Genomic DNA, 111,298 nt, shown 5'->3' on the forward strand with positions numbered 1-111,298 from the left:
AGGGGTGAAAAGTGGAGTTTTTCTGGTAGCATTTTGTGCGCGGCTGAAGACTTATGGGGCTTTGTTTGGCGACAAGAATCATAAGGCTTTCAGCCGTTTTTGTTTATGCGGTCATGAGAAATCCGGGCTAAGCAAATTCCTAAAAGTTATTGGATTTGATTTTTTTAGATCGTATAGCTTCTTCTCACCGGATCACCGGACTACCTGTTTCCTACCTGAAGTAGTACGTGATCCGACCCCGCGAGTGCTGGCCGGCGCGTCAACGCCGAGGCTGGCCATGTTTTTCAGCCGCTTCGGCTGGACCACCCAACACCCACTGAAATCGTACGAGCTGCCGGGCAGCCCATTGAAAAATACGCAAAGGAATAACGACATGAACGTCAGAACCCTGTTCGGCGCCGGCCTGCTGGTCGCCGCCACCCTGCTCCAGGCGACCTCGGCACAGGCCGCCAGCGAATACCTGGTCAGCACCGACTGGCTGGAAAAGAATCTCAACGATCCCAAGGTTCGCATCGTCGAGGTCAGCGTCGTGCCTGGCGTCTACGAACGCGGGCACATTCCCGGTGCGGTGAATTTCGCCTGGCACAGCGATCTGGTCGATCCGGTACGCCGTGACATCGCCAGCCAGGAAGACTTCCAGAACCTGCTGCGCAAGGCCGGCATCAGCGCCGACAGCACCACCATCCTCTACGGCGACAACAATAACTGGTTCGCCGCCTGGAGCGCCTGGGTGTTCGACGTGTACGGCGTCGACAACGTCAAGCTGCTCGACGGCGGTCGCGCCAAATGGGAAGCCGAAGGCCGCGCGCTGGACAACCGCAGCGGTACGCCGGTCGCCGGCAACGTCACGGTGAAGGCTGCCAACCAGGACCTGCGCGCCTACCTGCCGGACGTGCTCGCCGCCGCCGAGAAGCGCAGCGACGTGCAACTGGTGGATATCCGCTCGCCGGACGAGTACAGCGGCAAGGTCTTCGCCCCGCAGGGCGTACAGGAACTGGCCATCCGCGCCGGCCACGTGCCCGGTGCGGTGAACGTACCCTGGGGGCAGGCGGTGGCCGCCGACGGCACCTTCAAATCAGCCGAGGAGCTGAAGCAGGTCTACGCCGCGGTGGGTATCGACGGCAGCAAGCCGGTCATCACCTACTGCCGCATCGGCGAGCGCTCCAGCCACACCTGGTTCGCCCTGAAGAAGATCCTCGGCTACGACGTGCGCAACTACGACGGTTCCTGGACCGAATACGGCAACGCCGTGGGCGTGCCGGTGACCAACCTGGCCGGCACGGTCTGGGGCGGCAAGTAGCAGAGCTGCAAGCTGCAAGCTGCAAGCTGCAAGTGATCAGTGTGCGGGCTCAACAGCTCCGTCAGGCTTTTTCTTGTGGCTTGTGGCTGCTCATCAAGGACAACCGATGACCGCCTTCTCGATTTCCCGCACGGGCGCCGTGCTGCTCGGTGCCGCCCTGTTGCTGGCTGCCTGGCAGCTGGCCGACGGCAGCCACCAGGGGCGCGCCTTCAGTTTCTCCCTGCTCAGCGGCGCTCTGTTCGGCCTGCTATTGCAGCGCTCGCGCTTCTGCTTCTTCTGCGTCACCCGCGATTTCATCGAACGGCGTGTCCCGGATGGCCTGCTCGGTCTGCTCGCCGCGCTTGCCGTGGGCACCCTCGGCTATCACGCGCTGTTCGGCGCCTTCCTGCCCGATCCGGGTAGCGGTCGCCTGCCGCCGGACGCCCACGTCGGCCCGTTGAGCTGGGTGCTGGCCCTGGCCGCGACGGTGTTCGGCATCGGCATGGCGATTTCCGGGTCGTGCATCAGCGCCCACCTCTACCGCCTCGGCGAAGGCGCCTTCGCCTCGCTGGCGGCCCTGGCCGGCGCGCTGCTTGGCTTCGCCCTCGGCTTCCTCAGCTGGAACCCCTTGTACCTGGCCAGCATCCAGCAGGCGCCAGTGCTCTGGCTGCCCGGCCTGCTGGGCTACGGTGGTTCTCTGCTGCTGCAGCTGGTACTGCTCGGCGCGCTTGCCGCCTGGCTGTTGCGCTATCGCCAGCCAGCGACTGGTGCGCCGCGTTCCGCTGGCCTGTGGTCGTTGCTGTTCGGCACGCGCTGGCCGACCTGGGTTGGCGGGCTGCTGATCGGCAGCCTGGCGACCCTGGCCTACCTGCGCGTCGGTCCGCTGGGCGTCACGGCGGAACTGGGTAGCCTGGCGCGCACCGGCGCCGACGGTCTCGGCTGGCTGCCGCAACGGCTGGAGGGGCTGGACGGGTTTTCCGGCTGCGCCACGGTGATCAAGGACAGTCTGCTGTCCAATAACGGGCTGTTCATTCTCGGCCTGGTGTTCGCCGCCTGGGCCAGCGCACTGGCAGCCGGCGACTTCCAGCCGCGTCTGCCGGCGCCACGCGAATGGTTGTGCAACCTGCTCGGCGGCGTGCTGCTTGGCTGGGGCAGCATGCTGGCGCTGGGCTGCACCGTCGGCACCCTGCTGTCCGGGGTGATGGCCGGTGCCGCTTCAGGCTGGGTATTTGGCGTGTTCTGCCTGCTCGGCACGCTGCTCGGGCTGAAACTGCGCGCGTTACTGCGCCTGGGATAAGCGCTGCAGGCTGGAAGCATGCCTGTCGCTTCAGCCCAGGCGGTGGGCTGAAGCAGGCCCAGGCGTCAGCTGCGAGCGTTGCGGATGCCTGCGGCCAGTTCCCGGCAGTGGCCGAGCACGCCGGCGACGGCTTCCTCGGAGCTGCTGGCCTTGGCGATATGGTCGATCAGGGCGGAGCCGACGACGACGCCATCGGCCAGCCGGGCGATGGCCGCCGCCTGCTCCGGGGTGCGAATGCCGAAGCCGATGGCCACCGGCAGCCCGGTGTGGCGCCTGAGGCGCGCGACGGCCTGCTCGACGTGCTCCAGGGTCGCGGAACCGGCACCGGTCACGCCGGCCACCGAGACGTAGTAGACGAAGCCCGAGCTGCCGTTCAGCACCACTGGCAGGCGTGCGTCGTCGGTGGTCGGGGTGGTCAGGCGGATGAAGTCGATACCAGCGGCCTGGGCCGGGTCGCAGAGGTCTTCGTTATGCTCCGGCGGCAGGTCGACGACGATCAGGCCGTCGACGCCGGCTTCCTTCGCCTCGGCGATGAAGCGTTCGACGCCCATCTGGTGGATGGGATTGAAGTAGCCCATCAGCACGATCGGGGTGGTCTGGTTGTCCTGGCGGAACTCACGGACCATCTGCAGGGTTTTCGCCAGATTCTGGCCGTTGTCCAGTGCACGGATGTTGGCCAGCTGGATCGCCGGGCCGTCGGCCATGGGATCGGTGAAGGGCATGCCCAGCTCGATCACGTCGGCGCCGGCCTCGGGCAGGCCCTTGAGGATGGCGAGCGAGGTGGCGTAGTCCGGGTCGCCAGCGGTGACGAAGGTCACCAGGGCGGCACGGTTCTGTTGTTTCAGCTCGGCGAAGCGCGTCTGCAGGCGGCTCATATGCGTTCTTCCTGTTCGGCAAAATGGTGCATGACGGTCTGCATGTCCTTGTCGCCACGACCGGACAGGTTGACCACCATCAGATGATCCTTCGGCAGGCCCTGCGCGCGCTTGAAGGCTTCGGCCAGCGCGTGGGAGGACTCCAGCGCCGGGATGATGCCTTCCAGGCGGCAGCAGTCGTGGAAGGCCTGCAGGGCTTCGTGGTCGGTGATCGGCACATACTCGACGCGCTTGATGTCATGCAGCCAGGCGTGTTCCGGGCCGACGCCGGGATAGTCCAGGCCGGCGGAAATGGAGTGGGCGTCGGTGATCTGGCCATCCTCGTCCTGCAGCAGGAAGGTGCGATTGCCGTGCAGCACGCCCGGCGCGCCGCCGGCCATGCTGGCGGCGTGCTTGCCGCTGTCGAGGCCGTGGCCGGCGGCCTCGACGCCGACGATCTGCACGCTCTGCTCATCGAGGAAGGGATGGAACAGGCCCATGGCGTTGGAGCCGCCGCCGATGCAGGCCACCAGCGAGTCGGGCAGGCGGCCTTCCTGGGCCTGCAACTGGTCGCGGGTTTCCTTGCCGATCACGGCCTGGAAGTCACGGACCATGGCCGGATAGGGGTGGGGACCTGCCACGGTGCCGATCAGGTAGAAGGTGCTGTCGACATTGGTCACCCAGTCGCGCAGGGCCTCGTTCATCGCATCCTTGAGGGTGCCGGTGCCGGCGGTGACCGGGATCACCTCGGCGCCCAGGAGCTTCATGCGGAAGACGTTGGCCTGCTGGCGGTCGATGTCGGTGGTGCCCATGTAGATCACGCACTGCATGCCGAAGCGCGCGGCCACGGTGGCGGTGGCCACGCCGTGCATGCCGGCGCCGGTCTCGGCGATGATGCGTTGCTTACCCATGCGCCGGGCCAGAAGAATCTGGCCGATGCAGTTGTTGATCTTGTGCGCGCCGGTGTGGTTCAGCTCTTCGCGCTTGAGGTAGATCTTCGCGCCGCCGCAGTGCTCGGTCAGGCGTTCGGCGAAGTACAGCGGTGAAGGGCGGCCCACGTAGTCGCGCTGGAAGTAGGCCAGTTCCTTGGCGAACTCGGGGTCCTGCTTGGCCTTTTCGTATTCGGCGGCCAGCTCGTGGATCAGCGGCATCAGGGTTTCGGCGACGTACTGGCCGCCGAACGAGCCGAACAGGCCGCGGGCATCGGGGCCGTTGCGGTATGAAGTCATGGGCGATCTCCTGGGGAACTCGGTCTTGTAGGAGCCAGCTTGCTGGCGATCAGCTGGATCGCCAGCAAGCTGGCTCCTACGACATGGGATGCACCCTAACCGGATGCGACGGGGAAAAAAAGCGATAAGATCGTTTCAACTCGTCAGGAAAACTCACTAATGAATGCCATCCTTCCACCGCTCAATGCCCTGCGTGCCTTCGAGGCCGTGGCGCGTCTCGGCAGCCTCAAGCAGGCGGCCAGCGAGCTGCATGTCACTCACGGCGCTATCAGTCGGCAGCTCAGGAGCCTGGAAGAAGTCCTCGGCATTGCGCTGCTGGAAAAGGAAGGGCGCGGCGTAAAACTCACCGATGCCGGCATTCGCCTGCGCGACGTCGCCAGCGAGGCCTTCGAGCGCCTGCGTAGCACCTGCGCGGAACTGCAGCGGCAGACCGCCGAGGCGCCGTTCGTGCTCGGCTGTCCCGGCAGCCTGCTGGCGCGCTGGTTCATTCCGCGACTGGACCGGCTCAACCGCGAGCTGCCCGACCTGCGTCTGCAGTTATCGGCCAGCGAGGGCGAGCTCGACCCGCGTCGAGCCGGTCTGGACGCCACCCTGTGGTTCGCCGAACCGCCGTGGCCGGCCGATATGCGGGTATTCGAGCTGGCCCCCGAGCGCATCGGCCCGGTGCTCAGCCCGCACCATCCGCGCTGCGCCGAACTGCGCGCGGCAGCGCCCTCGGTGCTGCTCGGCGAGGCGCTGCTGCACACCGCTTCGCGTCCACAGGCCTGGCCGAGCTGGGCGCGTGGCAACGGGCTGGAGCCGACCGAGCTGCGACTGGGGCAGAGTTTTGAGCACCTGTATTTCCTGCTGGAAGCGGCGCTGGCCGGGTTGGGCGTAGCCATCGCGCCGCAGCAACTGGTCGCCGACGACCTGGCGGCAGGTCGCCTGCTGGCGCCCTGGGGCTTCGTCGAAACCCCGGCACGGCTGGCGTTGTGGGTGCCCGCGCGCCGCGTCGATCGGCGTGCGGAGCGGCTGGCCGAGTGGTTGCGCGGGGAACTCGGAGCGCAGAACGCTCACTGAAGGCCGGTAGCGAGGCTGGCTTCGTCAGGCCGTCGATTTCTGGAAAGGTGATCTGAGCGTCCTCGAACAGTTGCGGCAGCAGGTGGCAATCGTTGCAGATCACCACCGGGAGCACCGACCGCCGAAATGCGGCTAAGAGCCTCGGCGCTGCCCGGCGTTTAAAACGTGATGCTGGTGGCGGGATAGAACAGGATGTTGAGGACGAAGAGAATCATCCAGAAACCGATTTCCAGGGTTTCGGTAATAGGCTGGATTTTTTTAATCGCTCCATAAACATGCACCACAAACATTAACGTGAAGACGACGAAAAGAATATCGAAGGCATAACTGAAACTGGTGCCGGTGGTAGCCGAGCGCAACATGGCAACTTCAACCACGAGAATGAACGCACCCAGGCAGCGGCCGAAATAGATGGCCAGGTGTTCCTGTTCGGGAATGGTCCAGCGCATGAGCCGGGCCCACTGGAGTGGGGCGAGGAAGATGGGTAATGCAAAGAACAGGGTGGTTACGATCATCAGGATGGTGATGTATTCCTTGCTGTATTGCGCATAGTAACCAAGCATTGAAGTGCTCCTTGTTCTATTGGCGAATTCAAGCGCCATACAGCAATTATTTTTGTGACCGGCTATTTTTGTTATGAGAAATATTGTGATCGCTAGAAAAAAGTGTCAAGCGTACAAAAGCATCTAATACAAAAGGAGCGGAGAGTAGTAGTGCAAAGTAGTACGTTAAGTTGAGATAAGGAGTTTATTTTGAATTAGAACTTGGCCGGCGGCATGGGAGAAGTTCCAGAAAGACAATTGGTGGCGTATCGATCGACGTGCCACATATTTATTTTCAAATGCGGAACTGGCGCACCAGTGCCCGCAAATGCACCTTCAGCGGCGCAGATTCGGGCTCGTGCTCCTCGGCGTGACGCCGGAAGATTAGGAACCGACCATAGCGGCGCCCAACCACATGGGCGATGGGGACGATGGTGGTCGATTACCTGTCGAGCGCGAACTGTCCGCCGAATAACCGCCTGTCACGCAACGAAGGTTGAGCGCCTGCGTTGCATCCCCTTACTAATCGCTTTTCGTCTGATGCTGCAGGCTGGCCTGGGTGATATTGCTGCCTGGCGGGATGCTGCGTGTGAGCCAGACGTTGCCGCCGATGGTGGAACCCTGGCCGATGGTGATACGACCGAGGATGGTCGCTCCGGCATAGATCACCACGTCGTCTTCGACGATGGGGTGGCGTGCGCGGCCCTTGTGCAACTGGCCGGTTTCGTCGGCGGTGAAGCGCTTGGCGCCGAGGGTCACGGCCTGGTAGATACGCACGTGGTTGCCGATGATCGCCGTCTCGCCGATGACCACGCCGGTGCCGTGGTCGATGAAGAAGCTATGGCCGATCTGCGCGCCGGGGTGGATGTCGATACCGGTGGCCGAATGGGCGATTTCCGCGCCGATGCGCGCCAGCAGCGGCAGACCGACCGCGTACAGATGGTGGGCCAGGCGGTGATGGATCACCGCGAGGATGCCCGGATAGCACAGCAACACTTCATCGACGCTACGCGCCGCCGGGTCGCCGGCATAGGCCGCGGTGACATCGCTGTCGAGCAGGCGTCGCATATGCGGCAGGGCCGCGGCGAAGTCGCGTACGATTCGCACTGCGTCGGCGTCACTGCCTGCTTCGGGCTCGCCGCGCTGGCGGGCGGCGTAGCGCAGTTCCAGGCGCACCTGGCAGAGCAGGCTGTTCAGCGCGTTGTTCAGGGTATGGCCAACGTAGAAATCCTCGCTTTCCAGGCGCAAGTCGCTGGGGCCCAGGCGCATGGGAAAGAGCGCGCCGCGCAGGTCGGAGAAGATGCATTCCAGCGCCTGGCGCGAAGGCAGCTCGCGGCTGCCCAGCTCGCGGGCGCGACCGGTGCTGACGCGCCATTCGGTACGGGCGGTGCGCAGCTCGCCGACGATCTGCTCCAGTTGCCAGCTCACCGGTCCCGAAGGCATTTGTGAGCATTCATCTCGACCTTGGGACTGGCCGTCGAGCTTGTCGGACATGGGAACTCCTTGGAAAAAGCCGTCGGCAGGTTCGGGTGCGGAAGGGGAAATACACGGGGAAGCCGCTTCGGTCCATTGCCTGCCTCGGCAACATGGGTCGTGGAGCAGTGTAGCAACGGCGAGCACTGGCATTCGATAGGTAAGCCCGATGTGTTGGCGCCGACGGGGTTGATCCCTGGCGAGCATGAGTCCAGCGGCTGTACAGCCAGCGAGTCAGGTCAGCGCCTTGGTCAAAGGTCCGCTGAAACGCTGCAGTAGCTGCTGCAAGGCGGACAGTTGCTGGCGGTCGCCTCCGGCCAGCAGCCGGTGCAGGTGCGCGTCGAGCTGCGCCAGTGGGGCTGGCAGGTTGAAATGCGCCGGCAACAGCTCCTCGCCGCTACTGACCAGCAGTGCGAAGTGAATGACGTTTTCCAGCTCGCGCGTGTTGCCCGGCCAGGCGTGATCTTCCAGCAGCCGCTGGGCGGCGGGGCTGATCAGGGGCAGGGACAGGCTCAGGCGCTGCGCATAGATGCCAAGGAAATACTCCGCCAGCGGCAGGATGTCGTCCGTGCGCCCGCGCAATGGCAGCAGATCCAGCCGGCCATCGCACAGGTAGTCGAAGAGCTGCTGATTGAACTTGCCGGCGGCGACGGCCTGGCTCAGGTCAATGCTGGTCGCGGCCACCAGGCGGACGTCCACGGGTATGGCCTGGGTGGCACCGACGCGCCAGGCTTCGCCGGTTTCAAGCGCCGCCAGCAGCTTGCCCTGTAGGGTGAGCGGCAGATCGCCGATCTCGTCCAGGTACAGCGTGCCGCCGTTGGCCGAACCGAACCAGCCGGCGCGGCTGCTGCTCGACGCGCCGCGGACACCGGCGGCGTAGCCAAAGAGTTCCGCCTCGGCGTGAGCGGCACTGATGGCGCCGCAGTTGACTGCAACGAAGAGCCCACCGCGCTCGCTCTCACGGTGAACATGCCGGGCGAGCAGCTCCTTGCCCGTGCCCGGCTCCCCATGAATCAGCAGGGGAATCGGCAGGGGTGCCAGGCGATCAACTTCATCGCGCAGCCGGCGCGACCGCGGATCCACGAAAACCAGCGCCTTGGCGCGAATGCTCAACGGGCTGCGTTCTTCGTCGGGAAAACTCAACAGCGGCGCAATGATATGGGTGTCGCTCATGGGTTGCCTCACAGGCAGGCTACCGGCGGCCCGCCTTTACCTGGATTGTCGGTAGAGCGTGATTCAGGCGCTTTTGCGGGCGTTGCGCTCGATGCGGCTTTGCAGGCGATACAGGTAGGCGAACCCCTGTTCCCAGCGATGGTGCCCGGATTTGACATTGATGTGTCCGGCACCGCTGAGGATGGCTATCTCGCTGCCCCAAGACCGCCCCATCTCGTGTGCGCGCTCGGCGCTGGCGGCGGTGTCGTTGTCGGAGCCGACCAGCAGGCTGGCGAATGGGAGTGGCAGTCGAGGAATCGGTGCGAAATTGCGCAGCGCCTCGGGGCAATGGTTGCGCTGCACATCAGCTGGCGCCACCAGCAGCGCGCCGCTAACCCGCTGCAGTGATGCCAGCGGCGCTTGTGCCGCCCAGTGAGCGATGGTGATGCAGCCCAGACTGTGTGCCAGCAGAACCACCGGCTGAGCGTCATATGCGATGCACCGCTCCAGCTCGGCAACCCAGTCCTCGCGGCGTGGTGCAAGCCAGTCCGCCTGCTCCACGCGGGCACTGTTGGGCAGCACGCGTTGCCAGTGGCTTTGCCAGTGATCATCCGGCGAGCCATACCAGCCCGGAACTATCAGATAGCGGATCGACGTGCGGCGCATGGGAAGCCCTCCTGTGGTCAGGGGGGCAGTCTAGTAACAAGAAGAAGCTCTACAAAGGAATAAGAAATTATTTGCTTATTCCTTTTTTCAGGATCTGGTTATTCTAAATAGTCATATAAATGTTATTAATAAGTCTTTTAAAGAATACGTGAGGGCTGTTTATTATCCGCTCCACGCCTCACTGGCCACGACCGTCTGGGTCGTCTGGAGGCTTCCACGGAGAGAAGAAAATGACCGCGACCATTCGCAACCTCGAAGGCCAGGACGAAGCCAGCATCCTGCGCGAAATCCACAGCGCCTTGAACGGCCTCAAGTTCGGCTCGGTGGAGATCACCGTGCACAACGGCCAGGTCGTGCAGATCGAGCGCAAGGAGAAGTTTCGTCTGCAGCCGAGCCCCGGCAAGAACGCCTGACCAACCCCCTGCAACCCTAGCCCGACTGGACCACCGGAGGGCGTGAACATGAGCAAGAGCCATCACATGCACACGCACCGGTATTGCAGCTGTCACCCGCGAATGCGGTGCTGATTGCCCAACACCCTGAACAGATACAGCCAACACCGAACTCGATTTTTCAGGAGCTGCACCATGTCCATTCGTCGCTTCGCGCTCGCCGCCCTGGCCAGCGCGCTGATCGCCGGTCCCGCCGTGGCCGCCGAAACCCTGCTCAACGTGTCCTACGACCCGACCCGTGAGCTCTATGTCGAATTCAACGAAGCCTTCAACAAGCACTGGCAGGCCGAGGGCCACGAACCGATCAAGGTCCAGCAGTCCCATGGCGGTTCGGGCAAGCAGGCCCGGGCGGTGATCGACGGCCTGCGCGCCGACGTGGTGACGCTGGCGCTGGCCGGCGACATCGACGAGCTGCACAAGCTCGGCAAGCTGATCCCGGAGAACTGGCAGGAGCGCCTGCCCCAGGCCAGCACGCCGTACACCTCGACCATCGTCTTCCTGGTGCGCAAGGGCAACCCGAAGGGCATCGAGGACTGGGACGACCTGGTCAAGCCGGGCGTCGAAGTGATCACGCCGAACCCGAAGACCTCCGGCGGCGCGCGCTGGAATTTCCTCGCCGCCTGGGCCTACGCCCGGCAGAAGTTCGGCGACGAGCAGCAGGCCCAGGCCTTCGTCGAGAAGCTCTACAAGAACGTGCCCGTGCTGGATACCGGCGCCCGAGGCTCGACCATCACCTTCGTCAACAACCAGATTGGCGACGTGCTGCTGGCCTGGGAAAACGAGGCCTTCCTGGCGCTCAAGGAAGAGGGCGGCGACAACTTCGAGATCGTCGCGCCGTCGCTGTCGATCCTCGCCGAACCGCCGGTGGCCGTGGTGGACAAGAACGTCGAGCGCAAGGGCACCCGCGAAGTCGCCGAGGCCTACCTGAACTACCTGTACAGCGAAGAAGGCCAGCGCATCGCCGCGAAGAACTTCTACCGTCCGCGCAACGAAGCGGTCAGCGCCGAGTTCAAGGAGCAGTTCCCGCCGCTGAAGCTGGTCACCATCGATGACGACTTCGGCGGCTGGAAGGCCGCGCAACCGAAGTTCTTCAACGATGGCGGCATTTTCGACCAGATCTACCAGACCGAATGAAGCTACTGCGCTTGCTCATACTGCGTTGAAGACCGGCTCGGAAAGCCGCTTGCGGCTAACGCGCTTTAGCGCGGCCCGGAGGGCGAACGAAGTGAGTACTGCTCATTTACAGCTCGTAAATTCCGCGGCCCTCGCCGGTCTTCGCCTTGTCTGAGCTGCGCTCGTGACGCTTCAGCCGACACATTGCTCGATAGACAAGGCCGATCATGTCCCGTCAAACCTCCCCCGTCATACCCGGCTTCGGGCTGACGCTGGGTTACACCCTGGTGTACCTCAGCCTGTTGGTGCTGATTCCCCTGGGTGCGCTGTTTCTCAAGACCACCGAACTCACCTGGGACCAGTTCATCGCCATCATCAGCGCCCCGCGCGTGCTGGCGGCGCTCAAGCTCAGCTTCGGCACCGCCTTCGTCGCGGCGGTGCTCAACGGCATCATCGGGACCCTGCTGGCCTGGGTGCTGGTGCGCTACACCTTCCCCGGCCGCAAGGTCATCGAGGCGATGATCGACCTGCCGTTCGCGCTGCCGACCGCCGTCGCCGGCATCGCCCTGACCGCGCTCTACGCACCCAGCGGCCCGGTCGGCCAGTTCGCCACCGCGTTGGGTTTCAAGATCGCCTACAGCCCGCTGGGCATCACCCTGGCGCTGACCTTTGTGACGCTGCCGTTCGTGGTGCGCACCTTGCAGCCGGTGCTGGCCGACATCCCGCGCGAAGTCGAGGAAGCGGCCGCCTGCCTCGGTGCTCGCCCGCTGCAGGTGGCGCGTCACGTGTTGCTACCGGCGTTGCTGCCAGCCTGGCTGACCGGCTTCGCCCTGGCTTTCGCCCGCGGCGTCGGCGAATACGGCTCGGTGATCTTCATCGCCGGCAACATGCCGATGAAGACCGAGATCCTGCCGCTGCTGATCATGGTCAAGCTGGACCAGTACGACTACGCCGGCGCCACGGCCATCGGCGTGCTGATGCTGGTGGTGTCCTTCATCCTGCTGCTGCTGATCAACCTGCTGCAGCGCCGCATCGCGCATCCCTGAGGAGGTCGCCATGTCTTCTGTTTCGCTACCCGCGACAGCCAGCACCTCCACCAATGCCGCGCGTCGTGGCAATACCCTGGGACGCCGGTTGCTGATCCTCGCCGCCTGGCTGGTTTTCGGGCTGTTCCTGCTGCTGCCGCTGCTGATCGTCGTCAGCGAGGCGCTGAAGCAGGGTTTCGGCACCTTCTTCGAGGCGATCTTCGAGCCCGATGCCATCGCCGCGCTGAAGCTGACGCTGCTCGCCGTGGGCATCTCGGTGCCGCTCAACCTGGTGTTCGGCGTGGCCGCCGCCTGGTGCGTGAGCAAGTACCAGTTTCACGGCAAGAGCATCCTGGTGACGCTGATCGACCTGCCGTTCTCGGTATCGCCGGTGATTGCCGGCCTGATCTACGTGCTGCTGTTCGGCGCCCAGGGCTACTTCGGCGAATGGCTGATGGACCGCGACATCCAGATCGTCTTCGCCGTGCCGGGCATCGTGCTGGCCACGCTGTTCGTCACCGTGCCCTTCGTCGCCCGCGAGCTGATCCCGCTGATGCAGGAGCAGGGCACCACCGAGGAAGAGGCCGCGCGGCTGCTGGGCGCCAGCGGCTGGCAGATGTTCTGGCACATCACCCTGCCGAACATCAAGTGGGGCCTGGTCTACGGCGTGGTGCTCTGTACCGCGCGGGCCATGGGCGAGTTCGGCGCGGTATCGGTGGTGTCCGGGCATATCCGCGGGCTGACCAACACCCTGCCGCTGCACGTCGAGATTCTCTACAACGAATACAACCACGTCGCCGCCTTCAGCGTCGCCAGCCTGCTGCTGGCCCTGGCGCTGGTGATCCTGCTGCTCAAGCAGTGGAGCGAATCGCGCATTGCGCGCCTGCATACGGAAGCACAGCCATGAGTATCGAAGTTCGCAACGTCAACAAGCGCTTCGGCCAGTTCCAGGCGCTGAACACTATCGACCTCGACATCCAGAGCGGCGAGCTGGTGGCCCTGCTCGGCCCCTCCGGCTGCGGCAAGACCAGCCTGCTGCGCATCATCGCCGGGCTGGAGACCCCGGACACCGGCAGCATCGTGTTCCACGGCGAGGACGTCTCCGGCCACGACGTGCGTGACCGCAACGTCGGTTTCGTCTTCCAGCACTACGCGCTGTTCCGCCACATGACGGTGTTCGACAACGTCGCCTTCGGCCTGCGCATGAAGCCGCGCAAGCAGCGCCCGAGCGAAGCGGTGATCGCCGGGAAGGTCCATGAACTGCTCGGCCTGGTGCAGCTCGACTGGCTCGCCGACCGCTACCCCGAGCAGCTTTCCGGCGGCCAGCGCCAACGTATCGCCCTGGCTCGCGCGCTGGCGGTCGAACCCCGCGTGCTGCTGCTCGACGAGCCCTTCGGCGCGCTGGACGCCAAGGTGCGCAAGGAGCTGCGCCGCTGGCTGGCGCGCCTGCACGAGGACGTGCATCTGACCAGCGTGTTCGTCACCCATGACCAGGAAGAGGCGATGGAAGTGGCCGACCGCATCGTGGTGATGAACAGGGGCGTGATCGAGCAGATCGGCACGCCGGCGGAGGTCTACCGCAACCCGGCCAGCGAGTTCGTCTATCACTTCCTCGGCGATGCCAATCGCCTGCAACTGGACGATGAGCGCTCCATGCTGTTCCGCCCGCACGAGGTGTCCCTGAGCCGGGTCGCCAGCGCCGAGCACCTGCCCGGCGAGGTTCGCGATATCCGCCCGCTCGGCGCGATCACCCGCGTGACGCTGAAAGTGGCGAGCCAGGCCGAGCCGATCGAGGTGGAGGTCGCCAATGACCACGCCAGCCTGCTGGGCGCCGCGCGGGGCGAGACGCTGTACTTCCAGCCGGCGCCACGCCCCTGAGCCGAAAGTGGCGTGCGGGGCTGGTCCGCTCGCGTCGGGGCTTGTATAAACGCGTTTTCTTGGCGTGAGCGGGGGCGGCGGTATGGAAGAGGTGATCGAACAACTGCGCGAACTCAACGAGCCGGTTCCGGTGCCGCTGGAACTGCCGGACGACGAGCGTCTGGTGGAGGTCGAGGAAGAGTTGTTTATCAACCTGCCCTACGGCCTGCGTGAATTTCTTCTGCTGGTCAGCGACGTGGTCTACGGCCGGCTGGAACCCGTCACCGCCACCGATCCGCAATCGCACACCTACCTGCCGGAAGTCGCGGCACTGGCCTGGGATGCCGGTGTGGAGCGCGACCTGCTGCCGATCTGCCAGGACGGCAACGACTTCTACGTGGTCGATCTGGAAGGCGAGGTCATGCTGTTCGACGGCGACACCCACGAGTTGACCGATGAAAGCTGGGAGTCGGTCTGGCACTGGGCACGGGACGTCTGGCTGGAGAGCTGAGGCGCATCGGCATGCAGTTGGCCGCAATCATCCCCCGGTGCGCCGAGCTGGAGCACAGGTGGTCCTTTTGCCGGGTCGAGTTCGATCACTGTCGATGCTCCATGAGTTTGAATGATGCCCGCAGGATGGCGGCTGTGGCTGCACCTTGCGGACATCGTCCAAGCCGTCGAGGCTCACAGGCAAACCTCGACCCTGCTAGAAGCCCCTCGGCCTGTGTCCGCTCCAAGGGCAAGCCTCCTCCAGAGCAGCTGCCGCACGGAAAATTGCGCACTCTCCATGCAGAGGCCCAACGATCTGCAATCCTACGGGCAGTCCGCCCTTCGTCATACCCGCGGGTGCTGAGGCAGCCGGCTGCCCGGTCAGGTTGAACGGATAGGTATAGAAGACCCAGGAAACGATATTCCGCCCAACGACTTCCGGTGGCACGTTCACGCCGATCTCCGGTGCGGGAACCGGAATGGTCGGCGTCAATAGCAGGTCGTATGTGCTGAAGAACTGCCGCATCTTTTCGCGGAAGTCATAGCGGGCGAACACCTTGGCGTAGTAATCATCGAGCGTCTGATCGAGAGCTCCGACCAGGACGTCGGAAACGGCGCTGTCGATCAGCTCCGGCTGATCGCGCAGGACGTTCTGCAGCCTGGTCCCGACACCCGCATAGAATTCGGCCATCCAGAGTTCACCCGGATCGTCCATGACGTTCTCGACCAGCTCCAGGGTGCATCCCATGTCCTCGAAGACACGGGCCGCACGTTCGGCTATCTCGACGACCTCCGGGAGCGGTTTCGCGTAGCCCAAGGTGGGCGACCAGGCGATACGCATGCCCTTGACCGGTTTATCGCAGGCCGCGAGAAAGTCCGGCACTTCGCCCGCGACCGAGAAGGGATCACGCGGGTCGTACCCGGAGATGGCCTGCAGCAGTAGCGCGGAATCCCGGACGGTGCGCGTCAGAGGCCCCACATGCGCCAGCGTCGGTGTGGCGGATGCAGGGAAGACGGGGACCCGACCGAATTGGGCCTTGATCCCGAAGAGGTTGGTCATCGACGCCGGAATACGCAGCGAGCCGCCGCCATCGGTGCCCAGCGCCAGCGCACTGACGCCGGCGGCGACACTGGCCGCGGCCCCGGCGCTGGAGCCGCCAGGCGTTCGGGTCAGATCCCAGGGGTTGCGCGTGATGCCGGTCAATGGCGAGTCGCCGACCGCCTTGCAGCCGAACTCGCTCGTGGTGGTTTTGCCGATGATGCAGGCCCCGGCAGCCTTGATCCGCTCGGCTGCCGGGGCGTCTACCTGGGCAAGATTGTCGGCCAGGGTGCGGGAGCCGAAGGAGCAGGGCTCCCCGGCCACCGTGATGAGGTCCTTGACCGACACGGGGAGGCCATGCAGGAGCCCGAGCGGCGCACCGTCCATGACGGCTTGTTCAGCCTTTCGCGCGGCCGCCAGGGCAAGTTCGGGTGTGCGGGCGGCGAACGCATTGAGCCTGGGTTCGGTCTCCTCCATCCGCTCCAGCGCCCGCTGCACCACTTCGACCGGGGAAACCTCCTTGCGGGCAATGGCGGCGCGTGTCTCCAGCGCCGACATGAAATCGAGTTCCTGATTCATAGCGTGTCCTTCTCAGATGGCGCCCAGGGCGCGGTCCAGCGTCGCGCTTTCCTGCGCTTTGCACAGGGACAGGCGTTGCAGGATCGTATTGCGCTGAAGATTCCTGCCGATCAGAACCAGACGCGAGTCCGGTACATCTCCAGGCCAGGATTCGGCGTAGGTCAGCGGGCTATAGACTTGTTGCACGCCCTGAAGAATGACGGGGCGCGGATCATTGCCGAACTGGATCAGGCCTTTGATACGGAAGAGGTTGTCGCCGTATTCATCGTTGAATTCGGAAAGCGCCAGCATCAGCTCGGCATAATCCAGCGGCGTCTCTTCGCGGAACGATACGGAAACGATATCGCCGTGCTGGCTGGCGTGGTCATGGTGTGCATGGCTGCAATCCTGCCCGCACGCCGAATGGTCATGCTCGTGGGGTGCCGGCGTGGTTTCGCCGATCCAGGTGGCGACGGCGCTTTCCTTGGTGTTCGGATCGAACAGGCTGAGATCCATGACCCTGGCGGCGGACAGTTCGGCGTAGGTCGTGGTCTCGACAGGGCAGCCGGGGTTCAAGCGCCTTACCGCGGCCAGGGCTGCTTCGTAGGTTGCGTCATCCACCAGGTCGCGCTTGTTGAGAATGATCTTGTCGGCCATTGCGATTTGCTTGCGCGCCTCGTCCGAGGCTTGCAACTGCTGAACGACATGCTTGAGGTCGACCATGGTGACAATGGCATCCAGGCGGTAGCTCAGGTTGAGCTGCATGTCCGTGTAGAAGATCTGGGCCAGCGGCGTGGGGTCGGCGATGCCGGTGGTTTCGATAAGCAGCTTGTCGAACTCGATTCGGGGTTCGAGCGCGCCGACCTTGCGCATGAACAGCTCATAGATGGTCTTGACCAGGTCATCCTTGCTCGCGCAGCAGATGCAGCCGTTCTTGAGCTCCAGCATGTCTTCCGAAGCCGATGAAACCAGGTCGCCGTCGATGCCGATTTCACCGAACTCGTTGACGATGACCGCGATGCGTCCGGCTTCGGGGTCGGTGAGCACACGGTTGAGGCAGGTGGTCTTGCCCGCTCCCAGGAAGCCGCTGAGCACGGTGATGGGGATTCGTTGGTCCACAGTGGATCCTCCGCAGAAAAAGGCTGCGGCGCGAGCCGCAGCCAGAGTCGATTACTGCACTTCAGCCCAGGCGCGCACCGGCGAGCCGCTGCCGTTGTCGATTTTCAGCGGCGGGCCGTAGAACATGAATTCGCCCTTGCCGACCAGCTCCTCCAGGTTGACCAGCCACTCGTAGTGGGTGATGCCGCGGTCACGGCATACGCGGTGGCTGGGAAACTCGTTGTGCGAGGGTTTATCGGTGGAAGGGCCTTCGACGCCATGCAGCTTGGAGTTGCGGTCGGCGAGCCAGTGGGTCGCGGCCTCGGTCAGGCCGGGGTTGGACCAGACGACCTTGACGTCCGGGTAGTACTTCTTGTGCAGGCCGGTGCACATCAGCACGATATGCCCGTCGATCTTCACGCCAGCCTTCGCTTCGGCTTTTTCCAGATCGGCAACATCGATGTCGCCCAGATCCGGGATATGGCGAAGATCCAGGCAGACCGCCTTGCCCATGAACATATCCAGGGGCATGTTATCGATGGTCAGTCCGTCGGGTCCCACATGGTAGAAGGCGTCCACGTGGGTGGCGATGTGGTCGAGCATCGACAGGTGCGTGGTGGCGAAGGTCATCTGGTCGCCCGGCACGCCGAGATTGAATTTCTTCGATGTTTCATGGGTGAAGTGAGCCGTGATGACCGGACGCTGGAACAGCTTGTGCGCCGGCATGTTGTCTTCGATCTTCAACGTAAGGTCGATGATGGGCATTGCGTTTTTCCTTTTGTTAGACGCAGTGGAATAACGTAGGCGCGGGTGCGACTACATCATTTTCGTGGGAAGCCAGTTGGCGATCCCAGGAAAGAGAGCTACCAAGAGGACGACGAGAAGCAGGATGATCCAGTAGGGGATCGAGCCCCGGAAAATGAGGCCCAGCGAGGCGTCGGGGTCGGATATGCAGCCCTTGACCGTATAGACGCACAGCCCGAGCGGGGGCGTGAGCAGGCCTGCCTCGATGGCCAGGATGCCGAGGATCGCGAAAGCCAGCGGTTCGAAACCCAGTGCGGTGGCGATGGGCGCGAAGATCGGTACCGTCAGCAGGATGATGGAGGTGCTATCCAGGAACATGCCCAGCACCAGCCAGATCGCGACCATGATGGCCAGGGTCAGGTAAACGCCACCGACGCCCAGGAACAGGTCGCCGATCATGTCGCCGATACCGCCCATGGACAGCAGGCGCGAGTACATCTGCGCCGTGATCAGCAGGAAGAGCAGGGGTGCCGAGATGCGTCCGGTGTTGAGGATCGATGCGGAAAAGTCGCGCCACTTCATGCCCTTGGCGACTCCGATCATGACCGCGCCGAGCACGCCGATTCCCGCGGCTTCGGTTGGCGTGAACAGGCCAAACCAGATACCGCCGAAAATCAACAGGATCATCAGGATCACGCCAGTGGCACCGATCCTGGCGCGCGCATCGGCTTTCTCTACGACGGCGTCCTGCTCGTGGGCACTACCGAACAGGCGTGGCCGCAGCAGGGCGAAGACGAGCAGGAACAGGAAGAACAGCGATGCCAGCAGCAGGCCGGGAATTACGCCTGCGATAAAGAGCTTGCCGATTGACTGCTCGGCCATGACGCCCCAGATGATCAGCAGCACGCTAGGCGGTAGCAGCATGCCCAGGGATGCACTGCCGGCTATGCATCCCAGCGCGATGCCTTTGTCATATTTGGCGCGCGCCATCTCCGGGTAGGCAATGCGGGAAAAGGCAGCAGCCGATGCGATGGAAACCCCGGTTACCGCACCGAAGGCCGCGTTGCCCCCGACAGTCGCGAGAGCCAGGCGACCTGGCAAGCGCTTGAACGACTGGTTGATCAGTTTGAACAGATCGGTGGCCGCCCCTGACTTGGCCAGTATTTCCCCAAGTAGCACGAACAGTGGAATCGTCGCGAATTCATAAGCACGAATAGCACCGAAAGCACTGCTGGCGAGCAATGAGCTGGCAATATCGAAGGTGCCCATCAGATAGGCGAGACCAAAGAAACTTGTCAGTCCGAGGGAAATAACCACCGGTATACCGAGAAGAATGCTCATTACCAGAACCGCAATAATGATCGCGGCAAACTCTGGACTACCCATGTTCAACCTCCTGTCCTTTCAACACGTTGAGCGGCTCTTCGTTTCCAGTGAAAAGGGCAACTGCTGCAGGAATAGCCATTACCAGATAAGTCATGGCGGCAAGAATGGACCCTGCCACGATTGCCAGGCGGCTTGGGAATACAGGTACCGCAAAGGTTACATGGCCCTCGAACTCACCATTGATGAATGCATTTATCATGTTGCCCCACTCGGCTCTTGCCAGGATCGCGAACAAGAATGCTCCCAGGAGATATCCGGCCAACCATAGAAAGCGCTTTATTGGCGGTGGCGCTAACATATCCATCAGCTCTGTGCGGAGCATGCCGCCAATGCGGACCGTATAGGGCAATTGCAGAAAGGCAATGATGACCAGACCGTTAATCACAACTTCCGCAACGCCAATAATGGGTGCGTTGAATAGTCCTCGCCCGAAAACATCTGCTGCAATCAGCAATGCCACCAATACCAATAGCGTCGCGGCTATTACCATCATCGCCTTGCTGATTATCCGGAGAGCGGAATCGAGGAAGCCGACCCACCCTGTTGTGGAACTCTTGCGCGCTAACATAAAACGCCCTCGCTTGGAGTAGGTCGCTTATCTCAGATGAACCATGTGAATGTGGCCGAGCTTTTTTGGGGCTCGGCCATGGTTCTCAGTCGATTTCGTAGGCATACGGGAATTCGTAGCCACGCTTCGCGAGTTCGCTGATATAGGTCTTCATGATCGCGGTGCCCGGCATGCCCTGCTTGTTGACCTCCTGGGCCATGCGGTTGGGGAAGTCCTTCAAGGCTTCGGCCCAGGCCTTGCGAGCTTCAGGACTGATCTCATTGACGTTGACGCCAAGTTCTCTGGCTTTTTGCAGGCCGTTACGGTCATTGGTGGCACAGACTTCCGCCGTGGCGTCTTCGTAATCCCTGGCCACTTCTTTAAGTATCTGCTGTACATCGGCAGGCAGCTTGTTCCAGGTTTTCAGATTGACCGTGACGCTATTGACCGGCATTGCGCCAAAGTCAATTTTTGAATAATGCTTTGCAACTTCGTTGAGTTTGAACGTCGTCCACCAGGTTGAAGTGCTGAGGTAGCCCTGATACACGCCGGTCTGCATGGACTGGTAGGCCTCGTTCAGGTTGGAGGCCACAGGTGTCGCGCCCTTGATCCAGTCCAGGTTTACCCCGGCACCGGCAATCTTGTGTCCCTGGAGGTCAGAAAAGTTTTTCCAGGCAAAGGTGGTGCCCAGGCCATAGTTGGACAGACAGCTGACCGCGAGCAGCTTCTGGTTGTATTTCTTCTCGAAGGTTTCGGTCAGCTCGGGATGAGCCGCATACGTGGCCCTCACGGCTTCGCTTGCCACTTTGGCGTCAGGGGAGCCGAACGGCAAGAACAGAGGGAAGTTCTGTGCGAGCAGTTCCGATGGCTCGAAGATCATGCTGATGAAGCCGATGTCCAGCAGGCCATCCCGTGTGGCCTCCAGAACCTCCGTCACCTTGGCGATCTGTCCGGCATGAAGCTCCATAACCCGAACGTTGTGGTCCGTATCAGCTTCGATTCTTTTCTTGAGTTCCGGAACAAAAAAGTTGTGTGCCGTTTCCATGTACGACAATAAGCCAACCGGGTGGCCGGAACCTGCTCGAAGATTTATCTGATCTGCATGTGCGCTTGCTGCAGCGCTAAGAATTCCAAGGGATAGTAAGAAATGAAAGCCTGTTTTTTTTATATGTTTCATGTCTGTCCTCTATGTGCGGTTAGCGCGTGCAATGCAAGCTTCGCTTATGGAGAAATCCAGTTCTGGCAGCAGCTAAACTGATGATCTGCAGGATCTCAGTGCATTCACTGCTTTTCTTGGGTGCATTAGCGTTGTTGTGATTGCTAGTTGGTGGACCTCCTGTTTTCTTGTTGTATGTCGACCAGTCGGTTATCAGTGAACGACTAAAAGCTGCATAAGACGAATACTATTTTTGCCTAGCTGCTATCGTTTCTTCTTATGCATTAATCTTGGGCATAAATCTTCTCGTTGCACCATTTTGGGCTTTATTTTCTTGGGTGTTTGCTGTTGTTACATGCTCATTCGCGTGTATTTCTGTTATTTGAAAGAAATCATGTTATTCAAGAAGATATATGCTTTTGCTTTTGCGGAGCGAGGAGCTATCGTTATGCCGTATAGCTAAAGATGGAAGAGCCCTTATAACCAATGGCCAGTGAACGATGAATCTTAAACAGCTGCGCTATTTTGTACGGATTGCCGAATGCGGAAGCCTTTCAAAAGCCGCTGATGAGCTGGGTATCGCTCAGCCCGCCCTGAGCCAACAGCTGCGCGCTTTGGAAGATGAGCTGGGGGTCGAGCTTGTAACCCGCCATTCACGGGGCATTGCGCCCAATGACTTGGGGACGATGCTGTTGAGTCATTTCGGCACCATACTCAATGAAATCGATAGAACACCGCTGTTGGTGCAGGACCTGACCCGCAATCCGACCGGGGAAGTAAGGCTCGGCGTAACCACCACCGCCGCCCGCGCCCTGACCGCGCCGCTCGTAGCCAGGGTGCATGAGTCTTATCCGGGCATCACCCTGCACGTGGTCGAGGCCATGAGCGGAAGCCTGAGCCAATCTCTGCAACGCGGCAGCCTCGACCTGTCGATTCTTTACGAGCCGAAGCTGCTGGAGCTGGATGAGGGTGTCGACCTCATGCCGGTGCTCACGGAGGATCTGTTTCTCATTTCCAGAAACAAAGGCATTGTGAAGAACAGGAAGGCCGTACCGTTCTCGATGCTCGAAGAGCTGCAGCTCGTCCTCCCGTGCTATCCAAACGTGCTGACGAAGTTGTTGTATGTGTTGGCGGCCAAGCGGGAGGTCAAGCTGAACGTCAAGTTTGAAATCGATTCGCTGAGCAGCATCATCGAACTGGTGAATGCCGATTTCTGCACGGTGCTCCCGCTTGTCTGCCTGGGCCGGGAAATCGAGGAGGGGCGGGTGACGGCAACGCCCATCACGGATCCGCGGGTGAGCTGGAGCGTGCATATCGCTGCGGCCCGCAAGGGGGTGCGGTCACGCGCGGTACGGGCCGTGCACAAGCTCCTGATCGAAGTGGTGAATGAAATGGTCGATGGGGACGCATGGCCTGCCCGGCTTATCTGAAGAACGCTGCGCTGTTTTAGGCCCTCGGCTTCGAGAGGCCGCTCCCTATATGCGGTGACATAAGGCCCCTGCTCTCAGCTTGGAAAAGTGCTGGGCATGGATTTAGTCGGCTGCCTGCATGGCTGTTAAGCTGGTCGCCTGTCTTGACGGGATCTTTCCATGCTGACCTTGGGCAATTTCACGGTCTTTCTCCTTTTCGCCGCGGTCGCCGCCTGGCTCTGGCATTCCCACGGAATACGCGAGCATGCGCTGGTGGCGGTGCAGCGTTACTGCAAGAAGATGGATATCGAACTGCTCGATGGCAACGTTGCGTTCCGGCGTCTGGGCTGGGTACGTGATGCGCGGGGACATCGCCGTTTCGCGCGCGTGTATGGCTTCGAGTTCACCGTGACCGGAGAGCAGCGGCATCAGGGCAGTATCAGCATGTTCGGCATGCGTGCCGGGCCGATCGAGACGGATGCGCATCCGTTCCCGGCGCAGGCAACGCCGTCGGCGGAGCAGGGGCGAGTGTTCCAGATGGATGACTGGCGCAACCGCAACGACTGAGCCGGCCTGCCGCGTCAGCGTCCTGCCAGGCAATGGCGCAGGCCGTGGCTGAGGGCTGCTTCGGACTGCGTACCCGCGAAGATCAGTTCCAGGCGTGAATCGCGCCGCCATTCGCTGGGCCTGAACTCCAGCGGCCTGCCTTCCAGCGCATTCGCAGATACCCAGCCATGCTCCCCGTGCAGTACCAGCTTGGCGCGCTGCCAGGGTAGCGTCGCGAGCCATCCGCTGATGCGCTGGATGTCGAACACCAGGCCTGGATGCCAGCGCCAGCCGATGCTCCAGCCTTCGGCGGCGGCATGGCTGAGCACTGTCGGCTGCAGTGGGTCTAGCCAGACATGGGCCAGTGGCGCTGCAGCGAGCGGGGGCAGGTACTCCGCTGTCGCCATGCTGGCGCAGCTCCCGATACCCGGCAGTCGGGCCAGATCGAGTTGTCCGTGAGATGTCCATAAAATTGGGCGCTCCGGCAGCTTTTGCTGCACGCACATGCGAACGTCGTCACTCAGCTTCTCGCTCTTGTTCAACATCAGCAGACCAGCCTGGGCAGCCATTTCCTGCTGGCTGGGAGAAAGGACCGGGTTTCGCGTGAATGCGTCGGCATCCAGCACCATGACAGCCGGTTGCAGTGTGAGCACCCGATCCCAAGGCGCCTGGCGCAGCTGCTGCAGCAACTGCAACGGATGGCCTAGCCCGGAAGGTTCGATCAGCAGGCGATCCGGTCTGGCTTTGCGCAGCAGCCGATTCAAGCCGATCTGGAAAGGCATGCCGTTGACACAGCACAGACAGCCGCCGGTGACTTCGGCAAAGCTGATGCCGCTGTCGTCGCGGTGCAGCAGCGCGGCATCCAGACCGATCTGACCGAATTCGTTGATCAGCACGGCCCAGCGCTCGTTGGCGGGTTTCTGTACCAGCAGCGCCCTGATCAGGCTGGTCTTGCCAGCGCCCAGCGGGCCGGCGATCAGGTGGGTGGGGATCTGTTCGAGCATGGGAGCCTGTCATTGGAAAAAAGGCGTGAGGCGGTGACGCTGCCCGGCTGCCCCGGCATGCTAGATTTACCCCTTTCAAGGGGATGAACGATGCGACTGTTGGCGCTTTGCATGCTGTTGGCAACCGGACAGGCCCTGGCTGAGGCCTGCATTGTGACCAGCAGCGGGGGCGGTGTGGAAGTCGAAGTCTGTCAGGAGAATAAAAGTATCCCGAGCGAGCTGTTTCGCAGCGGCTACTGCCAGCCCCAGCTGGCCGGGCAGGAGGTCGAAGTGCAATTCGTCGAGAGTTGCCCAACCGGCGCCTTCGGCATCTGCCGCAACGCACAGGCCTCCAATCTCAGTTACCGCCAGGACATTCATTATTACGGCGTGGCGAGCGACGCACGCTTTCTCGCGCCTGCCTGCGAGCAGCATCAGGAGGCGCGCTGGGAAACGCCCTGAGCCCTCGAGGTTTCACGTGGAACCTACCGATAGGCAGATTACTACGGCAGCTCCAGCCCGCCATCAGCCTTGTGCAGTTGGCGCAGGTGCTGGCCGACTCGTTCAAGGTTGCGCTCGATGCTTTCCAGTTCCAGACGGCGTTCGTCGCTCAGCAAGAGCCGGACTTCCCGGTCCAGTTCTTCGCTTAGCTGGTTGAGCTGCGCCTGCCGCTGACCGCTCTGTTCTTCCAGGCGCTGCCATTCGCCGGCTTGCGGCAGACCGTAACCTTCGTCGTTGAGCAACTCAGCCGGGCGGCTCAGATAGCCGCTGTTGGCGAGAATCTGCTGCAGTGCGCCATCGGCCTTGGCCAGGCTGGCATCGCCGCGTTCGCGGCCACTGAGGTAGCGCTTCTTCAGCTCTTCCTGGGCCAGCAGCAGTTGCCGGCGCAGTGCGGCCTGTTCCACCAGCAGCAAGGCCGCGCTGGCGCGCAGGTCGGCTTGTGCGATCCAGAGCTGACGCTCGCTGGCTGATAATTCCAGCCACTGTTCCACGGTCTGTTGCGGCAATCCCAAGCGCTCCTTGAGCACGGCGAACATCGCCTGATAGCGCTCACGGTAGGAGTCGAAACGATAGCCCAGGCGCAGCGCCTCACGCGGATCGTCGAGCACGCTGGCGTCGGCCAGGTTGCGGGCGATCAGCAACTCCAGCAGGCCGCTGGGCAGGATGCTGTCGAGTGCCGCCAGCTCTGCGCGATGGGTGCCGCTGCGCAACAGCTTGAGGGTTTCCACCGCACAGTTGTTGGACAGGAAGTAGTAGTCGCCATCGTAGCTCCAGTGCAGCTCGGCGCTGCGTTCGACCAGCATCTCGATCTCGCGGCGTTCCAGCCGCAGTGGAATCGAGGCCAGGCTGCGCAACTCGACCTTGGTGTATTCGTCGATTACCTGGCCCAGCGGCAGTACGAACAGACGTGACGGGTAGGCGCCGGTCAGGCCGTCCCAACTGGACAGTTGCACGTCGCCGACGAAGGCGCGGAAAGACAGCACCAGGTGATGATCCAGATCCAGCCGGCAATCGGGGCCGGGCGTGCGCTGCGGTGCGCAGATCACCAGGCGCAGCATGCTGTGGCCCCAGCGACTGACCCAGGCGTCGTTAGCCTCGGCGAACAGATAGTCCACCTCGAAGACCCGCTCGGGATCGAGGCGCAGCAACGGTGTGCGGGCCAGGTCCTGGCCGGCGTTGAGAATCGGATACCCGTCGGCGCAGAGCTGCGTGGCGGCGGGCTGCCAGCCGAAGTGCTCGCGGAAATAGCGGTGCAGTGACGGGCGGCGGCAGGCGTAGCTGGGGTCGAGCAGGAAGTACTCCAGGTTTACCGCGACGAACTCCAGTGGGCTGGTCAGTTCGTAGATATCGGGACTGCGCGCCACTTGGGCATTGTGCCTTTCGCGCTCGCCACGGCTGCCGACCCGTTGTGGCCAGCCGGCGAGATCCAGCAGGCGCGGATCGTCGCTGAGGGTGAAGCGGCGTTCGGTCTGGCCGCGGCATTCATCCGGCAGGCCGACCAGGCCGAGGCTGGCGGCACGGCGGCTGCAGAAGGCCAGGTGCTTGCTGTTCGCTGGCGACCATAGACGGGCGCGGTCGTAGAGATGCGCCAGCTCGTGGATCAGCGTGGCGAGCAGTTCCTGGCGCACCGTGCCGTGTACCCGCGCCGTGCGCTGTCGTGCAGCGGAGCCATCGACCAGCGATGGCAGCAGCTCGCGGTTGAGTTCGATGAGATCGCTGCCCGCACGTCCATAAGCCTGGGAAGGCAGGTCATCCTGCCAGCGTACCCGTACGTTGCGGTCCAGCTGCTGCAGCATGCGCGGCGGCAGGGCGGCCAGGGCTTCATCGAGCAGGGCCTGGGTAGCGGCACGTTCGGCGGGTTGCAGCGCCTGGCTTTCCAGTGTCAGTCGCAGCGTGGCGCATGCCTGACCGGCAAGGCTGGCCAGCAGGACAGCCAGCAGCCAGGCGCAGGCCGGCTTCACAGGGCGAGGATGGTTTCGGCCAGCGCCTGATCGCTCGCCTGGCGGGCTTCGGCGAACTCGGTGCGAAGGGTGGCGAAGGCCGCTTCCAGGCGTGCGCCACGAATATCGCCGGCACTGGCAACGAAGCTGGCGGCTTCGTCTCGGGCGTCGAGGACGAGCTTCATGCCGCTGATCCGGCTGGTCGCGTCCGAGGTGAAATTGACGCTGCGATCCACCGCGTTGATGACGATATTGCTGGTGGCCACCAGCGTCTGTGCCTGGGCCGCCCCGGCGAGAAGGGTCAGTGCGACCGCTGTGGCAGTGAGTAGCTTGAACATTGCAGGTCTCGTTAAGTAAGGCGGGCCGTTATTGGACGAGTATCGCCTGGGCCAGTTCCAGATCGCTGACCGTCAGCCCCGGATGCTGCTCGCGCATCCAGCGCAGGGCGGCTTCCAGGCGTGCGCCGTGGAGCTGGCCGGCACTGGCGACGAAGCTTGCCGCTTCGTCCCTGGCCTCGACGATCAGCTTGTTCTCGAAGGGCAGGCTGGTCAGCTGGCTGGTGACATAACCGGAGGCCACGATGCCGGCCAGGGTGGTATCGAACGCCTGGACGCTGCCACAGAAGCAGCAGCCAGCCAAGAAAAGATAAAGCGGACGCATATGAATCCCGATGCCAGAAAATCCAGCAAGGCTAGCGAAACGCCAGCGCAACGGCCAGCGTCTTCCTTTTGCGCCGTTTTACAGGGCCAGGATCGCGCGTGCCAGCTCAAGGTCGGTGGCCTTGATGGCAGGGGCCCGGGTGCGAATATGCTGAAGGGCCGCTTCCAGCTGTGCGCCTTTTTGCTCGCCATTGCTGGCGACAAAATGTGCGGCGTCATCACGAGCATCCAATACCAGCTTGTCGTCACCGATCGAAGAGGTTAGGTCGGATGTGCCTTCCACGGTATTGGCCAGCGAAGCGCCAAGCGTATCGGTGGTGGCGATAAAACTGGATGCCGAAGCGGCACCCGCCAGCAACGCGGCGGATGCACCAAGGATCAGCAGGAATTTGGACATGGGCGGGCTCTCCACTACGGCCTGACAGTAAAACAAGCACGGCCTGAAACCGACTGTTAGTGCAGCGCAGGATAACAGGGCATGCGGTTGCAGGGCAGTAAGCGGGTGTCAGCGCCAGAACGGCTTGCTCAGCTCGTCCATCCGCTCGCTGTGGCTGATGCCGCTATCGGCCAGCAGACGATCATCCAGTGCCGCCAGCTGTCGGCGCGTTCGGCTCCGTTGACGCCACAGGCGCAGCAGTTGTACCAGCCTTTCCAGCGTATCGCGCGAAGTGCGCAAAGACAGGATGCGGGGTAGGGCGCGATCCATGATGCCTTCCTTCCGGTGGTTGCCGGGTGGGGAGAGTGGGCATACTAGAGTCGCGCGCGGCGCTTTCGACAAACAGTTACAGCATCGGAAAGTTGTACCGGTTCAGTTGCTGGCGGAGGGTAACTGTACCGGTCATGCTGGAAGCAACTGTGTCGCCGAGCGCCCATGGCTGAACATGGACGCCCGTTCTTGCATCACCCATGACGGAAGCGCCTGCGGCGATTCCATCCTACGAAAAATGCATCGTAGCCTGGATTAGCGAAGCGTAATCCGGGTATTCAAAGGCGTTCCGTCGCCATCCCCACATGGATCACTCGACAGCCTTGACCATGTCCTCGACGACCTTCTTGGCGTCGCCGAAGACCATCATGGTCTTGTCCATGTAGAACAGCTCGTTGTCGAGACCCGCATAGCCGCTGGCCATGGAGCGCTTGTTGACGATCACCGTCTTGGCCTTGTACGCCTCCAGAATCGGCATGCCGGCAATCGGCGACTTCGGATCGGTCTTGGCCGACGGGTTGACCACGTCGTTGGCGCCGAGTACCAGCACCACGTCGGCCTGGCCGAACTCGGCGTTGATGTCATCCATCTCGAACACCTGCTCGTAAGGCACTTCGGCCTCGGCCAGCAGGACGTTCATATGGCCCGGCATCCGTCCGGCGACGGGGTGGATCGCGTACTTCACGGTCACGCCACGGTGGGTCAGCTTCTCGGCCAGCTCCATCAGCGCATGCTGCGCGCGCGCCACCGCCAGGCCGTAGCCGGGAACGATGATCACGGTGTCGGCGTTGGTCAGCAGGAAGGCCGCATCGTCGCTCGAACCGGACTTCACCGCACGCGCTTCCTGCGCACCCGCCGGGCCGCCGGCATCGGCAACGGCGCCGAAGCCGCCGAGGATGACGTTGAAGAACGAGCGGTTCATCGCCTTGCACATGATGTACGAGAGGATCGCGCCGCTCGAACCCACCAGCGAACCGGCGATGATCAGCATCGAGTTGTTCAGCGAGAAGCCGATACCCGCCGCCGCCCAGCCCGAGTAGCTGTTGAGCATCGATACCACCACCGGCATGTCCGCGCCGCCGATGGGGATGATGATCAGCACGCCGATGACGAACGCCAGCGCCACCAGTACGGCGAAGGCGGTGATATTGCCGGTGAAGGTGTAGACCAGACCCAGGCCGAGGATCGCCAGGCCGACGGCCAGGTTGATCATGTGCTGGCCCTTGAACACCACCGGCGCGCCCTGGAACAGGCGGAACCTGTATTTACCGGAGAGCTTGCCGAAGGCGATCACCGAACCGGAGAAGGTGATGGCGCCGATGGCCGCGCCAAGGAACAGCTCCAGACGGTTACCGGACGGGATCGGATCGGCCATGCCGGCGACGATGCCCAGCGACTGCGGCTCGACCACTGCTGCAATGGCGATGAACACAGCGGCCAGGCCGATCATGCTGTGCATGAAGGCGACCAGCTCGGGCATCTTGGTCATTTCGACGCGCTTGGCCATCAGGGTGCCAATGCTGCCGCCGATCAGCAGACCGACGATCACGTAACCGATGCCGGTGGTAGCCAGTTCGCTACCGAGCTTGAAGATCAGGCCGACCGTGGTGAGCACGGCGATGGCCATGCCGAGCATGCCGAACAGGTTGCCACGTCGCGACGTGGTGGGGTGTGACAGGCCCTTGAGCGCCTGGATGAAGAACACCGAAGCGACGAGGTAGAGCAGGGTGATCAGGTTCATGCTCATGGCTTACTTGCCCTCTGCCTTGGCCGCGCTGCGGTCCTTCTTCTTGAACATTTCCAGCATGCGCCGGGTGACGAGGAAACCGCCGAACACGTTGACCGCCGCCAGCGCCACGGCCAGGGTACCCATGGCCTTGCCCAGCGGGGTGACGGTCAGCGCCGCGGCGAGCATGGCGCCGACGATGACGATCGCGGAAATCGCGTTGGTCACCGCCATCAGCGGCGTGTGCAGCGCGGGGGTGACGTTCCAGACCACGTGATAGCCGACGTAGATCGCCAGCACGAAGATGATCAGGTTGTAGATGCCATCAGAAATCAGGTCCATTTTCGCGACTCCCTTAACCGTTGGTCCGCACGACCTGACCGTCGCGGCACATCAGGCACGCGGCGACGATGTCGTCTTCGAGATTGAGCTGGAAGCGGGCTTCGCCATCGATCACCAGCTTGAGGAAGTCCAGCAGGTTGCGTGCGTAGAGCGCCGAAGCATCCGCAGGCACCAGCGTCGCCAGGTTGCTGTAGCCGACGATGCGCACGCCGTGCCTGATCACCACCTGATCGACCTCGGTCAGCGGGCAGTTGCCACCCTGAGCGGCGGCCAAGTCGACGATCACCGAGCCGGGCTTCATCTCGGCGACAGTGGCCTCGTGCAGCAGTGTCGGTGCCTTGCGACCGGGAATCAGCGCGGTGCTGATGACAATGTCGGCCTGCCTGGCGCGCTCGTGTACGGCCTGGGCCTGACGGGCCATCCAGGACGCCGGCATGGGCCGGGCATAGCCGCCAACGCCTTCGGCACACTCGCGCTCTTCATCGGTTTCGAAGGGAACGTCTACGAACTTGGCACCAAGCGACTCGATCTGCTCCTTCACCGCTGGACGCACATCGGAGGCTTCGACCACCGCGCCCAGGCGCTTGGCCGTGGCGATGGCCTGCAGGCCGGCGACCCCGGCGCCGAGGATCAGCACACGGGCGGCCTTCACCGTACCGGCGGCGGTCATCAGCATGGGCATGAAGCGCGGGTACTGATTGGCGGCGATCATCACCGCCTTGTAACCGGCGATGTTGGCCTGGGACGACAGCACATCGAGGCTCTGCGCGCGGGAGGTACGTGGTGCGGCCTCCAGGGCGAAGGCGGTGATGCCGCGCTCGGCCATGCGCGCGATGTTGTCATCATCGAAGGGATTGAGCATGCCGATCAGGACCTTGCCCGGCTGCATCTGCGCCAGCTCGGTTTCGTTCGGCGCGTTCACCTTGAGCACAATGGCTGCTGCGAACGTCGCAGCGGCATCCCCGATGCTTGCACCTGCCGCCTCGTAGGCGCTGTCCGGCACGCTGGCCTGTACGCCCGCGCCGCTCTGCACAGTGACCTGGTGGCCCTGGCCGATCAGCTTCTTGACGGTTTCCGGCGTCGCGGCGACGCGCGTCTCTCCGGGACGGGTTTCGAGAGGAACACCAATGAGCATTGTTCTTGTTCTCCTGCGTAATCGTGGCCAGTGACCCTGTCGTGGTCATGTGCTGCTTCGCTGGCGATACGTTTGACCGCTCCAAAGGCGGGTAAAGCGGTTGACAGCCCGTTTCCGGCGGTTTTGGCCGGTCGCGGCGGCGCATTCTGCAAGGGCTGAAAAAATCAAACAACTGTTTTAATCAGAACTGGAGATGTTTTTACATTCAGAATCTGACCAAAATCATGGCTATCGGTCCTGAAAACTCCGGCGACTTCGGGCTTCAACGAGCCGGTCAAATGAGCGCTGAAATGACTGCGGGCCGGTCATAAATGGCGCGCCGTAGCATGAAGGGCGAGCCCTGTGCCCGGTATTCGCCTGGAGCGCTGTTCACTACCGACCTTGGTGCCGGTTCTGCCGGTGGCTTCGACTACCGAATGTAAAAAAGGATCAAAACCGCGAATGCCATCCAATCCTTGTAGTCCAAAGCCATTGACGCCGCCGGCTTGAGCGCCAGCGAACTTCGACTGTCTGCCTGGGGATGGCAACCATGGCCGAGATGCACCTGAACGAAAGACTTCCAGTGCCGGATGAACCGGTACGCCGGCGCCTGCCTTTCGCCTTTGCCCGGCGCCACGGCGTGATTGTGCTGGAGCCTGACGGCGAGCCGCGTCTGGGCCTGCGCGAGGGCACGGCTCTGACCGCCGTGCAGGAGGCGCAGCGCGTGGTGGGTGGGCCGTTGCCGGTGCAGTGGCTGGCCCAGCCCGAGTTCGACGAGGCGCTGGGCGCCGCCTACCAGCATGATTCCTCGGCGGCGATGCAGATGGTCGAAGGATTGGGCGAGGACATGGATCTGCACAGCCTGGCCGACCAGATCGAGCGGACCGAGGACCTGCTGGAGCAGGAAGATGACGCGCCGATCATCCGCCTGATCAACGCGCTGCTGGGCGAGGCGATCAAGGAAAACGCCTCGGATATCCATGTCGAAACCTTCGAGAAGCGCCTGATCATTCGCTTTCGCGTCGATGGCATCCTGCGCGAGGTGGTGCAGCCCAAACGCGAACTGGCGGCGCTGCTGGTGTCGCGGATCAAGGTCATGGCGCGGCTGGACATCGCCGAAAAGCGTATCCCCCAGGATGGCCGGATTTCCCTGCGGGTCGGTGGCCGCGAGGTGGATATTCGTGTGTCCACACTGCCGTCGGCCAACGGCGAACGGGTGGTGCTGCGCCTGCTCGACAAGCAGGCCGGGCGCCTGACCCTGCAGCACCTGGGCATGAGCGAGCGCGACCGCCGGCGCATGGAGCAGGCGGTAAAGAGGCCACACGGCATCATTCTGGTCACCGGCCCCACCGGCTCGGGCAAGACCACCACGCTCTACGCCAGCCTGACCACGCTCAACGACCGCACGCGCAACATCCTCACCGTCGAGGACCCCATCGAATACAACCTCGAAGGCATCGGCCAGACCCAGGTCAACACCAAGGTCGACATGACTTTCGCCCGTGGCCTGCGTGCCATTCTGCGGCAGGACCCGGACGTGGTGATGGTCGGTGAGATCCGCGACCAGGAAACCGCCGACATGGCCGTGCAGGCCTCGCTCACCGGCCACCTGGTGCTGTCCACGCTGCATACCAACAGCGCCATCGGCGCGGTGACGCGGCTGGTGGACATGGGCGTGGAGCCCTTCCTGATTTCCTCGTCGCTGCTCGGCGTGCTGGCCCAGCGTCTGGTGCGGGTGCTCTGCGACGACTGCAAACGCGCCTATGTCGCTGATGAAGCCGAATGCGCGCTGTTCGGCCTCGACCCCCGTCAGGCGCCGACGCTGTATCACGCCGAAGGTTGCGACGCCTGCCGTCAGCTGGGCTATCGCGGGCGTACCGGCATCTACGAACTGGTGCTGTTCGACGACGCGCTGCGCAGCATGATCCACACCCGCGCCACCGAACAGGAGATGGTCCGCCACGCCCGCGAGCTTGGCCCGAGCATTCGCGACGACGGCTTGCGCAAGGTGCGTGAAGGGGTGACCACCATCGAGGAAGTGTTGCGCGTCACCAGCGAGGATCGTCGCGCCGGACAAGGCGATCGCCGCCAGGGTGGCGATAGGCGCCAGAGCAGCGACCGCCGTGGCCAGTTCCATGACCGCAGGGCCACGGACCGATGAGCGTGCGCCATGGTCGGGCCACAACACGTCCATGCCTGACGGGAACCTGAATGATGGCCGCCTTTGAATACGTCGCGCTGGATGCGCGTGGTCGCCAGCACAGGGGTCTGATCGAGGCGGACAGCCCGCGCCAGGCCCGCCAGCTGCTGCGCGACAAGCAATGGTCGCCGCTGGAGGTCAAGCAGGCGCGCTCCAGAGAGGACAGCGGTACGGGCGGCTTCAGCTTCGGGCGAGGCTTGTCGGCGCGCGACTTGGCGCTGGTCACCCGCCAGCTGGCGACCCTGGTGCAGGCCGCGCTGCCCATCGAGGAAGCCTTGCGTGCCGCGGCGGCGCAGGCCAGCTCGCAGCGGATCAAGTCGATGCTGCTGGCGGTGCGCGCACGGGTGATGGAAGGCCACAGCCTGGCCGCCGCCCTGCGTGAATACCCCTCGGCCTTTCCCGAGCTGTATCGCGCCACCGTGGCCGCTGGCGAGCACGCCGGGCACCTCGGCCTGGTGCTCGACCAACTGGCCGACTACACCGACCAGCGCCAGCAGTCGCGACAGAAGATCCAGCTGGCGTTGCTCTACCCGGTGATCCTGCTGGTGGCTTCGCTGGCCATCGTGGTGCTGTTGCTCGGTTACGTGGTACCGGACGTGGTCAAGGTGTTCGTCAATACCGGCCAGGAACTGCCAGCGCTGACCACCGGCCTGATCGCCACCAGCGAGGCGGTGCAGCGCTGGGGCTGGCTGATGCTGCTGGGCATCGTCGGCGCGGGCATCGCCATGCGTCTGGCCCTGCGCGACCCGAACATCAAACGTCGCTGGCACGCCTTCATCCTGCGCATTCCACTGGTCGGACGGCTGGCGCGGGCGACCAACACCGCGCGCTTTGCCTCGACCTTGGCGATTCTCACCCGTAGCGGTGTGCCGCTGGTGGATGCGCTGGGCATCGCCGCCGCGGTGATCGGCAATCTGCGCATCCGCGAGCGCGTGGTCGAAGCGGCGCAGCGCGTGCGCGAGGGCGGCAGCCTGACCCGTGCGCTGGAAGCCACCGGCGAGTTTCCGCCGATGATGCTGCACATGATCGCCAGCGGCGAGAAATCCGGCGAGCTCGACCAGATGCTGGCGCGTACCGCACGCAACCAGGAGAACGACCTGGCCGCGCAGATTTCGCTGCTGGTCGGGCTGTTCGAGCCGTTCATGCTGGTGTTCATGGGAGCCGTGGTGCTGGTCATCGTACTGGCCATCCTGCTGCCGATTCTTTCTCTCAACCAACTGGTGGGGTAATGCTTATGAAGTCGAACGAGCGCAAACAGAGGGGTTTCACCCTTATCGAAATCATGGTGGTGGTGGTCATCCTTGGCATTCTCGCCGCGCTGGTGGTGCCGCAGGTGATGAACCGCCCGGATCAGGCCAAGGTCACCGTGGCCAAGGGCGATATCAAAGCCATCGCCGCCGCGCTGGACATGTACAAGCTGGACAATTTCGCCTACCCCAGCACCCAGCAGGGCCTCAATGCGTTGGTGGAAAAGCCTGGCGGCAGCCCACAACCGAGGAACTGGAACCGCGACGGCTACCTCAAGCGCGTGCCCAAGGACCCCTGGGGCAACGACTACCAGTACCTGTCGCCGGGCACTCAGGGCCCGTTCGATCTCTACTCGCTGGGCGCCGATGGCAAGCCGGGCGGAAGCGACCTGAACGCGGATATCGGCAACTGGGATCTTTGATCCATGACGCGGACGCGATGCGCCGGCTTCACCCTGGTCGAACTGCTGGTGGTGATCGTCATCCTCGGCGGACTGGTGGGCCTGGCGATGCTGACCACGGGCAGCTCCAGTTCGTCCCGTGAAGTCCGCGATGAAGCGCAGCAGTTGGCGAACCTGCTCGGCCTGATGGTCGATGAAGCGGTGCTCGACAGCCGTGAATATGGGCTGTTGTTCGAGGAGCGCGGCTATCGCGTCCTGTACTACGACGAAGCCGGTAGCCGCTGGCTTGAGGCTGACAGACGTCAGGCGCACAGAGTGCCGGAATGGATGCGCCTGGAACTGGAACTCGATGGCACGCCGCTGCGGCTGACGGCTCCGGTCAGACGTGCGGACGACCGCGCCGGCCTGTCCCGCGAGGGCGACCGCGAGCGGCGCAGCACGCCCCGCCTGGAGCCGCAGGTGCTGCTGTTGTCGAGTGGCGAGCTGTCGCCCTTTACCCTGCGGCTTGTCGACCCGCGTGCGGCTGGCGGCGGCTGGCAGGTGTCCAGTGATGGCTTTCGTATGCCTCGTGCCGAGCCACTGGAAGCGTCCCGATGAAGCAGACACGCGGCTTCACCCTGCTCGAAGTGCTGGTGGCGCTGGCGATTTTCGCCCTGGTCGCCGCCGTGGTGCTGACCGCTGCGGGCCGCAGTGTGACCAACGCGGGCCGGCTGGAAACCCTGACTCTGGCTGGCTGGATCGCCGACAACCGACTGACCGAGCTGCAGTTGCAGCGTCCGCCGCCCGGCATCGGGCGCGAGGAGCGGGCGCTGGCGTTCGGCGGTCGTCAATGGCAGACGCTCAGCACAGTCGAAGCCAGCGGCACGCCGGGGTTGCTGCGGGTCACCGTCTGGGTTGCGGCTGGCGAATCATCCGGCGACCGCGGGCCGATAGCCGAGCGCGCAGTGACCCGCCTCAGCGGCTTTATCGGGACGACCTTCTGATGCGTCGCGCCGGGGCGGGCTTCACCCTGCTGGAGCTGCTGATTGCCATCGCCCTGTTCGCCCTGCTGGGGCTCGGCACCTACCGCATGCTCGAAGCGGTGCTGCGCAGCGATGAGGTGGTGCGTATTCAAGAGGCGCAGCTGCGCCAGCTCGGACGAGCCCTCTGGAGCCTGGAGCGGGACCTGATCCAGGCCGTACCGCGCCCGATCCGTGACGGGTACGGCGACGAGCAGAATGCCTTTCTCGGCCAGCTCGCCGGCCTTGACGAGGGCGTCGCCTTCGAGCTGACCCGCAACGGCTGGCGCAACCCCACCGGGCTGCGCCGGGCCAATTTGCAGCGGGTGCGCTGGCGTCTCGCGGGAGACAGCCTGGAGCGTCTTTACTGGGTGGTGCTCGACCGCGACGTGGACAGCCAGCCGCGCGTGCAGCGGGTGCTGGATGAGGTTTCCGCGTTGCGCCTGCGTTATCTGGACAGCGAAAGCGGCTGGCACGAGGAATGGCCGCCCTTCGAGTTTGGTCGCAGCGACCCGGAGCAACAGGCGCGGCGCCTGCCCGCCGCCGTCGAGGTCTCGTTCGAGCACCCGCGTTTCGGCAGCATCAGCCGCTTGCTGCGTCTGCCTGAAAGCGCGCCGCCGTTGCCGGGATTCAGCACGCCAGACGATTCACAGACCGAGCCTCCAGCGCCACAGGAGCAGCCGCAATGAAGGCCCAGCGCGGCGTCGCGTTGATCACCGTGTTGCTGGTGGTGGCCATCGTCACCGTGGTTTGCGCCAGCATGATCGCGCGCCAGCAGCTATCCATTCGTGTCACCAGCAACCAGCTGCAGGCGCGGCAGGCCTGGCACTACGCGCTGGGCGGCGAGGCGCTGGCGCAGTCGGTCCTGCGCCGCGATGCCCAGGCCACGGGCAATGGCGGACAGCCGCCGGTGGACCATCTGCTCGAAGCCTGGGCGCAGCCGCAACCGGCCTACGATCTGGACGAAGGGCAGGGCCAGGTGCAGGTTCGCATCGAGGATTTGAGCGGTCGCTTCAACCTCAACAGCCTGGTGCAGGACGACCAGCCCAACGAGGCCGCACAGGCGCAGTTCCGCCGCCTGCTGCTGCGCCTGGAAATCACCGAGCCCTACGCCGAGCGTCTGGTCGATTGGCTGGACAGTGACCAGCAGCCGACCGGCGAAACGGGCGCCGAGGACAACGCCTACCTGCTGCTCGATCCGCCCTATCGCACGGCGGGCCGGCGTCTGGATGACCTTTCCGAGCTGCGTCTGCTGCTGGGCATGCGCGACGAGGATTTCCAGCGCCTGGCGCCCCATGTCAGCGTACTGCCGGCGGGCACCCCGCTGAACGTCAACACAGCCAGTGCGCTGGTGCTGTCCAGCCTGGCCGACAACCTCGGCACGGGGGCTGCCGAAGCCCTGGTGCAGGCGCGTCGCAGCGGTGGTTTTCGCGATGTGGCGACCTTTATGGCGCAACCGGCGTTTGCCGCTGTCCAACTGCAGAATCCCCGCGTGGCGGTGACCAGCCAGTACTTCCAGGCCACCAGCGAGGTGCGTCTGGGCGACCGTCGTCTGGCGCTGGTAAGCCTGTTGCGGCGCGATGCCGACGGCGCGGTTCGTGTGCTGCAACGCAATCTGGGACAGCCGCCGAGGCTGCCTCTTCAATCAGGAGATCAATAGCCGATGGCCAGTCTGTTCCTGCCCGCCGATTGCGGCGTCCGCCTCGATGCCGAGACGCAGGCGTACTGGCTGCCCCGCGAAGGCGTGGCGGGCTGGATGACGCTGGCGGAGATCGCCAGGCAGGCGCCGGCTGCGCTGACGCTGGTGCTGCCGGTGGAGCGCTGCAGCTGTTTTGCGGTCAGCCTGCCGACGCGCAAGGCCCGCTGGATCGCTCAGGCGCTGGCCTACGCGGTGGAAGAACTGCTGGCGGAAAACGTCGATGAGCTGCACCTTACCCACGGCGATGCGTTGGAAGATGGTCGCTTGCGGGTCATCGCCATCCGCCGCCAATTGCTGGCCGACTGGCTGGCGGACCTGCAGGCGCTGGGGCTGAACATCGTCGCCATTCACGTGGATGCCGATCTGCTGCCGCGCGACGGCAGCCAGGTGCTGTTCATCGGCAGGCGCGCGCTGCTGGGTGGCAGTCCCGAGGCACGGCTGGTGTTCGACAGCGAGCGCTGGCCGGAATTGGCGCCTCACTGTCCCGCGCCACGGCATGGACACGGCACTCTGAAGCACTCGCCCGAGCTTCTGGATGACTACCGGCAGCTGGACGACCCCTATCGCTTTCTCGCCTCTGGTCGCGCCAGCGCGCTGGACCTGGCCCAGGGCGAGTTCGCCGTGCACAACGCCAGCGGCGGGTTGGCCCGATGGAGGCCGGTGGCGGTGGTGCTGGTGCTGGTGCTGGTGGTGCAGCTGGCATTCAACCTGATCCAGGCCTGGTCGCTGGAACGTCAGGGCGATCACTATGCCGAAGCCAGTCGCGCGCTCTATACCGAGCTGTTCCCCGAGGACCTGCGCATCGTCAACCTGCGCGCGCAGTTCGCCGCACATATCGGCCAGAGTGCCGGTCATTCCGCTGAATTCATGCGCTTGCTCGATGAAGTGGCGCTGGCCATTGGCGAGGGCATGCCGGTGACCATCGATCAGCTGGATTACAGCCAGGCCCGGGGCGACCTGGCCTTGCAGGTTCGCGCCAGCGACTTCGCCGCGCTGGAGCAGTTGCGCCTGCGTCTGGGTCAGAGCGGACAGCCGGTTCAGCTGGGTTCGGCCAGCCGCGATGGCGCAGCGGTCAGCGCCCGTATCGTCATGGGAGGCCAGGGGTGAAGCCGGGACACCGGATGCGCGCGGGGCTGATGCAGTCTCCGCTGTGGCTGCGCTGGCAGGCCTTGCAGCCGCGTGAGCGACTGTCGCTGGGTTTGCTGGCGGCCTTTCTGGGAGCCACCTTGTTCTACCTGCTGCTCTGGCAGCCGGCGCAGCAGCGGGTGCGCGAGGCACGCGACTACTTCGTGCAGGAGCGCGAACTGCATGGCTATCTGGAGCAGAACACCGAGCTGGCCCGGCAGATGTCGCGCAGCAACCCGGTGGTTCTGGCGCCGGAACAATTGCAGGGGCTGGTGACGGCCACGGCGCAGCAGCACGGCCTGACCATCGAGAGCCTCGACAGCGGCGCTGACGGCAGCCTGCAGGTGACACTGCCCGGGGCTTCCCATGCGTTGCTGCTGCGCTGGTTCGACGAGTTGCAGGCAGCCGGCGCGAGCCTGATCGAGGTCAGCCTTGGCCGGGCCGGAGATGGCCGGGTGCATGCGCGTGCGAGCTTTCGCGCCGGTGGCCCATGAGCCAGACGGTTGAAAAAGCCATGTCTGATGGAAGGGTAGACCCCTGTAGGAGCGGGCCATGCCCGCGAAGCGCGCGCTGAATATTCGCGGGCATGGCCCGCTCCTACGGATGCACCAATCAGTGAGCCGGACCGAACTGCAGCGCCAGGGCTCGCAGGGCAGCTTCAGCATCGAGCACCTTGTTCACCACTTCATTGGCTTTTTCGCGAGTCAGGCTGAGGCGTTCGAAAAGCGCCTGGGGAATTTCGCTGTAGGGTCCCGAGCCGATGCCGCGATTGTGCAGCAGGCGTACCGCCAGACAGACCAGGTTGGCGTGACCGGCATGAGCGCCCTGGTAGTCCGGGTCATGCTGGAAACGCAGCGCGGTCGTAAGTTCCTCAGGCATGCCCCAGTAGCGCATCAGCCAGGCGCCGATCTGTTCGCGGGTAATGCCCAGCAAGTGCTGCTCGATCAGGCTGTGATGCAGGTGCGGGTTGACTTCAAGGTGGCGGCAGATCAGCGAAAAATGTGGCGGAAAGACGTGCGCCAGTACCAGATAGCCGAAGTTGTGCAGCAGCCCGGCCAAGTAGCTGATGCCGGCTTCCGGGCGTTCGGTGCGGGGAATGGCGCGATTCAGGCCGTCGATCACCGCCGCGGTGTAGATCGCCTGCTGCCAGTACGGCGTTGCCTGCTGCGGCTGGTCGTTGGGCAGGCTCAGCGTCTTGCCCAGCGCCAGACCCAGTGCCAGATTGATCACCAGATCGAACCCCAGCACGCGAACGATGGCGTCCTCCACCGAGCGGATCTTGCCTGGGGCCGCGTAATAGGGCGATGCCGCCCAGCTGACCACCTGTGCAGCCAGCGCCGGATCGGTTTCCACCACGCCGGTGATGTCGTCCACCGTAGCGTCCGGGTTGACCCTCAGCTTGATGATCTTCTGCGCGGTCTGCGCCAGCGGCGGAATCTCGATGGTTTTTTCCAGGCGTTGCTGGATACGCCGCGCGGTAAAGCTCTGCACCGCCTGGGTGATTTCGGCACGGTCGTCATCGGGACGGTCGAGGTTGGGCCGAATGCCGCTCAGAGGGACGGCGAAGCGCCCGGCGCTGGCTTTGCTCAGCAGGGTCTTGAAGTCCTTGCTGGCCATCGCCAGCAGCAATCCCGGTTGGCCGCAGTCGAGCAGCAGTTCCGGTTGCTGCAACAGGCATTCCTGATAAAGGCAGGGTGAGCTGGTAAGCGGCGGCAGGCCGGGCAGCACCTGCAGATCATGCCGCGACAGCATGCGCTCCAGCCGCTCGGGTTTGACCGCCGACAGCTGCCGTCCGGTCAGCTCCGTCAGGCGCGACAGATCCAGCAGGTGGTCGCGCGGATAGAGCACAAGCAGCGCACCGACGGCATCATCGAGCAGAACCGCCTGGACCCGTCGCGCCGGGTTCAGGCCGGGCTCATCGACCAGGGTCCGGTAACCCAGGCCGAGGTTGTCCATCAGCTTTGCGATCAAAAGAGGCAGAACGGGAGTGGGCGTGTTATCGACAGCAGTGTTCATGGGCAGGTCCGAAAACAGTATGTGCCGCAGTATAGCGAAGCCGGCCCGGATGACAGCCGCAACGACAGACGGTTGTCGCACTTGTCCGTAATCTTGGCTCTGTCGCAGCGGATTCAGGGACAGGTAGCAGGACAGACATTCTTCTGCCCATGCCGGAAAAATGCTTTCATACCGGCAATAGCCGCCGGGCCGGCGTAGTGCGTGGCAGCCGTCGCGGTGCAAATCAGGGGAAGGAGAGTGCAGCATGAAGCGTGCGGCTATTTTGCAGGCCCTGCAGGAACAGGTGCCGAACCTGCTGGCGGTATACGCCTTCGGCAGCCGTATTCAGGGCACCGCTCGCCCCGACAGTGATCTGGACCTTGCCGTGCTGGTAGCCGGTTACGCCGATCCGCTGGCCCTCTGGAATCTGTCTGGCGATCTGGCCGACATTGCCGACTGCCCGGTCGATCTGCTCGACCTGCGTGTCGCCAGCACCGTCATGCAGTACCAGATCATCACCACCGGCGAGCGCTGGTGGGCCAAGGATGCCCAGGCCGCCTTCTATGAAGTCGCCGTGCTTAGCGAAAAAACCGCCCTGGACAGCGCCTGCGCCGGGTTACTGGCCGATATTGGCAGGGAGGGTAGCGTGTATGGCCGATGACGTACTGATCAACAAGGCGGCGACCATCGAACGCTGCGTCAGGCGTGCCCGCGAGGAATACCAGCGAGGTCCCGACAGCTTCGCCAGCGACTACACCCGTCAGGACGCCGCCATCTTCAATATCCAGCGCGCCTGCGAAGCCGCGCTGGACATGGGCCAGCACCTGATCCGTCGCGAACGCCTGGGCATCCCGCAAAGCGCCCGCGACGTCTTCACCCTGCTTGCCCAGGCAGGATGGATCGATCCCACACTGGCCGACGCCCTCAAACGCATGGTCGGCTTTCGCAATATCGCCGTCCATGACTATCAGGCCCTGCAACTGCCGATCACGGTGGCCATCATCCAGAAGCATCTGGGCGAGTTTCTGGATTACAGCCAGGCGTTGTTGTTGAGGGATGCGGGCGTTTGAAGTTCTGGAGCGTAAAATCTCCTCTGTCGACTCTACAGAACCTGCTGGCGGTATACGCCTTCTCGGCAGCCCTCTTCAGCCTAGTGCTTCAAATCCCGGTGATGAGCAGATCGAGAGCGGCGATGATTTCGTCACGCTTTGATGTCAGGTCGGCAACAGTGGCGCCGAGAATTTTATTCGGAACCCCGGCGAGTTGCGGGGTCAGCATGACGTACTGCCTGCCATCGATTTCAAAGATGGGTGTCAGGGTCTTGAGTGTCTTGCCTTTCATGGCGTTGGCGGGGAGCAGGGGTACTACGATCCGTGTTGCCAGATCATCGAGCAGATCGCTCTGGACGTTGAGCAGATAGGGTATGGCAGTCTTGGTATCCGGATTGGTGTTTCCGTGTACGGAGAATTGCGCCATCAGAAACTCCGAAGCCCGTCGCTGAACACGCCATGCTGCTCCACATGCTCGTTATAAACCTCAATCGCGGCCTTGTTGTCGGCCAACCACTGGGTTTTCTGTTTTTCTCGGAGCGTACTTGCCAAGGCCTGCTCCAGAGTAGCGGAGAGGTTGATGTTCATTTCCCTGGCCTTGTTGAGCAGATCGCCGTTAACGCTCAGGTTCGCGGGCCGCTTGGCGGCTTGGGTATCGTAGATCGGTTGCATGGCGGGCTCTCTCTGGCACCTTTATGCGCATAATATATGCGCATAAAAAGCTACGGGCCAGTGCGCTGCGATTTATCCTGGATCACACCTGCCCATACTGCTGCCCATGCCGCAGCCAGCGCTCCAGCAGCGGGCTGACGTGCTGCGGCCAGTGGGCGAGAAGCTCCTGGGCGGCGTCGCGCACGGACGGCAGCAGGTCGGCATCGCGCATCAGGTCGGCCACCTTGAACTGCAGCAGGCCGGTCTGGCGCGTGCCGAGCATTTCGCCGGGACCGCGCAGTTCCAGGTCCTTTTCGGCGATGACGAAACCGTCGTTGGTGTCGCGCATGATCGCCAGGCGCTGACGTCCGATCTGCGACAGCGGCGGATGGTAGAGCAGCACGCAGTGGCTGGCGGTGCTGCCGCGCCCGACCCGCCCGCGCAGCTGGTGTAGCTGGGCCAGGCCCAGGCGCTCGGGGTTTTCGATGATCATCAGGCTGGCGTTGGGCACATCCACACCGACTTCGATCACTGTGGTGGCGACCAGCAGTTGCAACCGGCCTTCCTTGAATTCGAGCATTATCGCGGCCTTTTCGGCGGGCTTCATTCGGCCATGGATCAACCCGACGTTGAGTCCGCCCAGCGCCGCCGAAAGGTCCTCGAAAGTGGTTTCGGCGGCCTGGCAGGTGAGTTCTTCCGATTCCTCGATCAACGTGCAGACCCAGTAGGCCTGGCGCCCTTCGTTGCAGGCGGCGCGCACCCGCTCGATGACTTCCAGGCGGCGGCTGTCGGCGATCACCAGGGTGTTGACCGGCGTGCGCCCCGGCGGCAGTTCGTCGAGGATCGAGGTGTCCAGGTCGGCATAGGCGCTCATCGCCAGGGTCCGTGGAATGGGCGTGGCGGTCATGATCAGCTGGTGCGGGCAGAGCCGGCCGTCGATGCCCTTCTGCCGCAGCGCCAGGCGCTGCTGCACGCCGAAGCGGTGCTGTTCGTCGATGATCACCAGAGCCAGGCGCTTGAACAGCACTTCATCCTGGAACAGCGCGTGGGTGCCGACCACCATCGGGCAGCCGCCGGCGATGCGTTCCAGCGCGGCGGCGCGGGCCTTGCCCTTGAGCTTGCCGGCCAGCCAGGCGACTTCGATGCCCAAAGGTTCCAGCCATTTGCAGAAAGTGATGAAGTGCTGCTCGGCGAGAATCTCGGTGGGCGCCATCAGCGCCACCTGGTAGCCGGCTTCCAGCGCCTGCAAGGCGGCCAGAGCGGCGACCACCGTCTTGCCCGCGCCCACGTCGCCCTGCACCAGACGCAGCATCGGCTCGGGCTGGGACAGGTCGTAGGCGATCTCGGCGCCGACCCGCTGCTGCGCGCCGGTGGGCTGGAAGCCGAGGTTGAGCAGATAGCGCTGCGGCAGCGTGCGGGCGAGCGGCAGCTGCGGCGCCTGTTGCGCGCGCACGCTTTCGCGCAGGCGTTGCAGCGACAACTGATGGGTCAGCAGTTCCTCGAAGGCCAGGCGGTGCTGCGCCCAGTGACGGCCTTCGGCGAGTTCTTCCAGATCGGCGTCCGGCGGTGGCCGGTGCAGGTAGCGGATCGCCTCGTCCAGTGCGCCCAGGCGGTAATCGCGGGCCAGCTCCGGCGGCAGCCAGTCCGGCAGGCTATGCGGGCCGAGGCGGGCCAGGGCCTGTTCGCTGAGGTTGCGCAGGCGCTGCTGGGTCAGGCCTTCGGTGGTGGGGTAGATGGGCGTCAGGGTCTGCACGACCGGCGCGGGTTCGCTGGTCAGGGCGCGGTATTCGGGGTGGTAGATTTCCAGCCCCGAGGCGCCGGGGCGGGCTTCGCCGTAACAGCGCAGCTGGGTGCCGCGCTTCATGGCGTCCTTCTGTGCGTTGCTGAAGTGATAGAAGCGCAGGCTCAGCGTGCCGCTGCCATCCTGCAGGCGCACCAGCAGGCTGCGACGACGACCCATGAGGATGTCGGCACCTACCACCACGCCTTCGATCACCGCATCCTGGCCGGGGCGCAGCGCACCGATGGGCACCACCCGGGTGCGGTCCTGATAGCGCAGCGGCAGGTGGAACAGCACATCCTGCAGGGTTTCCAGGCCGACCCTGGCGAGCTTTTCGGCCAGCGCCGCGCCGACGCCCTTGAGCGCAGTTACCGGAACCGCCGCCAGCTCGCTCATGATTTCAGGCTTTCGCCGCTGGCGGCTTGCCTACCGAACACAGGCGGATGGAGTCAGCCAGTATCTCGATGGCCTTGGGCCGCGGGAAGCTGGCACGCCAGGCAATGGCCACGGTACGGAACGGGACCGGTGGGGTCAGCGGGCGGATATCCAGCACGCCGGGCGAATAGTGGTGACTCTCCACTGCCGACAGCGGCAGGATCGACACACCCAGCCCTGAAGCGACCATGTGGCGAATGGTTTCCAGTGACGAGGACTCGACGGTGGTGTGGCTCGGTGCCTCGCCCTTGCGTGTGGTCGGGCAGGCCTCCAGGACCTGATCGCGGAAGCAGTGGCCTTCACCGAGCAGCAGCAGGCTCTTGTCGTTGAGCATCTCGCTGTCGATGGTTTCCTTCGCGGTCCAGGGATGCCCGGCTGGCATCAGTACGTAGAAAGGTTCGTCGTAGAGCGGCTTGGTCAATACGTCGGCTTCCTGGAAGGGCAGCGCGATGATGATCGCATCCAGCTCACCGGTGCGCAGTTTGTCGCGCAGCACGTGGGTGAAGTTCTCTTCGATGTACAGCGGCATGTCCGGCGCCACGCGATGCAGCTGCGGGATCAGGTGCGGGAACATGTAGGGGCCGACGGTATAGATGGCGCCGACCTTGAGCGGCGCGGCCAGCTGGTTCTTGCCGACCTGCGCCAGCTCGCGGATGCTCTGCGCCTGCTCCAGCACCTTCTGCGCCTGGGTGACGATGCCTTCGCCCACCGGCGTCAGGCGCACCGCGCTCTTGGTGCGCTCGAAGATCAATACGCCGAGTTCGTCTTCGAGCTTCTTCACGCCCACCGACAATGTCGGCTGGCTGACATGGCAACGCTCGGCGGCGCGGCCAAAATGCTGTTCCTGGGCGAGCGTGACGATATAGCGCAGTTCGGTCAGTGTCATAGCGAGCATCCATCAGAGTGCCGGTTAGCATAGCCTTTGCTCGTGGATGAACCAACCGGCAGCGGCACCTTGTTTTGCGCGGGATAACCCCGTGCAGCGTACACTGCGACAGGCAAAACCCTGTTGATGGAGCAACCTGATGAACACGCGTCCTTCGGTAATGATCGCCGGCTGCGGCGATGTGGGCAGCCGCCTTGGCCTGCTCTTGAGCCGGATCGGCTGGACAGTCTATGGCCTGCGCCGTAAGGCGGCGGGATTACCGGTACCGATTCTGCCGGTGGCGGGTGATTTGCTGTCCAGCCAGCGCCCGCGCAGCTGGCCGAACGGCGAGTTGTCCTATCTGGTGTATGCCGCATCCGCCAGTCAGCATGACGAACCTGGCTATCGCCAGGCCTATGTCGAGGGGCTGCGCCATGTATTGGGCTGGCTGGAGCAACGTGGCCAGAAGCCGAAGCGTCTGTTGTTCCTTTCCAGCACGGGTGTCTATGGGCAGGACCAGGGTGAGTGGATCGACGAGCGCTCGCCTACCGAACCCAAAGGCTTCACCGGCCAGGTGATGCTGGAGGCCGAACAGCTGGCCCTGAACAGCGGCCTGCCGACCACTCTGGTGCGCATGGCCGGACTCTACGATCCGTCGCGGCCCTGGCTGCAGAACCAGATACGCGCCGGGCTGCGGGTCGAGCGCGAGCCGCCGCAGTACAGCAACCGCATCCACCGCGACGATGCCGCGGGATTGCTGGCCTTTCTGCTGCAGGCGGACCTGCGCGGCGCCGCGCTGGAGGATTGCTATCTGGGCGTGGACGACGACCCGGCGCCGTTGCACGAGGTGGTCGACTGGCTGCGCGAGCGGCTGGGCGTGACGCACTGGGCCGAGCAGCCGATGACCCGCCGCGCCGGCAGCAAGCGCTGCAGCAATGCCCGCGCCAGGGCGCTGGGCTGGGCGCCGAAGTATCCCGGCTATCGCGATGGCTATGGCCCGGTGGGGCAGGATCGACGCTGAGGCGCATGCAGCCCGTCGGCAATCGGCAACTATGGCGTGGCGCTGCTTACTAAAAAACAGCGCCGACCGGCAGAGGAGCAGCGAGGCAAAAGGGAAAGACACCAGGCGGCGTTTCCGGACATCCGACCAGGAGATTTCCCATGAGAGCGCTTCGCTGGCACGGCAAGCACGACATCCGCTGCGACAACCACGTACCCGACCCCTCCATCGAAGACCCGCGCGACGCCATCATCAAGGTCAGCTCCTGCGCGATCTGCGGTTCCGATCTGCACCTGTACGACGGCTTCATGCCCGGCATGAAGCACGGCGACATCATGGGCCACGAGTTCATGGGTGAAGTGATGGAGGTCGGCTCGGCGAACAAGAAACTCAAGGTCGGCGACCGCGTGGTGGTGCCCTTCACCATCGTCTGCGGCGAATGCGAGCAGTGCCGGCGCGGCAATTTCTCGGTGTGCGAGCGCAGCAACCGCAACAAGGACATTGCCGACAAGGTCTTCGGCCATACCACGGCCGGCCTCTTCGGCTACACCCACCTCACTGGCGGTTACGCCGGCGGCCAGGCCGAATACGTCCGCGTGCCCTATGCCGATGTCGGCCCGGTGGTGATTCCCGAGGGGCTGACCGACGAGCAGGTGCTATTCCTCGGCGACATCCTCCCCACCGGCTGGCAGGCCGCGGCGCAGTGCGATATCCAGCCCACCGACACGGTGGCGATCTGGGGTGCGGGGCCGGTGGGCCAGTTCGCCATCCGCAGCGCGGTGATGATGGGCGCCGGGCAGGTGGTGTGCATCGACAACGTGCCCGAGCGGCTGTCCATGGCCCGCGCCGGCGGCGCCATCACCATCAATTTCGACGAGGAAAGCGTGCTTGAACGCCTGGCCGAGCTGACTCGCGGCAAAGGCCCCGAGAAGTGCATCGACTCGGTGGGCATGGAGGCGCACGCGGCGCGCTCCATCGACTCCATGTACGACCGCGCCAAGCAGGCGCTGATGCTTGAATCGGACCGTCCCCATGTGTTGCGCGAGATGATCTACGTCTGTCGCCCGGCAGGCATCCTCTCCATTCCCGGCGTCTACGGCGGGTTGATCGACAAGGTCCCGTTCGGCGCGGCGATGAACAAGGGCCTGACCTTCCGCATGGGCCAGACCCACGTCAACCGCTGGACCGACGACCTGCTCAAGCGCATCCAGGAAGGACAGATCGACCCGACCTTCGTCATCACCCACAGCGTCAGCCTCGAACAGGGGCCGGAGATGTACAAGACCTTCCGCGACAAGCATGACGGCTGCATCAAGGTCGTTCTCAAACCCTGAACAGGCCCAGTGAACACTGCCGTGCTCGGTCATGCTGCGTTGTCTGACCTTCGCTCGCTACGTTTTCACATGGCCTGCAACGAGGAGGTTTCATGAGCATTCCACGTCAAGTCACCCGTCCCAACCACTCGGCCCGCTCCGTGGCGCGGGGCCTTGGCTGGCTCAGCATCGGTCTGGGCGTCGTGCAATTGCTGGCGCCGCGGCAGGTGTCGCGGTTCATCGGCATGCCCGGCAGCGAAGGCCTGATCCGCGCCTGTGGGGTGCGGGAGATCGTCACCGGTGTCGGCATTCTCATGGCCGATAATCCCAAACCCTGGATTTATGCTCGCGTTGGCGGCGATGCGCTGGACCTGGCCTGCCTCGGCTGGAGCGTCGAGCATGGCCGCGAGCCGGTCAATGCCGCCATCGCAGCTGGCGCGGTAGCTGGCATCACCGCACTGGATCTCGGCTGCGCCCGAGCGCTGGACACCGAAAAGGTACCGGTGATCGAGTGGGACTACAGTGACCGCAGCGGTTTTCCCGCCGGGACGGAACAGGTGCGTGGTTCGGTCAAGGCCGAGTTCGCCGCCTTGCGCGCCGAGCCCAACGGCTATTCGCCGCAGCTGCATTAGGAGCGTAGGGCCGAATTTATTCGGCCACCTCTGCAAAGGCCGAACAAGTACGGCCCACAGGCATGGGCGCGCGCGCGGACAGCGAAACGCGCTGGACTTGAGCACCGGATTATTTGCTAAGGTGAGCGACCGTTTCGGTCGCTCGCACTTCCCGGGTGCGCCATCGATCAAGCCTGCAGATGAGCCTCCATGTCCTCGGTCGTCAATGTCGTCCTGCCTGTTTTTGCACTGATCTTTCTTGGCTACCTGTGCCGCCGTACCGGGCGCATGGGGCCGGCGGGCGCCTCCGAACTGAATCGTTTCGTGGTCTGGTTGGGCTTGCCGGCGCTGCTGTTCAAGATCACCGCGACTTCCGCCTGGGCCGAGGTGTGGCAGCCGGGCTTCATCGCCGCGTTCTCCATCGGCTGCCTGGGCGTCTTCGCCTTCACCCTGCTTTATCGCGTATTGCAGAGGCAGCCGCTGGTGGACGCCAGCCTCGATGCCCTCGGCGCGTCCTACGCCAATACCGGCTATATCGGCTTTCCGCTGTGCCTGCTGATCCTTGGTGACGCGGCCTTGCAGCCGGCGCTGGTGGCCACGCTGGTGGTGGTCTGCGTGCTGTTCGCCATCGCCCTGGCCTGCGTCGAGATGGGGCTGCACGCGGGGCAGGGTGTAGCGAAGACCCTGGCCAAGGTGACTCGCTCGCTGTCGATGAATCCATTGGTGCTGGCGCCGCTGCTCGGTGCTGCCTGGGCAGTTGGCGGGCTTGAGCTGCCGAGTGGGCTCAGGACGCTGCTGGATCTGCTCGGTGCCGCCGCCGCGCCCTGTGCCCTGGTATCCCTCGGCCTGTTCCTGGCCCAGCCGCAGCCCAGCGGGCCGGTGCGCGGGGTCTGGCCGCTGGTGCTGCTCAAGCTGATCGTGCAGCCGGCGCTGACCTGGTATTTCGCGGCGGTGGTGTTCGAGCTGGAGCCGCTATGGGTCTATTCGGCGCTGCTGCTCAGTGCGTTGCCGACTGGAACCGGACCTTACATGCTGGCTGAATTCTATGGCCGCGAAGGCTCGCGGGTGTCGCGGGTGGTGCTGCTCTCGACGTTGGGCTCGCTGGTTACCCTGTCCATCTGCCTCTACTTGCTGCCGGTTTGAGGGATTGGTACGCGTGGAAAACGCTTCGCGGTTTTCCACCCTACGCTCGGTCAAACGTAGGGTGGATAACGCCGAAGGCTTATCCACGCGTAACCCAAGGTCAGATCGCAGGTCGCGTCACTTCCAGCACCACGGCGGCGATGCGATCGCAGCGGGTGTAGGCGCCTCCCAGCAGTTCCTCGCCGAACACGTCCGGGTCCACCTCGCGGTAGCGCCATTCAAGGGGACGACCTTCGAGGCGCTGGCAGACTTCCTGGCGGAAGGGGTCCTGGTTGTCGACCATCGCCACACCGGTATACAGCAGCAGGCTGCCGCACGGCGCCAGTCGCGTGATGGCACTTTCCAGGATGGCCAGCGACAGCCCGGCACCCAGCGGACCGCCGCCATGGCGATAGGCGCGCTCGCCCGGATCGACCAGATAGGGCGGGTTGGCCAGGATCAGGTCGAATGCGCCGTCAACATCCTTGAGCAGGTCGCTGTGCCGGGCCTGCAGGTTATCCGCTCCGGCCAGCGCAGTGTTTATGCGGGTCAGGCGCAGGGCCGCGGGGTTGATATCCACCGCCAGCACCTCGGCCTGGGGCCTTGCAAGTGCCGTAAGTATTGCCCCGGCGCCGGAGCCGCAACCGATGTCCACGGCGCGGCGAATGCTGCCTGGATGATGGTTCAGGTGCGTCTGGATGGCGCTGGCGAAGCGGTAGGTATCCGGGCCGAAGAACACCGCATCCGGCGCATCGGTGGGAAAGGCCGAATGCACGAACAGTTGGCCGTCGAGGCTCGACAGCCGTACCCGGCTACGCCAGCGCGAACCGCAGGGTTCGAGCACGTCGGCCCGCTCCATCAGGCTGAAGAGCGCTGGCGGCAGCAATTCGCGCTGGAACGGGCGACTCCAGCCGAACACGCCGTGCAGGTCTTCGGCCAGCGCGTTTTCCGGGCGCTGGTTGACCCGTGCATGGGTCAGCGGCGTGGGGGTGATGAAGTGGTAGCCGCGCTCGCGTAGCGCCTGCGCCAAGTGCAGCAGCGCCTGATCCTGGGTTTTTTCCGACATCATGGGGTGAACATCGCCTTCAGTTGAACAGTCCGTTGAACAGCCGTGTGGCATGCAGGCCGGCGTTGCTGTGGTGGCGGGTCGGTGACAACAGCGGCAGCAGATGACGCATGCGTGCCTCGCGACCGGGCAGTTGCGCCAGTTGTTGTTCCAACAGGCGCGCTTCCTGGTCGAAGTCGTTGTTCGGCTGGGAGCGTGCCGGCGTTGCCGTCTGTTGTCGCTCCTGACGCTGAGCCAGCCGCAGGTTCGGTTTAGCGCGTGCGGTCTGCTGTTCTGCCAGCCAGTCGCCGGCCATCCAGTCATGAAGCAGCTGCTGCTCATGTGCGCTGAATACGCCGAACATGGGCGCTTGTTCGCCGCTGATCAATTGCCAGAAACGGCTGCCGCGAGGGTCCTGATCGCGTGTGATCCAGCCACGCTGCTGCAATACGGCCAGAAAGCGCTCGACATCTTCGGCCAGCCACTGGTTGACCGTGTGCCCCTCGAAACGACAGTAATCGGAGTGGAGAAACTGCCCCACCGCGGCCTTCTTCTCGAAGACACGACGCACTTCGCGCTCTGGATCGAAGCCATCGATCACAGACAGGGTGCTGGCGCCAAGTTCATTGAGACGGTAACCGGCGCGCACGCGGCGATAGAACTCGGCGCTGTCGCCCACCTGCGGCCAGGCGGCCCGCAGACTTTGCACGGCTTTGCGGGCGTGGCCATTGTCGGCATTGTCGACGGTGACATGCAGGGTGAAGTAATAGGGATCGATGCCCAGTTCGGTCAGTTCGTAGGAGGTGATCAGCAGGTGCAGCGGCAGCTGCTCGTAGCCGAGGTTGAAGCCGATCACCTCCGGCAGGAACTGCTCGGCGTTTTCCGCCAGGGCCAGCTGGATCGCGCCCTGGACAAAGTTGTCGTCATCCAGGTTCTGCCAGTCATCGCAGCCTTGGCTGGCGAGCAGCTTGCGATAGAGCACCACATGATTCTTTTCCGGCAGGCCTTCGCCAAGCTCCTCCAGATAGGTCTGGATCAGCCCTTGGAAGCGCGGCTCGTCCCAGCGTTGCAGCAATCCGTAAAGCCAGGCGCCATCGACCAGCTTGGTCGGCGCCACGCCTTGCAGAAAATGCAGCGCATGGGCCTTGCTGGAGAAATAGCGGCGTGGCGCGCCGGCGCGTCGGCTGTCCAGATACGCCTGGTATTGCAGGCCGACCTTTTCGGTATGTGCAGCCAGCCAATCACCGAGCCCGGAAAGCTCGGCGGGCAGGTCGCAGGGCAGGCCTGCAGCGGCTTCCAGCTGGTCGCGCAGATACTGCGCCGCATCCCGGCGTGCGCTCTCGTGGGTTGTTTCATCGAGCAGGGCGAAATAGAGGTCTTTGCTCGGCGTCATGGCCGAAATGGGCAGAGCGTCGGCGGGCAGGCTACGAGTCAGTTGCATAAATCACACGGCTGATAGAGGAAAGCCTCAGTGCAATTTTGGCCGCCTGGCCTTCGGATAAGTTCAGCCTGCCTGCCGAATGGCCTGGCTTCACTGCAACTTCCAGCCGCTGTTGTCTTCCTAGCTTGAAGAGGGCAACCGCCCCATTGCACAACAGAGGAGGCCGCATGAAACAACCCGAACGTGGCGAAGAAAACCCCGGAACCCTCGAAGATCGAGTCAGTCAGCGCCCCAGCCAGGGAGAAGCCGCTGGCGGCGATCGCAATGACGTGCCGGGCGGCGCCTACAACGTGCCGCCGGGCATGGCCGACGAAGTCAGCGAAGCGGATGCGCAACGTGATCGGCAGCGCGGCAAGCACAATCCCGAGCGGTAGCAGACGATACGGCGGTCAGCTTCCTGAGTCGGTGCGCTCGATGAACTTCACGTCCGATGGCTTGCCGACCGGCAGCGTCTGCAGGGTTTCGCCCAGCAGGCCGCTGTCCGGGTCGCGTTGCAGCAGCACCAGCGTGTCGCTCAATTGATTGGCGATGAGCAGGAAGCGACCGCTTGGGTCGATGGCGAACTCGCGTGGCTCGCGGCCTTCGCTGGTGCGCCGCTGGATTTCGCGCAGGCTACCGTGCTCCTCGATGGCGTAGACCATGATGCGGTTCGCCTCGGCGCGGTCGCTGACGTAGAGAAAGCGGCCGTCGGGTGAAACGTGGATGGCGCCCGGTGAGTGCCCTTCGGCGGAGTTACCTTCGGCCAGGTCCACCCGCTGGCGCTGGGTCAGGCTGCCATCGACATGGTCGAAGCGTACGATTTGCGCGCTCAGCTCCAGTGTGGCGTAGGCCTGGCTGCCGTCGGGGCTGAATACCAGATGCCGTGGTCCGCTACCGGGCGGGAGTTCGATACTGGCCGGTTTGGCCGGTGACAGGGGGCGCTCGGGATTGCTCGTGTCGTATCGATAGACGAAGATCCGGTCGGCGCCCAGATCGCTGACGAACAGCGTGCTGCCATCCGGCGAGAGCACCGCCGAATGCACATGCGCCGATTTTTGGCGTTCGGGGCGGACGTTGCTGGGCTGATGCGCGGCGATCTGCGTCACTGGCTGCGGGTGGCCCAGGTCATCGAGCGGAACCACTGCCAGGCTGCCGCCGGGGTTCGGGCGGGAGCCGTAGTTGGCCACGAACAGGTAGCGGCCATCGACGCTGAGGCTGGCGTGAGTAGGTTCGTCGCCGAGCGTGCTGGCTTGGCCCAGCGGCTGCAACGCACCGTCGCCGTCGAGGCTGAAGGCGCTGATGCGCCCGACCGGGTCGGCATGCCCGGGACCGTTTTCGTTGGTCGCGTAAAGCTGGCGGCGCGGCTCGTCCAGCACCAGCCAGGACGGATTGTGGCTGCTGATGGTCTGCAGGGGCTGTGGGTCCAGCTGGCCGGTTTCAGGGTCGAAACGCAGGCGCAGGATGCCTGGGCTGTCGCTGTCATGGGTGTAACTGCCGATCAGAACTTGAGGCATGGCAAATGTGGCTCCCGAGATGCTGAAGGCCAGGGTGGCGGCGAGGGCCACGCGGTTTAACAGACTGCGAGGGCGCATGCGGGGTCTCCCAGGTCGGTTGTGCAGGCTATGACCGCGTATTTCGCCCTCCGATCCAAGCCAGCGGATCGGCAGTGCCCGGCAGCTCAGCCACGATTGATCGGGCGTACTGTGGCAGCGTCCGGCGACTGCTTCGCGGCCCGGCCACGTGCCAGGCCATGGCCGCCGATCACCACCGGCACGGCCAGCGTAGCCCAGCTCAGCCAGTCGCCCAGGCCTTCGGACACCAGCCCGGCGATCAGACCGAGGATCGACAGCAGGGCGATGACGACAGGCCACAGCCAGATGCGCATCATGCCCGTGCCTCCGTCGCGCCGCGCTTGAGCCACAGGTACAGCCCGCTGCCCAGCACGACGATGGTGAGCACATCCAGCAACGCCCAGAGCATCTTCAGCGGCAGGCCGCCGTAGTCGCCGAAATGCAGCGGTTCGGACAGCTGCAGCGCGGTGACGTACCAGGGGCGGGCGCTGGCTTCCAGCACTTCGCCGGAATCCGGGTCCACCAGCAGCGCCTGGGTCAGCCGTGAGGTCAATGGCGTATCGCCGCTGAGAATCACCGCCACGTGCTCGGGCGTCGCGCGCAGGGTGCCGGGGTAGGCGATCATCGCCACCGCCATACCCGGCGCGGCCACCAGTACGCGCTCCACGGCAGTCTGCAGCGAGCCGTCTGCCGCAGGCGCTTCGCCGGCATCGGCACCGAGCAGCACCTGCGTATCGCCGGCCTGCAGGGCGCGCACCTGATCGGCCTGCCAGCCCTTGAAGATCAGGTCCGCCCAGGTGTTGATCACCCCGGTGAAGCCCACCGCCAGCGCCCAGACCAGTGTGACGATGCCGAGCAGGTTGTGCAGGTCCAGCCAGCGCGTGCGTGGCGCCCGCTCGCGGCGTACCTCGGCGAAGCCGAGCTTGCGCATGAAGGGAGTGTAGAGCACCACGCCGGAGATGATCGCCACCATCAGCAGCAACCCCATGGCGCCGAGGAACAGCTTGCCCGGCAGCCCCGCATAGAGGTCCACGTGCAGGCGGTACATGATGCTCATAAAGCCTTCGTCGAAGTTCGGCGCGCCCACCACCTCGGCGGTGCGGGCGTCGGACATGATCAGCAGCGACTGGCTTTCATCGGTATCGACGCGGGTGTCGAGCTTGACGTACCAGAGGTCCGGCGCGTCCTCCTCGGCGAAGAAGTACAGCGGCACCAGCCCCGGGTAGGCGCGCACCGCCTCGGCGGCGACCCGGTCGACCGAGGCGCGTGGGGTGCCTTCGGGCATCGGCGGCGCCTCGATCTCGGCGCCGGTCAGGTGGTCGATCTCGTGGGAGAAGATCAGCGGCAACCCGGTCAGGCACAGCAGCAGGATGAAGAGGGTGCAGACGAGGCTGGACCACTTGTGGACCCAGCCCCAGCGACGCAGAACGGCTGGTCGCATCAGAAATCGACCGTGGCGCTGAGCGAGAGGGTGCGCGGGGCGCCGAGGACGAGGTAGTTGGAGCCCGGATAGCCGCCGGCGGAGGCCCAGTAATTGCGACCGGTGGCATTGTCCAGGCGCGCGCGCAGGGTCACGTCGCGATCCTCGATGGTCATGCGGTAGCGCGCACCCAGGTCCAGGCGGGTCCAGGATGGCAGTCTGAGGTCGTTGCTGGCGCTGGCGTACTGCTTGCCGGTATGCACCACCATGCTGGTCAGTGTCAGCCCCTGCACACCGGGCACGTCCCATTCGCCGCCAAGGTTGGCCTGCACTTTGGGAACACCGATGGCATCGTTGCCGTCGTTGGCGCCATTGAGGGTCTTCTTCTGCTCGGCATCCAGCAGCGTCAGGCCGCCCAACAGTCGTGTGCCGTAGACGGGCTCGCCAAACATCGACAGCTCGATGCCGCGGTTGCGTTGCTTGCCGCCTTCACGGAAAACCTGATTCTCGACGATGCCGAATGGCCGTTCGGTGCTGAACATCGCAATGCTGCCACCCAGGACGCCGCCGTCGTACTTGAGGCCGATTTCGGTTTGCTTGGCGACGTAGGGCGCGAGCGAGGTGCCGGAGTTGAGCACGGGCAGGCTATTGGCCGTCGCCGCCGCGGTATCGCCCTTGGTCAGCCCTTCGATGTAGTTGGCATAGACCGACAGTTCGTCGTTCAGCTTGTACACCACGCCTGCAACCGGCGTGGTCTCGTAGTCTTTGTAGTGGCCGCTGCGGTCGCCCGTTTGCGAGGAATAGCTGCGGGTCTCGATGCCCTGCCGGCGCGCGCCCAGCGTGAGCAGCAGGCGATCCTCGAAGAAGCCCAGGGTGTCGGCAATCGCCAGGCTCTGGGTATGCACGCGCTCGGTGACGTGCGGGTCTGTGAGGTCTCCGCCGTCATACGTGACCGTTGTGGGCAGGGTCGCATCGAACGGCTCGTGGAGGTTGCCGGCCACGGCGGCATAGAACTGGTTGGCGCCTTTTTCCCGTGAGTCGTAGGTCGCCGCCGAGGTTACGATCTGATGCGACACCGTGCCGGTCTGCAGACGAGCGCGCAAACCGATTTCGCTGGTGAATACGCGGTCTTCGCGATAGTTGTCGAAGCGCGATGCCGAGGTGACCCCTGCCGCGGTGGCTCTGGGGTTGGCCAGGCGATTCTGCTCTTCCCCGTCACGCACGCCAGCGGCCAGCCAGCCGGTGATCGAGTCGGCGAAATCATACTCGGCCCGGAAAGTGCCGAAGGCCTGTTTCTCTTTCGAATAGGTCCAGGGCTGGGCGAAATTGTCGTCGGCGTCCGGTGCGCTGGGGATGCCGCCATTCGGCGTCACGCTCGGACGCGGGTTGTCCAGAAAGTGGTACTGGTGACCGACATCAGCAGACAGACGCAGACGGTCGCCCTGGTAGTCCAGGCCCAGGGCGAACATGTCCAGGGTCTGGTCCTCGTCCTCGATGCCGGTCTCACCGGCGCGCTTGGCGGCATTGAGGCGAATGCCGAAACGGTTGTCCTCGCCAAAGCGGCGTCCCAGATCGGCTGCCACGGTGCCCTGGCCGCCGCTGTTGGCGCCGACGGTCAGGCGTGTCAGCGGCTCGTTGGGCGCGCGTTTGGGCAGCAGGTTGATGGCGCCGCCGATGCCGGTGCCGCCCGGCGCGGCACCATTGAGAAAAGCGCTGGCGCCACGGAATACCTCGGCGCGCTCGATGAATTCCGCCGCCACGTACTGGCGCGGTAGCAGACCGTACAGGCCGTTGTAGGAAATGTCATCGGAATACAGCGGGAAGCCGCGCACCACGTACAGCTCCTGCATATTGCCAAAGCCCCGCGCCACGCGCACCGAGGGGTCGTTCTGGACGATGTCCGACACGCTACGCGCCTGCTGGTCCTGGATCAGTTGGGAGGTATAGGCCGTGGAGGTGAATGGCGTATCCATATAGTCCTGGTTGCCGAGGATGCCGACCCGACCGCCGCGCGCCACCTGTTCGCCGGCGTAGGTCTGGGTCAGGCCATCGGCCGAGGCGTCGGCGCTGGCGACCACCTCGGTGGTCGGCAGTTCGAGCGGTTCGCTGCGCTGGTCGGCCTGTCCTTCTGGCGCCTCGCCCGCAGGCTGGATGGTTTCGGTGTGCTGCGCCAAGGCCGGAGTACCGGCGAAGCCGGCGGCAAGGCAGATGGACAACAGGGAAGAGACAGCACCTGTTCTACGAGGAAGTCGGAGGATGGGCATGGTGGGCCTGACTGGGCGTTGACTGAGCGAAAGGATGTCGTCGGCAGGACGCCGAGCAGCATGGATAAGCTGCTTAGAATAGTTTAATGCTAATAATTCGCAACAGTATTATCGGTCAGGCTCGGCAGCCATATGCTTACGGCTCGGTCCGTTGTACCGGAGCGTGAGTCGTATTCAGCGCTCCAGAGGCTCGTTCGCCCCGCCCGCCGGCAGGTAGTCACTGCGGCTCAGGCCGTGGCGTTGCATCTTTTCGTTGAGGGTGCGGCGCGGTAGTTGCAGCTGATTCATCACGTCACTGATATTGCCTTTGCAGTGCTGTAATGCGTTGTGCAGGCATTGCGCCTCGAAGGCTTCCATCTGTTCGGCCAGCGAGGAGCCGGTGCTCGGAAGGCTGGCCGGTGGCGGGGTCAGACCCAGCGCGTGGCGTTCGGCGGCATTGATCAGCTCGCGGACGTTGCCCGGCCAGTCGTGGCTCAGCAACTGCGCCAGTTCACCGGGGCCGACCGGCAGCGCTTCGCGACCATGGCGCTGGGCGGCCTGGGTGGTGAAGTGTTCGAACAGCAGCGGAATGTCCTCGCGGCGCTCGCGCAGCGGCGGGATATGCAGTTCGGCGACATTCAGGCGGTACAGCAGATCCTCGCGGAAACGCCCGCCGCGCACCTCTTCGAGCAGGTCCGGCTTGGCTGCGCTGATCACCCGCAGATCGACTTCGATGCTGCGGTTGGAGCCCAGGCGTTCCAGGGTCTTTTCCTGTAGCACGCGCAGCAGTTTGACCTGCTGGGCCAGCGGCATGCTTTCGATCTCGTCGAGGAACAGGGTGCCGCCGTGGGCATGTTCGATGCGCCCGATGCGCTTGCCCTGGGCGCCGGTGAAAGCGCCGCTTTCATGGCCGAACAGCTCGCTTTCGAAGATGGATTCGGGGATGGCCGCGCAGTTCAGCGCCACGAAGGGCTTGCGCGCCCGCGGGCTGAAATCGTGCAGGCAGCGTGCGACCTGTTCCTTGCCACTGCCGGTGTCGCCGCGAATCAGTACATTGACGTCCGTTCCAGCCAGTTCGAGCACCTGGCGGCGCAGGTTGTCCACGGCGCGGGAAACGCCCAGCAGCATCGATTCGATGCGGCCCTTGCGGGTGAACTGTTCACGCAGCTGGCGGTTCTCGCAGACCAGCCGGCGCTTGTCCTGGGCGCGGCGCACGCTGTCGAGCAGGCGTTCGGGTGTGAAGGGCTTCTCGATGAAATCATAGGCGCCCTGACGCAGCGCCTGCACCGCCATGGGCACGTCGCCATGGCCGGTGACCATGATCACCGGCAGTTCCGGGTCCAGCGCGACCAGGCGTTCCAGCAGGCCGAGGCCGTCCAGGTCCGGCATGCGCACGTCGCTGATCAGCACGCCGGCAAAGTCCCGGTCGATCAGGCCCAGCGCTTCGCGTGCACTGGCGCAGGTACGCACGCTGAAACCGGACAGTTCCAGCCATTGCTGCACCGCTTTGCGGATTGCCGCTTCGTCGTCGATGAAGATGACCTGGCCGCTCATGTTGCGCTTCTCCTGTTAATCAATGACGGCTTTTTCGGCTGCCGGCAAGCGAATCTCGAACACTGCACCTTGTGCGTCATTGCGCACGTCGAGGCTGCCGCCCAGATCGCGCACGATACCGTAGGAAACCGCCAGTCCCAGCCCGAGGCCCTGGCCAACCGGCTTGGTGGTGAAGAAGGGTTCGAACACCTGATCGAGATGCTCACCGGAAATGCCGCCCCCGCTATCGGCCACGCTCAGCCGCCAGGCGCCGGCATCGCGGCGGCAATCGATGCGCAGCTGTCGGGTGGCGCTGTCCTGCATGGCATCCAGTGCGTTGTTCAGCAGGTTGATCAGGACCTGTTCCAGGCGGATCGCATCGCCACTGACCCAGGCGTCGATGGGCATCTGCCGCATGATCTCGACGTTTTCGCCACGGATGCGCGGGCCGAGCAGTTGCAGCGCCTGTTCCACCACATCGTCCAGACGCACGCGCTGGGGCAATCCTGCGGGACTCTTGCGGGCGAAGGTCTTCAGGTGGCTGGTCAGCGCTGCCATGCGTTCGATCAGGCCTTCAACCTGGCCGAGGCCTTCGCGCACCGCCTCGCTGCGGCCACTGTCGAGCAGCAGCCGCTGGCTGGCCAGCTGCATGCGCAGGGCCGTCAGTGGCTGGTTGATTTCGTGGGCCAGCGCGGCGGACATCTGCCCCAGAGCGGCCATGCGCGCGGCATGCACCAGGCCATCCTGGGCGGTGTGCAGCTCGCGGGTGCGGGCTTCCACCAGGCGTTCCAGCTCGCTGCGGCTGCGCTGCTCGACCCGGCGCGTCTTGCGCCGCTGGGCCAGGTAGAGCAGCAGGAAGGCCAGGGTCATCCACACGCCGGCTGCCGCCAGCCGATAGCTGCGGATACTGGCGGCGACCTGTTGCGGCTCCTGCAGCAGGTGCAGCGTCCAGTCTTCTTCAGGCAGGGGCAGGCGCTGCCAGAAGTAGGTCTGGCGCCCGTCCGGGCCATCGACCTGGCGGCGCTCACTATTGTCTGTGATGTGTAGCAGAGGTTTGCTGTGCAGTGGTTGCAGGGTCTGCTCGGCATAGCGGCGGACGGCGACCAGGCGGTTGCGCACCTCGTCGCTGAGCGGTTGCAGATAGCGGAAGCGCCAGGCGGGTCGGTTGCTGAGGATGACGATATCCAGGGCGTCGGTGATCAGCAGGATGCCCGATTGGCCGGCCCATTCGCGCTGCATGTCTTCGAGCTCCAGCTTGACCACCAGCACGCCGAGCGCTTCGCCGGCGGCATTCTTCACCGAACTGGAGAGGAAATAGCCGGGAATGCCGGTGGTCACGCCCACCGCGAAATAGCGGCCCGTGTCATGGGCCAGCGCATCGCGGAAATAGGGCCGAAAGCCGTAGTTGCTGCCGACGAAGCTGCTCCATTCGCGCCAGTTGCTCGCGGCCAGGGTGTCGCCCTGGCGGTCGATGAGGTACAGCACCGAGGAGCCGGCAGCCTGGTTCTGCTGCTCCAGCCGGTGATTGAGGCGGTCGCGCAGTCGCAGGTCGTCGGGATTTTCCAGCAGGGCGCGGATATCGCTGTCCAGCGCCAGCAGGGCCGGCACCGAGCGGAAGCGTTCGACCTGGGTGTGGATCGCCTGGGCGTAAAGCTCCAGTTGGCCACCGGCTTCCTGGCTGCGCTCGCTCCAGGCGCGCTGCTCGGCCAGCCGCCCGGCCCAGTACATGCTCAGCAGCAGGCCGCCGAGAATCAGCAGTACGATCAGAACGACACGGTGGCGATGGGCGAGGACGGGCATGCAGGGTTCTTCTTGTGAGTGAACCTATGTTAAGCCAGAACGGCATTCCGTCAGGCATACGGATGCTTCGGCCTGAAGCTGCTACTGCTCGTAGAGCCGAATTACGGATTCGCCAATGCCGAACGAGTTCGGCCCTACGACCTGGCCATCCTCTGATTTTCGCCAAAGCTGAGAGTGGCTTCAGCTGCGAACCGGTCTGCATGGCAGGCGGAATCGCTCTCGCCGCCGCGTTCCGCTATCCTTCGCGCCCTCGCGCCCTCGCGCCCTCGCGCCCTCGCGACCCTGGCGCGCTGCGTCTGGCTGCAGTCGTCGCTTCATCCTGGATACCCCATGCTGCATTCGATCAAACAGAACTGGTTCGCCAACGTGCGCGGCGACGTGCTCTCCGGGCTCGTCGTCGCCCTGGCGCTGATTCCCGAGGCCATCGCCTTCTCGATCATCGCCGGGGTCGACCCGCGCGTCGGTCTCTATGCTTCTTTTTGCATCGCCGTGGTGATCGCCTTCGTCGGCGGTCGCCCGGGAATGATCTCGGCCGCCACTGGCGCCATGGCGCTGTTGATGGTGACCCTGGTGCGCGAGCACGGCCTGCAGTACCTGCTGGCGGCGACGCTGCTCTGCGGCGTGCTGCAGATCGGCGCCGGTTACCTGCGACTGGGCTCGCTGATGCGCTTCGTCTCGCGCTCGGTGGTCACCGGCTTCGTCAACGCTCTGGCGATCCTGATCTTCATGGCGCAGTTGCCGGAGCTGACCGATGTCACCTGGCACGTCTACGCGATGACGGCGGCGGGGCTGGGCATCATCTACCTGTTCCCCTACGTGCCGAAGATCGGTCGGGTGATCCCTTCGCCGCTGGTGTGCATCCTCTCGATGACTGCCGTGGCCATCTATTTCGGCCTGGACATCCGCACCGTCGGCGACATGGGCGAGCTGCCCGATACGCTGCCGGTCTTCCTCTGGCCCGAGGTACCGCTGACCTTCGAGACGCTGGCGATCATCTTCCCGTATTCGGCGGCGCTGGCGGTGGTCGGCCTGCTGGAGTCGCTGATGACCGCGACCATCGTCGATGAGCTGACCGACACCGGCAGCGACAAGAACCGCGAGTGCAAGGGCCAGGGCGTGGCCAATATCGTCTCGGGGCTGTTCGGCGGCATGGCCGGTTGCGCGATGATCGGCCAGTCGGTGATCAACGTGAAATCCGGCGGTCGCACGCGACTGTCGACGCTGATCGCCGGCGTGGTGCTATTGCTGATGGTGGTGTTCCTCAGCGACTGGGTCGGGCAGATTCCCATGGCCGCGCTGGTGGCGGTGATGATCATGGTTTCCATCGGCACCTTCAGCTGGGATTCGATCCGCAACCTGCGGCGCTACCCGCTTTCCACCAATATCGTCATGGTAGTGACCGTGGTGGTCGTGGTCTTCACCCACAACCTTGCTTACGGCGTACTGGCCGGCGTGCTGCTGGCCGCGTTGTTCTTCGCCAACAAGGTCGGGCATTGCCTGCGTATCGATTCGCAGCTGGATACCGACGGCGAACACCGCACCTACCGGGTGGCCGGCCAGGTGTTCTTCAGCTCCTCGGACAAGTTCGCCGCCGCGTTCGATTTCAAGGAAGCCGTCGCCAGGGTTACCATCGACCTCGGCCAGGCGCATTTCTGGGACATCACATCCGTCTCGGCGCTGGACAAGGTGGTGCTCAAATTCCGCCGCGAAGGCACCGAGGTCGAGGTGCTGGGCCTGAACGAAGCGAGCGCGACCATCGTCGATCGCTTCGGCGTGCATGACAAACCGGAGCCCGTCGGCAACCTCATGAACCACTGAGCAGGAGAGCCCCATGACCCAGGTAATGGCATGTATCGACGGATCAACGCAGGCGGCCGCCGTCTGCGATTGCGCGGTCTGGGCCAGTCAGCGTCTGGGCTCGCCGCTGAGCCTGCTGCACGTGCTCGATCAGCAGCGCTACCCGCTGTCCGGCGACTTCAGCGGCATCATCGGCCTGGGCAGCCGCGAATTCCTCCTGGAGGAACTCGCCTCGCTGGACGAGAAACGCAACAAGCTGGCCCTCGAAGAGGGACGCATGATGCTCGACGCAGCCAGGCAGCGCGCCGTCAAGGCGGGTGTGGAACCGACACTGCGCCATCGCCACGGCGATCTGGTGGAAAGCCTGCGTGAACTGGAGGGTGACATCCGGCTGTTGGTCATCGGCAAGCAGGGCGAGGACAGCGGCAGCGAGGTGCAATTGATCGGCAGCCAGCTGGAAAGCGTGATCCGCACCATGCACCGGCCCATCCTGGTGACGCCGGCCGATTTCAAGGCGCCGGCCAGCACGATGCTCGCCTTCGATGCCAGCGCCACCTCGCGCAAGGGCGTCGAAATGCTGGTCGCCAGCCCGCTGCTCAAGGGCACACCGATCCATCTGGTGACGGTCAGCAGCGACACCCATGAAGCGCGGGCAGCGCTGGACGCCGCGCGCGACAAGCTGGCCGACGCCGGCTTCGAAGTGCATGTGGCGATTCTCGAAGGCGAAGTCGAGGCCAGGTTGCGGGACTATCAGGCCGAGCACGTCATCGAACTGCTGGTAATGGGCGCCTATGGACACTCGCGGATTCGCCAGTTCTTCGTCGGCAGCACCACGACCAACATGCTGCGTTCTACGACCACACCGCTGTTGCTGTTACGCTGAGCCTGACGGCCACCGGTCTTGCGCGGTGGTCGGGCGGCATTATCGGTACAGGTCGGCGCGCGACCAAGGCACCTCGTGGGAGCCATCTGGTAACGGCTTGCTTGCCAGAATCTGGTGCAGATTGATCCAGTTGCGGCGAAAGCCATAGGCGCAGCCGGCCAGGTAGACACGCCAGATGCGTAGCGCGCGCTCGGGGACCAGCCGCTGCGCTTCGGCCAGTTTCGCTTCCAGGCGCTGGCTCCAGAAATCCAGCGTGCGTGCGTAATGCAGCCGCAGGCTCTCCACGTCGACGATTTCCAGGCCCGATTCACTGATGCAGGCGCCGATCTTCACCAGATGCGGCAGCTCGCCGTGGGGAAAGACGTAACGCCCGATGAATGCCCCCGCGCCGTAGCCTACGGGCCGCCCATCGATGTGCCGGGCGGTGATGCCGTGGTTCAGCACCAGCCCGCCGGGGCGGACCACTTCGGCCAGTTGCTGGCAATACAACGGCAGGTTGGCATGGCCGACGTGCTCGAACATGCCGACGCTGACCACCTTGTCGAAGTGGCCATCTCTGGGCAGGTCGCGATAATCCATCAGCTCCAGCTGCACCTGCCCTTCCAGGCCTTCGGCGGCCACACGCTTGCGAGCCAGCTTCAACTGCTCCCGACTGAGCGTGATGCCGAACACCTCGGCGCCGAACTCCCGCGCGGCAAAGCGCGCCAGCCCACCCCAGCCGCAGCCGACGTCCAGCAGGCGATCACCGGGTTTCAGCCGCAGCTTGCGGCACAGATGGCGCAGCTTGGCCTGTTGGGCCTGGTCGAGGTCTTCGTCGCCCGTCTCGAAATAGCCGCAGGAATAGACCATGTCGCGGTCCAGCCACAGCTGATAGAACTCGTTGGACAGGTCGTAATGATAGGAGATGGCCGCCGCATCGGTTTGCTTATCATGAGCCTGCCGTTGCGCCACCGAAGGGATATCCCGCCCCAGCGCTCGGCTCAGCTCATCGCCGATGCGGATCACTTCCGAGAGCGGACCTTCTATATCCACACGCCCCTCGACATAAGCAGCCCCCAGCGAGTCGAGGCTGGGATGCGTGAGTTCGGTGACCATATCGGGATCATTGATGGCCAGCGTCACACTGGGTGACGGCCCCAGATCGATCGACTTGCCGTCCCAGAGCTGAAGACGCAACGGCAGTGATAATCCACGCAACGCAGGTAACAAGGACGCCAACATGCTTGATCTCCTTCATTCCGTTTCAAAGAAATCCTAGACCAACAGCCAGAGACTATAGGCCGGGCGCGGGATTTTTTCCTTTATGGGATTGATAGAGGGCATTGGGGAGGGAATAGCGAACGGGATGATGTCGCGGGACTTGCTGACAGAGAATGAGACGAGGGGATTGGAAAAGGGAGAGTGAGTTCGCTCCACGCTGCACTGATGGCTTTCTAGTTAGCTGCTTCGTTGCCGGCACACCCGGCTTTATTCCGCTCTGTTTTCGGAACTACTTATTGAAAATGTCGGCGTGCGTCCCGGTTCTGGCTAGCTGAAGCTCGTCACCTTCGAGCCGATAGATCAGCAGCTGGTGGGGTTCGATGTGTGCATCCCGGAAGCCTTTCCAGTTGCTTTTCAGAGGATGGTCCAGGTAGCTGCTTGGCAATGGCTCACGATAGACCAGCAAATTAAGCAGCGTTTTCAGCTTGTCCATATTCTTGCCGCGCTTGAAGTCTTTTTTGAAGGCGCTGGACGGTACAAGCTCAAGTGTCAGTTGCTCAGATCGTCAAACAGTGCGTCAACGGATTTGACCTTCTTGCCCTTTCCAGCCATCAGTTCGGCCATGGCGTTGACGGTAGCCTTGTTCGGGGTGAGGTCGTAGGGTAGATCCTGACCGGCTGCGATCTGAGTCATCATCAGACGGATGGCTTCGGAAATGCTGAGGCCGGATTCAGACAAGCGCCGGGCTGCGGCTTCTTTGGTGGCGGTATCGATCCGCGCGCGGACAACGGTGTCGGCGGTGGTGGCCATGATGGGGACCTCTTCGTGAGGTAGCTACAAAGCATCATTCATACACACCTTAAACGCTATGTGTTCACGCATGACCGTTAGGGCATGAAGTTGTTTTCAGCTGCGCATGCTGCTTGGTTTCGATTGCAGATTTGTCTGAATGCGACTTTTGCACCTTTGCGGCAGTCTCGGTACTCAAGTGAGCCTGAGCGGTAATTGCTGCATACACTGCTCCAGTCGATGGAACCGTTTATCACTGTCCACTGGAACCTGCCACCTGTTCGGCTTTTTGCGTGTCCGCTCTCCCATGTCCATGTTCCGGTATGGGTGATGCGTGTCGTTTGCCTGTTTGCCGGTCGATCCGGTTGCGCATAGGCGATCCGTTGAGCTGGTGGCGGTGGTATTGAGTTCACAGCTCCGCGTGGCTGGTAGTTCTGGTCGTTGAATGATGTTTGCCTTGGGATCGACTGGGTTTGGGTTTGGGTTTGGGTTTGGGTTTGGGTTTGGGGGGACTCTTCTCTTGCGACTTCCTGCAATGCCTGGGGCTGGGCGACTGGTTGTGCATTTGTGGTCTGCGGGGCGTGCTGGAATACCGGTTGGTCGGCGAACCTGATTCCGCGTTTGATTTGATCTAGGTCGATGACGATTGGCTTGCCGAACATCAAGGTCAGCGTCCAGAAAAGCGTGGAGCCGATTCCGATAATCGCCAAGAAGCGCAAGGGATTTTTCTTCTTCTTGGTGCGCAAGTGCTGGGGAGCGTCGTTCTGTTCTGCTTTCATGTCTTTGGCACGACTTATCTGCATGACTGCATTGTTTTTGCCTTGGCGATCACCTTTGGATCATTTGGTGCATGCTCCCACCAGAAGCGGCATTCTCTCGAATTCCATATCCGGTCTTGTCGTGCCTGGGCGGCTCGTTGTGACTGTTGGCGCTGTTGTCGTGCTTGAACCTGAGCATGACGCTGGGCTGCTTGGGTCAGCTCTTCCATGGCTCGCTGGGCGTCTCGGGCTAGCTCTTGCATTGCTCGTTCGGCACGCCATTCCTGGAACAGTTGATAGCCGACCTTGCCGCCCCAGAAGCCGCCGATGCCGATGATGGCAGCCAGCACGATGGCTGTTCCGATACTTATGCCGGACGTGCGGATGTTGTGGGTGTGGTGATAGGTCCGTATCTCATCCTGATCAGGCCGAAGGTCGCCTAGGTCGATCATGTTGTGTCCTCCAAGGCATACCGTTGCCTTGCTGTTGTCCTTTCGCATAGGTCCTATGCGATTCACACGTCTTGGCTAGGTCGAGCACCGGAGCGATTGAACCGGCGCTCCGCTGCTTCTTTGGTAATTGCTATCCCGCGCCGGGTGCGGCCAATTTTGCATGGCTTCGTCATATTCCGGGCTGGGCTGTCCGCCTCGGAGAGTATCTATCCGCTGGCCATCCATAGGGCGTACTGCGGGTAAATCTTTAGCCGGATGCTACCACCAGAAGGGGTTGACTCAAAAAAGCTGCACGGTGCCCCACCAACGATGCCGTGGTAGTCGTTCGCTGACTGGATTGGTATTCCTATGCGGCATTTTCCGCCCATCTGAACGGTCTCTGGTGCTACGGCCTCGGCCAGTTCAAATTGCTTGCCTGCCCGGTTACTTCGAGCCGATCTGGACGCTTATTCGGGATAGCGTGCGGGTTGTTGATGTGCCGGTCGATTCCCGTGGTGGATGAAACGGAATACAAGCGCTACTACAAGACAAGTTGTGGCTTCACCCTTGGGCCGATTTGTGGTTTTCGACATTTCTTCGACACCGCTCCAGTCGAGTAGCTGAAGGCCGCGTGGTTCGAAGCTTTCAGAGCGGGAATTGGCGGAAGGCAGTGAGAGTCGAACTCACCCAGGAGCGGCTGCCGCCCCCAACCGGGTTTGAAGCCCGGCCGCAGCACCGGCTGCGATTGCCTTCCTTATAGGCGGGATATCTGCGTCAAGCTGACGCGGCAGCCTACCTGAGCGTGGGCTCCAGGGCCAGTGCGCTGTCGGGGCGGATCTTGCGTTCGTTGCCGAAGCGGCGGGTCAGGCCGAGGCGGTCGAAGTGTTCCAGCAGCTGAATGCTGCGCTTGCGTCCCAGGCCGATGCGGTCGCGGAAAGTGGTGGCGCGGATCACGCCGGCTTCGCGTTCGATGTCCAGCAGCAGGTCAGCCAGCTGGCGCGTTGCGGTTTCGGTATAGAAGAGGTCCTTGACCACCTGTTGCAGCGCGCCGAGGCGAGCCAGTTTGCGCAGCAGGTGGCGCACCTGGTCTTCGCCGATGGCCACCTCCTTGGCCATGTCGCGTACCCAGGGCGGGTTGAAGCCGCCGGCTTCGAGCAGCGGCCACAGCCGGGCCTTCAACGCTTCCTCTTCATCGCTCAGGCGCACGCGGTGTTCGGGCAGGTGCAGCCAGGGGCCGCTGGCGTGCACGGTGCCTTCGGTCAGCGCCTGTTCCAGCCGGGCGATAAAGACGGGCCGCTCCAGCTGGGGCAAGGCGTAGCGGCGCAGGCGGTCGCGGTCGGGGCCGAGTTCGTCGGGCTGTTCCTCGTGGAAGCGTTGCAGCGCGGGGATCAGGCTTTGCCCCAGGTATTCCCAGTAGGCGCGGTCGAACAACCGTGCACCCTGGCGAGTGGTGATTTCCACGGCGTCGTCCGGCAGTTGCCAGGTCTGCCGGGGGCGGTTGAACTGGCGTTCCAGGTGCGTGGGGTCCACACCATTGACGGCGCTGGGCAGCAGTTGCGGCAGGATTTCTTCCAGCGTTTCGCCCGCCAGCGCGCGCAGTTGGGCCAGCCGCGCCTGGCGGTGACGATTGCGCGGCGGGGCGAAAGGATCGAGCACACGCCCGCCGCCGAGGGTGCGTTGCGCGGACTGGTCGCGCAGCACGACGCGGTCGCCATGAATGGCGTGCAGCGGGGCGTTGAGTTGCAGCTGGGCATGCACATGCCCACCGGGCGCGATGAGTTCGCCTTCGAGCAGGGCGATGCGCCCGGTGACGTCCTGCGCGCCCAGGTGCAGGTGCACCGGTGTCCAGTGCTTGAGCGCGCGAGCTTCGCTGGCGAGCAGGGTGAATTCGATGTCGATGCGGCGCGTGGCGCCTTGCAGCGCTGGGGCCAGCAGCCAGTCGCCGCGGCTGATCTGCTCGACGGCCAGGCGCTCGCCGGCGAGGTTCAGCGCCACCCGCTGGCCGGCGTGTGCCTCGTTGGCTTCGCGATTCTGCGCGTGCAACCCGCGTACTCGCACGCGGCGACCGTGGGGCGACAACATGAGTTCATCGCCGACCTGCACGCGACCGGCGAAAGCGGTGCCGGTGACCACTACGCCGGCGCCGGTGACGCTGAAAGCGCGGTCGATGGCCAGGCGGAAATAGCCGCTGTCGCTGCGTGCATCGATGCGTGCCGCCTGGTCGAGCAGGGCCTGGCGCAGTGTGTCGATACCCCGGCCTTCGATCGAGGAGACCGGGAAGATCGCCGAGCCCGCCAGGGGGCCGGGTTGCAGCAGTTCGGTGATCTGCTGGCGGACTTCCTCGACCCGCGCGGGTTCGACCCGGTCGATCTTGGTCAGCGCCACCAGCGCCCGGCGAATGCCCAGCAGTTCGACGATGGCCAGGTGTTCGCGAGTCTGCGGCATCACGCCGTCGTCGGCGGCGACTACCAGCAGCATGCAGTCGATGCCGCTGGCGCCGGCGAGCATGTTGTGCACGAAGCGCTCATGGCCCGGCACGTCGATGAAGCCGGTCAGCTGGCCGTCGCCGAGGTCGGCATAAGCGTAGCCGAGGTCGATGGTGATGCCGCGCTCCCGTTCCTCACGGCGGCGGTCGCCCTGCTGGCCTGTGAGCGCCTTGAGCAGTGCGGTCTTGCCGTGGTCGATGTGGCCGGCAGTGCCGACGATCATGGTGCCTGCTCCTGTTGAAGAGCCCGTTGCAGTTGGGGCAATTGGGCGAGGAACGCGGCTTCGTCGTCGAGCTGGCGCAGGTCCAGCCAGAGGGCGTCTTCGGCGATGCGTCCGAGAACCGGGATCGGCAGGCCACGCAGGGCTTCTTCCAACCGGCGCAGGTTGCGGCCCCGCAGGCGCTTGGGTTGCTGCGTACGGATGCACAGGGCGGCGCTGGGCAGGCGCGCAACGGGCTGCGCGCCGCTGCCGATCATGCCCAAGGCGTCGATGACACCGACCTGCCAGCTTTCATCAAGCACGGCGGCCAATGCCGGGGCGATGCGTTCGGCCTGCAGGCGGATTTCCTGCTGTGGACGGCTGAGCAGGCGCAGGCTGGTCAGGCGTTCGGCGAGGCGGTCGGGGTCGCGATAGAGGTTGAGCACCGCTTCCAGCGCCGCGAGGGTCAGCTTGTCCACACGCAGGGCACGCTTGAGCGGATTCTTCTTGATCCTGGCGATGAGGTCCTTGTGGCCGACGATCAGCCCGGACTGGGGACCACCGAGCAGCTTGTCGCCGCTGAAGGTGACGATATCGGCGCCGTCGCGCAGCGCTTCCTGCACGGTGGGCTCCTTGGGCAGGCCCCAGCGCGACAGGTCCACCAGGCTGCCGCTGCCGAGATCTTCCAGCAGCGGCAGGCCGTGCTCATGGGCAATGGCCGCCAGCTCGGCGGTAGCGACGCTGGCGGTGAAGCCCTGCACGCTGTAGTTGCTGGTGTGCACCCGCATCAGCAGGCCCGAGCGCGGGTTGATTGCCGCCTGGTAATCCTTGGCGTGGGTGCGGTTGGTGGTGCCGACTTCATGCAGCTTCACCCCGGCGCGGGCCATGATGTCGGGGATGCGGAAGGCGCCGCCGATCTCGATCAGCTCGCCACGGGAGATGATGCCCTCCTTGCGCGCGCCCAGGCTGTTGAGCGCCAGCAGCACGGCGGCGGCGTTGTTGTTGACCACGGTGACGGCCTCAGCGCCGGTCAGCTCGCGGATCAGCCCTTCGATCAGGTCGTCGCGGTCGCCGCGCTTGCCGGTCGCCAGGTCGAATTCCAGATTCAGCGGATAGCGCGCGGCGAGGGTGATGGCCTCGATGGCTTCATCCGGCAACAACGCGCGACCGAGGTTGGTGTGCAGCACCGTGCCGGTGAGGTTGAACACGCGGCGCACGCGGCTGCGGTGCTGGTTGGCCAGGCGTTCGCCGGCGCGACCGGCCAGGACGTCCTCGGTCAGTTCGGGCGCGCTGAGCTGGCCGAGCAGGATCGGCTCGCGAAGTTCGTCGAGCAGTTCACGCAGAGTTCCGAGCAGGGCCTCGCGGCCATAGCGATCCAGCAGCGGCACGCAGGCTGGGCTGCGCAGCAGGCGGTCGATGGAAGGCAGGCGGAGGGATGAGCGCCGAAACTCGGCAGCTTGGCTGGTCATACGGGAACTCCCGGTGCAGGTTCTGACCGGGCAGTTTCCCGGAGCGGAGCGGGTTGTCGCAAGGGGCCGGTGTCGGATACGACACCCCGAACAGCACGTAGGGTGGAAAAACCGCGAAGCGTTTTCCACGCGTCGGGCCGATCTCCGAGAAAGCGGTGGATAAGCTTCGCGTTATCCACCCTACGTATGCTTCAGCCGCCCGGCGCCAGCAGCAGGTTGGGCGCCTGGCGCTGGTAGCCTTCCAGGTCCATGCGCAGGTCCAGGGCCAGGCTGGCGAGGTCGGCGGAGAGGCCTTCGGCGTCCGGGTCGGAATCCAGGTAAAGCAGCTTGAAGTAGCTCTGGCAGCCGGGGCAGCACTCGGCACGGATTGGGGCCTTGTCCGGGGCGTGGCGGTCGCTTTCCAGGCTGGCGTAATGCAAGTCCTTGCTGGAGTCGCAATGCACGCACTTGACTCGCACGAAATGCCATTCGCAGGCGCACAGCGAGCAGACCAGATAGCGCAGGCCCTGCTGCTTGCCACGATGGCGGATCACCCCGGTCATGGCCGGCGAGCCGCAGCAGGGACAGTGGGCGCCGCTGCCGATATCCGTCACGCTGCCCTCGGGCAGGGTCAGCAGCGCCTGGCTCCAGGCGGCCTGCAGGGCGGCGCCGAGGAAGGGCACAACGGCGGCGTCGAGAGCCGAGTAGTCGCCGTCCAGCAGGCTCACGGCCCAGGCGCGGCGTTGTGCGGCATCGGCCTGGCGCAGGCTGTCCAGCGCCTTGGCGACGGCGTCGTTCGGTGCCTCGATGCGCTCCAGCAGGGCGTCGAGGAAGGGTTGCCAGCCATCCTCGCGCACCAGGCTGTCCACGGCCAGCGGCGGCATCTTGTGGGTGCGGGCCTGGGCCAGGCGCTCTGGCGTCGGCAGCAGCGAGGCGGGTAGATCGTCCATCACCTGCTGCTGGGCCTGGCAAAGACCGGCCAGCAGGCGCAGGTAGTCGCCCATGGGATGATTCGTCGCCAGTTTCTCCAGGCGTTCGGCGCGCAGGGCGAACAGGCGCGCGGGCGGCCGCTCGCTGTAGGCCGGGGTACTGGCCGAAGCGCTGATCTGCTCCGGCTCCATAAGTCTGTCAGCCATCGTTGTGGCCTCCTGAATCAAAGAGCGCGACCAGAACCTGCTCAGGAGCCAGCTCCTGAACACGTTCTCAGTCGCGCTCGAATTGTGGCTGCGATGGACCGGATCAGTCCTGCTTGCGGTCGGTGACCTCACGGTACCAGAGCGCGTGGTGCTTGCGCGCCCAACGGTGGCTGACCTTGCCGGAGAGCATGGCGCCAAAGGAACCCTTGATCCAGATCGCGGCGTAGACGTGGACGATGATCGCCATCACCAGCACGAAGGCGGCGAAGGCGTGCGCCAGCGCGGCCAGGCGGATGGCGTCGATACCGAACAGGTGGCTGAAGTACGCCCGCCAGATGACGATGCCCGATACCAGCAGCACCAGCATGCTCGCCAGCAGCGCCCAGAACAGCAGCTTCTGGCCGGGGTTGTACTTGCCGATGGGCGGTACGCCGTCTTCCTGGTTGCGCATCACCTTGCCGACGTTCTTCAGCCACAGCCGATCGTTGCCGGAGAAGAAGTTGGCGCTCCAGAAGCGGATCACCAGACCCAGGAACAGCACGAACATCGCCACGCCCAGGAAGGGGTGCAGGATGCGCGTCCAGGGGCCGCCGCCAAACAGGTTGCTCAGCCAGAACAGCGCCGGGTGGAACAGTGCCAGGCCGGACAGACCCGCCAGGATGAACAGGATCGCCACGGCCCAGTGGTTGCTGCGCTCGTTGGCGTTGTAACGCTGGATTTCATCTTTTTTCATGTCGATGGTCCTCGACCGGCCCCGCGCGAACGGGGCCGGCATGCCTCAGGGCTGCTTGGGATCGTAGGTGTGCACCGCCGGATCCTGTTGATGAACCACCGGCTCGGCCGGGTGCTCGTCCTCTTCTTCCTCGACGCGCTGCGGGCCGACCCGCACGTAGTGGAAGAAGCCGCCCAGTACCGCCGCACCCATGGCCAGCAGGGCCAGGGGCTTGGTGATGCCTTTCCACAGGCTGACCATCGGGCTGATCATCGGCTGGTCCGGCAGACCCGCGTACAGCGAAGGCTTGTCGGCATGGTGCAGCACGTACATGACGTGGGTGCCGCCGACGCCATCGGGATCGTAGAGGCCGGCATGCTCGAAGCCGCGCGACTTCAGGTCCTCGATGCGCTCCTCGGCATGGCGCTGCATGTCGGCCTTGCTGCCGAACACGATGGCGCTGGTCGGGCAGGTCTTCACGCAGGCCGGCTCCTTGCCTACCGCCACGCGGTCGCTGCACAGGGTGCACTTGTAGGCCTTCTTGTCTTCCTGCGAGATGCGCGGCACGTTGAACGGACAGCCGGTGACGCAGTAGCCGCAGCCGATGCACTTGTCCTGGTTGAAGTCGACGATGCCGTTGGCGTACTGCACGATCGCGCCGGGGCTCGGGCAGGCCTTGAGGCAGCCCGGCTCGGCGCAGTGCATGCAGCCGTCCTTGCGGATCAGCCATTCCAGATCGCCGTCGGCCTTCTCGTGCTCGGTGAAGCGCATCACCGTCCAGCTTTCGGCAGTCAGGTCGATCGGGTTGTCGTAGGTGCCGTGGTTGCTGCCCACCTCGTCACGCAGCTCGTTCCATTCCGAGCAGGCGACCTGGCAGGCCTTGCAGCCGATGCATTTGGACACGTCGATCAGCTTGGCCACCTCCTCGACCTGGCGGATCGAGGGGGCAAGCGTGGTGGTCGCGGAGCGCGCAATGATGTCTTGAGTAGCCATTACACCTTCTCCACGTTGACCAGGAACGACTTCGACTCGGGCGTCTGGGTGTTGCCGTCACCGATGTAGGGCACCATGGTGTTGGCGATGTACCCCGGCTTGGCCACGCCGGTGAAGCCCCAGTGCAGCGGAATGCCGACCTGGTGCACCACCTGCCCGTTGACCTGCAGCGGACGGATGCGCTTGGTCACCACCGCCACGGCGATCAGATAGCCGCGCTTGGAACTGACGCGCACCCGGTCGCCGGCAGCGATGCCCTTCTCCTGCGCCAGCACCTCGCCGATCTCGACGAACTGCTCGGGCTGGGCGATGGCGTTGAGCTTGCAGTGCTTGGTCCAGTAGTGGAAATGCTCCGTCAGCCGGTAGGTGGTGCCGGCATAGGGGAACTCGTCGGCGGTGCCGAGCGATTCCCACACCGAATCGAACACGCGCGCGGCGGGGCTGCTGATCACCTTGCGGTTGTTCGGGTGCAGCGGGTTGATGCCGATGGGCGACTCGAACGGCTCGTAGTGTTCCGGGAAGGGACCTTCGGCCATCTTGTCCACGGCGAAGAAACGCGCCACCCCTTCGGGGTTCATGATGAACGGATTCATCCCCGCTTCCGGGTCGATGCTGGCGTTGTAGTCCGGCACATCGGTGCCGGCCCAGCCCTTGGCCTGGGCATCCCACCAGACCAGCTTCTTGCGGTCCGACCAGGGCTTGCCCTGGGGGTCGGCGGAGGCGCGGTTGTAGAGGATGCGACGGTTCGCCGGCCAGGCGAAGGCCCAGTTCTGGTGCTGCTTCATGTGGTACGGGTCGCTGTTGTCGCGCCGCGCCATCATGTTGCCCTGCTCGGTCCAGGAGCCGCAGAAGATCCAGCAGCCCGAGGCGGTGCTGCCATCGTCCTTGAGCTGACTGAAGGCGCCCAGCTGCTGGCCGGGACGGGCCAGCAGGTTGCCGTTGGCGTCGGTCACTTCGCCGACCGCGTAGCCGTTGAACTCCCTGGCCAGTTCCTCGGCAGAAGGCTCGTGGGCCACCTTGTAGGGCCAGTGCAGATTGAGAATCGGCTCGGGGAAGGCGCCGCCCTCGCTGCGGTACAGTTCGCGCAGGCGCATGTGCAGGCCGGACATGATCCAGATGTCGGGGCGCGACTCGCCCGGACCGTCCGCCGCCTTCCAGTGCCACTGCAGCCAGCGGGTGCTGTTGACCAGCGAACCGTCTTCCTCGGCGAAGCAGGTAGTCGGCAGGCTGAACACCTCGGTCTGGATGCTGGCGGTGTCAACGTCGTTGAACTCGCCGTGATTGCGCCAGAACTCGGAGGTTTCGGTCTGCAGCGGGTCCATCACCACCAGCCACTTGAGCCGCGCCAGCGACTTGACCACGCGGTTCTTGTCCGGCAGTGCCGCCAGCGGGTTGAAGCCCTGGCAGAAATAGCCGTGCACCTCGTCGCGCGACATCATGTCGAACATGCGCAGCACGTCATAGCCGGCGCCGCCGTATTCCAGCTTGGGCAGGTAGTCGAAGCACCAGTCGTTTTTCGCCTGGGCAGCGGGACCGTACCAGGCCTTCATCAGGCTGACGTGGAACTTGCCGTAGTTCTGCCAGTAGGACATCTGCCCCGGACGCAGCGGCTTGGGCGCGCGCTTGGCAATGTAGCTCGCGTAATCCTGCTCGGCATCCAGCCCCAGGGTCAGGTAGCCCGGCAGCAGGTTGGAAAGCAGGCCCAGGTCGGTCAGGCCCTGGATGTTGGAGTGCCCGCGCAGCGCGTTGACGCCGCCGCCCGGCATGCCGACGTTGCCCAGCAGCAGCTGGACCATGGCCGCGGTGCGGATGATCTGCGCGCCCACCGAGTGCTGGGTCCAGCCCAGGGCGTAGAGGATCGTCATGGTCTTGCCCGGCGTCGAGCAGGTGGCGATCTCTTCCCAGATCTTCAGCATGCGATCGACCGGCGTGCCGCAGATCTGGCTGGCCAGTTCCGGCGTGTAGCGGCTGTAGTGCTGCTTCATCAGCTGGAACACGCAGCGCGGGTGCTGCAGGGTCGGGTCGACCTTGGCGTAGCCGTCCTCGCCCAGCTCGTAGGTCCAGCCGGACTTGTCGGTATAGGTGCGTTTCTCGGCGTCGTAGCCGCTGAACAGCCCATCCTCGAAGCTGAAGCCTTCGCTGACGATGAACGACACGTCGGTGTAGTTGCGCACGTATTCGTGCTGGATCCTGTCGTTGGCGATCAGGTAATTGATCAGGCCGCCGAGGAAGGCGATGTCCGTCCCGGTACGAATGGGCGCGTAATAGTCGGCCACCGAGGCGGTGCGGGTGAAGCGTGGATCGACCACGATCAGCCGGGCCTTGTTCTCGGACTTGGCTTCGGTCACCCAGCGGAAGCCGCAGGGGTGTGCTTCAGCAGCGTTGCCACCCATTACCAGGACCAGGTCGGCGTTGCCGATATCCGTCCAGGTGTTGGTCATGGCGCCACGGCCGTACGTCGGGGCAAGACTTGCCACCGTCGGGCCGTGTCAGACACGTGCTTGGTTGTCGAATCCTACGATGCCGAGATTGCGGACCACCTTGTGGGTCAGGTAGCCGGTTTCGTTGGACGCCGCCGAGGCCGCGAGAAAGCCTACCGAGGTCCAGCGGTTGACCGTCTGGCCCAGAGCGTTCTGCTGCACGAAGTTGGCGTCGCGGTCCTCTTTCATCAGCCGGGCGATGCGATCGAGCGCTTCGTCCCAGGACAGGCGCGTCCACTCATTGGAGCCGGGCTTGCGCACCATCGGGTGCTGCAGGCGGTTGGGGCTCTTGATGAAGTCCAGCAGGCCGGCGCCCTTGGGGCACAGGCTGCCGCGGTTGACCGGATGATCCGAGTCGCCCTCGACGTGGATGATCTGCTGATCGACATTCTTGCCGCCGCTGCCGCGGCTATAGAGGATCAGTCCGCAGCCTACCGAGCAGTAAGGGCAGGTGTTGCGGGTTTCTTTGGTGTTGGTCAGCTTGAAATGCCGTATCGACTCGGCGAAGGCGGTCTCGGGCGCCATGCCCAAGGCCGCCATGCTGGTCGCTCCAAGGCCGATACCGCAGACCTTGAAGAACTGGCGACGGTTCATGTCCATCGTTTCTTCCTTATCAGGCTAAGACGAGGCGGGACGTTGAAAACCGGTGGGCTGTTCTGGTGCAGCCCTGGATGGTTTCCTATAGCCCATGAGCGCTTGTGGCGCTTCGCTTGGACGGCATTGTATACGGCCTGCTAGCTGAAAGGATTAATCCTTTGGTTTCGTAAGGGTCTATTAAGCGCAATAAAAAAGCCCGGACATGTGTCCGGGCTTTGCGTGGGCCAGAAAGGACTCAGGCGTTCTGGCGGATACCGGCTACCAGCCAGGGCTGGTTTTCGCCCTGAACACGTTCCATGCGCCAGCTTTCGCTGAAGGGCTCGCCTTGGTCGAAACGCGAGCTCTTCGACACGCCGACGAAGGTCAGGGTGGCGGTGGTCTTCTCGGCATCGTCGTCCACGCCGTCGAGCTGGATCTGCAGGTCGTCGATGTAGGTCGACTGGTAGGCATCACCGATCTCGGCGCGCTCGCGCTTGAGGAATTCCAGCAGCTGCGGGGTGACGAACTCGGCGATCTTGTCCATCTCGTTGGCATCCCAGTGCTGTTGCAGCGACATGAAATGCTCGCGTGCGGCGCCGACGAAGCTCTGCTCGTTGAACCAGGCAGGTGCGTTGATCACCGGTGCGGCGGCGACCGGCGCGGCGCTGCCACCGAAGATCGAAGGCTGCTGCGGCATCTCGCGCTGCATCGGCGCATGTCCGTGCCCGGCCATGGCCGGTTGCTGCTGGCGTCGGCGCGCGGCGAGCAGGCGGAAGATGACGAAGGCGATCAGGCCGAAGATCAGGATATCCATGAACTGGATGCCCTCGAAGCCATCGCCCATGAACATCGAGGCCAGCAGGCCGCCGGCGGCCAGGCCGGCCAGCGGGCCGAGCCAGCGCGAAGCACCGCTTGCGGCAGCGGGCTGCTGGCGACCAGCCTGGGCGGCGCTGTCGGTGCGCTGTTGTGGTTGAGCCTGGCGAGTCTGGTGGCTGGGCGCCGAGCCGAAGCTCTTGCCGCCGCCGAAACGCTTGGCGTGGGCGTCGAGGCTGAAAGTCAGGCTGAGGCACAGCGCCATGAAGAGGCTAAGCACAGATTTCATTAAGTGTTCCCATGTTGGGTGAAGGTACGCGCGTCATGTTGCACAGAGGCACGACACAACGCCAGAGGTAAGTGTTTCAGGCTTTTGCTTGACGGAACTGCACTCGGCACCGCTCAACGCCAGTTATACAGCTCCTTCTCGGAGATCTCGTGCATTGGCTCGACCTGTGCCTGAAAGGCTTTCATCGAGGCCCAGATACGACCATTCAGTTCGCTTTGTTCGGCCAGTTGGCCCAGCACCTGCTCGGAGTGCTCACGCATGGCGGCCAGCACTTCGTCGGGAAAGCGCTTGAGCTCGGTGCCTTGCTGCTTCAGCTGATCCAGCGCCAGGGCGTTGTTGTAGGTGTAGTCGTCGTGCATGTCGCGGCTGGCGGCACGGGACGCTTCGGTGAGGATCGCCTGGAGGTCCGCCGGCAGGCTGTCGAAGGCCTTCTGGTTGACCAGCAGCTCCAGCACCGCCTGAGGCTCCTGCCAGCCGGGATAGTAGTAATAGCGCGCGGCCTTGAGCAGGCCGAAGGCCAGGTCGTTGTAGGGGCTGACCCAGTCGGTGGCGTCGATGGCGCCGGTCTGCAGCGCGGTGAAGACTTCACCGCCGGGCAGGTTGACGCTGGTGGCGCCGAGGCGCGCCAGTACTTCACCGCCCAGACCCGGCATGCGGATCTTCAGGCCCTGGAGATCGCCCAGCGAATTGATTTCCTTGTTGAACCAGCCGCCCATCTGCATGCCGGTATTGCCGATCACCATGGGCTTCACGCCGTGTGGTGCATAGGCTTCTTCCCAGAACTGCTGCCCTCCGCCCTTGCTCAGCCAGGCGTTCATCTCGCTGGCGGACAGGCCGAACGGCACCGAGGTGAAGAATTGCGCGGTGGGCACTTTGCCCTTCCAGTAATAGGCCGCGCCGTGGCCCAGTTCGGCGGTGCCGCGCGAGACGGAGTCGAAGACTTCCAGTGCAGGCACCAGCTCACCGGCGGCATAGACCTTGATGGTCAGGCGGCCCGCACTCATGGTGGTGACCCGCTCGGCCAGGCGTTCGGCAGAGGTGCCGAGGCCCGGATAGTTCTTCGGCCAGGCGGTGACCATCTTCCAGTGATAGGTCTTGGCGGGCTCGCCGGCGGCCTGCTGGCTGGTGGTTTCGGCTTTGTCGTCATTGCAGCCGGCCAGGCCGAGGATGGCGAGCAAGGCAGCGGCTGCGCCGAACAGGTGGCGGTGTTTCATGGGTGTGGATGTCCTTGTTTCTTGTTGGTGTAGGTCGGGTCACGCTTCACCGACCCGACGGGCAGAGCCAAGGCCTGCCTCGAAGCGTCGGATCATGTCTACCGATTGGATTACGCCCGCGGAAACCGGATTACGCCTTCGGAAACCCGGATTACGCCTTCGGCTAATCCAGGCTACGGTCTAATCCAACATTCTCACAGTGCTTCGAGCTTGGCATAGCTGAGCATCAGCCACTTGCTGCCTTCATCCTCGAAATTCACCTGCACCCGCGCCTGGGCGCCGGCGCCTTCGAAGTTGAGGATGGTGCCTTCACCGAACAGCGAGTGACGCACGCGCTGGCCGAGGTTGAAGGGAGTATCCGGCACGCCGGCGCCGTCGAACAGCGATGCGCCGCTCATGCCTCGGGTATTGAACGAACGGCTGACGGTGTTGCTCAGTCGAACTTCGCTGATCAGCGCCGGCGGGATCTCACGGACGAAGCGCGAGATCTTGTTGTAGGTCTCGCTGCCGTACAGGCGTCGGGTCTCGGCGTAGGTGACGATCAGCTGCTGCATGGCGCGGGTGATGCCGACGTAGGCCAGACGGCGCTCCTCTTCCAGACGGCCTGATTCCTCCAGGCTCATCTTGTGCGGAAAAAGGCCTTCCTCCATGCCCACCAGGAATACGAGTGGGAATTCCAGGCCCTTGGCGCTGTGCAGAGTCATCAGCTGCACGCTGTCCTCGTGATCGCCGGCCTGCTGTTCGCCGGCCTCCAGCGAGGCGTGGTCGAGGAAGGCCGCCAGCGGCGTCTGCTCGTCCTCCTGCTCGTCGCTGTAGTTGTCGAAGGCGCGTGCGGCGGACACCAGTTCCTCGAGGTTTTCCACCCGCGCCTGGGCCTTCTCGCCCTTTTCGTCGCGGTGATAGGCGAGCAGACCGGACTGCTCGATGACCAGCTGCGCCATGCTGTGCAACTGCATGCTCTCGACCTTCAGCGCGAGGGTGTCGATCAGTTCGACGAAGCCGTTCAGCGCGCTGGCGGCGCGGCCGGAGACGAGCTTGGTGCCGACCGCCTGGTGCAGCGCCGCCCACAGCGAGATTTCCTCCTGGCGTGCCAGCTGGCGCAGGGTCTCGACGGTCTTCTCGCCGATGCCGCGCGCCGGCAGGTTGATCACCCGCTCCAGCGCCGCATCGTTGTGGCGGATCTGGATCAGGCGCAGGTAGGCCATGGCGTTCTTGATCTCGGCACGCTCGAAGAAGCGCTGGCCGCCGTAGATGCGGTAGGGGATCTTCTCGCGCAGCAGGGCCTCTTCCAGCACCCGCGACTGGGCGTTGGAGCGGTAGAGGATGGCGATCTCGCTGCGGCTCATGCCCTCACGGATGGCCTTCTCGATGCTCTCGACCACGTAGCGCGCTTCGTCGTGCTCGTTGAACGCGGCATACAGGCTGATCGGCTCGCCTTCGCAGCCGGAAGTCCACAGCTCCTTGCCCAGGCGGCCCTGGTTGTTGGCGATCAGCGCGTTGGCGGCCTTGAGGATGCAGGCGGTGGAGCGGTAGTTCTGCTCCAGGCGGATGGTCTCGGCGTCTGGAAAATCCTGGCTGAACTGCTGCAGGTTCTCGATCCGCGCGCCGCGCCAGCCGTAGATCGACTGGTCGTCGTCGCCCACCACCATCAGGCTCTCGCCGCCCTTGGCGAGCAGGCGCAGCCAGGCGTACTGCACGGCGTTGGTGTCCTGGAATTCGTCCACCAGTACATGGCGGAAGCGCCGCTGGTAATGCTCCAGCAGTCCCGGATGATTGCGCCACAGGTCCAGCGCGCGCAGCAGCAGCTCGGAGAAGTCGATCACCCCGGCGCGGGCGCAGGCCTGCTCGTAGGCTTCGTAGATCTTCAACTGGGTGGCGAGGAACAGGTCGCCGCCGGCCTGGATGTTCTGCGGGCGCAAGCCTTCGTCCTTCTGCGCGTTGATCCACCACTGCGCCTGGCGCGCCGGCCAGCGCTGCTCGTCGAGGCCCAGCTCGCGGATCACCCGCTTGACCAGGCGCTGCTGGTCGTCGGAATCGAGGATCTGGAAGTTCTGCTCCAGCTGCGCTTCCTGCCAGTGCGCGCGCAGCAAGCGGTGCGCCAGGCCGTGGAAGGTGCCGACCCACATGCCTTGCGGGTTGACCTGCAGCAGCTGCTCGATGCGCTGGCGCATCTCGGCGGCGGCCTTGTTGGTGAAGGTCACCGACAGGATCGAATGCAGCGAGGCATGCTCGACCTGGTTGAGCCAGGCAATGCGGTGCACCAGCACCCGGGTCTTGCCCGAGCCGGCACCGGCGAGCACCAGTTGACGGCCCAGCGGCGCGGCCACGGCCTGGCGCTGGGCATCGTTGAGGGAGTTCAGCAGATGGGAGATATCGTCGTGCATGGTCGCCATTGTATCCGCAAACCGGCCTGGTTCGCTGCGTTCACCTGTCTTCGGGAGACGAGCGCTTATTCATTGGTCGGAATGGGGGTGTTGCCCTGGGCTGCCAACATGCCATTATCCGCGGCTGTCATATTCACCAGGCTCCGAATACTTATACGAAATTCCAGAGCAATTGATGATCGATTCCGTTCAAGCAACGCAATCGACGTCATTGGCCAGGGAGGACCGCACCGTTTTCAAGTTCACAGGCATTGCACAACAGGCTGCGCGGACGCGACTTCTCTATCAGGGCTCGCGGGTCTGGCTGGTGCTTATGGCGCTCGCCAGCCTGCTCTGCGCGGGGCTGCTGTGGGGCGAGGTGAGGGCGCTGGAGCTGGGGCTCTGGTCCGGTTGGACGCTGCTGCTGGCGAGCCTGCGACTGCAGCAGGCGAGTGCCTTTGCCCGCGCCGCCGCGAGCGATCAGCAGCGCCCCTGGTGGCGTCACGCCTTCGTGGTGAGCAATGTTGCGACGGGGCTGACGCTCAGCTATGCCTTCGTTGCGCTGATTCCCGGCGAGAGCTTCATCCGGCAAGCCTTGCTGTATGGCGCACTTGGCTCGGTGATCATCGTTGGCAGCATGGCCAGTGTCGTTTCCTGGCGGGCCTTCGTTGCGCTCGTCCTGCCGGGCCTGTTGCCGGCAGGCGCAGTGCTGCTGAGCGGCGATCAGCAGCAGCCGGGCTGGGGCGTGTTGTTACTGATCATCCTGCTGACGCTGTGCATGGTCGCCTGGCAGCTCAGCCGGCTGTTGATCGCGGACGGAAAATATCTGCTCGGTGAGGCGAATGAGCCGACGGTGGCCCGATCCATGCCGGATGCCGAAGTGTGTCTGGTCGAGCCTTGCGACGGGCTGCAGCAGCGGGTGGCGACGACCCTGTTCGACGCGGCGGGCGAAGGCATGGTCATCATGGATGCCGAATTCCGCCTGCTGGCCGTCAACGATGCCTGTTGTGCCCTGTCCGGCTACAGCCGCGAGGAACTGGTCGGTTACCGTCTGGCGCAACTGGCCAGCAGCGAAAGCAGCCGTCAGCAATACGAAACGATGCGTACTGCGCTGCTGCGCGAGGGCTGCTGGCAGGGCGAGCTGCTCAAGACCCGCAAGAGCGGCGAGGTCTATCCACAGTGGGTGCAACTGCAGGTGGTTCGCGATGCCGATGGCGGTATTGCCAATGTGGTGGCCTTCCTCTCCGATCTCAGTGCCCGGCGCCAGGTGGAGGAGCGTTTGCGCTACCTCTCGCACTTCGACGAGCTCACCGGCCTGGGCAATCGCACCCTGCTCAAGGAGCGCCTGCAAAGCGCCTGCGAGCGTGGACGTCACAGCAGTCATGGCCTGGCGGTCCTTTATATCGACCTCGACCGTTTCAAGATCCTCAACGAGAGTCTGGGCCATGAAGTGGCCGACCGCCTGTTGTGTGAGGTCTCCCGGCGTCTGTCGCATACCTTTTCCAGCGCCAACACCATTGCACGGCTGTCGGGCGATGAGTTCGTGGTGGTGCTCGAAGCCTATGGCAGCCTCTCCAACCTGGCGCACAGCGGCAGTCGCCTGCTGTCGCGTATCGGCAAGCCGATCGTCGTAGATGGCCAGGAACTGGTGCTTGGCGCCTCCATCGGGGTCAGCCTGATGCCCGACAATGCGCGTGACGCCACCACGCTGCTGCTGCAGGCGAACATGGCCATGCGGCACGCCAAGCATCTGGGCGGCAATACCCTGCAGTTCTTCACCGAGCGCCTGCGGGTTCCCAGCCTGGAAAATCTAAAGCTGGAAAACCAGCTACGCCGGGCCATCGACGAGGGACAGCTGGAGGTGTTCTATCAACCACGGCTGAACCTGGTAGAAGATCGTCTCGATGCCGCCGAGGCGCTGGTGCGCTGGCATCACCCGCAGCAGGGCCTGCTGGCGCCGGGTTACTTCATTGCGCTGGCCGAGGAGACCGGGCTGATCATTCCGTTGGGCGAGTTCGTCCTGCGCCAGGCCTGCCGTCAGGCGCGCCAGTGGCAACAGGACGGGCTGGCGGAGATCCGCGTGTCTGTGAATCTGTCAGTCAAGCAGTTGCGCCAGGGCAATTTCGTCAGTCTGGTGCGCCAGGTGCTGGAGGACACCGGGCTGCCGGCGCAGATGCTTGAGCTCGAACTGACCGAAAGCCAGTTGCTCGACGATATCGACAATGCCATCAATATCAGCCGTCAGCTGCGTGCGCTGGGGGTCAAGCTGGCCATCGATGATTTCGGCACCGGCTATTCGTCACTCAGCTACCTCAAGCGCTTCCCGGTGGATTTCGTCAAGATCGACCGCTCCTTCATCTCCGAACTGGAGCAGTTCGGCGAAGATGCCGCCATCGTCCGCGCCATCATCGCCATGGTCCACAGCCTGGAGCTGAAAGTGGTAGCCGAGGGCGTCGAGACCCAGGCGCAGATGGATTTCCTCAAGGAACAGCGCTGCGACGAGATCCAGGGCTACCTGATCAGCCGCCCGGTACCCGCCGGGCAGCTCGCCGAGTTGCTGCGGTAGGTCGGATTAGCCGAAGGCGTAATCCGACAACCCGCTCTACATCCAGGCAACGCCATAAACCGTAGGGTCGAAGCCACCGCCAAAGCTCGCGGGCAAGTCCGCCCTACAGGCTACGTTTTCAGCTGCGTGTCGTGCCGCTTTCCAGCTCACGCATCAGCAGGGCGTATTGCAGATCCACGTCTTCCGGCACGGACAGGTAAACGGTGTGGCCGTCGCCCGGCGCGACGTCGATTGACTCGCCGCGCTTGTTTTCCAGCCGCTCCAGGCGCAGGTTGAGATTGCCTTGCGGCGTCATCAGCTCCAGCTTGTCGCCGACGGCGAAGCGGTTCTTCACCTTCACTTCGGCCAGGCCATTGCGGCGTTCGCCGGTCAGTTCGCCGACGAACTGCTGGCGCTCGGACAGCGAGAAGCCGCGTTCGTAGTTCTGATATTCGTCATGCACGTGACGGCGCAGGAAGCCTTCGGTGTAGCCGCGGTGGGCCAGTGATTCGAGGGTGTCCATCAATGACTTGTCGAACGGCTTGCCGGCTACGGCATCGTCGATGGCCTTGCGGTAGACCTGGGCGGTGCGCGAGACGTAGTAGTGGGACTTGGTGCGGCCTTCGATCTTCAGTGAATGCACGCCCATTTGCACCAGGCGCTCGACGTGTTGCACGGCGCGCAGGTCCTTGGAGTTCATGATGTAGGTGCCGTGCTCGTCCTCGCTGACTTCCATGAACTCGCCGGGGCGGCTGGAATCTTCCAGCAGGAACAGCTCATCGGTGGGCTTGCCCACGCCAAGGGTCGGCTCGGTGCGTTGCACGGCAATCGGCTCGTACTGGTGCACCACCTCGCCCAGCTCGTTTTCCTTGGCTTCGTGGGTCTTGTATTCCCAGCGGCAGGCGTTGGTACAGCTGCCCTGGTTAGGGTCGCGCTTGTTGATGTAGCCCGAGAGCAGGCAGCGACCGGAATAGGCCATGCACAGCGCGCCGTGGACGAACACCTCCAGCTCCATGCCCGGCACCTGCTCGCGGATCTCGCCGATCTCCTCCAGCGACAGCTCACGCGAGAGGATCACCCGGCTCACGCCCTGGGCGTGCCAGAACTTCACCGTGGCCCAGTTCACCGCGTTGGCCTGCACCGAGAGGTGGATGGTCATCTCGGGGAAATGCTGGCGCACCAGCATGATAAGACCGGGATCGGACATGATCAGCGCATCCGGCCCCATCGCCACCACTGGCGCCAGATCCTTGATGAAGGTCTTCAGCTTGGCGTTGTGCGGGGCGATGTTGACCACCACGTAGAACTGCTTGCCCAGCGCGTGCGCTTCGTCGATGCCGAGCTTGAGGTTGGCATGGCCGAACTCGTTGTTGCGCACCCGCAGGCTGTAGCGCGGCTGCCCGGCGTAGACCGCGTCGGCACCGTAGGCGAAGGCGTAGCGCATGGATTTGAGCGTGCCGGCAGGCGACAGCAGTTCGGGGCGGAAAGGGGTGCTCATGGCGCGGGAACTCGCAGGGCGTTGGAGAAACGCGGCATTTTACTGCGCCCGACCGAGGATTGCGCGACCGATGGACCGGCATCGGGGTTTCGCTTCATCGACCCGACGATGGGACAGGCCAGACATGGTGAGAGCCGGCGCTTTGCTCGTCGGATTACGCCTTCGGACTGTCGGATTACGCCTTCGGCTAATCCGACCTACAAGTGCCTGCGCCGGTGTGCACCGGCTTTGCGCGGAGCGGCTGCAGCCGCGAAGGGGTTGCGCCCCGGCAAGCGGGGCGCAGGGCTCAGGCGACGGTTGCGTCCTTGAGAACGTCGTACAGACGGTCCTTGATGAGCAGCTTTTCCTTCTTCAGGTTTTCGATCTCGGTATCGGTGCCGGGAATGATGCGCGCCTCCATGTTCTTGATGCGCTGGTCCAGTTCGTTGTGCTCGTCGAACAGGTTGTTGAAATGTGCGTCTTCGGATTTCAGACGGCTGATCAGTTCGCGGTATTCGGGAAACATGTGAGCTCCTGTGCATGGCTGGGACGGAGCGCTGGCAGGCGGTGCTGCCGATGGCGATGCGGGCCGCAACCTGCGTTCCGGTTTCATAGTGACCCTGCCTTGCATGAGCGATATTGACGGGCGTCATGCTGGCGATTTGGCGGCCCGTGGTCGAGTTTCGTTATTCGAAAGCAAACCGCCGGGCGTGACGGTGTCAGGCCCGGCGGCTCTTGAAGCCCGGCATGGCGTTACGCCGCAGCGATCACGTCGCCGTGGTTTTCCGGTTCGATCAGCGCGCGGTGCAGCGCGGCGATGGCGTTGTCGTAATCTTCCTCGTTGACCACGCACTGCATCTCCACCTGGCGAATCGACTGGTGGATCGCCTGGATGCTGATGCCGGCCTCGGCCAGCGCCGCGACGGTCTTGGCGAGGATGCCCTTGACCTTGAGGTCCGAGCCGATCGCCGAGACGATGGCGACGTTGTGCACCGTGACTTCAGCTGCCGGATAGGTCTCTTCAATCAGCCGCGCGGCGCGGTTGATCAGTTTGCGCGAACCCGAGGCGTAGTAGGTGATGCTGTTGGCGTCCGAGTCCTTGTTCACCACGTAGAGCTTGAGCTGCTTGAGCAGCTTGCTGATCTCGATGTCGTAGGCCACGTCGCCGAGCATGTCCTGGTCGAACACGCCGATACCGAAGACGTCCTTGCGGCCCGCGATGATTTCCACGCAGGGCTTCTCGCTCTTGTAGTCCTGGCTGATGAGGGTGCCGGCGTGCTCGGGCTCGAAGGCGTTCTTGATGCGCAGCTTGATACCGGCGCGGCGCAGGGTCTTGGCCGCGCGCGGATGGATCGCTTCCATGCCGAGGTTGGACAGCTGGTCGGCCACGTCATAGTTGGTGCGACCGATGGTCACCACCTTGTCGGCGCCGACCAGATTCGGGTCGGCGGAAGACAGATGGAATTCCTTGTGGATGATCGCCTCGCGTGCGCCGGTGGCGGCGGCGATCTGGGCGAAGGTGATCTCGCTGTAGCCACGGTCGAAGGTGTTCATCAGGCCTTCGCTGCAATGGGTGTAGCCGGTGGCGATCACCAGTTCGCGGCTCAGGTCGACGCCTTCGAAACTCTCGCGAACCATGTCCTCGAAGGGTAGCGGCGAATCGCAGTGCCAGCCGGTCAGGTCGACCATGCGCGCATTGATGCCGCGATGCTTGAGTGCCAGCACGGCGTTGAAGGCGCTGTGTGCCTCACCCAGCGAGGCGAGCATTTCGCGCACTTTCATCAGGTGTTCGCCGAGCTGGAAGTGGCCATAGGCGCACAGGCGCTGCAGGCTGCTCATGCATTCACGGGCATCGTCGATGCGGGCGTTGATGAACTGGTCGGCGGCATGGCGCTCGAAATCGCCGGGGAACAGTTCGGCGTTCTTCTCCAGCATGCGCTGGCGCACGGCCTGCAGGGTATCGAGCCAGGCGCCTTCGTTCTGGGCGTCGGCGAAACGCTGGTAGACGCCCGGCTCGCCGGTCTTCTTGTGTTCCAGCAGCAGGTTGGTCATGCCGCTGTAGGCCGAAACCACGAAGACCCGCTGATACAGCTGGGCGCCTTCGCGCTGGCCGATGAAGATGTTGTCGAGTAGCTCGTCGAAGCGGCTCATGGAGGTGCCGCCGATCTTTTCTACGGTATGCATCGATTCAACGTCCCGTCTTGGGGGTGAATTGTCATCCCTGGTCCGGCTTCGCAACCAGACGCAAAGCATTCCCGCGTTGCGAAAATGCTTTCATGAAGGTCAGAGATACTGTTGTGGCTGGATCTGCAGCGGAGTGAAATCCTCACGCTCGGCAACGAAGTCGGGGCGTGGTGCGAGCCCGCAGAACGGCGCCTGGGCAGCATTATCCACATGGTTGTAGACATAGAACAGATTGCTGCGCGCTTTGGGGGTGATGTTGCTGTTGGAGCCGTGCATGGTGTTGCAGTCGAAGAACAGCACGCTGCCCGCCGGCGCGGTGGCGGTGTCGATGCCGTAGCGCTCGGCCAGCCGGGTCAGGCTGTCGTGATCCGGTACGCCAAGCTCCTGCTTGCGCAGGGACTTTTCATAGTGGTTCTCGGGGGTCGCACCCACGCAGTGGATGTAGTGCCGGTGCGAGCCGGGAATCAGCATCAGCGGGCCGTTGTGCGGCTCGTTGTCGGTCAGCAGGATCGAGCAGCTGAGAGTGCGCATGCGCGGCAGGCCGTCCTCGACGTGCCAGGTTTCGAAATCCGAGTGCCAGTAGAACTCCTTGCCGGTGAAGCCCGGTTTGAAATTCATCCGCGACTGATGCACATAGATGTCGCCGCCGAGAATGAAGCGGGCGATGGCGGCGGTGCGCTCGTCGGTCGCGACGCGGGCGAACAGGGCATTGTCCCTGTGGATGGCGAACACCGAGCGGATCGCGCCGCTGCCGGGTTCGCGGATGGTCTTGCCGGATTCGGCGACAGCCTGGTCCTGGCGCATACGGTCGAGCTCGTCGCGGAATACGGCGACTTCCTCGGTGCTGAAGAGATTGGGGATGACCAGATAACCGTCACGCTCGAAGCGTTCGATCTGTTCTGCGGTGATGGGAGCGTTGGTCAGGTCGGTGCGATGGATAACCGGGTCCAGACGCTCCTGCCAGCGCGGTTCGTCATGCTGGCGTGAAGGGTAGTGGTCGGCTTGCACGGGGTTCACTTCGCATTCTCCTTTCGGTTGCTTGGCGAGCGGCGGGCGCGGCATTGCACCCGCCTGGCCTGTCAGGCGAGGGTTTCGGCCTCCAGCGGGTAGACACCGCTTTCGTCATGAACTTCCTTGCCGTTGAGCGGTGGGTTGAAGACGCAGGCCATCTTCATGTCCTCGCTGCCGCCGCGCAGCAGGTGCTCGTCGTGCTTGTCGAGGATGTACAGCGTGCCGGCTTCGATCTTGTAGATCTTGCCGTCGGCGATGGTCTCGATCTCGCCGTTGCCGCTGATGCAGTACACCGACTCCAGGTGGTTCTGGTAGTGGATGTGCGTCTCGGTGTTGGCGTAGATGGTGGTGATGTGGAAGGAGAAGCCCATGTTGTCGTCCTTGAGCAGCATGCGTGTGCTGTCCCAGGTTTCGGTGACGATCTTGCGGTTGGACTGCTCGCATTCGGCGAGGGTACGTACGATCATTTTTTCAATTCCTCGAAAATCAGGAGGCCTGGTGCGCGGCCTGATCGGCCATCACGGCGGCGAACGCCTTGTCCAGAATGCTCATGGCCTTGTCGATCTGCTCTTCGCTGATCACCAGCGGGCAGAGGCACTTGACCACTTCGCTGTGGGCGCCGCTGGTCTCGACCACCAGGCCGTTGTCGAAGGCATGGCGGCAGATGGCGGCGGCGGTGTCGCCATCCGGGCAACTGATGCCGATCATCATCCCGCGCCCCTTGACGAACAGGGAGTCCGGGCCATAGCGGCGGACGATCTTGTGCATGCCGTCGGCGATGCGCTTGCCCTTGGCGCGCACGCTCTGGGCGAATTCGTCGTCCTGCCAGAAATGCTCCAGCGCGGCGGTGGCGGTGACGAAGGCGTGGTTGTTGCCGCGGAAGGTGCCGTTGTGCTCGCCGGGGCTCCACTGGTCGAGCTCCTTGCGCAGCAGCACCATGGCGAACGGCAGGCCGAAGCCCGACAGCGACTTGGACAGGGTGATCATGTCCGGCTTGATGCCCATGTCCTCGAAGCTGAAGAAGCTGCCGGTACGGCCACAGCCGGCCTGGATGTCGTCGACGATCAGCAGCATGTCGTGCTTGCGGCAGAGTTTTTCCAGCTTGCGCACCCACTCGGCGGACGCGGCGTTCAGGCCGCCTTCACCCTGAACCACCTCGACGATCACCGCCGCCGGCTTGTCGATGCCGCTGGACGGGTCGGTCAGCAGCTTGTCCATCATGGCGATGGTGTTGACCTTGTCGCCGAAATAGTTGGCGTAGGGCATGCGGCTGACGTCGGTCAGCGGTACGCCGGCGGCGCCACGGTGATGCTGGTTGCCGGTCGCCGCCAGGGCGCCGATGCTGCAGCCGTGGAAGCCATTGGTGAAGCTGATGACATTGCTGCGCCCCGTCACCTTGCGCGCCAGCTTCAGCGCGGCTTCCACCGCGTTGGTGCCGGTGGGGCCGGTGAACTGCATGACGTAGTCCATGCCGCGCGGCTTGAGGATCAGCCGGGAGAAGGTTTCGAGGAAACGCTCCTTGGCGTCGGAATACATATCCAGGCCGTGGGTGATGCCATCGTCGCTGATGTAGTCGAGCAGCGCCTGCTTGAGCACCGGATGGTTGTGGCCGTAGTTGAGCGTGCCGGCGCCGGCGAGAAAATCGATGTAGGTCTTGCCGTCGCGGGTGACCAGCTCGGCGCCACGCGCCTGCTTGAAGATCACGGGAAAAGAGCGGCAGTAGCTGCGAACGCCGGATTCGTGCAGTTCGAAGGTTTTCATACTGTTTCCTCTGATTTTTCTTCTGGATTCGGAATGTCGAACGGGCCAGCCCGGTACAGCACTTCGTCTTCGTGCTGGCCGGCAAAATGCACGGCGCGGGAAAATAGGGTGCGGGTGTCGTAGTCGGCGCCCAGCTGTGCGAAGGCTTTCCTGAACAGGGCCTGGGAGGCGCCGTTATCGGGCGAGATGGTCGTTTCCATGAAACGGACGCCCTGAGTGGCGACCCGGTGAGTCAGGGCCATCAGCATGCGCAGAGCCAGACCCTGGCCGCGCATCGAGGCGTCTACCGCGACCTGCCAGACGAACAAGGTGTCCGGGCGGGAAGGCGGGCGGTAACCGGAAATGAAACCGACCAGCTGACCCTGTGCATCTTCGGCAGCCATGGCGGTATCGGCGAAATCGGAGCACTGCAGCAGGTTGCAGTAGACCGAGTTGGTATCCAGCGGCTGGCAACGTGCTACCAGTGCGTGGAGGGCAAAACCGTCGCCGTCGGTTGGGCGACGGAGCGTTACGGTAGGAACACTCAAAACAAGTCCTTTGGGGTTGCTGATTGAAATCCTTTACTAGGATAAACACAGGAAAAATCATTTCTCAACCCGAACTCCGCCATCAGTCCGCAGATAAGCATTGAATGCCGCGCATGTTGGCTGCATATCTGCTGGCTGAATCTTCAGGATATTCAGCCGAGAATGCCCTTGATATCCATCGATATATTCAGCGAAGTTGCAGCCTGTGAATAAGTGGGTTCCGGGGTGTTGCGGTGAGTGTCATTCAAGTGTTCGGCAACGCCCTGGGCGTAATTGCCGAAAGCCTTGAGCTGCGGGCGTTTCAGGCTTTCAGTAAAGATTTTCTGCGAGCCCCGGAAAGGCTTGCGATGGGTGAGCGATCAAGCCGGGACAAGGAGGCTGAAATACGGCGGGATCAGTCCCTGCGAATGGGCGCAGTGCGTCACCAATATTCAGTCATGATATCGCCGACATGGCGACACAGAATTATCCATCCTGAGTAAGAGGAAAAATAATCAGTGAAGAGTTGCTCGCCGCGGTATTCGGGAAGTTTCAGGTGAGTTGTCAGCTGATGTGTCGGATACTTTCCTGAATATGTACTGAGCCGCTCTGTTTCGCATTATCCGGGGGATTGGGGACGTTCCGCAGCCGCCCGTCAGCGCCGCCACTGGCTGCCCTGTCGCTCGATCAGCTGATGGGCCTGTTCGGGGCCATCGGTGCCGGCCGGGTAGGGGCGCGGTTTGCGATAGTGGCTGTGCCAGCCGCGCAGGATCGGATCGACCCAGCGCCAGGCGGCCTCCACTTCGTCGCGACGCATGAACAGCGTCGAGTCGCCCTCGATGACATCCAGCAACAAGCGCTCGTAGGCTTCCCAGCGGCGCGTGCTGCTGAAGGCGTGAACCAGATTCAGGTCCAGCTCCACCGGCTCCAGTTGCATGCCCTTGCCGGGCGCCTTGGCCATCAGTTGCAGGCTGATGCTTTCCTCGGGCTGCAGGCGGATTACCAGGCGGTTGGTCTCGCCCTTGCTGAACAGCATGTGCGGCACCGGCTTGAAGGTGATGATGATCTCCGAGCGCTTGCTGGCCATGCGCTTGCCGGTGCGCAGGTAGAAGGGCACACCGGCCCAGCGCCAGTTGTCGATTTCGGCTTTCACCGCGACGAAGGTTTCGGTATCGCTGTCGTTGTCGATGTTCTTCTCGAAGTAGTAGGCCGGCACGTCATGTCCGCCGATCCGCCCGGCGCCGTACTGGCCGCGTACGGTCTTGTCCTGCACGTCGCGTCCTTCGATGGGCTTGAGCGCTTCGAGCACCTTGACCTTCTCGTTGCGCACCGACTCGGCGTTGAAGCGCACCGGCGCTTCCATGGCCACCAGGCAGAGCAGTTGCAGCAGGTGATTCTGCAGCATGTCGCGCATGGCGCCGGCGTTGTCGTAGTAGCTGCCGCGATTTTCCACGCCGAGGGTTTCGGCCACGGTGATCTGCACGTTGTCGATATGCCCGGCGCGCCAGATCGGCTCGAACAGCGCATTGGCGAAACGCAGCGCCATGAGGTTCTGCACGGTTTCCTTGCCCAGGTAATGGTCGATCCGGTAGATCCGTGGCTCGGGGAACATCTGGCCGATGGCGGCATTGATCGACAGCGCCGAATCGAGTGAATGCCCGATGGGTTTTTCCAGCACGATGCGGGCGTTTTTTCCGGCCAGCCCGGCGCTTTCTAGATTCGAGGCAATCGGCTCGAACAGGTCGGGCGCGGTGGCCAGGTAATGCACGCGCACGCGGCCTTCGGTCTGCCCCAGGTAATGGGCCAGGCGGACGAATTCGCCGCGCAGGGAGGCGTCCATGGAGAAGTAGTCGAGGCGCTGGCTGAACGCCTGCCAGACGCCCGCTTCGAATTCTTCGCGCGCCACCTGTGCCCGGCAATGGCGCTCGGCCAGAGTCAGATAGGCGGTGCGATCCAGGCGCTTGCGGGCGATCGCGAGAATGCGCACGTCCTGGTGCATGCGCCCTTCGCGATGCAGGTGATAGAGCGCGGGGATGAGCTTGTGCAGCGCCAGGTCTCCGGTGCCGCCAAAGACCAGCATGTCGCAGGGGATGGACACGATATCACTCCTCTAGCAAGCCATTGAAAACTACCTGCGTTGGCAATACTTCGTTAAAAACGGACTCGAAATGCTCATTTAGAACACTAAACTCCGCTTCCTCGTCTGTTTTTGCCTCGTCTTGCCTGCCTCGCCAACGTTTTCAACGGCCTGCTGATCAAACAACCTGGATGGCAGATGGTTTTCGACAGTCCAAGGTGGGCGATGTTGCGGTTCTTGTAGTATAACTACAAGCCCACTACACAAAGTCTGACAGGCTAGGGCCATGCGCGGCGTTGCGCGTGTGCCGCCGTCAGGTGCCGAGCATAGCGAGCCTGCCCCGTGAACCTGCTGCAACATATTGCCCAATCGAGAAGCCTGCTGCGCAAGTCCGAATTGAAGGTGGCAGACCATGTACTGCTCGACCCGGCATCGGTGATGCACAGCTCCATGGCCGATCTGGCCCATGTGGTCGGCGTCAGCGAGCCGACCATCGTGCGCTTCTGCCGGGCCATTGGCTGCCTGGGCTTCCAGGATCTCAAGCTGAAACTGGCCCAGAGCCTGGCCGCCGGCGCCAGCTTCGGCCAGTTCGCCATCAGCGAGAACGATTCGACCAGCGACATCAGCCAGAAGATCTTCGACACCACGCTGCACACCCTGATGGAGGTGCGTGAGCATCTCGATCCCGCCGCGCTGGAGCAGGCCATCGCCGCCATGGCCAAGGCCGAGCGTGTGGAATTCTACGGCTTCGGCGCATCCGGCGCGGTGGCCACCGATGCCCAGCACAAGTTCTTCCGTCTGCTGCTCAGCGCCGCGGCCTATTCGGACCCGCACATGCAGGCGATGTCGGCAGTGACCCTCAAGCCCACCGACGTGGCGATCTGCATCTCGCAGTCGGGGCGCTCCAAGGACCTGCTGATCACCGCCAATGTAGTGCGCGAGTCCGGCGCGACACTGATCACCCTCTGCCCGAGCCAGACGCCGCTGGCGGAACTGGCGACCATCAATCTGGCCATCGACGTGCAGGAAGACACCGAGATCTACACGCCGCTGACCTCGCGTATCGCCCATCTGGTGGTGATCGACGTGCTGGCCATGGGCGTGGCCATGGCGCGCGGCCCGAACCTGGTCAACCACCTGAAAAGCGTCAAGCGCAGCCTGCGCAGCCTGAGGCTGTCGCCGAAGTCGGTGAAGCCGCAGGACGACTGACGGGCTGTCGTCATCCGGCTGTCATCGGACTGACTTCATGGCGTAACCCGCTGCTTCGATGCTGACCTCCCCTCAATCCTGTTTCGGGAGAACAGCACATGTCCCAGTACCGCGAAGCCTATGTCAATCTCGAAGCCCGCGCCCGTCGCAAGCAGCAGGACGAACGGCGCATGTATTTTCGCCGCGCGATCGAAAACCATGACGAACAGCGCCGGTTGCAGGCGCAGCTGATGGAGTTTCCCGAGCTGCTCAGTATCGATCGTGGTGCAGCGGCGTACCGGCAAAGCGCGTCGCCAGCGCGCTGATCTGGCTGCGTTCTTCACGGATGAAGGTAAAGAACGCCTGGGCCACCGGGCTCAGGCGTTTGCCGCGCGGATGCACCACGCACCAGCTGCGGTACAGCGGCAATTCCACCACCGGCAACTCGCGCAGCAGCCCGCTGGCCAGTTCCAGATGTACGGCGTGACGCGGCAGCAGCGCCACGCCCAGGCCGGCCACCACGCCTTCGCAGAGCGCGTCCAGCGAGGCCACCTGAATGGTCTGGGCGAAATGCGCACGCTTTTGCCGCAGATAGTCTTCGCTGGCCTTGCGCGTGCCGGAGCCGGGCTCGCGAACCAGCAGCGGGTAGGGTGTCAGGTCCTGCAGCGACAATTCGGCGGCATGGCTCAGCGGATGTCCGGGCGGCGCCACGGCGATGATCGGGTTGTCGAGAAAGGGCAGGAACTCCAGATCCATGTCGGTCGGCACCTGCGACATGATCAGCAGGTCGTCGCGGCTCACCGACAGGCGTTTGACCGCCTGGGCATGGTTGACCACCAGCAGCTGCAGGCTGACGTCCGGATGCTGGCGCTTGAAGGCTGCGAACAGGTGCGGGGTGATGTACTTGGCGCTCGATTCCACCGCCAGGTTCAACTGCCCCTGCAGCGAGCCGCGCAGGTCGGAAAGCTGCATGTCGAGGCTGTCCAGTCGACCGAAGATGTCGGTACTGGCGCGTTGCAGCGCTTCGGCGGCGTCGGTGAGGTAGAGCTTCTTGCCGAGGTATTCGAACAGCGGCTGGCCCACCAGCTCTTCCAGTTGACGGATCTGCAGACTCACCGCGGGCTGAGTCAGCGCCATTTCTTCCGCCGCACGACTATAGGAGCGGCTTTCGCAGACCGCGCGGAAAATCTGTAGTTGGCGCAGGGTTATGCGCATCAGCGATCTTCGCATCGTTTTCGCTGCCTTTTTCCGTTGTTTTTCCGCTGTATCGGTATGGACGAGTGTGCATTCTGGCACAGCTATAAGTTTTTACTTATCTCTAATCAAACAATTATTCATTTTCGGTAATCCCCTTTATGGGCGTAGGGTGAAAAACGCTCGCTTGCCAAGGCGAGCGGTCATCGGCCCGTCGCTCGGGTCGTTCGCTCATCGATCCGAGGGAAGACAGTGATCAAGAAGCTGCTGATCGCCAACCGCGGTGAAATCGCCGTTCGCATCGTGCGGGCCTGCGCCGAAATGGGCGTTCGTTCGGTGGCGGTATTCTCCGAGGCCGACCGTCATGCGCTGCACGTCAAGCGTGCCGACGAGGCCTATTTCATTGGTGAAGATCCGCTGGCCGGGTATCTGAACCCGCGCAAACTGGTCAACCTGGCGGTGGAAACCGGTTGCGATGCGCTGCATCCCGGCTACGGCTTTCTGTCCGAAAACCCTGAACTGGCGGAAATCTGCGCCGAGCGCGGTATCAGGTTCGTCGGCCCGAGTGCGGAAGTGATTCGCCGCATGGGCGACAAGACCGAGGCGCGGCGCAGCATGATCAAGGCCGGCGTGCCGGTCACGCCCGGTACCGAGGGCAATGTCGTCGACCTCGACGAAGCACTGCGCGAGGCCGGACGCCTGGGTTATCCGGTGATGCTCAAGGCCACTTCCGGCGGCGGCGGGCGCGGCATTCGCCGCTGCAATACTGCCGAGGAACTGCGGCATGCCTATCCACGGGTAATCTCCGAGGCGACCAAGGCCTTTGGTTCTGCGGATGTCTTCCTGGAAAAATGCATCGTCGAGCCCAGGCACATCGAGGCGCAGGTGCTGGCCGATTCCTTCGGCAATACCGTGCACCTGTTCGAGCGCGACTGTTCGATCCAGCGGCGCAACCAGAAGCTCATCGAGATCGCTCCCAGCCCGCAACTCACTCCCGAACAGCGCGCCTACATCGGCGATCTGGCGGTGCGCGCCGCCAAGGCCGTCGGCTACGAGAACGCCGGCACCGTGGAGTTCCTGCTCGCCGATGGCGAGGTGTACTTCATGGAGATGAACACCCGCGTGCAGGTGGAGCACACCATCACCGAGGAAATCACCGGCATCGACATCGTCCGCGAGCAGATCCGCATCGCCTCGGGCCTGCCGCTCTCGGTCAAGCAGGAAGACATCCAGTACCGCGGCTTCGCCATCCAGTTCCGCATCAATGCCGAGGAGCCGCGCAACAACTTTTTGCCCAACTTCGGCAAGATCACCCGCTACTACGCCCCCGGCGGCCCCGGTGTGCGTACCGATACCGCGATCTACACCGGCTACACCATCCCGCCGTTCTACGACTCCATGTGCCTGAAACTGATCGTCTGGGCGCTGACCTGGGAAGAAGCCATTGCCCGCGGTTCGCGTGCGCTGGACGACATGCGCGTGCAGGGCGTGAAGACCACGGCGACCTATTACCAGCAGATCCTCGCCAACCCGGAATTCCGCAGTGGCAACTTCAACACCAGCTTCGTGGACAACCACCCCGAACTGCTGAACTACTCGATCAAGCGCAAGCCGGGCGAGCTGGCCCTGGCCATCGCCGCCGCCATCGCCGCCCACGCCGGCCTGTAAAGAACAGCCGCGGGAGGCTGGAAAGCTAAAGGCTGAACGACAGCCTCGTGCCTCGTCCAGCCTTCAGCCTCTAGCCTCCAGCGAGGAGAAGAACATGAGCTACAAGAAGATCACCGTTACTGACACCATCCTGCGCGACGCCCACCAGTCCCTGCTGGCCACCCGCATGCGCACCGAAGACATGCTGCCGATCTGCGAAAAACTCGATCGCGTCGGCTACTGGTCGCTGGAAGTCTGGGGCGGCGCCACCTTCGACGCCTGCGTGCGCTTCCTCAAGGAAGACCCGTGGGAGCGTCTGCGCCAGCTGCGTGCCGCGCTGCCCAATACCCGCCTGCAGATGCTCCTGCGCGGGCAGAACCTGTTGGGCTACCGCCACTACAGCGACGACGTGGTGGAAGCCTTCGTTGCCAAGGCCGCCGAGAACGGCATCGACGTGTTCCGCATCTTCGACGCGATGAACGACGTGCGTAACCTGGAAACCGCCATCCGCGCCGTGAAGAAAAGCGGCAAGCATGCCCAGGGCACGATCTGCTACACCACCAGCCCGGTGCACACCACCGAGGCCTTCGTCGCCCAGGCCCAGGCCATGGCCGACATGGGTGTGGACTCCATCGCCATCAAGGACATGGCCGGCCTGCTCACGCCCTACGCCACCGGCGCGCTGGTCAAGGCGCTCAAGGATGCGTTGCCGCAACTGGACGTGGTGGTGCATTCCCACGACACCGCTGGCGTGGCCAGCATGTGTCAGCTCAAGGCCATCGAGAACGGCGCTGACCGCATCGACACCGCCATTTCCAGCATGGCCTGGGGCACCAGCCATCCGGGTACCGAGTCCATGGTCGCCGCGCTCAAGGGCAGCGAATACGACACCGGGCTGGACCTGAAACTGATCCAGGAAATCGGCCTGTACTTCTACGCTGTGCGCAAGAAGTACCACCAGTTCGAGAGCGAGTTCACCGGCGTGGATACCCGCGTGCAGGTCAACCAGGTGCCCGGCGGGATGATTTCCAACCTGGCCAACCAGCTCAAGGAGCAGGGCGCCCTGCACCGCATGGATGAAGTGCTGGCGGAAATCCCCAGGGTGCGCGAGGACCTCGGCTACCCGCCGCTGGTCACGCCCACTTCGCAGATCGTCGGCACCCAGGCGTTCTTCAACGTGCTGGCCGGCGAGCGCTACAAGACCATCACCAACGAGGTGAAGCTGTACCTGCAGGGCCGTTACGGCAAGGCTCCGGGCGACGTGTGCGAGCGGTTGCGCTTCCAGGCCATCGGCCATGAGGACGTCATCGTCTGCCGTCCGGCGGACCTGCTCAAACCGGAAATGGAGCGCCTGCGCGGTGAGGTCGGCCAACTGGCGCAGACCGAGGAAGATGTGCTGACCTACGCCATGTTCCCGGATATCGGACGCAAGTTCCTCGAAGAGCGCGCCGCCGGCACCCTGGCTCCGGAAGTGCTGCTGCCGATTCCCGATGGCAGTGGTGTGAGTTCTCCAGCAGACGAGGGTGTGCCGACCGAGTTCGTCATTGATGTGCACGGCGAGAGCTACCGCGTCGATATCACCGGTGTCGGCGTCAAGGGCGAGGGCAAGCGTCACTTCTTCCTTTCCATCGACGGCATGCCGGAAGAGGTGGTGTTCGAGCCGCTGAACAACTTCGTCGGCGAGGGCGGCGGCAAGCGCAAGCAGGCCAGCGCGCCGGGCGATGTCAGCACCAGCATGCCGGGCAATGTCGTCGATGTGCTGGTCAAGGAGGGTGATGTGGTCAAGGCAGGACAGCCGGTGCTGATCAGCGAGGCGATGAAAATGGAAACCGAGATCCAGGCACCCATTGCCGGCACGGTGAAGGCCGTTCACGTCGCCAAGGGCGACCGCGTAACGCCTGGCGACCTGCTGATCGAAATCGTCTGACATCCGGGTGTGTCGGCAGGGACGTGGCATCCCTTTGCCGCCTGTAGCAGCCGGATACAGACCCGGCGCCGACCGATGTGGAAAACGCTTTACTGCCTCGTGATCACGGATGATGCTAGAGCCCGCCCGGCAGGGGCTGGCATGGAGGAGATGAAACGATGAAAACGGTTGGCCAGGTCGTCAACGCAAAGTCGGACTCGAACGTACACACCATCGCAGCGACCGACAGCGTGCTCGATGCGCTGCAGATACTGGCGCAAAAGAACGTCGGCGCCCTGCCGGTAGTCGGCGACGATGGTCAGCTGGTGGGTATCGTCAGTGAGCGCGACTATGCGCGAAAGTGCGTGCTCAAAGGGCGTTCGTCGTTCGCCACGCCGGTGAGCGCCATCATGACGTCCAGCCTGGTGACTATCGAACCTCATCAGGGACTGGAGGAGTGCATGCAGCTGATGACCGATCGGCACCTGCGCCACCTGCCGGTACTGGATGCGGGCAAGCTGGTCGGCATGCTCTCCATCGGTGACGTGGTCAAGGAACTGGTCGCCGAGAAAGAAAGCCTGATCCAGCATCTCGAACAGTACATTCGCGGCGAATAACCACACCCGCACCCTGAGCGTTCAAGCGCCAGCCGGTAACCGCTCGCCTGCCGCGCCGGGGCGGGGCAACCCATCAGAAGAGATGTCGAACATGTGCCTCGAAGACACGCCTAATGAAACCGCGCAGGAAGCGCTCGACAACCTGGTCGCGGGCGTCATGCGCTTTCGCGAGGATGTCTATCCGCAGCAGCGCGAGCTGTTCGCCAAGCTGGCCAACGAACAGACGCCGCGGGCGATGTTCATCACCTGTGCGGATTCGCGAATCCTGCCGGAACTGATCACCCAGAGCTCGCCGGGCGACCTGTTCGTGACCCGCAACGTCGGCAATATCGTGCCGCCCTACGGCCAGATGAACGGGGGCGTCTCGACGGCCATCGAGTTCGCCGTGATGGCGCTGGGGGTCAAGCACATCATCGTCTGCGGGCATTCCGATTGCGGTGCGATGAAGGCGGTGCTCGACCCGTCCAGTCTGGAGCGCATGCCCACGGTCAGGAGCTGGCTGCGCCATGCCGAGGTGGCCCGTACCGTGGTGGAGGAAAACTGCGGTTGTGCCGATGAGAGCACCTTGCGCATTCTCACCGAGGAAAATGTGCTGGCGCAGCTCGAACACCTGCGTACCCACCCCTCGGTGGCGGCACGCCTGGCCAGTGGGCAGCTGTTCATTCACGGCTGGCTCTACAACATCGGCACCAGTGAAATTCGCGCCTACGATGCGGCGCGTGGCGAGTTCCGCCTGATCGGCGATGGCCCCTTGCCGATGGCCACGCCCAAGTCGCGCTACGTCTGAAGGGCACTGCGTTGCCATCGCCGTGGTTCCCTTCGCGGCCAAGGCCCCTCCCACGATGGCCGTGTGCATACCGGTCCTGTGGGAGCGAACTGGTCCGCGAGCTTTCGAGGCACACTGAGAATCTCGCGGGCAATCCCCGCGAAAATCATGTTCGCTGCGATTCCGTAGGGCCGAACTTGTTCGGCCTTTGGCGGCTCCGTTGACCGAATGAATGCGGCCCTGCGCACTGTGGGTGCGGGGCAATGGGAACTTGGGGAACTTGCAGGCCGCTGAAAAGCTCGCGGACCGGTTCGCACGGTCGTGGCGGAGTGAAGAGCGAGGCTTCGCTCTGAAGCCTCGTCGGGTACAGCCTACTTGTGCAGCACGAACTGCCCGGTGAAGCGCACGGCTTCGCGGCCATCGGCGGTCAGGATGCGGCTGTGCAGCGTCAGGCGCGAACGGCCACGGCGGCGGTAGATGGTTTCGAAGCGCTCCCACGCGCTGTCGTCAGGGGCCGAGCAAACCGCCGTGGCATCGTCGACCACCGGCAGCGGGTAATCGATCTGCCCTTCGTGGATGACGATATGCCCGTCTTCGATACCGGCCTCGCGCAGGCGCAGGTGCAGCCAGCCCCAGCCAGCCAGCACCGAGGCGCAGTAGAGGCTGCCACCGAACATGCTGCTCTTGTGATTGATGTTCGCTTGCAGCGGCACCTTCACACGCAATTCGTGATTTTCCCATTGCTCGACACGCAGCCCCAGCGCGCGCGTCAACGGGATGTCGTGGTGCAGAAGGTCTTCCAGATAGCGGCTGTCGCGACTCATGCCGGGCGGGTTCCTAAACGTTGCAGATACAGGCAGACGTAAAGCATGACTGCTGAGTCACGATATTGCCAGTGTCCGTCGCCTTTTGCCGAGCCTTCCCGAGGCCGTCTATCAGCGTGCGACGGTTTTCTGCTGATAGGCGCAGTAACCGGGCCTGGGGCCGATTCCGGGGTGGTTGCGACAGGTATCCGGACGCCTGGCGTAGACCGTGCACAGGCGCGTCTGCCGGTCGAGATAGAGGCAGTCGCCGTTGGCCAGACGGGTGAGGGTGAAGACGCCGTGCTTCTGGTTGAAATGCTCGACGATACCGGCCTTGCTCAGACGCCTGGCGATGTTCTTCGCCGGCTCTTCCCGCTCGAAGGCGTCGACCAGTTCCAGGCGGATCAGGTCGTCGATGCGCACCTCCACCGGCAGCGTGCAGCAGGTGGCACGACAGTCGCGGCACAGACCGTTGCTGTAGCGCGCCCAGGTTTCCAGGCGGTCGGGGTCGGCAGAAGCGATCAGTCGGGTCTTCACGGTGCGCAATTCGGTAATGAGGGCGCGCGATCATAACGGGGCGGGGTGGAATTTCCAGTGAAACCGACGAGTCGAACCCCGACAGATGGTTACCCGCAGCCGGGTCAAACCTGCAAACCTCTCACATTGCCATTCGCGCAGCGCTACGAGGCCCGTCCATGACGCAACAATCGCACGCACCCTCCGCCGATGAAGTCGAAGCCTTCCGCACCACCATTCTCGCCAAGCTGACCTATTCCATCGGCAAGGACCCCGAGCATGCCTCCGATCACGACTGGTTCGAGGCGGTGGCGCTGGCCACCCGCGACCGCATGATCGATCAGTGGATGGACCGCACCCGCGAGAGCTATCGCCAGGGCAAGAAGCGCGTCTATTACCTCTCCCTGGAATTCCTGATTGGCCGGCTGCTCATCGACAGCCTGAGCAACCTCGGGCTGCTGGAAACCGCCCGCCAGGCGCTGGCCGGGATCGATGTCGATTTCGAGCGCATTCGCCTGACCGAGCCGGATGCGGCGTTGGGCAATGGCGGCCTGGGGCGGCTGGCCGCCTGCTTCATGGAAAGCATGGCCACGCTGGGCATCGCCGCCCATGGCTACGGTATTCGTTACGATCACGGCCTGTTCCGCCAGGCCATCGTCGATGGCTGGCAGCACGAGCAGACCGAGACCTGGCTCAATTTCGGCAATCCCTGGGAGTTCGAGCGGCCCGAAGTCAGCTACCTGATCGGCTTCGGCGGCAGCGTCATGGCGTTGCCCGCCGAAGCCCCCGGCAAGGAGCCCAAGCATTTCTGGCACTGGGCCGAAGGTGTGCGCGCCATTGCCTACGACACGCCGGTGGTGGGCTGGCGCGGGGCCAGCGTCAACACGCTGAGGCTGTGGCGCGCCCGTGCCGAGGCGGATTTCCATCTGGAGCGCTTCAATGCCGGCGACCATGTCGGTGCGGTGGCCGAAGGCGCCCGTGCCGAAAGCATCTCGCGGGTGCTCTATCCCGCCGACAGCACCGAAGCCGGCCAGGAGCTGCGCCTGCGCCAGGAATACTTCTTCGTTGCGGCGTCGCTGCAGGACCTGTTGCGCCGGCATCTGGATCAGCGCGGCACCTTGCTGAACCTGCCGGAATTCGCCGCCATCCAGCTCAACGACACCCACCCGGCCATCGCCGTGGCGGAGCTGATGCGGCTGCTGGTGGATGTGCAGGACATCCCCTGGGACAAGGCCTGGGAGCTCACGGTCGCGACCCTGTCCTATACCAACCACACGCTGCTGCCCGAAGCCCTGGAAACCTGGCCGGTGGGCCTGATGGAGCGGTTGCTGCCGCGCCACATGCAGATCATCTACCTGATCAACGCGCAGCATCTGGATGCCTTGCGCGAGCGCGGCATTCAAAATCTCGAACTGCTGCGCTCGGTGTCGCTGATCGAGGAAGGCAATGGGCGCCGGGTGCGCATGGGTAACCTGGCGTTTCTCGGCTCGCACTGCGTCAATGGCGTCTCGGCGCTGCATACCCAGCTGATGCGCGAAACGGTGTTCACCGACCTGCATCGGCTGTACCCCGAGCGCATCAGCAACAAGACCAACGGCATCACCTTTCGCCGCTGGCTGTACCAGTCCAACCCGCAGCTGACGAGCCTGCTGGTCGAGCACCTGGGCAGCGCCCTGCTCGATGCACCACAAGCCCTGCTACCCAGGCTGGAACCCTTTGCCGAACAGGCGCAGTTCCGCGCACGCTTCGCCGCCCAGCGCCTGGCCAACAAGCAGCTGCTGGCACACATGATCCAGGAAAGCCTGGGCATCTGCGTCGATCCCACGGCCTTGTTCGACGTTCACGTCAAGCGCATCCACGAATACAAACGGCAGCTGCTCAACCTGCTGCATACCGTGGCGCTGTACCAGGCGATTCGTTCCGATCCGGGCGGCGACTGGGTGCCACGCGTGAAGATCTTCGCCGGCAAGGCGGCGGCCAGTTATCACACTGCCAAGATGATCATCAAGCTGACCAACGACATCGCCCGCACCATCAACGACGATCCGACCGTGCGCGGCCTGCTCAAGGTGGTCTTTCTGCCCAACTACAACGTCAGTCTGGCCGAGCGCATCATCCCCGCGGCAGACCTTTCCGAGCAGATATCCACCGCCGGGCTGGAGGCCTCGGGCACCAGCAACATGAAGTTCGCCCTCAACGGCGCGCTGACCATCGGCACCCTGGATGGCGCCAATGTGGAAATGAGCGAGCAGATCGGCCTGGAGCACATGTTCATCTTCGGCCTGACCGCGCAGGAGGTGGAAGCGCGCAAGCAGGCCGGCGAGTACAGCGCCGAGGCGACCATCTTCGGCTCGCCACGGCTCAGCGAGGTGCTGCTGGCGATTCGCGACGGCGCCTTCTCCGCCGAGGACCCGGGCCGCTACACGGCGCTTATCGACGGTCTCAAGTGGCAGGATACCTTCATGGTCTGTGCCGACTTCGAAGCCTACTGGCAGGCGCAGCTGGACGTCGAGGCACGCTGGCGCGACCCCGACAGCTGGTGGCGCTCCGCCGTGCTCAATACCGCGCGCACCGGCTGGTTCTCCTCGGACCGGACCATCCGCGAATACGCCGAGGATATCTGGAAGGTGATGCAGGCCGGGTAATGCGCCACCGCCCGGCGAGTGGTCATTCACCGTTTCGCTGAACTCCTGCAGACCATGGTCGGTCTGAGGGAGATTAGTAGCCCCGTGCCCTGCTAAACTGCGCGGGTTTTCCCCTCTCCCGGAGTCATTCCATGTCACGCGTAACCCTGAGCCGCTACCTGATCGAGCAGACTCGCAGCAACAACACCCCTGCGGATTTGCGCTTCCTCATCGAGGTCGTGGCGCGGGCGTGCAAGGAAATCAGCTACGCGGTATCCAAGGGCGCGCTGGGCGGCGTGCTTGGCAGCGCCGACAGTGAAAATATTCAGGGCGAGGTACAGAAGAAACTGGACGTGCTGTCCAACGAGATCCTGCTCGAAGCCAACGAATGGGGCGGCCACCTGGCCGGCATGGCCTCCGAGGAAATGGACAATGCCTACCAGATTCCCGGCAAGTACCCCAAGGGTGCCTATCTGCTGGTATTCGACCCGCTGGATGGCTCATCCAACATCGACGTGAACGTGTCGGTCGGCACCATCTTCTCGGTGCTGCGTTGCCCTGGCGAATGTTTCACCCAGAACGATGCCCTCGGCGAAGAGGCGTTCCTTCAGCCAGGCACCAGGCAGGTCGCCGCCGGCTATGCCATCTACGGCCCGCAGACCATGCTGATGCTGACCCTGGGCAACGGCGTGATGGGCTTCACCCTGGATCGCGAGCTGGGCAGCTTCGTGCTCACCCACGAGAACATCCGGGTGCCGCACAGCACCGCCGAGTTCGCCATCAACATGTCCAACCAGCGCCACTGGGACGAGCCGGTCAAGCGCTATGTCAGCGAACTGCTGGCCGGAGAGGAAGGCCCGCTGGGCAAGAACTACAACATGCGCTGGATCGCCTCGATGGTGGCCGACGTGCATCGCATCCTCACCCGTGGCGGTCTGTTCATGTACCCCTGGGACGCGCGTGAGCCGGAGAAGCCCGGCAAGCTGCGCCTGATGTACGAGGCCAATCCCATGTCCTTCATCATCGAACAGGCCGGCGGCGCTGCCACCAATGGCCAGCAGCGCATTCTCGACATCCAGCCGACGTCCCTGCACCAGCGCGTGCCGGTGTTCCTCGGCTCGCCGGAAGAAGTCGAGCGTGTCACCGGCTATCACAAGGGCTGAATGATGCGCGCGCCGTGGCAGGACTTGCTGGACTGGTGGTTTGGCCAGGGCCGCACGGCGCAACAGATCGTCAACGAAAAACATCGGCTGTGGTTTGGCTACAAACCGGAGCAGGACCGCGAAGCGCGTGAGCGTTTCGGCGATCTGTGCGAACAGGCGCTCGCCGATGGCCTGCAGGAGTGGACTGATTCCGAGCAGGGTTGGCTGGCGCTGATTCTGCTGCTCGACCAGCTGCCGCGAATGCTCCATCGTGGCACGCCACGGGCATTTGCCGGCGATGCGCGTGCCCGACAACAGGTCAGCGACGGCATGGCGCAGGGACGCGACAGATTGCTCGCGCCCTTGGAGCGGGTGTTTATCTATCTGGTGCTGGAGCATGCCGAGAACCTGGCCGATCAGGATTTGGCCGTGGCTCAGTTCATGGCGCTGCGCGACATGGCTGCCACAGAAGAACGGCCCGCTTTCGATGAGTTTTTCGACTTCGCCGAACGTCATCGCGACGTGATCGCTCGTTTTGGCCGCTTCCCCCACCGCAATGCGATCCTTGGCCGCGTGTCGAGCGCAGCCGAGGAGGATTATCTTGCGCGACCGGGTTCCGGGTTCTGAAAGGCTATGCCCGGTTAGCCGTTCCGGGCGTGAGGAACTACGTATGGGGGCGGACTGTCATGCCCGGATAAGGCTCTTGGGATGTCGGGTTACGCCTTCGGCTAACACGACCTACGACAATCCGAGCCTCATACCTCAAGGATGTGCAGAAACTTCTGTGCCGTCAGTTCGAGATCGCCGGAGTTGTCCAGCAGATGCAGGTCGTTCGCCGCGCTTTCAAAGCGGGCATTGCGCGCCAGGCGCTGCTCGATCTGTGCGACCGTTTCGCGCTTGCGCGCCAGCAGACGCTGGCGCAGCACCTCGGGCCTGACGCTCAGCAGCACCACGAGCAGATCGGGATAGCGCAGGCGCGCCTGGGGCAGGTAGCCACGCGAGCCGTTGACCACGACAGCGCTGCCTTCGGCCAGCCACTGCTCGATCTGCAACGGAATGCCATAGGCCAGGCCGTTGGCCCGCCAGCTCATGGCGAAGGCGCCGCTGGCCTCGAGGCGCTCGAACGCGTCTTCGCTTACCGCCTGCGCGTCCTCGCCAAGCGATTGGGCCGAACGGGTGATGACCCGCCGGGCAATGCGCACGCCACGCGCGGCCAGGCGCTCGCGTGCGGCATCGAGCAGGCTGTCCTTGCCCGAACCGGAAGGACCGATGAGATAGATCAACCTGCCTTTCATGCAATTCCTCTGGTACTTTGCCGCCCGCGCCGCTGGCAACCGAACGGTAAAAAACGTGCTCGACCTTTCCGCCTACCTGGGCCTGTTCATGGCCGCCTTCGCCGCCGCCACGCTGCTGCCGGCACAGTCCGAGGCGTTGCTGGTCGGGCTGTTGCTCAGCGAAAACTTCTCCGTCGCGATCCTGCTGCTGGTGGCCACGCTGGGCAATGTGCTGGGCTCGCTCGTCAACTGGCTGCTGGGGCGCTCCATCGAACGCCTGCGTCACAAGCGCTGGTTCCCGGCGAGCCCGCAGCAGCTGGAAAAAGCCCGACGAAGCTACCACCGCTACGGGCGCTGGTCACTGTTGCTGAGCTGGGTGCCGATCATTGGTGACCCGTTGACTCTGGTCGCCGGCATGCTGCGCGAACCCCTGTGGAGTTTCCTCCTGCTGGTGACTCTGGCCAAGGGCGCGCGCTATCTGGTGCTGGCGGCGGTGACGCTGGGTGGGTTGTGAGCCTTGCCGAGACTGCCCGGATGGTGGGCAACCGTAGGGCCGAACCTGTTCGGCCATCGCGCCTGAATGGGCCGCCAGTAGGCAGTCATCCGTAACTTTTTGAGCTCTAGGTCTCTTCGCTGAACAGCGCCGCGAGCCCGGCCTTGGCGCAGGCCTCGTCCTGTTCTTCCGAACCGCCGGAAACGCCGATGCCGCCGATGCGCATGCCATCGACCAGGATCGGCAGGCCGCCGCCGAATACCACCAGCCGGTCGCGGGCCGGCAGGCCGATGCGCAGCCGGGGGTTGTCGCCGAGTACGTCCAGCCAGTCACGGGTCGGAAAGCCGAAGCTGGCGGCGGTATAGGCCTTGTCCACGGCGATGCCTTCGGAATGCAGGAAGGCGCCGTTCATGCGCAGGTAGGCCAGGGTGTGCCCGGCGTGATCGACCACCGCCACATGAATGCGAATACCCAGCTCGCAGGCATGGGCAACAGCAGCATTGACGGCGTGCTGGGCGGCCTGCCAGTGCAGGTCGGGTTCGACGAACTGGATGTTCATGGCTTGATCTCTCAGCGCCTGACCTTGCTGGCCGGTTCGCCGCCAATGCCGAAATGGTTCTTCGGCATCTCGGTGATGATTACCCGCACGTTGGCCAGCGGTGCGTCCAGCGAGCGTGAAATCGCCTCGCTGACCTCGCGGATAAGGGTTTCCTTCTGCGTGTCGCTGCGGCCTTCGAGAATGTGTATCTGGGCAATGGGCATGGTCGCTCCTCGGGAAAAGGCCGCCCCATGAGGCGGCCATGGGCTCAGATGAAACGGGCGGACACGCTGCCCAATCCCTGGTAACGCACGCAGATGTTGTCGCCCGGCGCCACCGCCACGGCGGCGGTGATGCCGCCGGTCATGATGAAGGTGCCAGCCGGGATATGTTCGCCGCGTTCGGCCAGCAGGTTGGCCAGCATCGCCACGCTGGACAACGGGTGGCCGAGCACCGCGGCGCCGGCGCCGACTTCCACCACCTCGCCGTTCTTCTCCATCACCACGCCAAGGGTGCGCAGGTCGACGTCCTCGAGGCTGGCCATGCGCCCGCCGGTGACGAAGCGGGTCGAGGAAGCGTTGTCGGCCACCACGCTGGTCAGGTCGAACTTGAAGTTCTCGTAGCGCGAATCGATGACCTCGATGGTCGGGATCACATAGTCGATTGCCGCGATGACATCGCCGATATGGCAGCCCGGCCCGGTCAGCGGCGCCTTGGTGACGACCGAGATTTCCGCCTCGATTTTCGGGTGGATCAGCTTCGAGCAGTCCACGGTGCCGCCGTCCGGCACACTGAAATAATCGGCCAGAAAGCCATAGATCGGTGTTTCCACGCCCATCTGGGCCATCTTCGCCCAGGAGGTCAGGCCCATCTTCAGGCCTACGATCTTGTTGCCACGGGCTTGCTTGCGCCGGCGGATTTCCCACTGGATGTCGTAGGCATCGGCGAAGGTCATTTCCGGATAGTCGTTGGTGACCTTGTGAATGTCATGAGCCTGCAGTTCGGCGTTTTCCACGTGCTCGGCCAATGCCAGCACCTGTTCGGGATTCAGGGTACGTTTCATGCGTGTTGCTCCTTGCGGGCTGCCAGCAGGTCGAGGGCGACGTCGACGATCATGTCTTCCTGGCCGCCGACCATGCGGCGTTTGCCCAGTTCTACGAGAATGTCCAGCGTCTTCAGGCCGTACTTTTCGGCGGCCACTTCGGCGTGACGCAGGAAGCTGGAATAGACGCCGGCATAGCCGAGGCCGAGGGTTTCGCGATCGACGCGCACCGGACGGTCCTGCAACGGTCGGACGATATCGTCGGCAGCGTCCATCAGCGTGTAGAGATCAGTGCCATGGTCCCAGCCGAGGCGCTCGGCGGCGGCGATAAAGACTTCCAGCGGCGCATTGCCGGCGCCGGCGCCCATGCCGGCGAGGCTGGCGTCGATGCGGTCGCAGCCTTCTTCCACCGCGACGATGGAGTTGGCCACGCCGAGGCTGAGGTTGTGGTGGGCGTGCATGCCGGTCTGGGTCTGCGGATTCAGCACGGCCTTGAACGCGCGCATCCTGTCGCGGATGTCATTCATGTTCATCGCGCCACCGGAATCGGCCATGTAGATGCACTGTGCGCCGTAGCTCTCCATCAGCTTGCCCTGCGCCGCCAGTTGGTCGGCCGGAATCATGTGGCTCATCATCAGAAAGCCGACGGTGTCCATGCCCAGCTCACGGGCGTATTCGATGTGCTGCTTCGATACGTCCGCCTCGGTGCAGTGGGTGGCCACGCGCACCGATCGCGCGCCAGCGTCATAGGCCGCTTTCAGGTCATGTACGGTGCCGATGCCGGGCAACAGCAGCACGGTGATCCTGGCGTGCTGGATCACATCGGCGGCGGCCTCGATCCACTCAAGGTCGCTGTGCGCACCGAAACCGTAGTTGAAGCTGGAACCCTGCAGACCGTCGCCGTGGGTCACCTCGATGGAGTCGACGCGGGCCTTGCTCGCGCAGATGAACTGATGACCTTCGAGCGGGGCGTTAGGTTAAACGTAAAGGCTTTCTCGTTCAGATTGATGGAGGACCTTCTGGTTTGCTATCGATCTCCTGGTAGCAGTCCTTTCATGAATCGCCCGGCAGCCTGACGAGAGTCAGTCACTGACGCAACGGCATTTTTTTGTTTTCCGTGGCTGTCGAGGCCGGACTCTGGAAAGCGAGCACCAGGTACTGCGGCAGGGCTCGCTCAAGGCTGCGAGGCGCGCAGCATGCAGCGTTGATGGCGCTCGTCGACGCGCTTGGCGAACCAGGCGGTGGTGAGGTTGCGGGTGATCTTCGGGCTTTGCAGTTTGATGCCCGGCAAGGCTTCCCGTGGCAGTGGCCCGCCTTCGACTCGTTCCGCCAGATCGAACACCCGTTCATAGAGCCGCGTGTCCTCGAATTCGAGGCGATCGCCCTGCTCCAGTGCCTCGCGGATGGCAGCGTCGCTCATGCGCAGACGCTTGCCCAGCGAACGGGCCGCCAGCTCCGTGGCGCCCGCCTTGCGGCTGCCATGGATGATCAGATCGCCGTCCAGCGCCAGGTCGATGCCCGATGCCAGGCTGAGCGCTTTCTGGAAGGCGGCGTTGCGGCTGGCGTACCAACCGGCGTTGAAGTCGGCGAAACGATACAGCGGGCGGCTGTAGTTCGCCGGATAGTCCAGCAGATGGGCGATACCGAAGTACATGCCGCCACGGCGGCTGAAAACCTCGTCGCGAATGCTGCCTTCGTAGGCATAGGGGTAATCGCTCGCACGCGCCTCGGCGAAGGCGATGCTGACCTGCATCGGCCCGCCGGTACGCACCGGGTTGAGCATGCCGAACAACTGCCGGCCCAGGGGCACCAGGCCGAGGAAGTCGTCGAAGATCTCACTCAGCTCCTTCTCGGTGCGGACCCTGGCCAGCCGTTGCTCGTAGGTCTGGCCATCGGACGATTCCAGACGTAGCGCGGCATCAACCAGAAAACGCGGGACATGCAGGCGATCCGCCCGTCGCTGGATTTCCTCGCGAGCGATCTTCGCCAGGCCGGGCACTGGTGGCGCGGCCTGGAAGGTCGATTCCTGAACCGTCACGGCAAGGACCGCGCAGAGATTTTCATCGGACGGGGGAATCTCCAGCGTGCTGAAGGCCGACTGAATGTCGCTGGCCCAGCCGCTGCGGTCGGGAATTTCGGCAGGCATCAGCCGCACGATCTTCGCGCGAACCTCGCTCGGATGCGGCTGCGGTGCCGGCGCGTGTCGGGCGCAGCCGGCAAGGACCAGCAATGCGGCGATAACCGGCATGCAGCACCGAGCGCTGTGGTTTGGAGTAAGCATGGAGGCCTCGTGCTGTCGTCTGGCCTGTTGGACCTCGGAACAACCGGAGCTGTTGCGAGATGGCCAAACCAGAAATCCATAGTTACTCCAGCCGTAATGATTGACCCTCCAGCTTGATTGATGGCCTTGGGGGCACTCCCTACTGTGAGCTCCACATCGCGGAAACCTGTGGAGTCGTCATGACAACAACAATATCCCCACCGCCGCAATGGTCGCGTCGTCGTGCCGAAAAAGCCCGCCGTCTCGATCAGGTGCGCAGCCTCGCTGACGGGGTGGTCCTGCCCAGCGACAAGATCGTCGCGGCGCTCGAAGCCTTGATCGCCCCAGGCGATCGGGTGGTGCTCGAAGGCAACAACCAGAAGCAGGCGGATTTCCTCTCCCGCTCGCTGGCCCAGGTCGATCCCGGCAAGCTGCACGACCTGCACATGATCATGCCCAGCGTCAGCCGCGCCGAGCATCTGGACCTGTTCGAACGGCAGATCGCGCGCAAGCTCGACTTCTCCTTCGCCGGCCCGCAGAGCCTGCGCATCAGCCAGCTGCTGGAAGACGGCCTGCTGGAAGTCGGCGCCATCCACACCTACATCGAGCTCTATTCGCGCCTGCTGGTGGACCTGATCCCCAATGTCGCGCTGGTGGCCGGCTTCACCGCCGACCGCGAGGGCAACATCTACACCG

At 63.8% G+C, this 111,298-nt stretch carries 106 protein-coding genes, 1 tRNA gene and 2 pseudogenes (1 of these 109 cut by a window edge); 43 read left to right on the forward strand and 66 right to left on the reverse strand.

Going from position 1 to position 111,298, the window contains the following annotated elements:
• Positions 1-373 precede the first annotated feature (373 nt).
• Both G7020_RS06970 and G7020_RS06975 read left to right on the forward strand, forming a co-directional pair.
• Positions 374-1,300 carry a sulfurtransferase gene (locus G7020_RS06970; RefSeq protein WP_181083188.1) on the forward strand — a complete coding sequence of 309 codons (927 nt, stop codon included), beginning with the start codon at positions 374-376 and terminating at the stop codon, positions 1,298-1,300.
• Positions 1,301-1,406: 106 nt separating this feature from the next.
• On the forward strand, positions 1,407-2,576 hold the full coding sequence (locus G7020_RS06975) for a YeeE/YedE thiosulfate transporter family protein (RefSeq protein WP_181083189.1): 1,170 nt from the start codon (positions 1,407-1,409) through the stop codon (positions 2,574-2,576).
• A 65-nt stretch (positions 2,577-2,641) separates the two neighbouring features.
• Here G7020_RS06975 and trpA read toward each other — a convergent pair whose 3' ends face one another.
• Positions 2,642-3,451 carry a tryptophan synthase subunit alpha gene (trpA, locus tag G7020_RS06980; protein WP_181083190.1) on the reverse strand — a complete coding sequence of 270 codons (810 nt, stop codon included), beginning with the start codon at positions 3,449-3,451 and terminating at the stop codon, positions 2,642-2,644.
• Entirely contained in the window at positions 3,448-4,659 is a 1,212-nt protein-coding gene (gene trpB, locus G7020_RS06985; protein ID WP_181083191.1) for a tryptophan synthase subunit beta, read from the reverse strand. Before trpB ends, trpA begins: the two co-directional genes overlap by 4 nt.
• A 159-nt stretch (positions 4,660-4,818) precedes the next feature.
• On the opposite strand from trpB, the gene G7020_RS06990 reads away from it, so the two are divergent.
• Positions 4,819-5,718 (forward strand): LysR family transcriptional regulator, encoded by a 900-nt coding sequence (locus G7020_RS06990; RefSeq protein ID WP_181083192.1) that lies wholly within the window; start codon positions 4,819-4,821, stop codon positions 5,716-5,718.
• A 158-nt stretch (positions 5,719-5,876) separates the two neighbouring features.
• Here G7020_RS06990 and G7020_RS06995 read toward each other — a convergent pair whose 3' ends face one another.
• The 4 genes from G7020_RS06995 to G7020_RS07010 all read right to left on the reverse strand — a co-directional run bounded on the left by G7020_RS06995 (position 5,877) and on the right by G7020_RS07010 (position 9,551).
• On the reverse strand, positions 5,877-6,281 hold the full coding sequence (locus G7020_RS06995) for a hypothetical protein (RefSeq protein WP_181083193.1): 405 nt from the start codon (positions 6,279-6,281) through the stop codon (positions 5,877-5,879).
• A 501-nt stretch (positions 6,282-6,782) separates the two neighbouring features.
• Positions 6,783-7,703 carry a serine O-acetyltransferase EpsC gene (gene epsC / locus G7020_RS07000; RefSeq protein ID WP_258189272.1) on the reverse strand — a complete coding sequence of 307 codons (921 nt, stop codon included), beginning with the start codon at positions 7,701-7,703 and terminating at the stop codon, positions 6,783-6,785.
• A gap of 264 nt (positions 7,704-7,967) precedes the next feature.
• Positions 7,968-8,906 (reverse strand): sigma 54-interacting transcriptional regulator, encoded by a 939-nt coding sequence (locus G7020_RS07005; RefSeq protein ID WP_181083195.1) that lies wholly within the window; start codon positions 8,904-8,906, stop codon positions 7,968-7,970.
• A gap of 63 nt (positions 8,907-8,969) precedes the next feature.
• Positions 8,970-9,551, reverse strand: a complete 582-nt coding sequence (locus tag G7020_RS07010) for an alpha/beta hydrolase (protein ID WP_181083196.1) — start codon at positions 9,549-9,551, stop codon at positions 8,970-8,972.
• Positions 9,552-9,781: 230 nt separating this feature from the next.
• Between G7020_RS07010 and oscA the strand changes: the two genes are divergently transcribed.
• The 6 genes from oscA to G7020_RS07040 all read left to right on the forward strand — a co-directional run bounded on the left by oscA (position 9,782) and on the right by G7020_RS07040 (position 14,509).
• Positions 9,782-9,964 carry a sulfur starvation response protein OscA gene (gene oscA / locus G7020_RS07015; RefSeq protein WP_125864333.1) on the forward strand — a complete coding sequence of 61 codons (183 nt, stop codon included), beginning with the start codon at positions 9,782-9,784 and terminating at the stop codon, positions 9,962-9,964.
• Positions 9,965-10,138: 174 nt separating this feature from the next.
• Positions 10,139-11,137: a sulfate ABC transporter substrate-binding protein gene (locus tag G7020_RS07020; RefSeq protein ID WP_181083197.1), complete on the forward strand. Its 999-nt coding sequence runs from the start codon at positions 10,139-10,141 to the stop codon at positions 11,135-11,137.
• Between the two features lie 206 nt (positions 11,138-11,343).
• The gene (cysT, locus tag G7020_RS07025) at positions 11,344-12,162 is read left to right on the forward strand and encodes a sulfate ABC transporter permease subunit CysT (protein ID WP_181083198.1); all 819 of its coding nucleotides are present in this window, start codon (positions 11,344-11,346) and stop codon (positions 12,160-12,162) included.
• Between the two features lie 10 nt (positions 12,163-12,172).
• A complete protein-coding gene (cysW, locus tag G7020_RS07030) occupies positions 12,173-13,048 on the forward strand; it encodes a sulfate ABC transporter permease subunit CysW (RefSeq protein WP_181076076.1) in 876 nt (291 codons plus the stop codon).
• Entirely contained in the window at positions 13,045-14,019 is a 975-nt protein-coding gene (locus tag G7020_RS07035) for a sulfate/molybdate ABC transporter ATP-binding protein (RefSeq protein ID WP_181083199.1), read from the forward strand. The genes cysW and G7020_RS07035 overlap by 4 nt, the downstream gene beginning before the upstream one ends.
• Positions 14,020-14,101: 82 nt before the next feature.
• Positions 14,102-14,509 carry an SMI1/KNR4 family protein gene (locus G7020_RS07040; protein ID WP_181083200.1) on the forward strand — a complete coding sequence of 136 codons (408 nt, stop codon included), beginning with the start codon at positions 14,102-14,104 and terminating at the stop codon, positions 14,507-14,509.
• Positions 14,510-14,704: 195 nt separating this feature from the next.
• On the opposite strand, the gene G7020_RS07045 is transcribed toward G7020_RS07040, so the two are convergent.
• The 6 genes from G7020_RS07045 to G7020_RS07070 form a co-directional block, all read right to left on the reverse strand.
• Complete coding sequence (locus tag G7020_RS07045; protein ID WP_181083201.1) at positions 14,705-16,105, reverse strand: amidase; 1,401 nt, start codon at positions 16,103-16,105, stop codon at positions 14,705-14,707.
• A gap of 12 nt (positions 16,106-16,117) precedes the next feature.
• Positions 16,118-17,203 carry a CobW family GTP-binding protein gene (locus G7020_RS07050; RefSeq protein WP_219852609.1) on the reverse strand — a complete coding sequence of 362 codons (1,086 nt, stop codon included), beginning with the start codon at positions 17,201-17,203 and terminating at the stop codon, positions 16,118-16,120.
• A gap of 51 nt (positions 17,204-17,254) precedes the next feature.
• Entirely contained in the window at positions 17,255-17,947 is a 693-nt protein-coding gene (locus G7020_RS07055; RefSeq protein WP_181083202.1) for a cyclase family protein, read from the reverse strand.
• Positions 17,948-17,998: 51 nt separating this feature from the next.
• Entirely contained in the window at positions 17,999-19,312 is a 1,314-nt protein-coding gene (locus tag G7020_RS07060; RefSeq protein WP_181083203.1) for a TRAP transporter large permease, read from the reverse strand.
• The gene (locus G7020_RS07065) at positions 19,305-19,880 is read right to left on the reverse strand and encodes a TRAP transporter small permease (protein WP_181083204.1); all 576 of its coding nucleotides are present in this window, start codon (positions 19,878-19,880) and stop codon (positions 19,305-19,307) included. Before G7020_RS07065 ends, G7020_RS07060 begins: the two co-directional genes overlap by 8 nt.
• A gap of 85 nt (positions 19,881-19,965) precedes the next feature.
• Complete coding sequence (locus G7020_RS07070; RefSeq protein ID WP_181083205.1) at positions 19,966-21,036, reverse strand: C4-dicarboxylate TRAP transporter substrate-binding protein; 1,071 nt, start codon at positions 21,034-21,036, stop codon at positions 19,966-19,968.
• Positions 21,037-21,515: 479 nt separating this feature from the next.
• Between G7020_RS07070 and G7020_RS07075 the strand changes: the two genes are divergently transcribed.
• Both G7020_RS07075 and G7020_RS07080 read left to right on the forward strand, forming a co-directional pair.
• Positions 21,516-22,445 (forward strand): LysR family transcriptional regulator, encoded by a 930-nt coding sequence (locus tag G7020_RS07075; protein WP_181083206.1) that lies wholly within the window; start codon positions 21,516-21,518, stop codon positions 22,443-22,445.
• 159 nt (positions 22,446-22,604) lie between these two features.
• The gene (locus G7020_RS07080) at positions 22,605-22,991 is read left to right on the forward strand and encodes a DUF3301 domain-containing protein (protein ID WP_181083207.1); all 387 of its coding nucleotides are present in this window, start codon (positions 22,605-22,607) and stop codon (positions 22,989-22,991) included.
• Between the two features lie 14 nt (positions 22,992-23,005).
• On the opposite strand, the gene G7020_RS07085 is transcribed toward G7020_RS07080, so the two are convergent.
• Complete coding sequence (locus G7020_RS07085) at positions 23,006-23,974, reverse strand: CobW family GTP-binding protein (protein ID WP_181083208.1); 969 nt, start codon at positions 23,972-23,974, stop codon at positions 23,006-23,008.
• A gap of 90 nt (positions 23,975-24,064) precedes the next feature.
• Between G7020_RS07085 and G7020_RS07090 the strand changes: the two genes are divergently transcribed.
• Positions 24,065-24,415 (forward strand): NADH:ubiquinone oxidoreductase, encoded by a 351-nt coding sequence (locus G7020_RS07090; protein ID WP_181083209.1) that lies wholly within the window; start codon positions 24,065-24,067, stop codon positions 24,413-24,415.
• A 41-nt stretch (positions 24,416-24,456) separates the two neighbouring features.
• Here the strand turns inward: G7020_RS07090 and G7020_RS07095 are convergent, their stop codons facing one another.
• The 8 genes from G7020_RS07095 to G7020_RS07130 all read right to left on the reverse strand — a co-directional run bounded on the left by G7020_RS07095 (position 24,457) and on the right by G7020_RS07130 (position 30,962).
• Positions 24,457-26,415, reverse strand: a complete 1,959-nt coding sequence (locus tag G7020_RS07095) for a DUF4105 domain-containing protein (protein ID WP_181083210.1) — start codon at positions 26,413-26,415, stop codon at positions 24,457-24,459.
• Positions 26,412-26,732: a DUF2388 domain-containing protein gene (locus G7020_RS07100; RefSeq protein WP_181083211.1), complete on the reverse strand. Its 321-nt coding sequence runs from the start codon at positions 26,730-26,732 to the stop codon at positions 26,412-26,414. The genes G7020_RS07095 and G7020_RS07100 overlap by 4 nt, the downstream gene beginning before the upstream one ends.
• 28 nt (positions 26,733-26,760) lie before the next feature.
• Positions 26,761-27,054, reverse strand: coding sequence for a DUF2388 domain-containing protein (locus G7020_RS07105; RefSeq protein ID WP_181083212.1), 294 nt, complete (start codon positions 27,052-27,054; stop codon positions 26,761-26,763).
• 78 nt (positions 27,055-27,132) lie between these two features.
• Positions 27,133-27,450 (reverse strand): DUF2388 domain-containing protein, encoded by a 318-nt coding sequence (locus G7020_RS07110; RefSeq protein ID WP_181083213.1) that lies wholly within the window; start codon positions 27,448-27,450, stop codon positions 27,133-27,135.
• Between the two features lie 108 nt (positions 27,451-27,558).
• Positions 27,559-27,759: a DUF1127 domain-containing protein gene (locus tag G7020_RS07115; protein WP_181083214.1), complete on the reverse strand. Its 201-nt coding sequence runs from the start codon at positions 27,757-27,759 to the stop codon at positions 27,559-27,561.
• Positions 27,760-28,069: 310 nt separating this feature from the next.
• A complete protein-coding gene (locus G7020_RS07120) occupies positions 28,070-29,506 on the reverse strand; it encodes an NAD(P)(+) transhydrogenase (Re/Si-specific) subunit beta (protein WP_181083215.1) in 1,437 nt (478 codons plus the stop codon).
• A 3-nt stretch (positions 29,507-29,509) separates the two neighbouring features.
• Positions 29,510-29,827, reverse strand: coding sequence for an NAD(P) transhydrogenase subunit alpha (locus G7020_RS07125; RefSeq protein ID WP_003284152.1), 318 nt, complete (start codon positions 29,825-29,827; stop codon positions 29,510-29,512).
• Between the two features lie 13 nt (positions 29,828-29,840).
• Positions 29,841-30,962, reverse strand: coding sequence for a Re/Si-specific NAD(P)(+) transhydrogenase subunit alpha (locus tag G7020_RS07130; protein WP_181083216.1), 1,122 nt, complete (start codon positions 30,960-30,962; stop codon positions 29,841-29,843).
• A gap of 529 nt (positions 30,963-31,491) precedes the next feature.
• On the opposite strand from G7020_RS07130, the gene gspE reads away from it, so the two are divergent.
• Genes gspE through G7020_RS07175 form a run of 9 tightly spaced genes read left to right on the forward strand, consistent with a single transcriptional unit; the run spans position 31,492 to position 39,105 of the window.
• Positions 31,492-33,102, forward strand: coding sequence for a type II secretion system ATPase GspE (gene gspE, locus G7020_RS07135; protein ID WP_423835573.1), 1,611 nt, complete (start codon positions 31,492-31,494; stop codon positions 33,100-33,102).
• 53 nt (positions 33,103-33,155) lie between these two features.
• Positions 33,156-34,370: a GspF family T2SS innner membrane protein variant XcpS gene (xcpS, locus tag G7020_RS07140; RefSeq protein ID WP_181083348.1), complete on the forward strand. Its 1,215-nt coding sequence runs from the start codon at positions 33,156-33,158 to the stop codon at positions 34,368-34,370.
• Complete coding sequence (gspG, locus tag G7020_RS07145) at positions 34,370-34,810, forward strand: type II secretion system major pseudopilin GspG (protein WP_181083217.1); 441 nt, start codon at positions 34,370-34,372, stop codon at positions 34,808-34,810. The genes xcpS and gspG overlap by 1 nt, the downstream gene beginning before the upstream one ends.
• 3 nt (positions 34,811-34,813) lie before the next feature.
• A complete protein-coding gene (gspH, locus tag G7020_RS07150) occupies positions 34,814-35,386 on the forward strand; it encodes a type II secretion system minor pseudopilin GspH (protein ID WP_181083218.1) in 573 nt (190 codons plus the stop codon).
• Positions 35,383-35,772 carry a type II secretion system minor pseudopilin GspI gene (gene gspI, locus G7020_RS07155; RefSeq protein WP_181083219.1) on the forward strand — a complete coding sequence of 130 codons (390 nt, stop codon included), beginning with the start codon at positions 35,383-35,385 and terminating at the stop codon, positions 35,770-35,772. Before gspH ends, gspI begins: the two co-directional genes overlap by 4 nt.
• Positions 35,772-36,476, forward strand: a complete 705-nt coding sequence (gspJ, locus tag G7020_RS07160; RefSeq protein ID WP_181083220.1) for a type II secretion system minor pseudopilin GspJ — start codon at positions 35,772-35,774, stop codon at positions 36,474-36,476. Before gspI ends, gspJ begins: the two co-directional genes overlap by 1 nt.
• Entirely contained in the window at positions 36,473-37,447 is a 975-nt protein-coding gene (gspK, locus tag G7020_RS07165; protein WP_181083221.1) for a type II secretion system minor pseudopilin GspK, read from the forward strand. The genes gspJ and gspK overlap by 4 nt, the downstream gene beginning before the upstream one ends.
• A 3-nt stretch (positions 37,448-37,450) precedes the next feature.
• On the forward strand, positions 37,451-38,593 hold the full coding sequence (gene gspL, locus G7020_RS07170; RefSeq protein ID WP_181083222.1) for a type II secretion system protein GspL: 1,143 nt from the start codon (positions 37,451-37,453) through the stop codon (positions 38,591-38,593).
• Between the two features lie 14 nt (positions 38,594-38,607).
• Entirely contained in the window at positions 38,608-39,105 is a 498-nt protein-coding gene (locus G7020_RS07175; RefSeq protein ID WP_181083350.1) for a type II secretion system protein M, read from the forward strand.
• A 118-nt stretch (positions 39,106-39,223) separates the two neighbouring features.
• On the opposite strand, the gene G7020_RS07180 is transcribed toward G7020_RS07175, so the two are convergent.
• A complete protein-coding gene (locus G7020_RS07180) occupies positions 39,224-40,627 on the reverse strand; it encodes an aminoacyl-tRNA deacylase and HDOD domain-containing protein (protein WP_181083223.1) in 1,404 nt (467 codons plus the stop codon).
• Positions 40,628-40,871: 244 nt separating this feature from the next.
• On the opposite strand from G7020_RS07180, the gene mntA reads away from it, so the two are divergent.
• On the forward strand, positions 40,872-41,267 hold the full coding sequence (gene mntA / locus G7020_RS07185; protein ID WP_181083224.1) for a type VII toxin-antitoxin system MntA family adenylyltransferase antitoxin: 396 nt from the start codon (positions 40,872-40,874) through the stop codon (positions 41,265-41,267).
• Entirely contained in the window at positions 41,257-41,676 is a 420-nt protein-coding gene (gene hepT / locus G7020_RS07190; RefSeq protein ID WP_181083225.1) for a type VII toxin-antitoxin system HepT family RNase toxin, read from the forward strand. Before mntA ends, hepT begins: the two co-directional genes overlap by 11 nt.
• Positions 41,677-41,764: 88 nt before the next feature.
• On the opposite strand, the gene G7020_RS07195 is transcribed toward hepT, so the two are convergent.
• The 4 genes from G7020_RS07195 to G7020_RS07210 all read right to left on the reverse strand — a co-directional run bounded on the left by G7020_RS07195 (position 41,765) and on the right by G7020_RS07210 (position 45,407).
• Positions 41,765-42,082, reverse strand: coding sequence for a CcdB family protein (locus G7020_RS07195; RefSeq protein ID WP_181083226.1), 318 nt, complete (start codon positions 42,080-42,082; stop codon positions 41,765-41,767).
• Positions 42,082-42,327, reverse strand: coding sequence for a type II toxin-antitoxin system CcdA family antitoxin (locus G7020_RS07200; RefSeq protein ID WP_181083227.1), 246 nt, complete (start codon positions 42,325-42,327; stop codon positions 42,082-42,084). The genes G7020_RS07195 and G7020_RS07200 overlap by 1 nt, the downstream gene beginning before the upstream one ends.
• An 82-nt stretch (positions 42,328-42,409) precedes the next feature.
• Complete coding sequence (recG, locus tag G7020_RS07205) at positions 42,410-44,482, reverse strand: ATP-dependent DNA helicase RecG (protein WP_181083228.1); 2,073 nt, start codon at positions 44,480-44,482, stop codon at positions 42,410-42,412.
• Positions 44,483-44,486: 4 nt separating this feature from the next.
• Positions 44,487-45,407 carry a hydrogen peroxide-inducible genes activator gene (locus G7020_RS07210; protein ID WP_181083229.1) on the reverse strand — a complete coding sequence of 307 codons (921 nt, stop codon included), beginning with the start codon at positions 45,405-45,407 and terminating at the stop codon, positions 44,487-44,489.
• Positions 45,408-45,546: 139 nt separating this feature from the next.
• On the opposite strand from G7020_RS07210, the gene G7020_RS07215 reads away from it, so the two are divergent.
• The 4 genes from G7020_RS07215 to G7020_RS07230 all read left to right on the forward strand — a co-directional run bounded on the left by G7020_RS07215 (position 45,547) and on the right by G7020_RS07230 (position 49,453).
• Complete coding sequence (locus tag G7020_RS07215) at positions 45,547-46,407, forward strand: SDR family oxidoreductase (RefSeq protein WP_181083230.1); 861 nt, start codon at positions 45,547-45,549, stop codon at positions 46,405-46,407.
• A 140-nt stretch (positions 46,408-46,547) separates the two neighbouring features.
• Complete coding sequence (locus G7020_RS07220; protein ID WP_181083231.1) at positions 46,548-47,720, forward strand: zinc-dependent alcohol dehydrogenase; 1,173 nt, start codon at positions 46,548-46,550, stop codon at positions 47,718-47,720.
• A gap of 92 nt (positions 47,721-47,812) precedes the next feature.
• A complete protein-coding gene (locus G7020_RS07225) occupies positions 47,813-48,331 on the forward strand; it encodes a transcriptional regulator (protein ID WP_181083232.1) in 519 nt (172 codons plus the stop codon).
• A gap of 189 nt (positions 48,332-48,520) precedes the next feature.
• Positions 48,521-49,453: an AEC family transporter gene (locus G7020_RS07230; RefSeq protein ID WP_181083233.1), complete on the forward strand. Its 933-nt coding sequence runs from the start codon at positions 48,521-48,523 to the stop codon at positions 49,451-49,453.
• A gap of 100 nt (positions 49,454-49,553) precedes the next feature.
• Here the strand turns inward: G7020_RS07230 and G7020_RS07235 are convergent, their stop codons facing one another.
• Both G7020_RS07235 and G7020_RS07240 read right to left on the reverse strand, forming a co-directional pair.
• Positions 49,554-50,501: a methyltransferase gene (locus tag G7020_RS07235; protein ID WP_181083234.1), complete on the reverse strand. Its 948-nt coding sequence runs from the start codon at positions 50,499-50,501 to the stop codon at positions 49,554-49,556.
• Positions 50,502-50,517: 16 nt separating this feature from the next.
• Positions 50,518-51,918, reverse strand: a complete 1,401-nt coding sequence (locus G7020_RS07240; protein ID WP_181083235.1) for an iron-containing redox enzyme family protein — start codon at positions 51,916-51,918, stop codon at positions 50,518-50,520.
• A gap of 167 nt (positions 51,919-52,085) precedes the next feature.
• On the opposite strand from G7020_RS07240, the gene G7020_RS07245 reads away from it, so the two are divergent.
• Positions 52,086-52,292 (forward strand): hypothetical protein, encoded by a 207-nt coding sequence (locus G7020_RS07245; protein ID WP_181083236.1) that lies wholly within the window; start codon positions 52,086-52,088, stop codon positions 52,290-52,292.
• A 15-nt stretch (positions 52,293-52,307) separates the two neighbouring features.
• Here the strand turns inward: G7020_RS07245 and G7020_RS07250 are convergent, their stop codons facing one another.
• From G7020_RS07250 to G7020_RS07275, 6 genes are all read right to left on the reverse strand, one after another.
• Positions 52,308-53,411, reverse strand: coding sequence for a lactonase family protein (locus G7020_RS07250; RefSeq protein ID WP_258189270.1), 1,104 nt, complete (start codon positions 53,409-53,411; stop codon positions 52,308-52,310).
• 164 nt (positions 53,412-53,575) lie between these two features.
• Positions 53,576-53,785, reverse strand: coding sequence for a hypothetical protein (locus tag G7020_RS07255; protein WP_181083238.1), 210 nt, complete (start codon positions 53,783-53,785; stop codon positions 53,576-53,578).
• Positions 53,782-54,909, reverse strand: a complete 1,128-nt coding sequence (locus G7020_RS07260; protein ID WP_181083239.1) for a PepSY-associated TM helix domain-containing protein — start codon at positions 54,907-54,909, stop codon at positions 53,782-53,784. Before G7020_RS07260 ends, G7020_RS07255 begins: the two co-directional genes overlap by 4 nt.
• Positions 54,909-57,152 carry a TonB-dependent receptor gene (locus tag G7020_RS07265; RefSeq protein WP_181083240.1) on the reverse strand — a complete coding sequence of 748 codons (2,244 nt, stop codon included), beginning with the start codon at positions 57,150-57,152 and terminating at the stop codon, positions 54,909-54,911. Before G7020_RS07265 ends, G7020_RS07260 begins: the two co-directional genes overlap by 1 nt.
• A 174-nt stretch (positions 57,153-57,326) precedes the next feature.
• Positions 57,327-58,685, reverse strand: coding sequence for a sigma-54-dependent transcriptional regulator (locus G7020_RS07270; RefSeq protein ID WP_181083241.1), 1,359 nt, complete (start codon positions 58,683-58,685; stop codon positions 57,327-57,329).
• Between the two features lie 15 nt (positions 58,686-58,700).
• Positions 58,701-60,464: a sensor histidine kinase gene (locus G7020_RS07275; protein ID WP_181083242.1), complete on the reverse strand. Its 1,764-nt coding sequence runs from the start codon at positions 60,462-60,464 to the stop codon at positions 58,701-58,703.
• 330 nt (positions 60,465-60,794) lie between these two features.
• Here G7020_RS07275 and G7020_RS07280 point away from each other — a divergent pair, with 330 nt between their 5' ends.
• On the forward strand, positions 60,795-62,282 hold the full coding sequence (locus tag G7020_RS07280; RefSeq protein ID WP_181083243.1) for a SulP family inorganic anion transporter: 1,488 nt from the start codon (positions 60,795-60,797) through the stop codon (positions 62,280-62,282).
• 13 nt (positions 62,283-62,295) lie between these two features.
• Complete coding sequence (locus G7020_RS07285; RefSeq protein ID WP_181083244.1) at positions 62,296-63,144, forward strand: universal stress protein; 849 nt, start codon at positions 62,296-62,298, stop codon at positions 63,142-63,144.
• 39 nt (positions 63,145-63,183) lie between these two features.
• On the opposite strand, the gene cfaB is transcribed toward G7020_RS07285, so the two are convergent.
• The 5 genes from cfaB to G7020_RS07310 all read right to left on the reverse strand — a co-directional run bounded on the left by cfaB (position 63,184) and on the right by G7020_RS07310 (position 66,343).
• The gene (cfaB, locus tag G7020_RS07290) at positions 63,184-64,365 is read right to left on the reverse strand and encodes a C17 cyclopropane fatty acid synthase CfaB (RefSeq protein ID WP_181083245.1); all 1,182 of its coding nucleotides are present in this window, start codon (positions 64,363-64,365) and stop codon (positions 63,184-63,186) included.
• A 268-nt stretch (positions 64,366-64,633) separates the two neighbouring features.
• A complete protein-coding gene (locus G7020_RS07295) occupies positions 64,634-64,897 on the reverse strand; it encodes a type II toxin-antitoxin system YafQ family toxin (RefSeq protein ID WP_181083352.1) in 264 nt (87 codons plus the stop codon).
• Complete coding sequence (locus G7020_RS07300; RefSeq protein ID WP_181083246.1) at positions 64,894-65,154, reverse strand: type II toxin-antitoxin system RelB/DinJ family antitoxin; 261 nt, start codon at positions 65,152-65,154, stop codon at positions 64,894-64,896. Before G7020_RS07300 ends, G7020_RS07295 begins: the two co-directional genes overlap by 4 nt.
• A gap of 77 nt (positions 65,155-65,231) precedes the next feature.
• A complete protein-coding gene (locus G7020_RS07305; protein ID WP_181083247.1) occupies positions 65,232-65,912 on the reverse strand; it encodes a hypothetical protein in 681 nt (226 codons plus the stop codon).
• Between the two features lie 14 nt (positions 65,913-65,926).
• Complete coding sequence (locus G7020_RS07310) at positions 65,927-66,343, reverse strand: hypothetical protein (protein WP_181083248.1); 417 nt, start codon at positions 66,341-66,343, stop codon at positions 65,927-65,929.
• A 344-nt stretch (positions 66,344-66,687) separates the two neighbouring features.
• Here G7020_RS07310 and G7020_RS24005 point away from each other — a divergent pair.
• Positions 66,688-66,888: pseudogene (locus tag G7020_RS24005) on the forward strand (hypothetical protein); the annotation flags it as partial.
• A 92-nt stretch (positions 66,889-66,980) separates the two neighbouring features.
• Here G7020_RS24005 and G7020_RS07315 read toward each other — a convergent pair.
• The 10 genes from G7020_RS07315 to uvrD all read right to left on the reverse strand — a co-directional run bounded on the left by G7020_RS07315 (position 66,981) and on the right by uvrD (position 81,052).
• Positions 66,981-67,076, reverse strand: a tRNA-Sec gene (locus G7020_RS07315).
• 38 nt (positions 67,077-67,114) lie between these two features.
• Positions 67,115-69,031 (reverse strand): selenocysteine-specific translation elongation factor, encoded by a 1,917-nt coding sequence (gene selB, locus G7020_RS07320; protein ID WP_181083249.1) that lies wholly within the window; start codon positions 69,029-69,031, stop codon positions 67,115-67,117.
• Positions 69,028-70,476: an L-seryl-tRNA(Sec) selenium transferase gene (gene selA / locus G7020_RS07325; protein WP_181083250.1), complete on the reverse strand. Its 1,449-nt coding sequence runs from the start codon at positions 70,474-70,476 to the stop codon at positions 69,028-69,030. The genes selB and selA overlap by 4 nt, the downstream gene beginning before the upstream one ends.
• A 191-nt stretch (positions 70,477-70,667) precedes the next feature.
• Positions 70,668-71,591 (reverse strand): formate dehydrogenase accessory protein FdhE, encoded by a 924-nt coding sequence (gene fdhE / locus G7020_RS07330; protein ID WP_181083251.1) that lies wholly within the window; start codon positions 71,589-71,591, stop codon positions 70,668-70,670.
• Positions 71,592-71,694: 103 nt separating this feature from the next.
• Complete coding sequence (locus G7020_RS07335; protein ID WP_181083252.1) at positions 71,695-72,324, reverse strand: formate dehydrogenase subunit gamma; 630 nt, start codon at positions 72,322-72,324, stop codon at positions 71,695-71,697.
• Between the two features lie 45 nt (positions 72,325-72,369).
• Complete coding sequence (gene fdxH / locus G7020_RS07340) at positions 72,370-73,296, reverse strand: formate dehydrogenase subunit beta (protein WP_122077570.1); 927 nt, start codon at positions 73,294-73,296, stop codon at positions 72,370-72,372.
• Entirely contained in the window at positions 73,296-76,376 is a 3,081-nt protein-coding gene (gene fdnG, locus G7020_RS07345; protein WP_181083253.1) for a formate dehydrogenase-N subunit alpha, read from the reverse strand. Before fdnG ends, fdxH begins: the two co-directional genes overlap by 1 nt.
• Positions 76,377-76,608: 232 nt before the next feature.
• Complete coding sequence (locus G7020_RS07350) at positions 76,609-77,454, reverse strand: Tim44 domain-containing protein (protein ID WP_181083254.1); 846 nt, start codon at positions 77,452-77,454, stop codon at positions 76,609-76,611.
• Between the two features lie 113 nt (positions 77,455-77,567).
• Positions 77,568-78,668 (reverse strand): TRAP transporter substrate-binding protein, encoded by a 1,101-nt coding sequence (locus G7020_RS07355; protein WP_181083255.1) that lies wholly within the window; start codon positions 78,666-78,668, stop codon positions 77,568-77,570.
• 194 nt (positions 78,669-78,862) lie between these two features.
• Positions 78,863-81,052 carry a DNA helicase II gene (uvrD, locus tag G7020_RS07360; protein WP_181083257.1) on the reverse strand — a complete coding sequence of 730 codons (2,190 nt, stop codon included), beginning with the start codon at positions 81,050-81,052 and terminating at the stop codon, positions 78,863-78,865.
• 175 nt (positions 81,053-81,227) lie between these two features.
• Between uvrD and G7020_RS07365 the strand changes: the two genes are divergently transcribed.
• Positions 81,228-83,597 (forward strand): putative bifunctional diguanylate cyclase/phosphodiesterase, encoded by a 2,370-nt coding sequence (locus tag G7020_RS07365; protein ID WP_181083259.1) that lies wholly within the window; start codon positions 81,228-81,230, stop codon positions 83,595-83,597.
• A 118-nt stretch (positions 83,598-83,715) separates the two neighbouring features.
• Here the strand turns inward: G7020_RS07365 and yegQ are convergent, their stop codons facing one another.
• The 8 genes from yegQ to zwf form a co-directional block, all read right to left on the reverse strand.
• Entirely contained in the window at positions 83,716-85,074 is a 1,359-nt protein-coding gene (gene yegQ / locus G7020_RS07370; RefSeq protein ID WP_181083261.1) for a tRNA 5-hydroxyuridine modification protein YegQ, read from the reverse strand.
• A gap of 286 nt (positions 85,075-85,360) precedes the next feature.
• Positions 85,361-85,579 carry a YdcH family protein gene (locus G7020_RS07375; RefSeq protein WP_181083263.1) on the reverse strand — a complete coding sequence of 73 codons (219 nt, stop codon included), beginning with the start codon at positions 85,577-85,579 and terminating at the stop codon, positions 85,361-85,363.
• Positions 85,580-85,806: 227 nt separating this feature from the next.
• The gene (locus G7020_RS07380) at positions 85,807-87,237 is read right to left on the reverse strand and encodes an aspartate kinase (RefSeq protein ID WP_181083265.1); all 1,431 of its coding nucleotides are present in this window, start codon (positions 87,235-87,237) and stop codon (positions 85,807-85,809) included.
• Between the two features lie 99 nt (positions 87,238-87,336).
• Entirely contained in the window at positions 87,337-88,245 is a 909-nt protein-coding gene (gene thpD / locus G7020_RS07385; protein WP_181083354.1) for an ectoine hydroxylase, read from the reverse strand.
• Between the two features lie 71 nt (positions 88,246-88,316).
• Positions 88,317-88,715 carry an ectoine synthase gene (locus tag G7020_RS07390; RefSeq protein WP_181083267.1) on the reverse strand — a complete coding sequence of 133 codons (399 nt, stop codon included), beginning with the start codon at positions 88,713-88,715 and terminating at the stop codon, positions 88,317-88,319.
• Between the two features lie 19 nt (positions 88,716-88,734).
• Positions 88,735-90,009, reverse strand: coding sequence for a diaminobutyrate--2-oxoglutarate transaminase (gene ectB, locus G7020_RS07395; protein ID WP_181083269.1), 1,275 nt, complete (start codon positions 90,007-90,009; stop codon positions 88,735-88,737).
• Complete coding sequence (gene ectA / locus G7020_RS07400) at positions 90,006-90,536, reverse strand: diaminobutyrate acetyltransferase (protein WP_181083271.1); 531 nt, start codon at positions 90,534-90,536, stop codon at positions 90,006-90,008. Before ectA ends, ectB begins: the two co-directional genes overlap by 4 nt.
• A gap of 634 nt (positions 90,537-91,170) precedes the next feature.
• Positions 91,171-92,613 (reverse strand): glucose-6-phosphate dehydrogenase, encoded by a 1,443-nt coding sequence (gene zwf / locus G7020_RS07405; RefSeq protein ID WP_181083272.1) that lies wholly within the window; start codon positions 92,611-92,613, stop codon positions 91,171-91,173.
• A 321-nt stretch (positions 92,614-92,934) separates the two neighbouring features.
• On the opposite strand from zwf, the gene hexR reads away from it, so the two are divergent.
• The gene (gene hexR / locus G7020_RS07410; protein WP_181083273.1) at positions 92,935-93,801 is read left to right on the forward strand and encodes a transcriptional regulator HexR; all 867 of its coding nucleotides are present in this window, start codon (positions 92,935-92,937) and stop codon (positions 93,799-93,801) included.
• Between the two features lie 98 nt (positions 93,802-93,899).
• A complete protein-coding gene (locus G7020_RS07415) occupies positions 93,900-94,106 on the forward strand; it encodes a PA3496 family putative envelope integrity protein (protein ID WP_181083274.1) in 207 nt (68 codons plus the stop codon).
• On the opposite strand, the gene G7020_RS07420 is transcribed toward G7020_RS07415, so the two are convergent.
• Entirely contained in the window at positions 94,051-95,010 is a 960-nt protein-coding gene (locus G7020_RS07420) for a LysR family transcriptional regulator (protein WP_272872413.1), read from the reverse strand. The two genes, G7020_RS07415 and G7020_RS07420, sit on opposite strands and share 56 nt — an antisense overlap.
• A gap of 216 nt (positions 95,011-95,226) precedes the next feature.
• Between G7020_RS07420 and G7020_RS07425 the strand changes: the two genes are divergently transcribed.
• The 4 genes from G7020_RS07425 (at position 95,227) to G7020_RS07440 (ending at position 99,931) form a co-directional block, all read left to right on the forward strand.
• A complete protein-coding gene (locus tag G7020_RS07425) occupies positions 95,227-96,642 on the forward strand; it encodes an acetyl-CoA carboxylase biotin carboxylase subunit (protein WP_181083277.1) in 1,416 nt (471 codons plus the stop codon).
• 94 nt (positions 96,643-96,736) lie between these two features.
• Positions 96,737-98,548 carry a sodium-extruding oxaloacetate decarboxylase subunit alpha gene (gene oadA, locus G7020_RS07430; RefSeq protein WP_181083279.1) on the forward strand — a complete coding sequence of 604 codons (1,812 nt, stop codon included), beginning with the start codon at positions 96,737-96,739 and terminating at the stop codon, positions 98,546-98,548.
• Positions 98,549-98,706: 158 nt separating this feature from the next.
• On the forward strand, positions 98,707-99,144 hold the full coding sequence (locus G7020_RS07435) for a CBS domain-containing protein (protein WP_181083281.1): 438 nt from the start codon (positions 98,707-98,709) through the stop codon (positions 99,142-99,144).
• An 82-nt stretch (positions 99,145-99,226) separates the two neighbouring features.
• Positions 99,227-99,931: a carbonic anhydrase gene (locus G7020_RS07440; protein ID WP_423835582.1), complete on the forward strand. Its 705-nt coding sequence runs from the start codon at positions 99,227-99,229 to the stop codon at positions 99,929-99,931.
• Positions 99,932-100,281: 350 nt separating this feature from the next.
• On the opposite strand, the gene G7020_RS07445 is transcribed toward G7020_RS07440, so the two are convergent.
• Positions 100,282-100,734 (reverse strand): thioesterase domain-containing protein, encoded by a 453-nt coding sequence (locus G7020_RS07445; RefSeq protein ID WP_181083284.1) that lies wholly within the window; start codon positions 100,732-100,734, stop codon positions 100,282-100,284.
• Positions 100,735-100,845: 111 nt separating this feature from the next.
• Positions 100,846-101,250 (reverse strand): YkgJ family cysteine cluster protein, encoded by a 405-nt coding sequence (locus G7020_RS07450; protein WP_181083285.1) that lies wholly within the window; start codon positions 101,248-101,250, stop codon positions 100,846-100,848.
• 158 nt (positions 101,251-101,408) lie between these two features.
• Here G7020_RS07450 and G7020_RS07455 point away from each other — a divergent pair, with 158 nt between their 5' ends.
• From G7020_RS07455 to G7020_RS07465, 3 genes are all read left to right on the forward strand, one after another.
• Positions 101,409-103,874 (forward strand): glycogen/starch/alpha-glucan phosphorylase, encoded by a 2,466-nt coding sequence (locus G7020_RS07455; RefSeq protein WP_181083286.1) that lies wholly within the window; start codon positions 101,409-101,411, stop codon positions 103,872-103,874.
• A gap of 131 nt (positions 103,875-104,005) precedes the next feature.
• On the forward strand, positions 104,006-105,016 hold the full coding sequence (locus G7020_RS07460; RefSeq protein ID WP_181083288.1) for a class 1 fructose-bisphosphatase: 1,011 nt from the start codon (positions 104,006-104,008) through the stop codon (positions 105,014-105,016).
• Positions 105,017-105,019: 3 nt separating this feature from the next.
• On the forward strand, positions 105,020-105,622 hold the full coding sequence (locus tag G7020_RS07465; protein WP_181083356.1) for a DUF924 family protein: 603 nt from the start codon (positions 105,020-105,022) through the stop codon (positions 105,620-105,622).
• Between the two features lie 128 nt (positions 105,623-105,750).
• On the opposite strand, the gene phnN is transcribed toward G7020_RS07465, so the two are convergent.
• A complete protein-coding gene (gene phnN / locus G7020_RS07470) occupies positions 105,751-106,290 on the reverse strand; it encodes a phosphonate metabolism protein/1,5-bisphosphokinase (PRPP-forming) PhnN (protein ID WP_181083290.1) in 540 nt (179 codons plus the stop codon).
• 55 nt (positions 106,291-106,345) lie between these two features.
• Between phnN and G7020_RS07475 the strand changes: the two genes are divergently transcribed.
• Complete coding sequence (locus tag G7020_RS07475; RefSeq protein ID WP_181083358.1) at positions 106,346-106,783, forward strand: VTT domain-containing protein; 438 nt, start codon at positions 106,346-106,348, stop codon at positions 106,781-106,783.
• Positions 106,784-106,889: 106 nt separating this feature from the next.
• Here the strand turns inward: G7020_RS07475 and G7020_RS07480 are convergent, their stop codons facing one another.
• From G7020_RS07480 to G7020_RS07500, 5 genes and pseudogenes are all read right to left on the reverse strand, one after another.
• On the reverse strand, positions 106,890-107,321 hold the full coding sequence (locus G7020_RS07480) for a GlcG/HbpS family heme-binding protein (RefSeq protein ID WP_181083292.1): 432 nt from the start codon (positions 107,319-107,321) through the stop codon (positions 106,890-106,892).
• Between the two features lie 11 nt (positions 107,322-107,332).
• The gene (locus G7020_RS07485; RefSeq protein WP_258189275.1) at positions 107,333-107,572 is read right to left on the reverse strand and encodes a 2-hydroxymuconate tautomerase; all 240 of its coding nucleotides are present in this window, start codon (positions 107,570-107,572) and stop codon (positions 107,333-107,335) included.
• Positions 107,569-108,363: a 2-oxo-3-hexenedioate decarboxylase gene (gene dmpH / locus G7020_RS07490; protein WP_181083296.1), complete on the reverse strand. Its 795-nt coding sequence runs from the start codon at positions 108,361-108,363 to the stop codon at positions 107,569-107,571. Before dmpH ends, G7020_RS07485 begins: the two co-directional genes overlap by 4 nt.
• Positions 108,360-109,274: pseudogene (gene dmpG / locus G7020_RS07495) on the reverse strand (4-hydroxy-2-oxovalerate aldolase); the annotation flags it as partial. The pseudogene dmpG and the gene dmpH, both read right to left, overlap by 4 nt.
• A gap of 242 nt (positions 109,275-109,516) precedes the next feature.
• Positions 109,517-110,623, reverse strand: coding sequence for a DUF1615 domain-containing protein (locus tag G7020_RS07500; protein ID WP_258189271.1), 1,107 nt, complete (start codon positions 110,621-110,623; stop codon positions 109,517-109,519).
• A gap of 179 nt (positions 110,624-110,802) precedes the next feature.
• On the opposite strand from G7020_RS07500, the gene mdcA reads away from it, so the two are divergent.
• On the forward strand, positions 110,803-111,298 hold the beginning of the coding sequence (mdcA, locus tag G7020_RS07505; RefSeq protein ID WP_181083298.1) for a malonate decarboxylase subunit alpha. The gene runs 1,181 nt beyond the window's last position; only the first 496 of its 1,677 coding nucleotides appear in the window; its start codon is at positions 110,803-110,805; its stop codon lies beyond the right edge, outside the window.

The sequence above is a fragment of the Stutzerimonas stutzeri genome (genome assembly GCF_013522825.1).
GTDB lineage: Bacteria > Pseudomonadota > Gammaproteobacteria > Pseudomonadales > Pseudomonadaceae > Stutzerimonas > Stutzerimonas stutzeri_AK.

Bases quoted from the DNA above. Each gene is read 5' to 3' on its own strand.
- cysT (WP_181083198.1), top strand. From the start codon at position 11,344: ATGTCCCGTCAAACCTCCCCCGTCATACCCGGCTTCGGGCTGACGCTG.
- oadA (WP_181083279.1), top strand. From the start codon at position 96,737: ATGAGCTACAAGAAGATCACCGTTACTGACACCATCCTGCGCGACGCC.
- cfaB (WP_181083245.1), bottom strand. From the start codon at position 64,365: ATGTTGGCGTCCTTGTTACCTGCGTTGCGTGGATTATCACTGCCGTTG.
- epsC (WP_258189272.1), bottom strand. From the start codon at position 7,703: ATGCCTTCGGGACCGGTGAGCTGGCAACTGGAGCAGATCGTCGGCGAG.
- G7020_RS07460 (WP_181083288.1), top strand. From the start codon at position 104,006: ATGTCACGCGTAACCCTGAGCCGCTACCTGATCGAGCAGACTCGCAGC.
- G7020_RS07260 (WP_181083239.1), bottom strand. From the start codon at position 54,909: ATGCGACCAGCCGTTCTGCGTCGCTGGGGCTGGGTCCACAAGTGGTCC.
- G7020_RS07060 (WP_181083203.1), bottom strand. From the start codon at position 19,312: ATGGGTAGTCCAGAGTTTGCCGCGATCATTATTGCGGTTCTGGTAATG.
- G7020_RS07130 (WP_181083216.1), bottom strand. From the start codon at position 30,962: ATGCTCATTGGTGTTCCTCTCGAAACCCGTCCCGGAGAGACGCGCGTC.
- G7020_RS07435 (WP_181083281.1), top strand. From the start codon at position 98,707: ATGAAAACGGTTGGCCAGGTCGTCAACGCAAAGTCGGACTCGAACGTA.
- G7020_RS07480 (WP_181083292.1), bottom strand. From the start codon at position 107,321: ATGAACATCCAGTTCGTCGAACCCGACCTGCACTGGCAGGCCGCCCAG.
- G7020_RS07235 (WP_181083234.1), bottom strand. From the start codon at position 50,501: ATGATGTCGGAAAAAACCCAGGATCAGGCGCTGCTGCACTTGGCGCAG.
- fdxH (WP_122077570.1), bottom strand. From the start codon at position 73,296: ATGGCTACTCAAGACATCATTGCGCGCTCCGCGACCACCACGCTTGCC.
- G7020_RS07020 (WP_181083197.1), top strand. From the start codon at position 10,139: ATGTCCATTCGTCGCTTCGCGCTCGCCGCCCTGGCCAGCGCGCTGATC.
- G7020_RS07010 (WP_181083196.1), bottom strand. From the start codon at position 9,551: ATGCGCCGCACGTCGATCCGCTATCTGATAGTTCCGGGCTGGTATGGC.
- G7020_RS07265 (WP_181083240.1), bottom strand. From the start codon at position 57,152: ATGCCCATCCTCCGACTTCCTCGTAGAACAGGTGCTGTCTCTTCCCTG.
- oscA (WP_125864333.1), top strand. From the start codon at position 9,782: ATGACCGCGACCATTCGCAACCTCGAAGGCCAGGACGAAGCCAGCATC.
- trpA (WP_181083190.1), bottom strand. From the start codon at position 3,451: ATGAGCCGCCTGCAGACGCGCTTCGCCGAGCTGAAACAACAGAACCGT.
- phnN (WP_181083290.1), bottom strand. From the start codon at position 106,290: ATGAAAGGCAGGTTGATCTATCTCATCGGTCCTTCCGGTTCGGGCAAG.
- G7020_RS07335 (WP_181083252.1), bottom strand. From the start codon at position 72,324: ATGAAAAAAGATGAAATCCAGCGTTACAACGCCAACGAGCGCAGCAAC.
- G7020_RS07310 (WP_181083248.1), bottom strand. From the start codon at position 66,343: ATGATCGACCTAGGCGACCTTCGGCCTGATCAGGATGAGATACGGACC.
- G7020_RS07225 (WP_181083232.1), top strand. From the start codon at position 47,813: ATGAGCATTCCACGTCAAGTCACCCGTCCCAACCACTCGGCCCGCTCC.
- G7020_RS07005 (WP_181083195.1), bottom strand. From the start codon at position 8,906: ATGAGCGACACCCATATCATTGCGCCGCTGTTGAGTTTTCCCGACGAA.
- ectB (WP_181083269.1), bottom strand. From the start codon at position 90,009: ATGAAAACCTTCGAACTGCACGAATCCGGCGTTCGCAGCTACTGCCGC.
- recG (WP_181083228.1), bottom strand. From the start codon at position 44,482: ATGAGCGAGCTGGCGGCGGTTCCGGTAACTGCGCTCAAGGGCGTCGGC.
- G7020_RS07465 (WP_181083356.1), top strand. From the start codon at position 105,020: ATGCGCGCGCCGTGGCAGGACTTGCTGGACTGGTGGTTTGGCCAGGGC.
- fdhE (WP_181083251.1), bottom strand. From the start codon at position 71,591: ATGGCTGACAGACTTATGGAGCCGGAGCAGATCAGCGCTTCGGCCAGT.
- G7020_RS07275 (WP_181083242.1), bottom strand. From the start codon at position 60,464: ATGCCCGTCCTCGCCCATCGCCACCGTGTCGTTCTGATCGTACTGCTG.
- G7020_RS07270 (WP_181083241.1), bottom strand. From the start codon at position 58,685: ATGAGCGGCCAGGTCATCTTCATCGACGACGAAGCGGCAATCCGCAAA.
- G7020_RS07105 (WP_181083212.1), bottom strand. From the start codon at position 27,054: ATGCGTCCGCTTTATCTTTTCTTGGCTGGCTGCTGCTTCTGTGGCAGC.
- G7020_RS07415 (WP_181083274.1), top strand. From the start codon at position 93,900: ATGTCCCAGTACCGCGAAGCCTATGTCAATCTCGAAGCCCGCGCCCGT.
- G7020_RS07300 (WP_181083246.1), bottom strand. From the start codon at position 65,154: ATGGCCACCACCGCCGACACCGTTGTCCGCGCGCGGATCGATACCGCC.
- G7020_RS07445 (WP_181083284.1), bottom strand. From the start codon at position 100,734: ATGAGTCGCGACAGCCGCTATCTGGAAGACCTTCTGCACCACGACATC.
- gspG (WP_181083217.1), top strand. From the start codon at position 34,370: ATGCTTATGAAGTCGAACGAGCGCAAACAGAGGGGTTTCACCCTTATC.
- G7020_RS07365 (WP_181083259.1), top strand. From the start codon at position 81,228: ATGATCGATTCCGTTCAAGCAACGCAATCGACGTCATTGGCCAGGGAG.
- G7020_RS07250 (WP_258189270.1), bottom strand. From the start codon at position 53,411: ATGCCTCAAGTTCTGATCGGCAGTTACACCCATGACAGCGACAGCCCA.
- G7020_RS07255 (WP_181083238.1), bottom strand. From the start codon at position 53,785: ATGATGCGCATCTGGCTGTGGCCTGTCGTCATCGCCCTGCTGTCGATC.
- G7020_RS07100 (WP_181083211.1), bottom strand. From the start codon at position 26,732: ATGTTCAAGCTACTCACTGCCACAGCGGTCGCACTGACCCTTCTCGCC.
- gspK (WP_181083221.1), top strand. From the start codon at position 36,473: ATGAAGGCCCAGCGCGGCGTCGCGTTGATCACCGTGTTGCTGGTGGTG.
- gspI (WP_181083219.1), top strand. From the start codon at position 35,383: ATGAAGCAGACACGCGGCTTCACCCTGCTCGAAGTGCTGGTGGCGCTG.
- G7020_RS07065 (WP_181083204.1), bottom strand. From the start codon at position 19,880: ATGTTAGCGCGCAAGAGTTCCACAACAGGGTGGGTCGGCTTCCTCGAT.
- gspH (WP_181083218.1), top strand. From the start codon at position 34,814: ATGACGCGGACGCGATGCGCCGGCTTCACCCTGGTCGAACTGCTGGTG.
- G7020_RS07080 (WP_181083207.1), top strand. From the start codon at position 22,605: ATGCTGACCTTGGGCAATTTCACGGTCTTTCTCCTTTTCGCCGCGGTC.
- gspL (WP_181083222.1), top strand. From the start codon at position 37,451: ATGGCCAGTCTGTTCCTGCCCGCCGATTGCGGCGTCCGCCTCGATGCC.
- mntA (WP_181083224.1), top strand. From the start codon at position 40,872: ATGAAGCGTGCGGCTATTTTGCAGGCCCTGCAGGAACAGGTGCCGAAC.
- G7020_RS07230 (WP_181083233.1), top strand. From the start codon at position 48,521: ATGTCCTCGGTCGTCAATGTCGTCCTGCCTGTTTTTGCACTGATCTTT.
- G7020_RS07240 (WP_181083235.1), bottom strand. From the start codon at position 51,918: ATGCAACTGACTCGTAGCCTGCCCGCCGACGCTCTGCCCATTTCGGCC.
- G7020_RS07380 (WP_181083265.1), bottom strand. From the start codon at position 87,237: ATGCATACCGTAGAAAAGATCGGCGGCACCTCCATGAGCCGCTTCGAC.
- G7020_RS07420 (WP_272872413.1), bottom strand. From the start codon at position 95,010: ATGCGAAGATCGCTGATGCGCATAACCCTGCGCCAACTACAGATTTTC.
- G7020_RS07280 (WP_181083243.1), top strand. From the start codon at position 60,795: ATGCTGCATTCGATCAAACAGAACTGGTTCGCCAACGTGCGCGGCGAC.
- G7020_RS07035 (WP_181083199.1), top strand. From the start codon at position 13,045: ATGAGTATCGAAGTTCGCAACGTCAACAAGCGCTTCGGCCAGTTCCAG.
- G7020_RS07120 (WP_181083215.1), bottom strand. From the start codon at position 29,506: ATGAGCATGAACCTGATCACCCTGCTCTACCTCGTCGCTTCGGTGTTC.
- G7020_RS07440 (WP_423835582.1), top strand. From the start codon at position 99,227: ATGTCGAACATGTGCCTCGAAGACACGCCTAATGAAACCGCGCAGGAA.
- hepT (WP_181083225.1), top strand. From the start codon at position 41,257: ATGGCCGATGACGTACTGATCAACAAGGCGGCGACCATCGAACGCTGC.
- G7020_RS07220 (WP_181083231.1), top strand. From the start codon at position 46,548: ATGAGAGCGCTTCGCTGGCACGGCAAGCACGACATCCGCTGCGACAAC.
- G7020_RS07085 (WP_181083208.1), bottom strand. From the start codon at position 23,974: ATGCTCGAACAGATCCCCACCCACCTGATCGCCGGCCCGCTGGGCGCT.
- G7020_RS06975 (WP_181083189.1), top strand. From the start codon at position 1,407: ATGACCGCCTTCTCGATTTCCCGCACGGGCGCCGTGCTGCTCGGTGCC.
- G7020_RS07210 (WP_181083229.1), bottom strand. From the start codon at position 45,407: ATGACACTGACCGAACTGCGCTATATCGTCACGCTCGCCCAGGAACAG.
- G7020_RS07125 (WP_003284152.1), bottom strand. From the start codon at position 29,827: ATGGACCTGATTTCTGATGGCATCTACAACCTGATCATCTTCGTGCTG.
- G7020_RS07390 (WP_181083267.1), bottom strand. From the start codon at position 88,715: ATGATCGTACGTACCCTCGCCGAATGCGAGCAGTCCAACCGCAAGATC.
- G7020_RS07075 (WP_181083206.1), top strand. From the start codon at position 21,516: ATGAATCTTAAACAGCTGCGCTATTTTGTACGGATTGCCGAATGCGGA.
- xcpS (WP_181083348.1), top strand. From the start codon at position 33,156: ATGGCCGCCTTTGAATACGTCGCGCTGGATGCGCGTGGTCGCCAGCAC.
- selA (WP_181083250.1), bottom strand. From the start codon at position 70,476: ATGACCAGCCAAGCTGCCGAGTTTCGGCGCTCATCCCTCCGCCTGCCT.
- G7020_RS07070 (WP_181083205.1), bottom strand. From the start codon at position 21,036: ATGAAACATATAAAAAAAACAGGCTTTCATTTCTTACTATCCCTTGGA.
- gspJ (WP_181083220.1), top strand. From the start codon at position 35,772: ATGCGTCGCGCCGGGGCGGGCTTCACCCTGCTGGAGCTGCTGATTGCC.
- G7020_RS07045 (WP_181083201.1), bottom strand. From the start codon at position 16,105: ATGAATCAGGAACTCGATTTCATGTCGGCGCTGGAGACACGCGCCGCC.
- G7020_RS07350 (WP_181083254.1), bottom strand. From the start codon at position 77,454: ATGAAATCTGTGCTTAGCCTCTTCATGGCGCTGTGCCTCAGCCTGACT.
- G7020_RS07375 (WP_181083263.1), bottom strand. From the start codon at position 85,579: ATGTTTCCCGAATACCGCGAACTGATCAGCCGTCTGAAATCCGAAGAC.
- G7020_RS07285 (WP_181083244.1), top strand. From the start codon at position 62,296: ATGACCCAGGTAATGGCATGTATCGACGGATCAACGCAGGCGGCCGCC.
- G7020_RS07195 (WP_181083226.1), bottom strand. From the start codon at position 42,082: ATGGCGCAATTCTCCGTACACGGAAACACCAATCCGGATACCAAGACT.
- dmpH (WP_181083296.1), bottom strand. From the start codon at position 108,363: ATGAAACGTACCCTGAATCCCGAACAGGTGCTGGCATTGGCCGAGCAC.
- selB (WP_181083249.1), bottom strand. From the start codon at position 69,031: ATGATCGTCGGCACTGCCGGCCACATCGACCACGGCAAGACCGCACTG.
- trpB (WP_181083191.1), bottom strand. From the start codon at position 4,659: ATGACTTCATACCGCAACGGCCCCGATGCCCGCGGCCTGTTCGGCTCG.
- G7020_RS06995 (WP_181083193.1), bottom strand. From the start codon at position 6,281: ATGCTTGGTTACTATGCGCAATACAGCAAGGAATACATCACCATCCTG.
- G7020_RS07245 (WP_181083236.1), top strand. From the start codon at position 52,086: ATGAAACAACCCGAACGTGGCGAAGAAAACCCCGGAACCCTCGAAGAT.
- G7020_RS07180 (WP_181083223.1), bottom strand. From the start codon at position 40,627: ATGAACACTGCTGTCGATAACACGCCCACTCCCGTTCTGCCTCTTTTG.
- G7020_RS06990 (WP_181083192.1), top strand. From the start codon at position 4,819: ATGAATGCCATCCTTCCACCGCTCAATGCCCTGCGTGCCTTCGAGGCC.
- G7020_RS06970 (WP_181083188.1), top strand. From the start codon at position 374: ATGAACGTCAGAACCCTGTTCGGCGCCGGCCTGCTGGTCGCCGCCACC.
- G7020_RS07455 (WP_181083286.1), top strand. From the start codon at position 101,409: ATGACGCAACAATCGCACGCACCCTCCGCCGATGAAGTCGAAGCCTTC.
- yegQ (WP_181083261.1), bottom strand. From the start codon at position 85,074: ATGAGCACCCCTTTCCGCCCCGAACTGCTGTCGCCTGCCGGCACGCTC.
- G7020_RS07175 (WP_181083350.1), top strand. From the start codon at position 38,608: ATGCGCGCGGGGCTGATGCAGTCTCCGCTGTGGCTGCGCTGGCAGGCC.
- uvrD (WP_181083257.1), bottom strand. From the start codon at position 81,052: ATGCACGACGATATCTCCCATCTGCTGAACTCCCTCAACGATGCCCAG.
- G7020_RS07305 (WP_181083247.1), bottom strand. From the start codon at position 65,912: ATGAAAGCAGAACAGAACGACGCTCCCCAGCACTTGCGCACCAAGAAG.
- G7020_RS07200 (WP_181083227.1), bottom strand. From the start codon at position 42,327: ATGCAACCGATCTACGATACCCAAGCCGCCAAGCGGCCCGCGAACCTG.
- cysW (WP_181076076.1), top strand. From the start codon at position 12,173: ATGTCTTCTGTTTCGCTACCCGCGACAGCCAGCACCTCCACCAATGCC.
- G7020_RS07115 (WP_181083214.1), bottom strand. From the start codon at position 27,759: ATGGATCGCGCCCTACCCCGCATCCTGTCTTTGCGCACTTCGCGCGAT.
- G7020_RS07090 (WP_181083209.1), top strand. From the start codon at position 24,065: ATGCGACTGTTGGCGCTTTGCATGCTGTTGGCAACCGGACAGGCCCTG.
- G7020_RS07355 (WP_181083255.1), bottom strand. From the start codon at position 78,668: ATGAAACACCGCCACCTGTTCGGCGCAGCCGCTGCCTTGCTCGCCATC.
- G7020_RS07215 (WP_181083230.1), top strand. From the start codon at position 45,547: ATGAACACGCGTCCTTCGGTAATGATCGCCGGCTGCGGCGATGTGGGC.
- G7020_RS07500 (WP_258189271.1), bottom strand. From the start codon at position 110,623: ATGCTTACTCCAAACCACAGCGCTCGGTGCTGCATGCCGGTTATCGCC.
- G7020_RS07040 (WP_181083200.1), top strand. From the start codon at position 14,102: ATGGAAGAGGTGATCGAACAACTGCGCGAACTCAACGAGCCGGTTCCG.
- G7020_RS07110 (WP_181083213.1), bottom strand. From the start codon at position 27,450: ATGTCCAAATTCCTGCTGATCCTTGGTGCATCCGCCGCGTTGCTGGCG.
- gspE (WP_423835573.1), top strand. From the start codon at position 31,492: ATGGCCGAGATGCACCTGAACGAAAGACTTCCAGTGCCGGATGAACCG.
- G7020_RS07055 (WP_181083202.1), bottom strand. From the start codon at position 17,947: ATGCCCATCATCGACCTTACGTTGAAGATCGAAGACAACATGCCGGCG.